We start from the raw sequence: 115343 nt of genomic DNA, 5'->3' as shown, positions 1-115343 counted from the left end.
TCCGCGCCGCGCGAGCCCGCGATCGACGCCAGATCACCGAGGTCGGCGAAGTCGCCCAGCCCCCACGAGCCGCGCGAGCGCACCGAATACAGCTGTGCCATCAGACCCCAGCCGCGTCCGCCGTTGCCGGGCCGGCTCGGCGGCGCGGGAAGTGTCGCCGGCGTGACGACGACCGCGCATGACGCGGCGCGATCGGGCTCGTCGCCGCCACGCGCGGTCTGTGCGGCGTCCACTCGGTGCCACCCGAGGGGCAGGTCGGCCGGAAGCGGCACCGCGAGGCGCCACACCGATCTGTCGTCCACCAGGCGACTCGAAGGGTCTTGCGGCGGAACGTCGAGCGGACGCGACGACCCGTCTTCGAGACTCAGCAGCAGAGTGACATCGTGCCCGTCCTCCACGTAGACGATCAGCTCTCCGGTGCCTGCGCGGGCGACGAGGGATGCCGGCACCAACGACCGCCACGGCAGCTCCGCGGTCTCGGCCAGCGCCGCATCGACCTCGGCCTCGGTCTGCGCACGGATGCCCATCGCCCGGAGGACCGCCCGCAGCGTGGCGGCCGGTACGTGCACGCGGTCACCGAAGAACGACCAGTACTCGGTCGCGATGCCGTTCGCCTCGGCGAGTGCGACGAGGGCGTCGGAGGGGGCCGAATCCGGCTCCACCTCCGGCACGGAGGCCGCGCGGAGGTCGTCGTGAAGCGTGCTCGGCCCGGTGTCGTCCGTGTTCTCCACGCCGCCCATGTCGTTCTCGCCCACAGTCGCTCCCCGTCGCTTCGGTGTCAGGCCTCATCCTGCCAGAGCCTCGCGCGCCGGCCGGGTCGCGGCATCCGACCCGGGGCGTCGTGGAGTCAAGCGGCGGACTCGAGCCGTTCGATGCGCGCCACGAGCCCGGCCCGCTTCGGCGAGCGCGCCGGGAGGGTCTGCAGACAGAGGCGCAGCACGTCGACGTCTTCGCCGCCCTCGGCCGTATCGGCGTATGCCAGCAGGACGTCGACGCCCGCCTCGGCCATCAGGGCCTCGCGCAGCGCGGTGCGCACGCTCAGCCGCAGCTCCTCCACACCGGGAGCGACCGATTCCGGCAGCACAGGACCCCGATAGGCGGCCAGCGCCACCCGGTGCGCGCCCCGGTCCAGCAGCGACACGACGTGCTGCGCGTCGATCTCGAGCTCGGCGGTGAGGCGGTACGGACGGGATGCCGGCACCAGCTGTGGTGCGTGCGACTCGAGCACTTTCCGCAGACGCACGAGCTCTGGCCGCAGCGTGTCCGCGGCGTGCGCGTCGCCGTAGACGAGCTCGCCCAGGCGCTCCGCCGACAGACCCTGCCGGTGCGTCGCGAGCATGAGGAGGATCTCGGCATGGCGGGCGCTGAGCTCGACCACGGTCTCCAGTCCGCCGCTCGCCGACTCCAGCAGGGCGCGGTCGCGCCCCAGCACACGGAGGGTCGCACGGGCGGTCTCGGGGTGAGACGTTTCCGGCCGACGCCGAGGTGCGCGACGCGGTGCCGGCTGCGCCCGGGCCCGGAGCCGCGACACCAGGAGCTCTCCCTCGATGGCTCGCGCCGTGGCGTCCACCAGCAGCTGCGCCTGCGGAGTGACGGCTTCGAGGCCACCCGTCACGTCGATGACGCCGAGGATGCCGCGGGTCTCGGGGTCGTGCACCGGGACGGCGGTGCACGACCAGGGCTGCACGAGACGGTTGTAGTGCTCGGCGCCGTGGATCTGCACGGAGCGATCGAGCGCGATCGCCGTGCCGGGCGCGGCTGTTCCGACCGCACGTTCCGACCAGTTCGCCCCGGCGACGAACCCCATCTCGCCGGTGAGAGTGCGGATCCTCGCGTCACCCTCGACCCAGAGCAGACGCCCGGCCGCATCCCCGACCGCGACCACGACCCCCGACTCCTCCGGCTCCCCGGGCAGCAGAAGCGCGCGCACCATGTCCATCACGCCCGCGAGCGGATGGGCTCGGCGGTAGTCCTCGAGGTCGCGGGCGTTCAGATCGAGGGGTGGCGCACCCTCGGCGCCGACCATGCTCGCCCGCGATCGTCGCCACGAATCGCGTACGAGGGAGCGGATCTGCAGCAGTCGCTCGTCGTCGTCGTGGCCCGCGACCAGCTCTTCGTGCGCGCGCTCGATCAGCAGTCGCGAGGTCTCGGAAGAAACGTCGCGTCGTTGCGACCATGAGGAGGACACGCCACCCTCCGATCGTTCTGGGGACGTGGTGGATCCAGTGTAGGCGCGGGATCGGCGCTGCGGCCGGGATCGTTCGACTCGCTGCGCTCACCCGCCGATGGTGCGCGCCGCCCACCAGTCGCGCAGACGCTGCTCCGCGGCATCCGGCCCGATGAGTCCTTCGTCGAGGCGCACGTCCAACAGGTAGCGGTAGGCGTGGCCGACGTCGCGGCCCGGGCCGATGCCCAGCAGCTCCTGGATCCGGTTGCCGTCGAGCTCGGGGCGCATCGCGTCGAGCTGCTCCTGCTCGGCGAGCTCGGCGATGCGCCGCTCGATGTCGTCGTAGGCGCCGGCCAGCCGTGCAGCCTTGCGCTTGTTGCGCGTCGTGACGTCGGCACGGGTCAGGATGTGCAGCCGCTCGAGCTCGTCCCCCGCATCGCGCACGTACCGGCGGACGGCGGAGTCGGTCCAGGCGCCTTCGGAGTACCCGAAGAAGCGCAGGTGCAGCTCGATGAGCAGGCACACCGAGTCGGTCGTCGCGGCGTCGAACCGCAGCTCGCGCAGGCGCTTGCGGGCCATCCGCGCACCCTTGAGGTCGTGGTGGTGGAACGTGACGGCTCCACCCGGCTCGAGCTTGCGCGTCGACGGCTTGCCGATGTCGTGCAGCAGCGCCGCGAGTCTCAGGGCGACGTCGGGCGCAGCATCCGGGTGCCGCTGCGCATCGAGCTCGATGGCCTGCCGCAGCACCGTCAGGGAGTGCTCGTAGACGTCCTTGTGGTGGTGGTGCTCATCGACCTCGAGCCGCAGGGCGGGGATCTCGGGGAGGAACTCGGCCATCAGCCCGGTGTCCACCAGTATCCGGATGCCGCGCACCGGGTCATCGGACTGCAGAAGCCGCACGAGCTCGCTCTGAATGCGCTCGGGGCTGACGATCGCGAGCGTCTCGCGCAGCGCCGCCATCGCGTCGAGGGTGTCGGCGTCGATGTCGAAGCCGAGCTGTGCGGCGAACCGGGCGCCGCGCATCATGCGCAGCGGGTCGTCGCCGAAGCTGACCTTCGGGTCGACGGGGGTGCGCAGGCGCTCCGCGAGCAGGTCCTCGACCCCCCCGCTCGGGTCGACGAGGGTGCGGGCGGGCAGCCGCAGTGCCATCGCGTTGACGGTGAAGTCGCGGCGGATCAGGTCGGCGTCGAGCGTGTCTCCGAACTCGACGGTGGGCTTGCGGGTGACCCCGTCGTAGCTGTCCGCCCGATAGGTCGTGATCTCGACCTGCTCGCCGGCGATGCGCGCGCCGATCGTGCCGAACGCGCGCCCGATGTCCCAGTGGGCGGTGGCGATCGGCTTCACGATGCGCAGGATGTCGTCGGGCCGCGCATCGGTGGTGAAGTCCAGGTCGTGCGTTTCGCGGCCGAGGAGTGCGTCGCGCACGGGGCCGCCGACGACGGCCAGCTCGAACCCCGCCGCCGCGAAGTCCGTACCGAGCGTCGCGACCACCGGCACGCGGGTGAGGGCGTCCAGGCGTGCGAGACCCTCGGCCATGTTCAGCATGCTTCGAGCCTACCCAGCGCTTCCGACCCCGCCCCCGCCCTCTGAGGGCACACCCTCCGAGGCGGCGAACACGAGGAATCCGCTGAAGAGCAGCTCGCGCACCTTCGGCAGCAGATCTGCGAGGAGGGCGTGCGGGTCGACGTCGAGCAGATGCGCGATCGCGTCGCTCAGCACACCGACAGCGAGGTCGCCGTCGCAGGCGCCGACCAGTGCGGCGAGCCCCGGATCGACGGTGATCGTTCGAGAGAACGCCCCGCCCTGACGCAGTTCGATGACGGTCGGCTCCTCTGCGCCCGGCACATGGTGGCGTGCCTCGGTCACGTCGGCGGTGACCAGGAGCACGGATGCCGCGAGCTGCGCGTCATCCACCACGTCGAGCCGATCGTGTACGGCGAGCGCCTGGGCGAGGTGCCCGCCGAGGGCGCGGGACCCGAGGGACGTGCCCACCCGTTCGTATCGGGCGAGGGTCGGCGCGTCGCCGCTGGGCGGACGCCGCAGCAGCACGTAGCCGAAGCCGACGCCGGTCACGCCGCGGTCCTCGAAGTCGTGCAGCCAGGCGTCGACGAGCGCCGCGAAGGCAGGCGATCCGGGCAGCGTGCCCCCGTCACGGATCCACAGCTCCGCGTACGACAGCGGGTCGAGGGCCTCGCGTTCGATCACCCAGGCATCCAGCGGCACAGACGACGACTCGACCCAGTCGCGCACGCGCGCCAGTCCGTCCCGCCCATCGCGGGTCTCCCAGTTGCCCAGCAGCTGGGCCACGCCGCCGGATGCGAGGTGTGCGCCCACGCCTGACACGACGGCCTCCACGAGTGCGTCGCCGACCATCCCGCCGTCGCGGTACTCGTACGCGGGCACGCCGTCGACCCGCGGTGTGATCACGAACGGCGGGTTCGACACGATCCGGTCGAAGACCTCGCCCTCGACCGGGTCGAACAGGCTCCCGAACCGGGTCTCGACGCGATCGACACCGTTCAGGAGGGCGTTCAGACGCGTGAACCAGAGGGCGCGCTCCGAGATGTCGGTGGCGACGACGTGGTCGACGTTCCGCCGGGCACGCAGTGACTGGATCCCGCATCCCGCGCCGATGTCGAGGCCCGATGCCGCGTCCACCGGCAGCTGGAGCCCGGCGAGCGTCAGTGAGGCACCGCCGACGCCGAGCACGTGGCTCTCGGGGAGCGCGCCCTGCAGCGCGGTCTCGTCGAGGTCGCTCGCGATCCACCACTCGCCCTCGCCCGAATCGTCGACGAACGACTGTGGGCGCAGAAGCACCAGGGGGCGGATGCTGCGGCCTTCGTCGACGGCGAGACCCAGGTCGACCAGCCCCGTCACGCCGGCGCGCGGAAGCGCGGCGGCCACCGAGCCGGTGTCCTGTGCCAGGCCCAGCACGAAGAGTCGACCGAGGACGGCCAGGGGATCGGTGCGTCCCCCCAGGGCCCGCTCAGCCACGATCCGCATCCCTCGCGAGATCGCGTCGTCCGCGCTCACTCCCCACGCCTCACGGAGCCGGTCGGAGCGGTAGTCGGCGTCGCGGAGGTCGTCGGCGAGCGCCGCACACGCAACGGGATCGAGGGGCGGGAGCATCCGTCCATTCAACCCTCTTTGTCAGCGGGTTGCGGGCGCGCTCACCGAGCGCTCAGACGGGGCGACCGTAGAATCTCTCGTGATCGTGCGGTCATGCATCGCACAGGAGCAGATGCCTACATGACCTGGACCTTCCCCCCTCACTCCGCGCCCGGGCGGGGTGCGACGACGCCGCGCGCACACGCCTCGCCTGGTCGTGGGCGTCTCCGTGGCACCGGAGCGGGAGCGGTGACAGGGCCCGTCGTGGCCGTGCTGCTGAGTGCGCTGATGCTGCTGGGGCCCGGCGGCGCCGCGACGGCCCAGGCCGCGACACCGTCACCGACGCCCTCCCCCTCCGCGACGGTGGACACGGGGATCGTGGAGTTCACGCTCTCACCGAGCGGCAGCGGCGTCGTTCCCGTCGGAAGCGCACTCACGGTGTCGGTGACCATCCGCAACGGCACCGACCTCCCGGTCGACGGCGCCCGGGTCTCGCTCGGTGTCGGCGCCGGCGCCTTTCCCGACCGCGCTGCCCTCTCCGCCTGGCTCGAAGCCACCGGTCCCGACGCTCTCCAGGGTGTCGCCGAGGTGGGAGCCGCCGATCTGGTCTCCGTGTCCGCGCACTCCGTGCAGACCGGCGTCATCCAGGTGACGCCCGACAACCCCGCGCTCGCCGGCCGCGGCCCGGGCGTCTATCCCCTGGTGGCGTCGTACCCGACGACATCGGGAACGGTGACATCCACCAGCGCGCTGATCATCCCCGCCACCCCGACGTCCGCCACCCCCATCGGCGTCGTGGTGCCGCTCACGGCGGGTCCGCTCTCCTCGGGACTGCTCACGACGGGGCAGCTGACCGCGCTGACCGCCGACGACGGCGCCCTCACCGCGCAACTGGATGCCGTCGCGGGCACGGCGGCGATCCTGGCTGTCGATCCGGCGATCCCCGCCTCGATCCGCGTGCTCGGCACCGCGGCCCCCCTGCGTGCGACCCAGTGGCTCGAGCGCCTCGAGGCTCTGCCCAACTCGCGCTTCGCGCTGCAGTTCGGCGACGCCGACGTCGCGGCCCAGCTGCAGACCGGCCGGGGCGAGCCGGCGCAGCCCACGTCGTTCTCGTCGTACCTCCAGCCCGCGAACTTCGCCGTGTCATCGTCACCGGCCCCCGACGACGCCACCGCGGCGCCCACCGAGACCCCTGCGTCGTCCGGCCCCACGAGCGCACCCTCTCCCAGTGCCGACCCCGTCGATCCGTCGGCGCCGGTGTACCCCACGACCGAAGAACTGGTGGCTGTGGGTGGCCGGGCGAACGTCTACTGGCCAGCCACGGGCACAGCGGGCTCGTCGGAGGTCACCGCGTTGGGCGCCATCGCCGCGGCAGACCAGGCGTCGCTGACGCTCGTGTCGTCCCGCTCGACCGCGGCGGGCGGCACGGGATCGACCGTGGCGGCGCCGGGGTCCACCGGCGATGCGTCGGTCCTCGTCTACGACACCGACATCTCGGCAGCGCTCGGTGACGCCTCCTCCCGCGACGATCTCACCGAACGTGGCGCGGCACTGACCGCGGCGAGCGCGTACCTCGCCTTCGCCGCGACCGAGACCGGCGGCCGGCCGCTCCTGGTCACGATCGACCGCGTGGAATCCCGCTCCACCCTGGGCCTCCGGGCCGCGATCACCGCGGCGACTCAGGCCACCGGTGTGACCGCGGTCGACCTCGGGGCGTTGACGGATGCCGCATCCCAGCCCGTCCAGCTCGCGCAGGTCGTTCCAGACGAGACGCGGGTGGCCGCGGCATCCGCTCTGTTCGATTCCGAGCAGACACTGAGCCGGTTCGCCACCGTCCTGGAGGACCCCACTCTGCTGACCGGACGTGAACGCGCCGAACTGCTGCAGGTGCTCGGCAACGGCTGGTCGCCGCAGCCCGACGCGTGGCAGTCGGCGCTCACCGCGCACCGTGACGAGACCGCGAAGACGCTCGACTCGGTCGGGATCCTTCCGCCGGGCACGATCAACCTCATCAGCAAGGGCGCCGGCCTGCCGGTGTGGGTGCGCAACGATCTGCCGTGGCCCATCACCGTCGTGCTGGAGGCGTCGCCGAACGATCTGCGCCTCGAGGTGCAGCCGCAGGTCGAGGTCGCGGCCGGCGCCAGCAGCAATACGAGCGTGAAGGTGCCCGTCGAAGCGCGTGTCGGCAACGGCGAGGTCACCGTGGACTTCCAGTTGCGCAGCACCACCTACGAGCCGATCGGGAGTCCGCAGACGCTCGTGGTGAACGTCCACGCCGACTGGGAGGGCATCGGAGTGGTCGTGCTGGCGGTCCTGGCCGCCGCGTTCGTGATCTTCGGCCTCATCCGCACCGTGCTGCGACGACGCCGGGCGCGGAAGGCGTCGACGGATGCCCCGGCCGACGTTCCCGCCGACACCGGTGCGTCAGCGGACGGTGCTTCTACCGATGGTCCCTCCGCGGACGAGGACTCCCGATGAGCGGGCTCGGCCGCGCCAGCCTCGTCATCGGCGCCGGCACGATCGCGTCGCGCCTCTCGGGTCTGCTCCGCACCATCGTCCTGGTCGGCGCGATCGGCGCGGTCGGCCGAGCGACGGACGCATTCACCGTCGCCAATACGCTGCCGAACACGATCTTCGCCATCATCTCGACCGGCATCCTGACGGCCGTGATCGTGCCGCAGATCGTCAAAGTCAGCGCAGACCCCGATGGCGGGCACGCCTTCATCTCGAAGCTGTTCACGCTCGGAACGGTCGTGCTTCTCCTGACGGCCGCCGTCGCCACGGCCGCCGCACCTCTGCTGGTGCGCTTGTACGCACCGGACTTCACGGATGCCCAACTGGCCCTTGCGACGGCATTCGCCTACTGGTGCATGCCGCAGATCTTTTTCTACGGCCTCTACGCCCTGATGGGCGAGACTCTCAACGCCCGTCGTGTGTTCGGACCGTTCACTTGGGCTCCGATCGTCAACAACGCGGTGTCGATCGCGGGCTTCCTGGTCTTCATCGCCCTCTTCGGCGGCCCGCGGTTCCAACTGGCGGGCTGGACGCCGGACATGGTCGCCGTCCTCGGCGGCACGGCAACCCTCGGAATCGTGCTGCAAGCCGGCATCCTCGGGATCTTCTGGCGACGAGCGGGGCTCCGTCTGCGGCCCGATTTCCGATGGAGAGGAGTGGGCCTCCGCCACATCGGACGGCTCGCCGGGTGGACGTTCCTGATGGTCATCGCCGGTCAGGTGGCGGGTCTCATCCAGTCCCGCGCGGTGTCCGCGGCATCCGGTGATTTCCCCGCTCAGACGGTCATGGCCAACGCCTGGCTCATCTTCATGCTCCCGTACTCCGTCATCGTGCTGTCGATCGGAACGCCCTACTTCACGAGACTCAGCGAGCACGCGGTGGCCGGCCGACACGATGACGTACGCCGTGACATCGAGAGCAGCATCCGCACGCTCGGCTTCTTCATCGTGATCGCAGCCGCCGCCCTCGCCGTCGCTGCCGTTCCCGCGTCGCGGATCTTCACCAACAACCCCGCCGACGCGGTGGCCGCGGCCCGGGTGCTGCTCTGCTACCTCGTCGCCCTCCTTCCCCTCGCTGTCCTCTTCGTGATCCAGCGGACGTTCTACGCCTACAACGACACCCGCACGCCCTTCTTCTTCACCCTCCTGCAGTGCGCTCTCGTCATCGCCGGCGCCCTCATCGCCACGGCCGTCCTCCCGGCCGAGTATCTGGCAGCGGGGGTGGCGCTCGGCCAATCCCTGGCGAGCATCGTGCAGGTCATCGTCGCGACGTGGCTGCTGCACCGACGTCGAGGAGGAATCGGCGTCGCGTCCTGGTCAGCAGCCCTCGCACGCTTCGTCGTGGCCGCGATACCGGCCGCCGCGGCCGGGTGGCTCGTGTACGTCCTGCTCGGCGGAGCCGACGGCTGGATACTGTCGGACAAACTGCCCGGCGCGATCGGGGCGGCCCTCATCGGCTCGACCTGCATCGTCGTGTACGTCGGGGTGCTCGCCGCCTTCCGGGCACCGGAGATCGCCGTCGCACAGCAGATCCTGCGGCGCTTCCTGCCGAAGAAGTGATCCACGAATTCCTCTTACACGCTGAGAGCCCCCCGGCCGCGGAATGCCGCGCGACTACCATGTGTTGAGGCATGAGTCGGGCAGAGAGCCTGGCGATGCGCGCGCCGCCCGAAAGGGCGGCACCGCGAGCCATCGAGGAGATCGAAGTGCGTCAGGTCATCATCATCGGATCCGGCCCCGCCGGGTACACCGCGGCTGTGTATGCGGCGCGCGCCAACCTCGAGCCGCTCGTCGTGGCGAGTTCGGTCGAGGCCGGTGGCGAACTCATGAACACGACCGAGGTCGAGAACTTCCCTGGTTTTCCGGACGGCATCCAAGGCCCCGAGCTCATGGAGAAGATGCAGGCGCAGGCCGAGAGGTTCGGTGCCGAGGTGCTGTACGACGACGTCGTGAACCTCGACCTGGACGGTCCTGTGAAGACCGTCACGCTCGGCTCCGGCGCCGTGCACGAGGCGTACGCGGTCATCTACGCCACGGGCTCCGCCTACCGCAAGCTGGGCCTTCCGGGCGAGGACCGGCTATCGGGTCGCGGCGTCTCCTGGTGCGCGACCTGCGACGGCTTCTTCTTCCGTGAGCGCACGATCGCGGTCGTCGGCGGCGGCGACTCGGCGATGGAAGAGGCGACGTTCCTCACGCGCTTCGCGTCCAAGGTCTACGTGATCCACCGCAAGGACACCCTGCGTGCCTCGAAGATCATGCAGGAGCGGGCACACGCGAACGACAAGATCGAGTTCCTCTTCAACAGCGAGGTCATCGACGTCCTGGGCGAGGACGCCGTGAACGGTGTCGTCCTGCGCGACACCGTCAACGGTTCCACGCGCGAATTGCCCCTCGACGGGCTCTTCGTCGCGATCGGCAACGATCCGCGCACGCACCTGGTGCACGACAAGCTCGAGCTGACGCCGGAGGGCACCATCTGGGTCGACGGTCGCTCGTCGCGCACCTCGGTCCCGGGTGTCTTCGCCGCCGGTGACGTCATCGATCCCACGTACCGGCAGGCGGCCACCGCCGCCGGAAGCGGCACGGTGGCGGCGCTCGACGCCGAGCACTTCCTCGCCGCCCTCGGCGAGGCCGGGGCCCCCGAGGTGTTCGACGACCAGATCGAGAACCTCGCCGGCGCCGACGCCTGAGCAGCCCGCGGGAACATTTCCGCGGTGCCCGATGTTTCACGCAATGACAGTTTTCGACAGAAGGAGAAAGACATGACCGCCAAGGCAACAAGCTCGAGCACGTGGGATCAGGACGTCCTGCAGGCAGAAGGGCCTGTGCTGGTGGACTTCTGGGCTGCGTGGTGCGGTCCGTGTCGCATGGTGGCGCCCGTTCTGGACGAGATCCAGTCCGAGAACCCCGACAAGATCACGATCCTCAAGCTCAACGTCGACGAGAACCCCGATCTCGCCATGAAGTACCAGATCACGTCGATTCCGGCGATGAAGGTCTTCCAGGGTGGAGAGGTCAAGACGACCATCATCGGCGCGAAGCCGAAGTACGCCCTCGAGAAGGACCTCGCAGACTTCATCGCGTGACGCACGACGTCGACGTCATGCCGAGACACGGCTGACGCACAGAGCCCCGCGGTCCATTCGGACCGCGGGGCTTCCTCGTATCAGGGCGTGCGTGCGATGTTCACGAGACGTCGGCCCGCACGACGGCGTCCCATCGTCGGTGGGTGTTCGCGTCACCGAGGAGGCGCCAGACGGCAGGCGTCAGCGGCGGGTAGTCGAGGGAGATCTGCCGGAGCACCCGGTAATGGCGCGCGGCGTTCGGACGGGAGCCCCCGTTGGCGGCGATGTTCTCCGCGCGGAGGATGAACACGACGAGCTCGTCCACGCTCGGCAGATCTTCCATGAAATCCCAGGGATCCTCGCCTTCACGCAGGCGCTCTTCGATGAGGGATTCACGTTCGTCGGATGCCTCTGCCCGCAGTACCTCCAGGCTCGCCCTCCTCGGGATCGAGTCTTCACGTGCGGACATACGACAAGCCTACGACGACCTCCGGCACAGGGCACGCTCGTGCGCGGGAAGCGAACGAGCGTGCCGATCACGCCGGCGGTTCAGACGGCGCCGTAGCCTTCCTCACCCATCTCCGACAGGATCCGGTTCAAATCCTGAATGGTCGCGAAATCTATGCTGATCTGGCCTTTTCTCGCCGACAATGAGATCTTGACGGTCGTATTAAGGCGATCACCAAGGCGCTCCGCCACTTCGTCGAGGTGTCCCCGACGAGCGCCTGCCGTGGGCTTGGGCCGCCGCGTGCGCGCAGAACCCGTCCCCTTGGCGATGGCTTCCGCCGCACGGACGGAGAGGTCCTCGTTCACGATCTTGTCCGACAGGCGCTGCATGGCGTCCTCGTCCTCGAGGGACAGGATGGCACGGGCGTGACCCGCGCTGAGTACGCCGGCGGCAACGCGCTGCTGCACGGGGATCGGCAGCTTCAACAGACGGATGGTGTTGCTGATCTGCGGGCGGGAACGGCCGATCCGAGCGGCCAGGACTTCCTGTGTGATGCCGAAGTCCGCGAGCAGCTGCTCGTACGCGGAGGCCTCCTCCAGAGGATTGAGTTCCGACCGGTGGAGATTCTCCAGAAGTGCATCACGGAGAAGGTTCTCGTCGGCCGTCTCGCGGACGACCGCGGGTATCGAGCTCAACCCCGCTTCCCGCGCCGCCCGCGTCCGACGTTCCCCCATGATCAGCTCATACGCGCCTTCCTCGGTGAGGCGTACGACGACGGGCTGAAGGACGCCGAACTCGCGGACGCTGTGCACCAACTCCGCGAGATCGTCCGCATCGAAGTTCGTCCGCGGCTGGCGCGGGTTGGGAACGATGTCGTTCGGATCGAGAGAGATCAGGCGCGCGCCCGGCACCTCCACGAGGCCTCCGGACGGCGGGGCCCCTGCATCATCGGCCGAATCGTCGGTGATCGTGGGACCGTCCCCTGATACCACCGACCCTCGTCGCGCGTCGCGGCTGCGCGAGTCCTCATCGGCGGAAGACACCTCTTGCACCGACGAGCGCGACCCTTCCGGGAAGAAGACATCGACGGGGCGCGCTTCGCTGGGCTCCGCGGTGGGGATGAGCGCTCCGATTCCCCGACCGAGGCCTGTTCTCTTCGCCATTACAGGCTCTCCTCGTCATTCATCTGCGCGGATGTCTCTCGAGAAACACGCGTCTCGTTCTCTCCGGGTGTCGATGTTTCACGTGAAACACTCGATTCATCTCCCGGCGGCAGCGATGTTTCACGTGAAACATCGCTGTCCCTCTTCACCAGCTCCACGGCCGCTTCCCGGTAGGCGACAGCGCCCGCTGACTGGCCGTCGTAGGCGATCACCGTCTGGCCGAAGCTGGGAGCTTCCGACACCCGGACCGAACGGGGAATGACGGTACGCAGGACCTCCGCGGGAAAGTGGGTGCGGACCTCCTCGGCCACCTGCTGGGCGAGCTTGGTGCGACCGTCGTACATGGTCAAGAGGATCGTTGACAGGTGGAGACGGGGATTCAGATGCTTCTGGATCATCTTCACGGTGCCGAGCAACTGACTCAGCCCTTCCAGCGCGTAATACTCACACTGGATCGGGATCAGGAGCTCCTGCGCAGCCGCGAACGCGTTGATCGTCAGCAGACCGAGCGACGGCGGACAATCGATGATGATGAAGTCGAGGCGCTCGTCGAGGCTGGCGACGTACTCGTCCACCGCCGTCCTCAGGCGATACTCGCGCGCGACCTGCGTGACGAGCTCGATCTCTGCGCCCGCGAGGTGGATGGTGCTGGGCGCACACAGGAGGGAAGGCGACTCCGGGCTTTCCTGGATGATGTCCACGAGGGGGAACTCGTCAATCAGGACGTCGTACACACTCGGAGTGTCGGCAGTGTGCGTCACGCCCAACGCGGTGGAGGCGTTCCCCTGCGGATCGAGGTCGATCACAAGCACCCGAGCGCCGACGGACACCAGCGCGGCGGCCATATTCACGGCCGTCGTGGTCTTGCCGACACCGCCCTTCTGGTTCGACACCGTGATGATGCGCGTCCGGCCCGAGAACTCCACCTGCGCGCCCTGTAGCGACTTCCGGCGAGCCGTGAGGTCAGCCAGCTCGCGAGCAAGCGGCGTGTCGAAGCTGTCCAGGGAGAAGGGGGCCGCGACGGGTGCGTCGTCGGATTGTTTCACGTGAAACACTCTCCCATTCCGTTGTGGTGCAACCGTCCCAGTCTACGGGGGACATCTCCGCGTCCCGAGAACGACCGAAGGGCGCTGCGGATGTTTCACGTGAAACATCCGCTCACCCGCGCTTCATCCGTACGACAGGACACCGTCGACACGTCGATCTTTCGGTGGTTACCTGCCGACGGTCGCCCGGAAGACGCGCGTCGGCTGCTCGAGGTGCGCGGCTCCGACCGCCTCCACACGGACCTCGGACAGTCTGTGTGCGCGAATCTGCTTCTGCGCCGCCTGAATCTCATTGTCGACGCTCGCGCCTTTGAGCAGAATCAGCTCGCCACCGGCGCGCACCAGGGGAGCGGTCAGCGGAATGAGTGTCTTCAAGGCGCTCACCGCACGCGCGGTGACCATATCGAGAACGGGCCCGAACGGCCACTCTTCGGCCCGCGCACGGACGATCTCCACGTTGGAGAGTCCGAGCGAAGCGACCTGCTCTTCGAGCCATGCCACACGGCGCTCCATGGGTTCGATGAGGACCCACGACACGTCCGGGCGGGCGATGGCGAGCACGAGACCGGGGAGTCCGGCGCCGGACCCCACGTCCCCGACGCGGCCTGCGAAGAGCGGAGCCACGATCGCACTGTTGATCACATGCCGCGACCACAAACGCGCCGGCTCGAGGGGGCCGATGAGACCACGTTCTTCGCCGTGGGCGGCGAGAGCCGCGACGAACCGACGAGCGGAATCGATCCGATCGCCGAACAGGTCGGCGGCGATCAACGGCTCGCGCTCCCACCGCGCGTCCGCGGACGTCGAATCGGGGTCAGCCACGCCGAATGACGGTGTGTCGGTCGTTTCCCTCACCGTACGACTCGGATATAAACCCCCGGTCAGAGGCAATATCGTGCACGAGTTTGCGCTCATAGCTCGACATCGCGGGCAAGGACGCTTGCGTGGCGCCCTCGTCCAGACGCGATATCGCTCGATCCACCAGGGTCTCCAGCTCGCGCCGGCGCGTGTCACGCGAACCCCCGATGTCGAGGATCAGGCGGGAGAAGCGCCCCGTCTGGTTCTGCACGGCGATACGGGTGAGCTCCTGGAGCGCCTGCACCGTGTCGGGGGCGGAAAGCAGACGGAGGGAATCAGCGTCGTCGTTCTCGACCGACACGTAGGCGCGTCCGGCGCGGACGTCCATCGCGAGGTCTCCGTCGATGTCGGTGATGTCGAGAAGTCCCTCGAGATAATCGGCTGCCACATCACCTTCCTGCTCGAGCTGTTCGACCGTGGGGTCGGTGTGATCGGCCGGCGTGGCATCCGCGGGCTCGGTCGACGTCTGGTCAGAGGTGCTGGTCATGAAGATCCTCGAGGCTGTGAAACGGTCGTCGGGTCAGGTCAGCTGGTGGCGGGCTCGCCTGATGCGGCGTCGCCCGAGACTTTGGGCTCGGGCCGAGTGGCTGCGGTGGCGCCGTTCGGGGGCGACTTCGAAGCATCTTTGCGCACCGGCTGCTGCTGCTTCTTCGCCCGCTGCTTCCCGACGGGCTGCTGACGCTTCGGTGCTGCAGCCTTGGCCTTCTCGGCGATTTCGAGCAGGCGCTGCTGCTCGGCCTGGTACTTCTCGAGAGTCGTGATCTTGCCGTTCGAATCGATCGCCTTGCCCTTGCGAGCGAGACGCTCTTCCCGCAGTTTGGCCGCTTCCGAGCCGGGCGTCGGCATGTTCCTGATGACCAGGAACTGCTGCACCATCGTCCAGATGTTGCTGGTGAACCAGTAGATGACGACGCCGAGCGGGAAGAAGACACCCGAGAAGATGAAGGCGAACGGCAGGACGTACAGCATGATCTTCTGCATCTGGTACGCCTGGCCGGTCTTGGCCTCGGGCGACAGATTCTTCGAGATGATCTGCAGCTGCGTGAGGAACTGCGACGTGATCATGAGGATGACGAGCACCACGAGGATCCCGACCGTCACCTCCCAGCCATCCGGGCGGGTCTCCCATGCGCCGACGAGGGTGTCGTGCAGTGACGCGACTCCGAAGAGCTTCGCTTCGTAGAACTCCTGCGTCAATGCGGGCGTCAGAGGCCCGACGCCACCGTCGCCTGCCTGGGCGTGCACCTGGATCGAGCTGAGAGTGCTGTACAGCGAGAAGAACACGGGCATCTGCACCAGCAGAGGCAGACAGCCCGAAACCGGTGACGTGCCGTGCTTCTTGTACAGCGCCATGGTTTCGCGACTCATGGCTTCGCGAGAGAGCTGGTCTTTCTTGCCCTTGTACTTCTCTTGAACTTTCCGCAGTTCAGGGGCGATTTCCATCATCTTTCGCTGGCTCTTGATCTGCTTGACGAACAGCGGGATCAGAGCAGAGCGCACAACGACGACGAGTCCGACGATGGAAAGCACCCATGTGATGCCGGCCGCGGGATCCATCCCGAAGAACGTGAAGACCGAGTGGAAGGCGACGAGGACGAGCTCCACCACCCACTTGAGTGGCCAGAGGATGATTCCCAACAGATCCGGCACGGGATCAGTCCTTTCTCGGGGGCACGACGAAACCGTGCGGCGTCAGATCGTGGCGGAAACTGCGGTGTGCAGGCACATCGTCGATTCCGCCTTCCGCCCAGGGGTGGCAACAGGCGATGCGTGCAGCCGACAGCGCGGAACCTTTGACGGCACCGTGCTGCTGCACTGCGCCGACAGCGTAGGCAGAACACGACGGGTAGTACTTGCACACATCGCCATAGGTATGAGAAATCGTCGCACGATAAGCATGGAGAAAGGCGAGAACGGCGTTACGCGGCAGAAGCGGCAGAGAAGTCCAGAGGCCGGATGCCTCGAAACGGCCTTCTCCTGTGGCCGACACCGGCAGAGTGGTCGCGCTCATGCGGCTCTCGCCATCAGGCAGCGCGACACTTCATCGCGAAGTTCCGCGTAGGAAGCGGTGGAGGCACCGGGAAGGACACGGATCACCACATCCGCTCCCGGTTTGATCACGGGGAGAGCTTCAGCGCAGACGGCCTTGAGTCGGCGGCGTAGGGTGTTGCGCATCACCGCGGAACCGACCTTCTTGCTGACGATGAAACCGAAACGCGGAACGCGCAGCTCATCGGTCACGGTGACGTACGTCACCGTGTGTGCCCCGGCACACCGACGGCCCCTGCGGACGACGGCCTTGTAATCCGTCCCGCGAGTGAGTCGGTTCGCCCGGGGCAGCACAACTCGATCTCAGGCTGAGAGCTCGGTGCGCCCCTTGGAGCGACGAGCCGAAAGGATCGCACGGCCGGCACGCGTGTGCATACGGGCGCGGAAGCCGTGCTTCTTGGCACGACGACGGTTGTTGGGCTGAAAAGTGCGCTTGGTCATTGGGGATCACTTCCGGATCAGGTGTCACCGGGATGCTCGAACCGGAGACGAAGGAGTCGGGACAGCCCACGAAGGGCATAAGTCAACCGATTCAGATTACGTCGTGACGGGCCATAACTCAAACTGGAGCGCTGCAGCGGCATTATCCACAGCGGGTGGGCACGAGCCGGTCAGGACACGCGACCGCATCTACAGTGGAGTTTGCTCCCGTGGCGCCTGCTGACTAGCGTAGCTCCGGCAGTTATCCACAGGTTCGATGCGATCTCGTCGCTCGCCTGCCGCCACCGAAAGTCCCGGGGGGGCAATGTCTCAGCACGATATTCCGGATGTTCCCATCTGGTCCAAAGTGCTCGACGAGCTCTCCGGTGACGACCGCGTCACTCCGCAGCTGCAGGGCTTCCTGAGCCTGGCAGCGCCGCAGGGCGTGATGGGTGGAACGCTGTATCTCGACGTCCCCAACGATCTGACGGCGGCGCAGATCAACAAACGCATGCGCGCGCCGATCATGGAGGCGCTCGCTGTCCTCGATGAAGGCGTCGCCACCTTTCGCGTGGTCGTCAACCCCGAACTGGTGGACGCACATCTGACCGCACCCATCACCGTGCAGCCGATCGAGACTCCGACGCCGATCGCCATGTCGCGACCCACGACCGACGACGGCACCGACACGGTCGCATCCGTCTCGCGCAGCGACACCCGCCTGAATCCGAAGTACACGTTCGACAACTTCGTGATCGGGCAATCCAACCGTTTCGCCCACGCGGCTGCCGTCGCGGTCGCGGAGGCCCCTGCCAAGGCGTACAACCCGCTCTTCATCTACGGCGACTCCGGTCTCGGCAAGACCCACCTCCTGCACGCGATCGGCGACTACGCCGTCAGCATGTACCCGGGTGTGCGCGTGCGATACGTCTCCAGCGAAGAGTTCACGAACGACTTCATCAACTCGATCGCCAACAACCGCGGCTCGGCCTTCCAGGCGCGCTACCGAGATGTCGACATCCTGCTGATCGACGACATCCAGTTCCTGCAGGGGCGCGCCGAGACGCAGGAAGCGTTCTTCCACACGTTCAACACACTTCACGATCACGACAAGCAGGTCGTGATCACGAGCGATGTCCCCCCCAAGCACCTGACCGGATTCGAAGACCGCATGCGCAGCCGCTTCGAGTGGGGTCTCATCACCGACGTGCAGGCGCCCGACCTGGAAACCCGCATCGCGATCCTCCGCAAGAAGGCGCAGAGCGAGCGACTGCAGATCCCCCCGGAGGTCATGGAGTACATCGCCTCGGTGGTCTCCTCGAACATCCGCGAGCTCGAGGGTGCGCTCATCCGAGTGTCCGCATTCGCCAGCTTGAACCGGTCGACCCTCGACATGTCGCTCGCGCAGACGGTCCTCCGGGACATCATCGAGCAGGACGACGCGAACGTGATCTCGCCGACGGACATCATCACCGCGACCGCGCAGTACTTCAAACTGTCGGTCGACGACCTCTACGGATCGAGCCGCTCACAGGCCGTCGCAACGGCGCGACAGATCGCGATGTACCTCTGCAGGGAGCGGACCAGCCTCTCCCTGCCCAAGATCGGCCAGCTGTTCGGCAACAGAGACCACACCACGGTCATGTACGCCTACAAGAAGATCAGCGACCTGATGAAGGAGCGGCGCTCGCTCTACAACCAGGTCACCGAGATCACGGCCCAGCTCGGCCGCGTCGGTCGCTGACGGCATCCGTCGACGTCGCCGGCGGATGCCGTGCACATCGTCTGGCGTCGAGCCCTGAGATTCCCCGAGACGTTCTTGACACCTCGCTTCGCATCCGCCATTATCCGGTTCTGCACAGTGTGGATAACCTGTGGATAACTTCGATTTCGCGAGGCAACCCTGTGCACGCAGAAGGACATCCTGTGGATGAACGGGGGACAGCCGGTGACGCGACCGAGAACGACAACCAACTCCTCCTCAGCCGTTCCACATCTCACACGCGTGTAGTTCCGGTGAGCCGACAGGGATCGCTCGAGTTGTCCACACTTTCCACAGGCGTTAACAAGATGACACTTAACTCTCTCTATGAATCCTCGTCCGATCACCTCAAGGGCAGCCCACGGGCGAACAGCAGCGCTCGACGGCGGGCACTAACATGAAAGAGCCATACGCGACGTCAAGGGAGCGCCAGTGAAGTTTCACGTCAACCGAGATGTGTTCAGCGAGGCCGTTTCGTTCGTGGTCAAGCTCCTGCCACAGCGCAATCCTCAGCCGATCCTCGCCGGTGTGCTGATCGAGGCGTCCGACGCCGGGCTGTCCCTTGCCGCTTTCGACTACGAGGCATCCGCTCGCACCACGATCGAGGCGACCGTCGACGAACCGGGCACGATCCTCGTGCACGGCCGTCTGCTGTCCGAGATCGCGAGCCGGCTGCCCAATGCCCCGATCCAGATCGAGGTCGACGACGACGGTGGCATCGTCCTCAGCTGTGGTTCTGCTCGCTTCACGCTCGCGTCGATGCCGGTGCAGGAATACCCGGCGATCCCCGAGGTGAGCGGAGATTCCGGACTGGTGCCGGCCGAAGACTTCGCGACGGCCATCGCCCAGGTCGCCTTCGCCGCGTCGCGCGACGACGTGACGCCCGTCCTCACGGGCGTGCAGCTCGAAGTCAGCGGAACGAGCTTGAGCCTCGTCGCCACCGATCGCTATCGCGTCGCGCTGCGTGAGATCCCGTGGGACGGCGGCTCCACAGCATCCGAGGAATCGACCACCGCACTCGTACCCGCTCGGACGTTGCAGGAGGTCGGTAAGACCTTCGCTCACGGCGGAGACATCACGATCGCGTTCTCGGGTGCCGGCGACCGCGAGATCATCGCCTTCACCGCAGGCAACAAGACGGTGACCTCGCTGCTGATCAAGGGAAACTTCCCTCCTGTCCGCCGCTTGTTCCCCGACGTCACCGAGCACCACGCGGTCGTCAACACCGCCGAGCTCGTCGAAGCGGTGCGTCGTGTGGCGCTCGTGCTGGATCGTTCCGCGCCGTTGCGGTTCACCTTCACCACCGACAGTGTGTCGATGGATGCCTCGGGCACCGAGCAGGCGCGCGCCACGGAGTCGGTGGACGCCAACCTGGTGGGCGACGACGTCACGCTCGGTCTGAACCCGCAGTACCTGCTCGAGTCGCTGTCGGCGGTCCGCAGTGAGTTCGCTCGCATCACGTTCACCTCGAGCGACAACGCCAACAAGCTCAGCCCGGTGCTCGTGACCCCGCAGACATCTGTCGACAAGGGCGGCGCCGAGTCCTTCAAATACCTGCTGCAGCCGAACCTGCTCCTGCGCTGACGCGACGGGCTCCGTCTCGGGCGCCGCGCTCCCTGGCTCCACGGTCGGCGGGTAGGTGCGAACCCCGTGTGGGTGGGGCCGATTAGGGTGACAGGGTGATCGTCGAGCACCTCAACCTCATCGACTTCCGCAACTACGCGGTCGCCGATGTCGCTCTGGTGCCCGGCCCGAACGTGTTCGTCGGCCGCAACGGCCAGGGCAAGACCAACCTCGCGGAGGCGATCGCGTTCCTGGCCACGCTGGGTTCGCACCGCGTCTCGACCGATGCCCCGATGGTGCGCGACGGTGCTGATGCCGCCATCATCCGCGCACGACTCTCGCACAACACCCGGCGGGTGCAGCTCGAGGTGCAGGTGAATCGTCAGGGATCGAACAAGGCGAGGGTGAACGGCGCCGCGGCCAAGGTCGCCGAGTTGCCCCGGTACGCGCAGGTCGTGCTCTTCGCACCGGAGGATCTGCAGATCGTGCGCGGCGACCCCTCGGTGCGTCGTCGCTTCGCCGACCAGTTGCTGGTTCAGCGCACGCCGCGCCTCGCGGGCGTGCTGTCGGACTACGACCGCGTCCTGCGGCAGCGCACCGCGCTGCTCAAGTCCGCCAAGGCGCGCGGCATCCGCGGCGACGCGCTGTCGACGCTCGATGTGTGGGACGACAAGCTCGTCGCGCTCGGCACGGAGGTGATCGAGGCACGTCAGTCACTCGCCGCCGATCTGCGCGAGCCTCTTGCGCGAGCGTATTCGTCCATCGCCGGCGCAGATCATATGCCTGAGATCGAATGGGCTCTCTCCGTCGGTGGAGCCGACCCCGAAGACGGGACGACGACGCCGGATGCCGCGGCCTCCGGCTCGCTGACCGAGCAGTTCCGGTCGGCTCTGGCAGCAAAACGCTCGGCGGAGCTCGACCGCGGTCTGACGCTCGTCGGACCGCATCGGGATGATCTCGTCCTCCGGGTGCGGGGCCTGCCGGTGAAGGGATACGCGTCGCACGGCGAGTCGTGGTCGGTGGCGCTGTCGCTGCGGTTGGCCTCGGCCGACCTGTTGCGTGCGGAATCCCGCCTCGGCGACCCCGTCCTGATCCTCGACGACGTCTTCGCCGAGCTCGACACGGATCGACGCACGCGGTTGGCGGAGCTCGCCGCGGACTACGAGCAGGTCATCGTGACCGCTGCCGTCGAGAACGATGTGCCGCCGGGATTGCGTGCGCGTGTCATCCGCGTCGAATCCGGATCCATCCTGGAGGCGGCAGATGCCTGAACCTTCGGCTGATGAGATCCCCGAGACGATCGCCACGTACCTGCGCCTGCGTGGTCTCGCACCGACGGCGCGCGCACATCGCCGGCGCAGACGACGTGATGACGACGAGAACGCGCCCTTCACGGCGGGCCGCGACCCTCATGGACTCGGTGACGTGATGGCGGATCTGACGCGGACGGCGGGCTGGGACGCCCAGCTCGCTCAGGAGGACCTGGTGCTGCAGTGGGCTGAGGTCGCGGGCGCGGACACCGCGCAGCACACCACGCTGGCCTCGTTCAACGACGGCCAGTTGACCGTCCAGGCCGACTCGACCGCGTGGGCCAAGCAGCTGCAGTTGATGCGGTCGCAGATCCTCTCGGAAGTGGTGAGGCGGTTCCCCGACGCGGGGGTGCGGAGCATCCGCTTCATCGGGCCGGACGTCCCCTCTTGGAAATGGGGCATGAGAGCCATTCCAGGCCGTGGTCCGCGCGATACCTACGGATAAGCCACGTCCCGTCCCCTCCCGACGCATTTCATCGCCTCACAGAGGCGTATAGCCGAATTTCGGCGCGATCTCTTGGTAGACTGATCACTGGCCGATCTATCGATGTGGAGCGCTCGAACCTATGACGTCTCTGACCCCTGACAGTGTTCCCGACGAACCCGAAACACCGCGAACCGAGAACACTCCGCACGAATACGGGGCCGACGAGATCCAGGTACTGGAGGGTCTCGAGGCCGTGCGCAAGCGGCCGGGCATGTACATCGGCTCGACAGGTCCGCGCGGTCTCCACCACCTCGTGCAGGAGATCGTCGACAACTCGGTCGACGAGGCGCTCGCCGGCTACTGCGACACCATCCTCGTGACGATCCTTCCCGACGGCGGAGTCCGGGTCATCGACAACGGCCGCGGCATCCCCGTCGACATCCACAAGACCGAAGGCAAATCCACCGTCGAGGTCGTCCTCACCGTGCTGCACGCCGGCGGCAAGTTCGGCGGCGGCGGCTACGCGGTCTCGGGTGGCCTGCACGGTGTCGGCTCCTCCGTGGTGAACGCGCTGTCGACGCGTCTCGACGTCGAGGTGCGACGCCAGGGTCACGTTTGGCGGCAGTCGTTCCACAACGGCGGTGTGCCGATCGCGCCGCTCGAGCGCGGTGAGCAGAGTTCCGAGACCGGCACCACGATCACCTTCTGGGCCGATGACACGATCTTCGAGTCGGTCGACTACGACTACGACACCCTCCGCACGCGCTTCCAGCAGATGGCGTTCCTCAACAAGGGACTGCGCATCGACCTCACGGACGAGCGTCCCTCCTCGGCGTACGAGGAAGAGGTGACGGCGGGCGAGGTCGTGCTGCAGCAGCCGAACGACAGCTTCCTGTACGAGCGCGGTCTCGTCGACTACGTCGAGTATCTGAACAAGGTGCGCAAGGCCGACCACGTGAACGACGAGGTCATCGACTTCGAGTCGGAGGACACCGAGCGCAAGATCGCCCTCGAAGTGGCGATGCAGTGGACCACCAGTTACACCGAGAACGTCTTCACGTACGCCAACACCATCAACACGCACGAGGGCGGCACGCACGAGGAAGGGTTCCGCGCGGCGCTGACCACCCTGGTCAACAAGTACGCGCGCGCCAACGGCCTCCTCAAGGAGAAGGACGACAACCTCTCCGGCGAAGACGTCCGCGAGGGACTGACCGCGGTGATCTCGGTCAAGCTCTCCGAGCCGCAGTTCGAGGGTCAGACGAAGACGAAGCTCGGCAACACGGAGGCGAAGGCCTTCGTCCAGAAGGTCGTGGGCGATCGGCTCGGCGACTGGTTCGATCGCAACCCCGCGCAGGCGAGGAACATCATCCGCAAGGCGATCGACGCGGCGACCGCGCGCATGGCGGCACGGAAGGCGCGGGAGACCGCACGTCGCAAGAGCGTCTTCGAGTCGGCGGCGATGCCCGACAAACTCAAGGACTGCACGAGCAAGGATCCCTCGATCAGCGAGATCTTCCTCGTCGAGGGAGACTCGGCCGGCGGTTCTGCGGTGCAGGGACGAGACCCCCACACCCAGGCGATCCTGGCGCTGCGCGGCAAGATCCTGAACGTCGAGCGCGCACGGCTGGACCGTGCGCTCGGCAACCGCGAGGTGCAGGCGATGATCCAGGCCTTCGGCACGGGTATCGGCGAAGACTTCGACATCACCAAGGCGCGCTATCACAAGATCGTCCTCATGGCCGATGCCGACGTCGACGGCCAGCACATCACCACGCTGCTGCTGACCCTGCTCTTCCGGTACATGCGCGGGCTCATCGAAGCCGGTTTCGTCTACCTCGCCCAGCCGCCGCTGTACCGCTTGAAGTGGTCGAACTCACCGCACGAGTACGTCTACAGCGACAAAGAGCGCGATGTGCTCCTCGAGGCGGGGATCGCAAGCGGCAAGCGCATCCCGAAAGACAACGCGATCCAGCGCTACAAGGGTCTCGGCGAGATGAACGACAAGGAGCTGTGGGACACCACGATGGATCCGCAGACGCGGACGCTCCGCCAGGTCACCATCGACGACGCGGCATCCGTCGATGAGATCTTCTCCATCCTGATGGGCGAGGACGTCGAGTCACGCCGAGGGTTCATCCAGCGCAACGCCAAAGACGTGCGCTTCCTCGACATCTGATCCGCACCGCCGATCCTCGCCCGCACACACGCAGAAACTGAGACACCATGGCTGACGACGAGCGCTCCGAGAATCTTCACGATCACGGCAAGATCGACCAGGTCGATCTGCAGCTGGAGATGCAGCGCAGTTACCTCGACTACGCGATGAGCGTCATCGTCGGGCGCGCGCTGCCCGACGTGCGTGACGGCCTCAAGCCCGTGCACCGTCGCGTGCTCTACGGGATGTACGACGGAGGCTACCGCCCCGACAAGTCGTTCTCGAAGTGCGCCCGCGTGGTGGGCGAGGTGATGGGTCAGTACCACCCGCACGGTGACACCGCGATCTATGACGCGCTCGTTCGTCTCGTCCAGCCGTGGTCGCTGCGCTACCCTCTGGCGCTCGGGCAGGGAAACTTCGGTTCGCCCGGCAACCAGGGCGCTGCGGCGCCCCGGTACACCGAGACCAAGATGGCCCCCCTCGCGCTCGAGATGGTGCGCGACATCGAAGAAGAGACCGTCGACTTCCAGGACAACTACGACGGTCAGACGCAGGAGCCCACGGTTCTCCCCGCGCGATTCCCCAACCTGCTGGTGAACGGGTCGGTCGGCATCGCGGTGGGTATGGCCACGAACATCCCGCCCCACAACCTGCGCGAAGTCTCGGCGGGCGCGCTGTGGGCACTGGAGAATCCGGATGCCTCGCGCGAGGAGCTGCTCGAGGCGCTCATGTCGCGCATCCCCGGGCCGGACTTCCCCACCGCCGCTCAGATCCTCGGGACGCGCGGCATCAAGGACGCGTACCTCACCGGCCGCGGCTCCATCACGATGCGCGCGGTGGTCGGGGTGGAAGAGATCCAAGGCCGCACGTGCCTGGTCATCACCGAACTGCCCTACCAGGTGAACCCCGACAATGTCGCCGTCAAGATCGCCGACCTCGCCCGCGAGGGCAAGATCACCGGCATCGCCGACATCCGGGACGAGACCTCCGGACGCACCGGTCAACGGCTCGTGATCGTGCTCAAGCGCGACGCCGTTGCCAAGGTCGTGCTGAACAACCTCTACAAGCACACCCAGTTGCAGGAGAACTTCGGCGCCAACATGCTGGCGATCGTCGACGGCGTGCCTCGGACGCTTCCCCTCGACGGCTTCATCACGCACTGGATCGATCACCAGATCGAGGTCATCGTCCGTCGCACGCGATACCGGCTGCGCAAAGCCGAAGAGCGCATGCACATCCTGCGCGGCTATCTGAAGGCCCTGGATGCGCTCGACGACGTTATCGCTCTCATCCGGCGATCCCCCACCGTGGACGACGCCCGGGCGGGACTGAAGGATCTGCTCGAGATCGACGACATCCAGGCGGATGCGATCCTCACGATGCAGCTGCGCCGTCTCGCCGCGCTCGAGCGCCAGAAGATCATCGACGAGGCCACCGAGCTCGAGGAGCAGATCCTCGACTTCCAGGCGATCCTGGCCGACCCGGTGCGTCAGCGTGTGATCGTGCGCGACGAGCTCACGGTCATCGTCGACAGGTTCGGAGATGACCGCCGCACCGAGATCCTCCACGGCTTCGACGGCGACATGTCGATCGAGGACCTCATCCCCGAAGAGGAGATGGTGCTGACGGTCACCCGCGATGGGTACATCAAGCGCACGCGCAGCGACAACTACCGTCAGCAGCACCGCGGCGGTAAAGGGGTGAAGGGCGCGCAACTGCGCGCCGACGACGTCGTCGAGCACTTCTTCGTCACCACGACGCACCACTGGCTCCTCTTCTTCACCAACAAGGGTCGCGTCTATCGCGCGAAGGCCTATGAAGTCCCCGAGGCCGGCCGCGATGCGAAGGGCCAGCACGTCGCGAACCTGCTGGCGCTCCAGCCCGACGAGGAGATCGCCCAGATCCTCGACATCCGCGATTACAGCGTTGCGACGTACCTGGTGCTCGCCACCCGTGGTGGTCTCGTGAAGAAGACGCGCCTGACCGAGTACGACACCAATCGTCAGGGCGGGGTGATCGCCATCAACCTCCGCGATGGTGACGAGCTCGTCAGCGCCCTCTTGGTGGAGGAAGGCGACGACATCCTCCTCATCAGCCGCCAGGGCATGTCCCTGCGCTTCACGGCGACCGACGACTCGCTCCGGCCGATGGGCCGTTCCACCGCCGGCGTGAAGGGGATGTCCTTCCGCGAAGGCGACAGCCTGCTGTCGGCGTCGGTGGCGGCGGAGGACGGATTCGTCTTCGTGGTGACCGAAGGCGGCTACGCCAAGCGCACCGAAGTGGGTCAGTATCGGCTGCAGAGCCGGGGCGGACTCGGCATCAAAGTCGCCCGTCTGAACGACGATCGCGGGGATCTCGCGGGCGGTCTCATCGTCTCGGCGGACGACGAGGTCCTTGTGGTTCTTGCCAGCGGCAAGGTGGTACGCTCTGCCGTGGCCGAGGTGCCTGCCAAGGGACGAGACACCATGGGTGTCGTCTTCGCTCGATCGGGCGGCGATGATCGCATCATCGCGATCGCCCGAAACGGCGAGCGGGGACTGACCGAAGCAGCGGAGGCCAGCGTCGATGAAGAGACGGGTGCCCCCGACGCCACCGCCCAGACCCCCGGAGAAAGCACTGACGTATGAGTACGGTAGCCGACAAGCTCGCGAAGAAGTCGACCCATAAGACCAGCTCCAAGCAGGTCCGGCTCCGCCTCGTGTACGTCGACTTCTGGTCGGCCGTCAAGCTGTCGTTCCTGGCGGCGGTCGCTCTCGCGATCGTCACGGTCGTGACCTTCTTCCTCGTGTACATGGTCGTGCAGACCACGGGATTGATCGGCAAGGTCGACGAGTTCTTCCAGAGCTTCTCCGACGGGGGCGTCTCGATCACCTCGTTCGTCGGCCTCCCCCAAGTGATGGCCTTCGCGGCGGTCGTGGCGATCCTCAACCTGATCGTGGTGACCGTGCTGGGCGCAGTGATGGCCGGGATCTACAACCTCGCGGTCAAGGTCACCGGCGGTCTGCTCGTTGGTTTCACGTCCAACTGACCGGCGCGTCGCCCCGATTCGAGAAAACGGTGCGCGTCAGGTAAAGTCTTGGAGGTTGACAGCGTTCGCGCGGTCTTCGAGACGGGGCTATAGCTCAGGCGGTTAGAGCGCTTCACTGATAATGAAGAGGTCCCAGGTTCAAGTCCTGGTAGCCCCACGTAAGCCCCAGGGGCCTTAGCTCAGTTGGTAGAGCGCCTGCTTTGCAAGCAGGATGTCAGGAGTTCGAATCTCCTAGGCTCCACATCTCGGCCCTCGGTTCGGCCTCTTCTACACTGTCGCCATGGCGCACCTCACCGAACCGGTTCCGTCACCCCACGAGCGGCCGGTGTTCGCCCGCGTCGAGGGTCAGGCGGTCTACGCGGCCTACAGCGCCGGAGTGCTGGGTGCCGTCGTCGGGCTGATCATCGGGCTGACCGATGCCTCACTCCCCCTGTCGGGCAACAGTTCCTTCGGCACCCTCATCGCCCTGTTCGCCGCCGCCGCCGCCGCCGTCGTCTCCGCCACCGGCTACTGGCGCTCGCGCACTGCGCCCGGACAGGAGTGGCGTCTCGCGCTGTCACCGGTCAGATTCGGGGTGAATGCCGTCTCCGTCGTCATCGTGCACACCGTGCTCGCCGTCCTCGCGACGCTGGTGCTGTTCGTGGTGCTCGGACGCGCGTTCATCGGACTGCCTGTGCAGCCCTTCTGGTCGACGGTCTTGTCGGCCGTGGTTCTGGGTCTCGTCGCCTACCTGGTGTTCCTGTCGGTGGCGCGCATGACCACGCAGCGCATGTCGTCGCTCCTCATGGTGTTCATCGTGCTCGGCAGCCTGACGGCGATGGTGACCACGCCCGATCCGAGATGGTGGCTGGTCCACTTCAGCCACCTCGGCACCTTCGACGACATCTCCAGCGTCGTCTTCAACGGCACCTTGATCGCCGGTGGCCTGCTCGTCACGACATTCGCCGTGTATCTCGCGAACGACATGCGCGCTCTCGGCGACGCGTTCCTCCATCCCCGCGCGGTGCCCGTCGTCTCGACGATGTTCGTCATCATGGGGGTGATGCTCGCCGGCGTCGGCGTCTTCCCCGTCGACGACCACCTGCTGCTGCACAACCTCTCTGCGATGGGGTTGGCCGTCGTCTACATCGGTCTTCTCGCAGCCGGACCCAGGGTGCTGCGCGGGATGCCCCGCGCTTACTTCCTCGCCTCGTGGGGGTTCCTGGCATCGGTCATCGTCTCGCTGGTGCTGTTCATCGTCGGATACTTCGGCCTGACGGCGTTCGAGATCATCGTGTTCGCCCTGATCTTCGGATGGATCGCCGTCTTCATCCGTTTCCTGGGTGTCACGGCCTCCGGTGTCGGCGAGACGAAGTCGCCGTCGCCGCGCTCGGTACAGTGACGGGATGGACATGCGCGTCGCCGCCTACGCGGTCATCATCGACGATGCCGGTCGGATGCTCCTCGCACACTGGAACGAGGGGCGCCGCGCCGCGTGGACCCTCCCCGGTGGCGGGCTGGAGGATGGAGAAGATCCCGAGCACGCGGCGCGCCGGGAGGTCCGGGAGGAGACCGGCTATCGCGCGGCGATCGGCGACCTCCTCGGCATCCATTCCCGTGTCATCCCCGCCGGTCGTCGCCTGAACACCGATTCCGCAGGTCCCCTGCACACGCTGCGTATCGTCTACCGCGCGCGCATCACCGGCGGGCGGTTGCGCAACGAGACCGATGGCTCGACCGACCGCGCCGAGTGGTTCACGCCGCAGGCGATCTCATCGCTGCAGCGGGTCAAGCTGGTCGACATCGCCCGCCACATGGCGGGGCTGATCTGACCCGCGCACGCGATCGGCGGCGTCAGCTCTGCGGCTGCGAGATGTCGGCGACGGTGGCGCCGTACGCCGAGATGAGGTCGTCGGCCTCGATGAAGAGGCTGTAGCCGTGGGCTCCGGCGCCCAGGGCGATGCGGCGGCCGACGATCGACGCGTCGGCGTAGATCGGCCACTCCGTGGTGCTTCCCAGCGGCACGATCGTGCCGCGTTCGTAGCCGGTCGCCGCGAAAGCGGCCTCCGGTGCGGGAAGCTGCAGTTTGTTCACACCGACGACCGCGCGCAGCTTCGGCCAGGAGATGGACCTGTCGCCGGGGATCAACGCGAAGAGGAACGTGTCATCGCTGCGTTTGACGACGAGGGTCTTGATGATGCCGGATGCCGGAAGCCCGAGCAGCGCGGCCGCTTCAGCGAGACTCCCCGCCGCCGGCCGCTCGCGGATCTCCACCGACAGACCGCGCGCGTCCGCTGCGGAGCGGACGCGCGCGAGGCCGTCAGGTGTGGGGTCCGGCGAAGCCGGCGAACTCACGCGTCAGGTGCACGCAGCGGGTCGTCTGCCACCCAGAGCTCGTCGTCGGCACGCAGCGTCTGCCATGCGGCGTACGCGACACCGACGGCCGCAGCGACACCGAGGAGGATGGCGATGACGCCGCCGGCGCCGATGCCCTGGCGCTGAGGCTCGAGCGAGAGCTGCTTCGCGAACTTCTTCGACGCTTCTTTGCCGTACTTGTCGGCCTTCTTGGCGTAGCTGGAGGCGTCCGGCATGCTGAAGCCCTTGCCGGCGGCCAGACGCGACCGGGTGTCGTTGGCGGCATCCCACACCGACAGCGCTGAGCCGACGACAGCGCCCGCGGTGGGGACGACCTTGTCGGAGAGCACGTGGCGAGAGAAGTCGACGCTTCTGCCGTAGCCCTTCTGGACGGTCGGGACGACCTGCTCCTTGCCGTAGTTCCCGATCTGTCGACCGGCGTCGCGGGCGATGCGCGAGGCTTCCTCGACGAGCACCTGCTGGGACTCCCAGAGATCGTTCGCCTTCGACTGGAGCTTGCGGATTTCTTTCTTGCGCTTGCGGCTGAGGCCCACGGGGCCCTCCTCATCACTGGGTGATCTGGTCTCCTTATCCTGCCAGACATGGGCGCAAGCGGGAGGCCTTGCACAGAACTCTGAAAGAATGTACGTATGCCTCAGCACACGGCCGTAGCCACCCTGCACACCAACCACGGCGACATCCTCGTCAACCTCTTCGGCGACCACGCCCCCCGCACCGTTCAGAACTTCATCGGCCTGTCGGACGGAACCGGCGAGTGGACCGACCCCGCCACCGGCAAGCCCGGTGAAGGCCCGCTCTACCGCGACGTCGTCTTCCACCGCATCATCCCCAATTTCATGATCCAGGGCGGCGACCCCCTGGGCCAGGGCACGGGTGGGCCCGGCTACAACTTCAACGACGAGATCAACGGCGAACTGAACTTCACTCAGCCCTACATGCTGGCGATGGCCAACGCGGGTCTGCGTCGCAACGCGATCACGGGTAAGCCCGAGGGCACCAACGGCTCGCAGTTCTTCATCACCACCGACCCCACGACGTGGCTGCAGGGCAAGCACACGATCTTCGGCGAGGTGGCGGATGCCGCGTCCCGCGAGGTCGTCGACGCGATCGCCGCCGTGCCGACCGGCGCCGGAGACCGGCCGATCGAGCCCGTCGTCCTGCAGTCCGTCGACATCGTCTCGGTCTAGCGGTCGCCGACCGCCTGTGACGGAACGCCCGTGACCACGGATGCGGCGTCGGAGGAATTCCGGCGCAATCGGGAGAACTTCTGCTACCGGCATCCCGACCGGCAGAGCTTCGTGCTGTGTCAGCGATGCCTGCGGACGATCTGCCCGGAGTGCCAGACGCAGGCGGCGGTCGGTGTCATCTGCCCCGAGTGCCTCGTCGAGCAGCAGAAGTCGCGCACGCCCGCACAGGTGAAGGCGCAGCGGCGGTGGCGGCGCTCGGGCGCGTCCGCGCTCGCCGTCTCGGACTCGCGACCGCTGGTGACGTACGCCATCATCGCCCTCACCGCGCTGGTGTACGTGACCCAGATCATCCCCGGGTCACCCGTCCAGGACTGGCTCGCGTTCAACAGCGCCTACCTGGTGCCGTCGCTGCCGTACGGCTTCCAGCCCTGGCGGCTGCTGACAGTGCTCCTCGTGCACGGGAGTTTCCTGCACGTCGGGCTGAACATGCTCGCGCTGTTCATGATCGGCCGCAGTCTGGAGCCGCTCCTCGGCCGGTGGCGGTTCCTGTCTCTCTACCTGATCAGCGGGTTGGGCGGCTCCGTCGCCGTGGCGCTGCTGGATCCGGGCCAGTGGGTGGTCGGGGCGTCCGGTGCCATCTTCGGCCTGTTCGGAGCGCTGCTGGTGATCGGCCGGCACATCGGCGCGAATGTCACGGGCATCGCCATCCTGATCGGCATCAACTTCGCCTTCCCCTTCATCCAGGGATTGATGGCGGGTTCGATGGCCGCGGTGCAGATCTCATGGCAGGCGCACCTGGGCGGGCTGGTCGTCGGTGCTGCGCTCGGACTCGTCTTCAGCCGTACCCGGTCGGTGCGGCGGCGCGGCCTGCAGGTCGCGCTCCTCGCCGTCGTGACCGTGGCGCTGTTGGGACTGCTCGTCATCCCCGCCGTGATCTACGTCTGATCAGCCGAGAAGTTATCCACAGGTTCATCCACACCTGGGGATGAATCACACCCGTGTAATTCGTGTGGTTCGCTATCTCCAGCGCGTCGTCATGAGGAAGCCGACGAATGCGATGCCGAAGCCGATGACGAGGTTCCAGGCGCCGATACCCGGGATCGGGAAAGCCTGGCTGCTCAGGTAGAAGACCAGCACCCAGACGAGTCCGACGAGCATGAGCCCGATCATTATGGGCTTGAACCACACCGGGTTGGGTGCGGCCTCTCCCTCACTGCGTTCGACGAGTGCGTCGTCTCTCTTACCTGCCATGCCAGCATCCTACCCGGGGAGGCTCCGTCCCACTCGGGCGGCTGCCAGGTTGACCTCAGGGTGAGGTCGATATGATCACCGTTGTGACGGGTGGGAGCGGGATCGCGACGGGTGGTGACCTGCGCGCGCGAGGCCGACGTCCGCGTGCTCGGACATCGTTCTTCGGCGTCGTCGGCGAGATCCTCATCACGGCGGGACTGATCACGCTGCTGTATGTCGTGTGGCAGCTCTGGATCGGCGATGTGATCTATGGAGCGGAGCGGAACGCGGCCGGTCACGAGCTCTCGGAGCAGTGGGCGGAGGAGTACGAGGCACCGCCCACCGCAGCGACCGCGAGTCCCACCCCCGGGGTCGCCGCCGCACCCGCCCCGGTGACAGCCGACCCGATTGCGCTGCCCCAGCCGGCGGACGCCGAGATCTTCGGGATCATGCACGTCCCCCGCTTCGGCGCCGACTACAGCGTCAACATGGCGGGCGGCGTGACCCGCGAGAACACGCTCGATCCGATCGGAATCGGGCATTACCCCGACACGAGCATGCCCGGCGATGTCGGCAACTTCGCCGTGGCGGCCCACCGCACCACCTGGGGCAAGCCCTTCAACCGCATCGCAGACCTGCACGTGGGCGACGCCATCGTCATCGAGACCCCTGACGGCTGGTACACCTACCGGTTCCGGACCCTCGAGTACGTCGAACCGTCCGCCGTAGACGTGCTGCTGCCCGTGCCCCAGGCCCCGGACGTGCCCAATGACGGGGGGCGGTACCTGACGATGACGAGCTGCAGTCCGATGTTCGCGATGACCGAGCGCATCGTCGGCTACAGCGTGTTCGACTCGTTCACCCCACGCGCGGCCGGAGCCCCGGCTTCGCTGACCGAAGGAGTGACCACCTGATGTACGCCGGTCTCTGGCGCGTCCTCCCCGGTCCGTGGTGGCTCAGGGTGATCTTCCTCCTCATCCTCGCCGCCGCCGTGATCTACGGACTCTTCTTCTACGTCTTCCCCTGGGTGAGCAGCTTCGTGAACCCGCAGGACGTCACGGTTCAGTGACCCTCGACGACGATCCCGCGGCGGCGCCCCTCGCGTCCGGGGCGGGCAGGATCCTGGTCGTCGACAACCACGACAGCTTCGTCCACACCCTCGTCGGCTATCTGCACGAGCTCGGCGCGGAATCCGACCTCGTCGAAGCCGATGCGATCGTCCGCCCCGACCCCACCGCCGGGCTCGAGGGCGCCGGTCTCGCCATCGCTCCGTACGCGGGCGTGCTCGTCTCGCCGGGTCCGGGAGCGCCGGTCGACGCGGGGGCGTCGATCCCCGTGGTGCGGGCGGCCGCGGCCCGCGGCATCCCCCTCCTGGGTGTGTGCTTGGGACATCAAGCGCTGGCGGAGGCGTTCGGGGCGGTCGTGGATCATGCGCCCGAGCTCATGCACGGCATGACCTCGCGGGTGACGCACGATGGCAGTGCCCTGTACGACGGCCTGCCGAGCCCGTTCGTCGCAACCCGGTACCACTCACTGGCGGTGGTGCCCGAGTCGCTGCCGTCCGAGCTGCGCGTCACCTCCCGGACGCAGAGCGGCGTGATCATGGGGGTCTCGCACCGCACGCTTCCCTTGCACGGCGTGCAGTTCCATCCGGAGGCGGTGCTCACCGAGGGTGGGTATCGACTGCTCGGCAATTGGCTCGAGAGTGTGGGCGTCACGGCTGCCGCGACCCGGGGCGCAGCGCTGCGACCGCATCGCTGACCGGGGCGTCGCCGGGGGCGGCTACGGCGCCCCGCAGTAGGTGAGCACGACCGTCGCATGCACCTCGGCCTCGCCGGGGGCGATCGACTGGGCGGTCACGACCGGCGGTTCGGTCGCGACGCAGTTGGGGTCGGGCTGCGTCTCGACCGTCAGCTGCGAGGTCGGACCCTCGAGCTCGCGCGTCGCGGCCTCCACCGTGTACCCGGTGACGTCGTTGATCAGCACGCGTCCGGTCGCGACGACGAGGTTCACGGTCGTGCCGACCGGAATCTGCTCACCGGCGGTCTGATCGGCCGAGATGACCACGCCGGCGGCGAGCCCGGGATCGTTCCGCTGCGTCACGACTCCGAGCGCGAGACCAGCGCTCTCGAGGGCACCCTGTACGGCCTCTTGTCCGATTCCCACCAGAGTCGGTACGGTCGCCAGCTCCTGCCCGGTCGACACGAAGACACGGATCTGCTGCTGCGGGGTGACCGAAGCGTCCGCCCCCGGGTCGGTGCGGATCACGTTGCCGGCGGCGACATCGGCATTGGCCTCGTCGACGCGCGTCGACAGCAGATCCTGTTCGGCCAGAGCCTCGTTCGCCCGCTCGTACGTCATGCCGGCGACATCGGGCACGATGCGTGCGCTCGAGGGGACTTCGCTCGCGGGTCGGATCGTGACAACCCAGAAGAGCACGGAGATGAGGAGCACGGCGAGCACCGCGACACCGGCCCAGATCCACGCGACCGGGGGTCCGGTCTGCGTGCGCTTCATCGTGGTGTCGGTGCTCAGCTGACGCAGGGACCGGGCGGTCTCGGCCGCCTGGCGCGGGTTGGGTCCGTACAGCTCGCTCGTGAGCGCACCCACCTGGCGCTTCGTGGGCGCTTTGCCGTCGATCGTCGCGTCGAGGGCATCACGGAAGCCCGCGGCGTCCTGATAGCGCTGGAAGGGATCCTTTGCGAGCGCGCGCAGGACGACGGCGTCGAGCGCACGGGGAACGGTGTCGTTCACCTCCGACGGCGTGATCGGGGCTTCGCTCACGTGCTGGTAGGCGACAGCGACCGGGGACTCGCCCCGGAACGGGGGGCGCCCCACGAGCAGCTCGTAGAGCACGACTCCTGCGGAATACAGATCGGCCCGCGCATCCACGGGCTCGCCCTTCGCCTGCTCGGGCGAGAAGTAGGCCGCGGTGCCGAGGATCGCGGTGGTCTCGGCGACGGTCGAGGATGAGTCCGAGACCGCGCGTGCGATGCCGAAATCCATGACCTTCACCTGGCCCGCGTCGGTGACCATGACGTTGCCGGGCTTGATGTCGCGGTGCACGACGCCGGCGCGGTGGGAGTACTCGAGAGCCTCGAGGATGCCGTCGCTGTAACGGAGCGCATCGTCGACGCTCACCGGACCGGCGGAGATGATGTCCTTGAGGAGATCACCGTGGACGAGCTCCATGATGATGTACGGCACCGGATGCGCGACGCCGTCCGTGCCGACCTCGGTGTCTTCGCCCGCGTCGTACACGCGCACGATCGCGGGATGCGCCATGCGTGACGCCGCCTGGGCTTCCAGGCGGAACCGGGTGCGGAAGGAGTTGTCGTTCGCGAGATCGCGGCCCAGGATCTTGATGGCGACCTGGCGGCCCAGAGTGACGTCGTATCCGCGGTAGACCGTCGCCATTCCGCCGCGCCCGATGAGCTCGTCGACTCGATATCGGCCCGAAAGCACCCGCGGCTCGACTGTCACGTTAACTCCCTGGCGTGGAACACAGCCAGCCTAACCGACGTCCGCCCCGCGCCCCGCATCAGCGGGAGCAAGGCGGACGTGGACTACGGCGTGGTGCCCGGCGTCGGCGTGCTGGCCGGAGAGATGGACGCCGTGCCGTCGGCCGAGGCGCCCGTCGTGCGATCTCCGCCGCTTCCGCCCGAGCAGGTGACGGTGTAGGTCACGACGACGGACCCCGTCGCCGTGGCGGGCACGGTCACGGCGACGGGCTGCTCCGCGAGCGTGAAGGCCCGCTTCTGGGAACCGTCGCTGAACGTGCCGTTGGTGACGGTGAGGTCGTACTTGCTCGCGGTGCCCGTGCCGGAGGCGCACTGGTACCCGCTCCAGCCGACGGTCGCCGTGCCACCCGCGGTGACGGGGTTCGGCGTGATCGTGGGCGCTGTCGGCGTCTCGAGCGGGGTCTGATCGGCGTACGTCGTGAGGGCGATGGTCGTGCCCTCTTCGACGCGTCCCGTGGGGTTGACGGCGTAGACGAAGCCCACCTGATCGGGCGCGGGCGCCGCGTTGCCCGGGACGCAGTTGGCGACGAGGTTCGCTCCCTCGAGGATTCCCCGGGCCTCATCGCAGGAGACGCCCACCAGCCCCAGCGAGCTGACGTCGACGCGGTCGGAGGTCGGTGACGGCGAAGGACTGCTCGGGACGGGCGACGGTGCCGTCGAGGTCGTCGACTGCGATGGCGCAGGCGCGGGCGTCTGGTTGGACAGGACCGCCCACACGGTACCGCCGATCACGAGGAGGAGCAGCACGATGAGCGCGATGAGCGGCCACGTCCACGGGCTGCGCTTCTTCTTGACGGGCTCGTCGTCGACGGGCACGGGCATCGGCAGGAGGCGGGTGGTGTCTTCGCCCGAAGTCAGCAGCTGGGTCGCGTCATCGGCCACGACGCCGGTCGCGATCGCCGGGATGGCTGCGGCCGCAGCGGCAACATCGCCTCGGCGGAGCGCGGTGGCTGCGCGGGCGATGATGGCCGTCGAGGCCGGTCGGTCTTCGGGCTTCTTGGCGATCATCGCCATGATGAGGTTCTGCACCGGGGTGGCGACCGTTGGCGGCAGCGGCGGGGGCTGCTCGTTGATCTGCGCCATCGCGATGGCGACCTGCGACTCGCCCGTGAAGGGACGCTTGCCGGCGAGGCACTCATAGGCGACGATGCCGAGCGAGTAGATGTCGGTGGAGGGCGACGCCGAATGACCCGACGCCTGCTCCGGGGAGAGGTACTGCACGGTGCCCATCACCTGGCCGGTGGCCGTGAGCGGCACCTGGTCGGCGATGCGCGCGATGCCGAAGTCGGTGATCTTCACACGGCCGTCGGGCGTGATCAGGAGGTTGCCGGGCTTGATGTCGCGGTGCACGAGACCGGCGGCGTGCGCAGCCTGCAGCGCGGCGGCCGTCTGCGCCACGATGTCGAGCGTCTTGTCGGTCGACAGCGAGCCTTCGCGCTCGAGGATCGTCGACAGCGCCTCGCCGGGGACGAGCTCCATCACGAGGAAGGCGCTGCCGGCCTCCTCGCCGTAGTCGAAGACGCTCGCGATGCCCTCGTGGTTGACGAGCGCGGCGTGGCGGGCTTCGGCGCGGAAGCGCTCGAGGAACCCGGGATCGCCCATGTACTCGTCTTTGAGGATCTTGATGGCGACGGTGCGTCCGATCACGTGGTCGGTCGCCTCCCAGACCTCGCCCATGCCGCCGATGGCGATGCGCGAGTCCAGCTCGTAGCGTCCGCCGAAAGTCACTCCCTGTGTCGGTCTCATTTCCCCAGCACCGCCTCCATGACTTTCTTCGCGATAGGCGCGGCGATGGTGTTTCCGCTGCCCGATTGTCCCTGCCCGCCGCCGTCTTCGACGACCACGGCGACGGCGACTCGTGGGTTGTCGGCCGGTGCGAAACCGGTGAACCACAGCGAGTACGGCTTGGTGTTGCCGTTCTCTGCGGTGCCTGTCTTCCCGCCCACGTCGACTCCGTCTATTCTTGCACCCGAGGCCGCTCCGTCATTGACATTGGCGACCATCATCGTGGCCATCTGCTGCGCGATCTCGGGGTCCAGCGCCTGCCCGAACTCGGTGTCGTCGAAGGTCTGCTGCACCGAGAGGTCGGGCGCGATGACCTGGTCGACCATGCGCGGGTTCATCACCGTGCCGCCGTCGGCGATCGCCGCGGACACCATCGCCATCTGCAGCGGCGTGGCGCGCACGTCGCCCTGGCCGAAGCCGGTCAGGGCGGTCTTGTCGTCGCTGAGCGCCCGCGGGTACGTCGACGGGGTGGAGGTGAGCGGCATCGTGAAGGACGAGTTGAAGCCGTACTTCTCCGCCTCCTCGCGGATGGCGTCGTCGCCCAGGGCGACCGCCAGTTCGGCCATCGGGATGTTGCAGCTCAGGCGGAGCGCATCGGCGAGGGTGACCGTGTCACCGGGACCGCACGCACCGCCCCCGGCATTGCTGATGCTGGTGCTGGTGCCGGGAAGGGTGTACGAGGCGACGTTCGGGAACGTCGAGGCCGGCGTGTAGTTGCCGGATGCGAGCGCTGCGGACGCCACGACGAGTTTGAAGGTCGACCCGGGCGGGTTGAGGTCGCCCGAGATGGCGCGGTTGTAGAGGGGATGCGTCGGGTTGGTGTTGAGCATGTCGTAGGCGTCGTTGACGACCGAAGCGTCGTGGACGGCGAGTGTGTTGGTGTCGTAGCTCGGGCTCGTGACCATCGCCAGGATGCGCCCGGTGGAGGGCTCGATCGCGACGACCGCGCCCTGCAGATCGCCGAGTGCGTCGTAAGCCGCCTTCTGCACGACGGAGTCGAGGCTCAGCACGACGTTGGAGCCCTGCGGGTTCTGACCGGTGATGACGCGCTCCATCCGGGTGAGGAACTGAGAGCCTGCGGTACCGCTGAGTTCCTGGTTCATCGACTGCTCCAGGCCGGTCGCCGAACCCAGGGCGGGATTGATGTAACCGGTGACGGGCGCCCACATCGCGGCATCCTGATACACGCGCTGCCACGAGAAGACGTCGTCGGACGCGACCGACGAGGCGATCGCCGCGCCGCTCGCGATGATCGACCCGCGCTGCACCTGGTACGAGTCGTACAGGGCACGCGTGTTGCGGGAGTTCTCCGCGAGACTCTCGGACTGTGCGACCTGGATCCAGCTGGTCGAGGCGAAGAGGGCAATGAACATCAGGAGCATCAGGATGCTCAGACGCTTGAGTTCTTTCGTCATCTCAGCCGATCACCACCCGCGGGCGACTGCGCACCGCGTCGGAGATGCGCAGGAGCAGCGCGACGATCAGCCAGTTCGCCACGAGTGATGAGCCGCCGGCGGCGAGGAAGGGGGTCGTGAGTCCGGTCAGCGGGATCAGACGCGTCACTCCGCCGACCATGATGAACACCTGCAGCGCGATCGTGAACGACAGGCCCGTTGCCAGGAGCTTGCCGAAGTCGTCCTGACCGGTGAGGCCGATGCGGATGCCGCGGCTGGTGAACACCATGTACAGGCACAGGATGGCGAAGACCCCGATCAGCCCGATCTCTTCGCCGAGACTCGAGAAGATGTAGTCGCTCTGCGACAGCGGCGTGAGGTAGGGACGGCCCTGCCCGAGTCCGGTGCCGATGAGGCCCCCGTGCGCGAGACCGAAGATGCCCTGCACGAGCTGGTAGCTGCCACCGGTGCGGTCGATGATCTCGGGATTGAACGCGTCGAGCCAGTTGGCGAACCGGCCCTGCACGTACGGAAGCACACGAGAGGCGAAGAAGGCTCCGACGGCCGCCAGGACGACACCGATGAGCACCCAGCTGGTCTTGCCCGTGGCGACGTACAGCATCGCGACGAACATCCCGAAGATCAGCAGGCCCGTCCCGAGGTCTCGCTGCAGCACGATGGTGCCGAGCGAGACGAGCCAGACCACCAGGAGCGGACCGAGCTCACGGGCGCGCGGCCAGGTCATGCCGAGGAACCTCGTGCCGACCGAAGTGAGCGCCTCACGGGTGCGGACGAGGTAGCCGGCGAAGAAGACCGCGAGGGAGATCTTGGCCAGCTCTCCCGGCTGAAAGGAGAAGAAGCCCAGCGAGACCCAGACGTCGGCGTTGGCGTCGGTGCCGAGGCCGGGGACGAACGGCAGCAGCAGGAGGCCGACACCGATGAATCCCGCGACGTAGGTGTAGCGGAACAGCACGCGGTAGTTCTTCAGCAGCACGACCACCAGCAGGGCGCCGATCGTGGCGATCCCCGCCCACGCCAACTGCCTCGTGGAGTAGGCGCCCCATCCGTGCAGCTTCAAGGCGATGTCGATGCGGTAGATCATCGCCAGTCCGACGCCGGTGAGCACCGTGGCGATGGGCAGGACGAACGGATCGGCGGCACTCGCGCGCAGTCGCAGCACGATGTGCAGCGCGATCACGAGCGCGGTGAGCCCGACGCAGTAGATGAGGAACTTCGCGTCGATCACGCCGGTCGCGCCGAGCTGGACCAGGGCGACAGCCGAGCCGTTGATCAGGAAGGCGAACAGCAGCAGGACGAGCTCGCGGTTGCGCTGCGTCTGCGGCACGCGGATGCGGCGCAGGGCCCGGAGCACCGACGTGTCCGTCGAGACCTGCTGTGTGTCGGGGGACGAGGTCATCCGCTGGCCTCCGCGGTGTTGCGCAGCCGCTCGACGATCTGCTCGGCGTCGTCGAGCGATGCCGCCGAGATCGTCTCCTGCACAGTGGCGAGCGCGAAGTCGGGCAGGTCGACGAGTTGCAGTCCGGTGTCCTGGTAGGGCTCCGACAGGGTGATCGGTCCGATGTTCTGCTGGATGCCCCGGTAGATCACGACCGAATCCTGATCGACGCCGACGTAGTACCGGGTCTGAGTGAACTGGTAGCCGCCGAAGAGTGCGGCGGCGATCAGGGCGATCACCACCACGAAGCCGATGATCCACCCGAGGCGTCTTCGACGCGCTCTGCGACGATCCTCCTCGATGAGCTCCTCGAGGAACCCGGCGGCGGGCTCGAAGTGGGTCGGCTCGTTCGCGGCCTGACGGTTGGGGTGCAGCCAGCCGCTTCGGCCTGATCGTGCGGCCGGCACCACGACGCCGGTCGGCGTCGAGGCGGATCCGACGACCGTGGGGGTTCCCGAGAAGAGCGGATGCTGCCCGCCGACGTCGACGATCACGATCGTGATGTTGTCGGGGGCGCCGGCGTCCAGTGCCTGCTTCAGCAGGCTGTCGGCGGTGCGCCCGGGAGCATTGCCCTGCGCCATCGCCTTGGCGGTGTGCGCGTCGTCGACCACGCCGCACAGCCCGTCGGAGCACAGCAGCCAGCGGTCGCCGGGCTGCGTCGGCATGATGAACGTGTCGACCTCGGGGTCGGGGTCCATGTCGCCGAGCACCCGCATGAGGACGGAACGGCGGGGGTGGTAGCGGGCTTCTTCGGGCGTGATGCGCCCCGAATCGACCAGGCGCTGCACGAACGTGTGGTCGGTCGTGATCTGGGTGAGCGCGTCGTCGCGGTACAGATAGACGCGCGAGTCGCCGATGTGGGCGATCACGGCGTAGTCGTCCACCATGATCAGCGCACTCACCGTGGTGCCCATGCCGGTGAGCTCGGGGCGGGCCGCGACCGTGTCGATCAGCTCGGCGGCGGTGTCCGAGATCGCGTCGCGCAGTTCACGCTCGGCCTCCGCGGTGGACGCCATCGGGTGATCGAGCACCTCCAGCCGACCGATCGCGATGCTGGAGGCGACATCCCCACCCGCGTGTCCGCCCATGCCGTCGGCGACGGCGAAGAGGTTCGACCCGGCATAGCCGGAGTCCTGATTGTTGGAGCGCACCTTGCCGGTGTGCGAGATGGCGACGCTCGAGCCCTGGAAGACCATGGATGCGGCTCGCCGCTACTTCCGCAGCTCGAAGGTGGTGGCGCCGACCTTGATCGGGGCGCCCACCTTGATCGGCACGGGGGCCGCGACCCGGACGCCGTCGTGCCACGTGCCGTTCGTCGAGTCGAGGTCTTGGATCATCCATTGCTGGCCCCACAGCACGAGGCGCGCGTGGTGGCTGGAGGTGTAGTCGTCGCGGATGACGAGCCCGGATTCGCTGGACCGGCCGATCGTGAGCGGTTCGGAGCCGAGCGGAAGCTCCAACCCGGTCTTGGGGCCGCTCGTGATGACGATCCGGGACACGGCGGCAGTCGTCGCCAGTCCGCCGGCGGAGGGTTTCGACGGCGACGCCTTCATCACCGGGACGGTGGCGTCCGACGGCGACCCTGCCTTGGCCGGGGTCGCCACGACGGGCGCCGGTTCCGGCATCCGCCGTACCTTCACACCGAACAGGTCAGCCCGCAGCGAGTAGACGAGGGCGAACACGAAGAACCACATCAGCAGCAGAAAGCCGATGCGCAGCAGCAGGAGGGTCAGTTCACTCACGATCGCGGTCCGCGGGAGACGTCGTCGCCGATCGTGAACGCGCGGGTGGCGTCGGCGGCGGGCATGGGCGGACGCGCGGGGGTGGTCTGCGCCACCACATGGAAGACGATGTTCGTGCGTCCGATCGAGACGGTGGCGTCGGGCGGCAGCGGCGCTTCCGTGACGGGGCGCCCGTCGAGCTTCGTCCCGTTCGTGGACTGCAGGTCGCGGACCATGGCGCGCTCGCCGTCCCACAGGATCTCGACGTGCTTGCGACTGGTGCCCGCGTCGGGAATCGTGATGTCGGCATCGCTGCCGCGGCCGATGACGGTACGCGCCCGGGTGAGCGGGTGCCGAGTGCCGTCGATGTCGACCACCCCGCGCCAGGCGACGCGGCCCTGGGCCGTGGCCGACTGCACCCGCAGGGTGCCGGTGGAGAGCTGGTCGTCGCGGACGAGTGAGATCGTCACGGGGCCGGCGAAGCTGTACCCCTGGGCTTTGGCGTGCTTCTGCACGAGGGCGTCGAGCTCGTCACCCAGTGCGCTGCCGAGGGTGCGCATGCGGTCATCGTCCGCGGGGGCCAGGAGGACCGTGAACGTGTTCGGCGCGAGGATGCGGTCGCGGCTGACCACCGCCGCCTTCGTGTCGAGCTCGCTGCGGAGCGCCGAGGCGATCTCGACCGGCTGAATGCCGCTGCGGAAGGTCTTCGCGAAGGCGCTGTTGACGGCGCGCTCGAGTCCCTTCTCGAAGCTGTCCAGTAGTCCCACGGGGCTCCTCTAGCCGGGCGAACAAGTCGCGTACATGTTAGTTGGCTCGCCTGGGTACCGCGTAGACGGCGCGATTTCAGCCGGACATCCGGCGGAGGGGCGAGGCGATGCCCGCACCGGTTCGGATGCGGACCGGGCACCGTGATATCCTCGGCAGGTTGAGTTCATGCGATCTCGCATGCGCGATTCGCGCGAGTGGCGGAATAGGTAGACGCGCTGGCTTCAGGTGCCAGTGCCCGCAAGGGCGTGGGGGTTCAAGTCCCCCCTCGCGCACGACATGAGAAAGACCCCCCATGTTCTTCGGGGGGTCTTTCTCATGTCGGTGGCGTTCCTCATTCGAGCGTGGGCATCAGCGTGTAGACGATCTCTTCGACATCCCGCCCCGCACCGGGGGCGAACGCCGTGATGCGTTCGACCTCGGTGAAGCCGACGCGTTCGAGAACCGCGACGGATGCCGCGTTGTGCGCGGCGACGCGGGCGTAGAGGGGCCGCTCTGCTTCGCGGGCCACCATGAGCCGGAGCGCGGCCGTGCCCACGCCTCTGCCCCAGGCGTGGCGGGCCACCCAATACGTCACCTCGCGATGGCCGTCCAGGGAGAAGACCGCGGCCGTCCCCGCGAAACCGCCGTCCTCGGTGATGACCCATTGCGCGGCATCCGGCGCCTGTCGGTTGCGGTCGCTCCACGCGTCGAAGGCGGCGCGGTCATCGGGATCGGATGCGGTGAACGCCGCCATCGCCACCGCTTCCGGGTCGCGCATCATCTCGAACACGGCGTCGAGGTCGTCGTCGGACAGGTCGCGCAGATCGATGTGGGCCACGCAGCAACGGTACGCCGGGATGCCGCCCGGAGCACGGGCTCAGCCGAGCAGATTGACTTCGAGGAGTTCCTGGTGCGCCGCCGCACCGTCACGTGCGGCCACGGCCGCCCGCAGGCGCCGATACGACGCGCCTCGCCTCGCGGCGTCTTCGATGTCGGGTGTCCACCCCTTGAGGTTGCGCTGCAGGGCGAGGCCCGATTCGCGCATGATCGAGATGAACACGGCGTTGCCGGTGGCGCGGATCACCTGCTGGAAGAACATCACGGTCCCCGCCACCATCGCCGCGGCGTCTTCGACGTCGGAGGCCGCGATCACGGCGTCGGCGGCTTCGAGGATGAGCGACAGCTGCTCGTCCGAGCAGCGCACGAGGGCCGTGCGGAAGGCGCCGCCCACCACGAAGACCATGAACTCGGTCGTGTCGCGCAACGCGTTCTCGCCGGGCGTGGACACGCGCGTCCACCGGTTCGCCGACACCTCGACGAGCCCGAAGCGCTCGAGGCGCTGGAGCGCCTCCCGGACGGGGGTCCGTGACACCTGGAGCCGTTCGGCGAGATCGACGTCGCGCAGCCGCTCGCCCGGCTGGAGCGTCCCGTCGAGGATCGCACGACCCAGGATGGAGTACACCTCGTCGCCGAGGATCGCTCCGCGGGGATTCACGGGAGCGAAGCGGTCTTCCCGCGGTTCGAGCGGCTCGTCGTCGGTCATGGCGGTGGACAGTTTACGTCCGCGGCCACCGGAGAATCGACGGAAACCGTCTTCCGGGTCTCACAGCTCCCGCCGATATATCAGTAGAGTGGAGCCCGTCACGCTCTGCGTGGCTCATCCGGGGGGATCCGTCGGCGCCCGGACCTTGAGTATCTGCTCGGTCCGGGCGCCGTATGGGCGCCGCACGCGGCGAACATGTCGGGCGCGCAACGTTTCTGTCACCATCCGTGACGACGCCTGCCGGTCACGGGCTCGGGTGGCTACCGTGGAACCGCCGCGCAGGACGCGCGGTTTCGACAGCAGAATGGCACGCAATGAGCACGCAGGGCACGGTCAAGTGGTTCAACTCGGAAAAAGGCTTCGGCTTCATCGCTCCCGATGACGGCGGCGCGGACGTCTTCGCGCACTACTCCGCCATCGAGGCGAGCGGCTACCGCTCCCTCGAGGAGAATCAGCGCGTCGAGTTCGATGTCGCCCAGGGCCCGAAGGGCCTGCAGGCGGAGAACATCCGACCCGTCTGACGAACGAGATGGGCGGGATGCTGCATCCCGCCCATCCCGTCGGCACCCGCGTGCGCCGTCAGCTCTTGTCGCCCCGCACCAGTTCCAAACCTGCCCCGGCGAATTGCTTGATCGTGGCATCGGGCAGGAACGCCCTCGTCAGCGCGAGCCCGATCCTCGTCAGATCGGCCTCGTCGCGGAAGAGCAGGTACATCGTCTCGTAGCGCGGGTTGAATTTCATCTTGAACTTGTGCAGCGACTGGAACCCGTAGACGGGCTCGAGGGATTCGGCGAGCTTCTCGCTGAGGTCGGCGATGATCCCCGCCCCGGGCGGATAGTCGTGCGCCAGCGGCGCGCCGGAGAGCGACATGACCTCCGCGCCCTCTTCGGAGAAGAACTGCGCGCTCGAGCCGATCAGGAACTCCATCACCGGCCCGAACCCGCCGTCGCGTCGACGCATCAGGTCGAGGGTCCACCCGCGCACCGCGCCGTTCTCGCCGTAGACGGGAAGCCAGGACAGGAAGCCGTCGACGTCGCCGTTCGGCGACATCGCGATCGCCAGCCGAACCTCGGGGTCTTCCGCTTCGGTCAGGGTCCCGAGCGTGAAGCCCATCTCGGGCAGGCCCTTGTCACCGACCCACATCTCGGAGATCGCGCGGAGCTGTGCGCGGGTGCCCCATGACTCGTCCTTCATGCGGGTCATCTTGAAGGCGATGTTCTCGCGTCCCGCCTTGTTGATCGCCGTGCGTACGGATGCCCACGGCTTGCCGGTGAACTTCAGGCCGGGGAGGTCGACGATCGTGTCGTCGGCGACGACCATGCTGCGCCAGCCCGGGGGGAGCGCGGCGCGGGTCGACTCGGCCGCGCTGAAGAAGCAGGGAATGAGCCCGGCGTGCTCGGACTGATCGATGAACTCGCGTACGGACTGCGCCCGGCCGTCCTCCGGTCCCAGTGGATCGGCGAGGACCAGCGCGACCCCGGCGCGACGCTGGTAGACGATGACGCCCGTCGAGGTGCGCGCGTAGCTGTTGCCGTCCCATGTGCTCATCCATGACAGGGTGCCGCCGCCGTAGCGGTGGATGTCTTCCTTCACCTCGTCGAGGGTCGGGGGCGCGGTCGAGCCGATCGGGGACTTGCGGCGGGAGGCGAACGCGCGGCGCACCCAGACCACGTAGACGAGCAGCAGAAGCCAGAGGGTCGCGGTGGCGAACGTGGCGCTCGGGTCGCCGTCGAGGTCGACGTCGGGCATGTTGAGCGAGCGGGTGATCAGCAGCAGAACCAGCAGCAGGATGCCGACGAGCACGTTGAGGGCCGAGAGGAGGACGGTGACCACCCACGACCAGCGACGACCGCGTCGGAGGCCGGTGGCGACGAGCAGGATCACGAAGGTGTCGATACCGACGTCGACGAAACCGCCGGAGACGGCGTCGGTCGACCCGAACGGCCCGTTCGTGGGCACCAGTGTCGTCACGATCTGGATCGCGCCCAGCACGAGGAGGGCGAAGAAGGCCACGAGACGCTGCTCCCGCACGGTGGTGCGCTGAACCCGGAGCGAGCGGTCGACGAACAGCACGAGAAGCACGGCCAGGGCGTGCTCGACGTCGGCGAGAGCACCCCAGAACAGCAACGAGACGACGGTGAAGCCGATGATGACGAGCCAGACGCGCACCCGCCAGGGTGCCACCAGCAGTCCCGCCGCCGCGGCGATGCACGCCATCGTGCCGCCGGAGGGGCCGACGTCGATCATGAGCGACTGCACTTGCGCCCACGGCCACGGCAGCAACGCGCCCAGCCACAGCAGCATGGCGGCCGCGAAGATGGCGAACAGCTGGCCGATCCAGAAGTAGGCCAGCGCGACCCGTGTTCCCCGCATGAACTCGAGGTAAGCCATGCCCGCGAAGCTCGCGATCGTGAGGATGTACACCCATGGCAGGTTGACGAAGAATGTGCCGGTGAGGGGCGTCCACCACAGACCCTGCGTCAGCTGCGGCAGGCCGTAGGCGACGCTGGGGAAGAGCTCGTTGTCTTCGAAAGGACTCCACAGGCCGCCCCAGATCACTCCGGCCAGGAGGATGAGGGCGACCAGCACGAGGGTGGCGGGGATGCGTGCGATCACGCGGACCAAGACGGGGCGACGAGAGACGGTGGCGTCGGTCATGCGCCTCACGATACTGGTCGGCTCGGTCGCCCGGGAGAACTCAGTCGCGGGCGAGACGGTCGTGGTCGGCCAGGGCCTTCGCGTCCTCCGCCTTGCGCACGGCCCTCCGCGCCTCGTCGAGGGCTTTCACCGGATCGGTCCCGGCCCGTGCGGCTGCCAGATCGGTCTGGGCGTCGGCTAGCCGCACGCGGGCATCCGCCCCGGCGTGCGCCTGTGAGAGCGCCCGTTCGGCCTGGGCGATCGCGTTCCGCGCCGCGGCGAGGGTTCCCGGCAGGGCGGTACGTGCGCCGCGGAGGCGCTGCTGTGCACTCCGGGCATCGCCCAGCGCCATGTCGAGGCGGTCGCGCAGGCGCGCAAGCGAATCCGTGGTGTGCGTCGGTCGACGGGTGGCATCCGGCGTGAGGGCTTGAAGCGCCGCGTCGGCTGCTCGGATGGCCTCGCCGAGACGCTCGGCATCCTCCGGCTCCAGCCCCTCCCGCACGGTGACGGCCTGTCGGATCGCCGCGCGGGCTTCGGCGAGTTCACCGGGGACCGCGGCCGCGGCCTGCATCACGAGGCGGTGTCGCTCCTCGACCATTCGGGTCTCGCTCATGGCTCTGCGCAGGTCGCGCTCCGCCCCTGCGAGGTCGGTCAGCGCCGACCGTGACGGGTCGGCCGCGGCATCCCGGGCATTCGTCAAGTGCTGCTCGGCCGACGCCGCGGCGTCGACGGCCGCCCGTGCGGCGTCCCGGGCTTCCGCCCACTCGGCCTCATCGAAGCGGTCCGAAAGCGACTCCACCAGTGCGACAGGATCACCCATGCTCGCGCGCATGTCGACGAGACGAGCGGATGCCGCGGCGATCTGCGCGCTCGCCGAAAGGTTCTCGCGGACCCAGGCGTCGTTCTCGGCTCGTGCGCGGGCGATGACGGCGAGCGCCTGGCCGGTGCGCAACCGGATCACCCGTGCGGCGCGGGCGACCTGCGCCGGCTGTGCATCCCCATCGGAGATGCTGCGGTAGTCGTCGAAGGCGCTGTCGCGCGCGTGCTGAGCCGTCATGCGCGCACGCCGGAGAGTCGCGGGCGTCCCGCCGCCGTAGAGCGCACCCGACAGGGCGAGTTCGAGGTCGATCTCTTCGATCGCGTCATCCAGGGCGACGAGATCGGCACCGGTGCGTGCCCGTTCCGCCTCGGCGGCGGCGCGCGCCCGTGGGGAGCGCCGGCGGCGGCGCACCGCCCAGACGGCGACGGCGGCGAGCACCGCGGCGACGGCGAAGACCACGACCGCGGGGACGACCCATCGAAGGATGTCAGGCATCGGCGTCCGGGAGCAGGAGAAGGGAGCGGAGTTCGCCGACATCGTCGACGGCCGCCTGGGCGCCCTCCGACTCGTGCGGCCAGCTGAAACCCCAGCGGACGAAGATGACCGGCACGCCGTGGGCCGAGGCGCCTTCGACGTCGTGGTGACGGTCGCCGATCAGCACGGGACGGCTCGTGTCGACGCCGGCGTGCTCGAGGCGTCGGAGGGCCTCGGCGACGATGTCGGCCTTCGCGCTGAGCCTGCGTTCGTCCAGCGTCGCCCCGACGATCGCGGTGAAGCACTCGGAGAGATCGAAATGGTCCATCAGGGCCTGCACCTGCACCTCGGGCTTCGAGCTCGCCGTCGCCTGCGGAACACCCGCGCGGTGCATCTCGCGAAGCAGGTCGGCGATCTGCGGATAGAGCTGCGCACCCGTGGTGTAGCCGTCCTGCTTGCCGAGGGTCCGGTAGAACGACACGGCGTCCGTCGCCTCGTCGGGGCTCATGCCGAGTTGCTTCTGGAACGTCTCGTGCATCGGTGGGCCGATCCAATGCACGAGTTCGGCGCGCGTGACGTCGGGGTGCCCGAAGTGGCGCATCGCGATGCCCAGCCGACGGAGGATTCCCGAGGACGCATCCACGATCGTGCCGTCGACGTCCCACAGAACACAGGACCAGGGAGAGCGGCGGGGCATGGGCTCCACGCTACCGGGCGGGCTCAGAACAAGCGCGGGGCGCCGGAGTCGACGCCCTTCATGTGGTCGTAGTCGAGGGTCACGCACCTGATGCCGCGATCCGTCGCGAGCACACGGGCCTGCGGTTTGATCTCCTGCGCGGCGAACACACCGGTGACGGGTGCGAGGTGCGGGTCGCGACCGAGCAGCTCGAGGTAGCGGGTGAGCTGCTCGACGCCGTCGATGTCGCCGCGACGCTTCACCTCGACGGCGATCGTGCCGCCCGCGGGGTTGCGCAGCAGGAGGTCGACGGGGCCGATCGCCGTGGGGAACTCGCGCCGGACCAGAGTGAGGCCGTCGCCGATGACGCCGACCTGATCGGCCAGCAGGCGCTGCAAGTCGGCCTCCACACCGTCTTTGATGAGGCCCGGGTCGACACCGAGCTCGTGCGCGCTGTCGTGGAGGATCTCGTGGATGTGGACCAGCAGGGCGTCGCCGGTCTTGGAATGAGTGACCCGCCACTGCTCGATCACTCCGTCTTCGATGGCCGCGGCATCCGGAGTCTGCACCGTCAGGGTGCAGGGCGGGCTCATCCAGTTCAGCGGCTTGTAGGAGCCGCCGTCGGAGTGCACCAGCAGGCTGCCGTCGCTCTTGTGCACGAGCAGCCGGGTGGCCAGCGGCAGGTGCGCGTTGAGCCGGCCGGAGTAGTCCACCGCACAGCGGGCAATGACGAGACGCACTCCGTCAGGGTAGTCGCTGGCGCCGTCCGTCGACGCCGGTCGACGGGGACGGCCTCCAGCCCTCTTCGTCACGGATCGCGCTCATGATCCGCCGGCTGATGAGGTGGAGCTGTCTGGTCTGAGCGCGCGTCAGCGGGTCGAGGACGAGTCGCTGCACGGTCTGCACATGACCCGGGGAGGCGGATCGGTAGGTCGCGAGTCCTGACTCGGTGAGCGCGGCGAGGGTGGATCGACCGTCGTCGGGGTCGGGGCTGCGGAGCACCCACCCCCTCCGTTCCAGCCGGGACACCGCGCGAGACAGTCGCGAGAGCGAGCTGTTCGCAAAGCCGGCGAGCTTCGACATGCGGAGGCGGTGATCGGGCGCATCGGCCAGGGCGAACAGGATCCCGTACTCGAAGTGCGTCATGTCGGAGTCGCGCTGGAGCGAGGCGTCGAGCGCGGCGGGGAGCCACTCCAGAACCGTGGCCAGGGCGGACCAGGTTTCGAGCTCTTCACCGCGCAGACCCGCGGCGCCTTCGGTTTCCGGCATGTCTGCACACTACGCGAGCCGAGCGCGGCGTGCGCGCGGATTCACTTGCCTGATCAAGTAATGTGAGAGGAAAGTCACGTGCGTGGGCAAGCGAATGGAGAGTTGTGGATCTGCAATTGACGGGACGACGGGCGTTCGTGAGCGGTTCGACGCAGGGCATCGGCTTCGCGATCGCGAGGGCGCTGCTGGCGGAGGGCGCGACGGTCGTCATCAACGGACGGACCGCAGATCGTGTCGAAAGCGCGGTCGCGCGCCTGGCCGAGCTCGTCCCCGGCGCGGACGTCTCCGGCCACGCCGCCGACTTCGAAGACCCGGAGCAGGTTCAGCGCCTGCTGGTGGCGCTGGGGCAGGTGGACATCCTGGTCAACAACGTCGGCCTGTTCGAGCTCGCGCCCTTCGCCGAGCTCGTCGATGACGACTGGGAGCGCTACTTCCAGGTCAACGTGATGAGCGGTGTGCGGCTCTCGCGGCATGTCCTGGACGGCATGCTGGCGAACGGATGGGGTCGGATCATCTTCATCGGGAGCGAGTCGGGAGCGAACATCCCCGCAGACATGCTGCACTACGGCGTGACGAAGGCGGGGATGACGGCCCTCGCGAACGGTCTGTCGAAGCTCACTCGGGGAACAGAGGTGACCGTGAACACCATCCTCGGGGGCCCGACGTATTCGGACGGTGTCGCCCGTACGGTCGAGCAGCTCGCGCATGCGCAGGCGATGGGAGCGGACGACCTGAAGGCCGCGGTGATCGCCGGCAACCGGACGAGTCTCCTCGAAAGATTCATCGAGCCCGACGAGATCGCCCATCTGGCGACGTATCTGGCGAGTCCGCTCTCATCGGCGACGAACGGCGCGGCCGTCCGGGCGGACGGCGGCGTGCTCACGACGATGTTCTAGACGGCGTTCTCGCGGCGGGGCCGTGCGCCGTCGTGGACCGTGCCGAGGTTCTCCTCCGACGCTGCCGTCTCGGGTCCGCGTCGGGCGTGGCCGCCGCCCACCGTCGAGCCTGCGATCGGGCGTGCGGCTCCCGAGGCGAGACCCGACATCACGATCAGGACCACGATGATCCAGAGGGTCGGGAGGATCCCGATCTGGTGGCTGATCCAGCCGAGCACGGGCGGGCCGCCGAGGAAGGCGAGGTAGCCGATGGTCGCGGCGGCCGAGACGGATGCCGCAGCCTTCGTCGGATCGTCTGCGGCGGCCGACATCCCGAGCGGGAACCCCAGCGACGCACCGGCTCCCCAGAGCGCCACGCCGATGAAGGCGATCGGCAGGGTGGGCGCGAGGATGAACATGACGAGGCCGACCGCCGCGGCGATGGACAGGATCCGCAGCGTCCACACCCGCCCGATGCGGTCGACCATCGGGCCGCCCAGCACCCGGAACAGCGTCATTGCGACGGAGAAGACCGTCAGTGCGACCGCGCCGACCGCTTCGGTCTGACCGTGACCGTCGACGACCGCGATCGCGAGCCAGTCGTTGGCACTGCCCTCGGCGAAGGCCATGCCCAGCATGATGAGGCCGATCGCATACGTGCGCGGATCGCGCCAGACCGCGGCCATCTCGGCGAATCGCTCGCGCCGGGTCGGCGCGGGGGCGTCCTCCGTGACCGCGGGCATGCGCTCGGGCACGAAGCGGAGGGCCGCCCAGCCCGCGGCGAGGACGACGATGCCGACCACGCCGAAGTGCCACCCGACGCCGACGCTCCAGCCGGCCATCGCGATGCCGGCGCCCGCGCCCGCGACGGTGCCGACGCTGAAGAAGGCGTGGAAGAGGGGCATGAGCGTGCGCCCGAACGCCTGCTCCACGGAGGCCGCCTCGACATTCATCATGACGTCGGTCGAACTCATGCCGAGCCCCATCAGTCCGAGGCCGACGGCGGTGAGCGCATACGACTCCGCGACCTGCACGCCCAGTCCTGTGACGATCACGCCCGACGCGAAGGCCGCGATCGTGAAGACCATTCCGCGGCGGGCGCCCCAGCGGGCGACGATGACGTTGGCCAGCGACAGCCCGACGATCGAGGCGGCGCCCGAGACGAACAGCAGCACGCCCACGCCGAAGTCGTCGATCCCGAGGATCTGTTTGACGGCCGGCAGCCTCGAGGCCCACGACGCGAAGCCCAGACCCATGACGAAGAAGATCACGAAGATGGCCGTCCGCCAGTGCACGAGTCGGGGGCGGGAGATCGTGGCGCTCATGGAGACAGCGTACCGAATCGATTCGACGGCGCCCAGCCGGCGAGGTACGATCGTCGGCGATGAGCACCCGCCGAGCCACGATCGCCGACGTCGCCCGCGAGGCGGGCGTCTCGGGGTCGACGGCGTCGGTCGTCTTCAGTGGCAAGACACCGGTGTCGGATGCCACGCGCCGGCGCGTCCTGGACGCCGCCGCGTTGCTCGGCTACACCGGGCCCGATCCGCGGGCCGCGTCGCTGCGCAGCGGGCGCTCGGGCATCGTCGGTGTCGTGTTCGAAGAACACCTGGGCACGGCCTTCCAGGATCCGGTCAAGATCCTCATGATGGACGGGCTCACCGACGGCGTCGCGCCCCTCGGCGCCGGCCTCCTCCTGCTGCGCGACCAGGCCGCGGTGGGCGACACCCCCGCCGCTCTCGCGCCCACGCTCACCACCGCTCCGTTGGATGCCGCCGTCCTGATCGGCTGCAGCGGGCTGCTGCGCGAATCGCTCGCCGTCGTCAAGGCACGCGGCATCCCGGTCGTCGTCATCGAGGGGGACGCCGGCGAAGGGGTGCCGCAGATCAGGCTCGACAACGCGGTGGCCCAGAGGCAGGCGGCGCTGCACCTGCGCGGACTCGGGCACACCGACGTCGTCGTCCTCACGCTGCCGATCGACAAGCGGCGGACGCGGGGGTGGATCGCTCCGGACGCCGAGATCACCGTGGACGTCACGCGGGACCGGCTCGAGGGAGCCCGCGACGTGTATCCGGAAGCCCCGGCCTATGCCGCGGCCGGCAGTTCGATCGACGAAGGCCTCGCGGCAGGCCGCATCCTCTTCTCCCGGGGGACCACGCCGCCGACCGCGGTCATCGCGCAGAGCGACCTGCTCGCGGCCGGCGTGATCCGTGCCGCGGAAGAAGCCGGCCTGCGCGTGCCGCAGGACGTCAGCGTGACCGGCTTCGACGGCATCGTCGTCGACGGGCTCGCTCCGTATCTGCTCACGACGCTCGTCCAAGAGCCCGCCGACAAGGGGCGCGCGGCCGGTCGGGCGATCGCGGCGATGCTCGAAGGGCGCCCCGCAGCCTCGATGCTGTTCACCTGCGTCTTCCGCGCCGGCAACACCACCGCCGAGGCATCCGCCCGCCGATAGGCGTGAGGGTCGACGGGTAGACTGGCCTCCAGACCCCGATCGCCCGCGCAGCTTTCTGCCCCGCGCTGCCGACGACCTTGAGGAGGCCGCGCATGCTGGCGTTCCTCGCTGCCTTCACCGTCGTCCCGATCCTCCTGCCGTGGCTCGTCCATCGCATCGGCGCGCGGACGTTCTACGTCGCCGCGCTTCTGCCCGCGGCCGCTTTCGTCTCGACCGCGATGTACACGCCCGCCGTGATGAGCGGTCAGGTGCCGTTCGAGGAGTACGACTGGATCCCCGCGCTCGGCATCCGCCTCTCGATGCGCATGGACACGCTGGGGTGGGTCATGGCTCTCATCGTCACGGGCGTCGGCGCGCTCGTGATGCTCTACTGCCGCTGGTACTTCCGCGGCAAGGACCAGGGGCTCGGACAATTCTCCGCCGTTCTCCTCGCCTTCGCCGGCGCGATGTACGGTCTCGTGCTCACCGACGACCTCGTCGTCCTGGTGATGTTCTGGGAGATCACCAGCATCCTCTCCTACCTTCTGATCGGCTTCTACCACCGCCGCGGCGTGAGCCGGCGCTCGGCGCTGCAGGCCCTGCTGGTCACCACGATCGGCGGCCTCGTCATGCTGATCGGCGTCGTCCTGCTGGTGGTCGACACCGGCACCTCGAGCTTGTCGTCGATCCTCGACGCCGCGCCGACCGGACCCGTCGTCGACGCCGCGCTCGTCCTGCTGCTGGTGGGGGCGCTGAGCAAGTCCGCGATCTTCCCGTTCCACTTCTGGCTGCCCGGAGCGATGGCCGCTCCGACGCCGGTGAGCGCGTACCTGCACGCCGCCGCGATGGTGAAGGCCGGCATCTACCTGATCGCCCGCCTCGCGCCCGTGTTCGCCCTCTCGGCGCCGTGGCGTCCGGTCGTCATCAGCCTCGGAATCTTCACGATGCTGCTCGGCGGAGTGCAGGCTCTGCGCGAATACGACCTCAAGCGCATCCTCGCGTTCGGCACGGTCAGCCAGCTCGGCTTCCTGACCGTCGTGATCGGCTACGGCACGCGGGATGCCGCCCTCGCAGGGCTTGCACTCCTGATCGGACACGCGCTGTTCAAGTCAGCGCTCTTCCTGGTGGTGGGCGTGATCGACCGCCAGCTCTCCACCCGAGACATCACGGAACTCAGCGGCGTGGGCAGGCAGGCGCCCGTCATCACCACGGTGTCGTTCATCGCCATCGCGTCCATGGCGGGCTTCGCGCCGACCCTGGGCTTCGTCGCCAAAGAAGGCGCCCTCACCGCGCTCCTCGAAGAGGCCGCGGGGGGATCCGCGTGGGGTCTGATCGCCCTCATCGGGGTCATCCTCGGGTCCATACTCACTGCGGCATATGGGGCTCGCTTCCTCTGGGGTGCATTCTGGACGAAGAAGGACCGTGACGGCGAGCGCCTCCCGCGCACCGAGTGGCCCGACCCTCCGATCGGCTTCCTCAGTGCGCCGACCCTGCTGGCTCTGCTCACGCTCGCCGGCGGGATCGCCGCCCCGTTGCTCGACACCGCACTGCAGCCCTACGCCGAGACGTCGCCGGCGTCGAGTCCCGGCGTTCCGGCGCCGGAGTACGCGTACCACCTGGCTCTCTGGCACGGCCTCGAGCCGGCGCTCGGGATCTCCCTGGGCTCGATCGTCCTCGGCCTCGCCCTCTTCGTGCTGACGCGCTCCTGGAATCCCCGCATGCGCGTGCTGCCCTTCACCGCGGGCGACGTCTACAACGTCACGCTGCGGGGCATCGCCCGGCTCTCGGTGGTCACCACGACTTTCACGCAGCGCGGGTCGCTGCCGCTCTATGTCGGCACGATCTTCTTCGTGTTCGTCATCGGTGAGGGCACCGCGCTGTTGCTCGGCGGGGACTGGGCCATGAAGCTCGATCTCTACCAGGCACCGATGCAGCTCGTGGTCGCACCGATCATGATCATCGCCGGCATCATCGCCGTGCGGGCACGGAAGCGCTACACCGGGGTCGTGCTGGTCTCCGTCACCGGGCTCGGCATGGTCGTGCTGTTCGCGACGAGCGGCGCGCCCGACCTCGCGCTCACACAGATCCTCGTCGAGACGGTGACCCTCGTCGCGTTCGCCCTGGTGCTGCGGCGCATCCCGGCGCGCATGGGGGAGCACAACGCATCGGTGTGGCCGATCGCCCGCGCGCTCATCGCCGTCGCGGTCGGCGCGACGATGGCCGTCATCGCCGTCGTGGCGACGGCCTCCCGCACCGCTGTCCCGATCTCGGAGCGGTTCCCCGAGCTCGCCTACGACCTCGGGCACGGGCGCAACGTGGTCAACGTCGCCCTCGTCGATCTGCGCGGGTGGGACACGATGGGCGAGCTGTCGGTGCTCATCCTCGCGGCGACGGGCGTCGCATCCCTCGTCTTCGTCACTCACCGCGCCGACACGCTGTCGACCCTCACCGCTCCGTTGCCGCGCACCGCGGCGGGCAACCGTCGCCCGATGGTCGAGACGCTGGACGGCGCGCGGCCGCGGACGGCCGGCACCCGCCATCAGCCGCAGGCGTGGCTGGTCGGCGGCCAGCGCGTGCGGCCGGAGAACCGTTCGCTGATGCTCGAAGTCATCGTGCGGGTGCTGTTCCACTCGATCATCCTGGTGTCGCTGTATCTGCTCTTCGCCGGTCACAACCTGCCCGGCGGCGGCTTCGCCGGGGGCCTCGTCGCCGGCATGGCGCTCGTCATGCGCTACGTCGCCGGCGGGCGCTACGAACTGGGCGCTGCCGCACCCACCGACGCCGGACGGCTGCTGGGCGTCGGGATGACGCTGGCCGTCGGCTGCGCCGTGGTGCCCCTGTTCTTCGGTGCCGCGCCGCTCACGAGCGCGTTCTGGGAAGCCACCCTGCCCGTCGTCGGGCACGTCGAATTCGTCACATCGACGATCTTCGACATCGGCGTCTACCTCGTGGTGATCGGTCTCGTGCTCGACGTGCTGCGCAGCCTCGGCGCCGAGGTCGACCGTCAGGCGCAGGAGCTGCGCTCCTCGGCCCCCCGACGGGGCGAGGTGGTGAGCTGATGGATGTCTCGGCCGTCCTGATCGTCGTGATGGCGGTGCTGTTCGCGTGCGGCGTGTACGCGATGCTCGAGCGCAGTCTCACGCGCGTGCTCATCGGATTCCTGCTGCTCGGCAACGCCGCCAACCTCCTGCTCCTCATCGTGATGGGACGGCCCGGTGTCGCCCCGTTCTACGGCGCAGCCGAATCGGAGGAGATGTCGGATCCGCTCCCGCAGGCCCTCACTCTGACGGCGATCGTCATCACGTTCGCCGTCTCGGCCTTCCTCCTCGCCCTGATCTATCGCTCGTGGCAGCTCGGACAGGCCGACACCGTCGAGGACGACGCCGAAGACCTCGCCGTGCGCACGCGCGGCATCGACGAGGACGACTCGTTCGAGGATGATGTCGACGACCAGTCGGATGACGCGGCGACCGACTTCGTCGGCGTGCAGAAGTCGCCCATCACCCTCCTCGACAGTCGCGACCACACGGCCCTCCGCGATGATGCGCCGAGCGACAGGCCCCGCACGAGGCGTCGGCACGACGACGCCACCGCCACCCACACCGACCCGGACACCGATACCGACACCGGAGGGGGCGAACGATGAGCTACCTCGTGCCGCTCCTGGTGACCCTGCCCCTCATCGGCGCGGCGATCGCCCTGATCGCCGGTCGCCACCGCCGTACGCAGGTCGGTGTCTCGATCGTCACGCTCACCCTCGTGCTCGTCATCGCGTCCGTGCTGCTCTACGCGGTCGACGTGGGCGGGGCCCCGATCGCGGTCTCGGTCGGGGGGTGGCCGATCCCGTTCGGCATCGTCCTCTACGTCGACCGGCTGGCGGCGCTGCTGGTGGTCGTGTCGAGCATCGTGCTGCTCGCCGTGCTCCTCTTCTCGGTGGGCCAGGGTGCGGCGGACGGCGACGACGACACCCCCATCTCGATCTTCCACCCGTCGTACCTGATCCTCTCGGCGGGCATCTTCAACGCCTTCATCGCCGGCGACCTCTTCAACCTCTACGTCGGCTTCGAGATCCTCCTCGTCGCCTCCTACGTGCTGATCACCCTCGGCAGCACGGAGTCGCGCATCCGGGCGGGGGTCGTCTACATCGTCGTCTCGCTCGTGTCGTCGATCCTGTTCCTCGCCGCGATCGCCATGATCTACGGCGCACTCGGCACGGTCAACATGGTGCAGATCTCCGAGCGCATGACGGAACTGCCGCAGCAGACGCAGCTGCTGCTGCACATCATGCTGCTGCTCGCGTTCAGCATCAAGGCGGCCGTCTTCCCCCTGTCGTTTTGGCTGCCCGACTCGTACCCGACCGCGCCCGCACCGGTCACGGCAGTCTTCGCGGGCCTCCTGACCAAGGTCGGCGTGTACGCGATGATCCGCACCGAGACCGAGATCTTCCGCGACAACGACGTGAACACGCTGCTGCTGATCGTGGCGCTGGCCACGATGGTGGTGGGCGTCCTCGGCGCCATCGCCCAGGCCGAACTCAAGCGCATCCTGTCGTTCACGCTCGTCAGCCACATCGGCTACATGGTCTTCGGGCTGGCGATCGCCACTCCGGCGGCGATCGGCGCGACGATCTACTACATGGTGCACCACATCGTGGTGCAGACCACGCTGTTCCTCGCCGTCGGGCTGATCGAGCGTCGCGCGGGCAGCACGTCGATCCTCAAGGTGAAGGGCCTCATGAGGGCCGCCCCCGTGATCGCCGTCCTGTACTTCATCCCGGCGGTGAACCTCGGCGGCCTGCCCCCGTTCTCGGGCTTCATCGGGAAGTTCGCGCTCTTCGATGCGGCGGCCGAAGTGGGCACGCCGCTCATGATGACGCTCATCGTGGCCGGTATCGTCACCTCGCTCCTGACCCTGTACGCGCTCATGCGGGCCTGGAACCTCTCGTTCTGGCGCGAGGAAGACGACCAGGCTGAGACCGAGTCGCGCATCTCCTACCTCGACGACGCCCCCGCGGCCGAGGTGCAGACCGAGCGGCGTGTGATCCCGCGCATCATGACGGCCGCGACCACCGGCATGGTCGTCGTCACGGTGGCGCTGACCGTGTTCGCGGGACCGCTCTACGACGTCTGCGCCCGCATCGGCGCGTCGCTGCTGGAACCGGTCAGCCTCATCCAGCTCCAACAGGAGGCCGGACAGTGAGCCCCCGCGCCGCCCTGACCCAGTTCTGGCGCCAGATCCCGTTCTTCGTGTGGCTGGTCGCCCTGTGGATGCTGCTCTGGGGCCAGTTCACCGTGCTCGCGTTCCTCACCGGGGTGATCGTCGCGATCTTCGTGACCCGGGTGTTCCGCCTGCCGCCGGTCGAGCTGTCCGGTCGGGTGAACCTCTGGTACGGCTTCGTCTTCGTCGTGAGGTTCCTCGCGGACTTGATCCTCGGGTCGCTCACGGTGGCCTGGCAGGTGCTCGATGCCCGTCGACAGCCCGGTGCGGGGGTGATCGCCGTCCCGCTGGTCACCGACGACGACCTCATCATGACCCACACCGCGGTCACGGCATCTCTCATCCCCGGCTCGCTCGTGCTCGAGACCGACCGCGAGCGTCGCATCCTGTACCTGCACGTCATCGGTCTGCGCTCGATGGCCGACGTCGAGAAGCAGCGCAAGGCCGTGCGGAGCTGGGAGCGCCGCATCGTCATGGCCGTCGGTTCGCGCGCGCAGGTGGCGCAGATCCGCGATGCCGCGGCCGCATCCTCGCACCCGGTGGAGGTCGGCGAATGACCACGATCCTGCTCACGATCGCCTATGTCGTGTTCGCGGTGGCCGCGATCCTCACGCTCATCAAGATCGTGATCGGTCCGTCGATCCTCGATCGGGCGATCGCCTCCGACGTGCTGCTCACCGAGATCATGTGCGTCCTCGGTGCCGAGATGGCCATCAACCACCACACGCGGACGCTGCCGGTGCTGCTGGTGATCGCCGCCGTGGGGGTGTTCGGCTCGATCTCGATCGCCCGGTTCGTCGCCCGTAAGGACGTGCAGCGATGAGCGCCCTGTTGCGGATGGCTACGGTGGCGCCGGTGCTCTCGAACGATGTGACCGTGTCGATCTCCACCGGCGACGCATGGCTGGATGTCACGGCCGTCCTGCTCATTCTCATCGGCGCACTGCTCTGCCTCACCGCCGCGATCGGCCTGCTGCGCTTCCGCGACGTACCCACACGGCTGCACGCGGCGACCAAGCCGCAGGTGCTCGGCCTGCTGCTCATCTGCGTCGCGATCGCCCTGTCGCTGCGTTCGTGGCCGGTGGTCGCGTTCCTCGTGCCGGTGGTCTTGATCCAGCTGGCGACCGCGCCGCTCTCGGCGCACATGGTGGGCCGTCAGGCCTACCGGAACGGCACCATGGCGGAGTCGTCGATGATCGTCGACGAGCTCGCGGCGACGCGCGAGACGCCGCCTGCCGCCGGCGGCTGAGCGCCGACGGAACGGTGGCTCCTGCTCAGTACCAGTTGACGGACTGCGAGTGGCCCCACGCGCTGCACGGGGCGCCGTACACGGCGGAGATGTAGCCGAGGCCCCAGGCGATCTGGGTCGTGGCGTTCGTCGCCCAGTCCGATCCGGACGAGGCCATCTTCGACCCGGGCAGCGCCTGCGGGATGCCCGTGGCTCCGCTGGGGTTGTAGGCCTCGTAGTTCCAGCCCGACTCCTTCTGCCAGAGCGAGTTCAGGCAGGAGAACTGGTCGTCGCCCCAGCCGTACTGGCTCGCCGCCATCGCGCGTGCCGTGGCGCGGGCGCCATCGGGGGTGTTGGCGGCGGCGAGGGCCTCCGCGGCAGCAGCCGCGGCGGCGTCTGCAGCGGCCTGAGCGGCGGCGGCCTCCGCCGCGACGCGGGCGTTGTAGGCGGCGACCGCCGCGACGAGGTCACCCGCGGAGGTGCGCACGAGGCGGGTGAGCGCGCTCACCGACGATTCCGGCAGGGCGGCGGAGTTGTCGAGGTTCGAGATCTGCAGGTCGAGCAGCGACGTGTCGACCTTGCCGACGGCCGACTGCCGGACGGCTCGGGCCGCGCTGACGTAGAACGCGGCGTCCTGGTCGACCGACCGCTGCACCTGGAGTGCTGCCGCCGCGTCGCTGGGCGACGGCGAGGGAGTGGTGGCGGCGAGGGCGGTGGAAGCCGTCGCGACGGGGATGCCGATCGCGGCCACGACGGCGAGGGCGACGGTGAGCGCGAGCGGGCTCTTCCGCCGGTCCGCGCGGCGTTCGGCTCGCGCGGCGGCTCTGGTGGGGTCGGTGGAGGGGCGGATGGTAGGGGACTCGACGGCGTTTCCGCGCGCGGGTGTGGTGGTGCGAAGGCGCACGGTACTCCTCTGTCGGGGCTTACCCGCCCGTCCGCGCGCACACAGCGCAACGGACGGGTGGCACGACGCGTCGTCCCACCCGGGCGGGTTGATCGCCCCGGTGACCTGCACCGCGAGGCGGACAGAGCACGGGGTTCGTCCACCGCACCCGACAGGAGAGGCCGAGGCATCCGTCGTCTCATCCTCGGGTGGATGCGGCGCCGGACCGGTACACCGTAGGCAAGGTTTCTGGACGGATCATGCGAGAACCCTCGCCGTGGGGTGGACGCGCCGGGAGCCCGCACCTTCACACCGACTTCGCAGTTCGGTGCGAAGTCCGCAGATCTCCTGTCGGATGCTGCGGAGTACGTGCCGATCTGCGAGTGCGGCGTCGCTCGGGGTCGCGCTCGCCGTGCGCTCGGCCGATCTCCGACGCGGGGAGCGGTGCGCTCAGCCGATCAGGCTCGGCTGGAGGTCGCGGAGGGTGCGGAAGTGCGTCTGACGGGTCACACCGATCGCGGCGAGCACGAGCGCCCCGAGCAGCCACGTGAGGAGGATCACGACGTCACCGCCGACGCGCGCGATGTCGCCGCCGTACATGAGCTGACGCATCGCGTCGACGACGTACCCCATCGGGAGGACATGGTGCAGGGCCGCGAGCGGAGCGGGCAGCGTCTGCCACGGGAACGTGCCGCCGGCTGTCACGAGCTGCAGCACCATCAGCACGAGGCCCATGAACTGTCCGACCGATCCGAGCCACACGTTGAGCGCCAGGATGATCGCCGCGTAGGTGAAGGAGGCGAGCACCATGATCCCGAGCGTGCCCAGCGGGTTGGCGAACCCGAAACCCAGCGCGAGGGCGAGCACGCCGAACAGTCCCGCCATCTGCAGGCCTCCGAGGACCGCCGGCGTGAGCCATCCGGCGAGGGTGATGCGGAACGGGGAGTGCAGCGCGGTCACCGCGCGGCGCGAGATCGGCTTGACGATGAGGAAGAGCGCGTAGATGCCGATCCACCCCGCGAGCGCGGCGAAGAAGGGGGCAAGGCCCGCGCCGTAGTCGCCGGCGGCGGCGACCTTGCTCGACTCCACCTCGACGGGGTCGGAGATCGTCTGAGCCTGCGCGGCGCGCAGGTCGGCCGACGAGTCGGGGATCGCGTCGACACCCGACTCGAGCCCGTCGCGCAGGGTCCCGGCGCCGGTGTCGAGAGTGCCGAGGCCGCTTGCGAGCGAAGCCGAGCCGTCGCGGAGCTGCGAGGCACCGGATGCCGCGGCATCCGCCCCGCTCGAGAGCTGCGCTGTTCCCGCCGCGAGCTGGGCCGCGCCGTCGGCGACCTGCGAGGCGCCGGCGGCGACCTGCGACGCGCCCGCCGCGAGTTGATCGACTTTCGCGACGGCGCTCTGCACCGTGGCGTTGCCGTCGGTGATCCGCTGGCCGAGCGGGTCGAGGGCGGCGAGCACGCGCGCGATCTGGGCAGGATCGAGACCCTGCGCGGCGAGCTCGGCGGCGATGTCTGCACGAGCCTGCGGAACGGCGTCGGCGATCGCCGTGGCCGCGGCACCTGCGCGATCGGCGTAGCCGGCGAGTTCCTGGTCACCGGCAGCGACCTGCTGAGCTCCGTCCGACACCTGTCGCGCTCCTTCCGAGACCTGCTGCGCTCCCGAAGCCGCCTGTTGCGCTCCGGTGGCCAGCGTCCCCGTGCCCGTCGCCAGCGCGTCGGCGCCGCTCGCGAGCTGCTGTGCGCCGGAGAGCGCGGTGGCCGTGCCGTCCGCGAGCTGCGTCGCACCGTCTGCCGCCTCGACGAGTTTGCCGCGGATGTCGGAGATCGCCGTCAACAGGCGCGTCGCGGCCTCCTTGCCCACCAGTTGCGCGACCGAGCGACGGATCTGCTCCACCGCCTGCGTGCCGATGGTCGATGCGAGGTAGTTGTTGGCGTCGTTGGTCTCGAGCGAGATCTGCGCCTGGCGGGGGCTGTCGCCGGCGACCGAGGTGAGAGCGTCCGAGAAGTCGGACGGCAGCGTCACGACGAAGTCGACGGCGCCGTCCGACAGGGCAGCCGAGGCATCCGTCGCCGACAGCAGCTGCCAGTCGAAGGCCCTGCCCTCGAGCAGCTGGTCGGCGACCTGATCGCCGTAATCGACGGCCTCTTGACCGTCGGATGCCGGGACCCCCTCATCGTCGGACACCAGCGCGACCGGGATCTCGCTGAACTGCCCGTACGGGTCCTGGTTGGCCCACAGGTAGAGACCGCCGTAGAGGACGGGGACGAGCAGCAGCGCGATCAGTGCGATCACCGACATGCGCGTCGCGGTGAGGCGCCGCAGTTCGGCGGCGATCATGGCGGGGATTCTCATCGCGCGCCCTCCTCGGGGTGGGTGTACCGCTGCGGTGCCGGCTCGGCGGCCGGTGCCTGTTCGGGTTCGGGTGCGGGGGCCGATTCGGGTGCAGGTCCCTGTTCGGGTTCGGGTGCGGGCTCGGGCTCCGGTGCTGAAGCAGGTGCAGGTGCCTGTTCGGTTTCGGGCTCGGCTGCCGGTTCGGGTGTGTCCGCGGGGGGGATCTCGATGTCGGCCTCGTCGTCGGCCCCATCGGCGCTTCCCGCATCCGGCTCTCCGGGGGCCACACCGCCCGGAGACACGGCGGCGTCCGCGCGCTCGCGGGGGTCCGCGGCATCCCTCGCCCCGTGCTCGGCGCGCAGCGCGCGGCCGTCGAGCACGGTGGCCGACGCCTCTCCGGCGATGACCAGCATCGCGAAGCCACGTCCGGAGAAGTCCTCGGCGAGCCGCCACCACTCGAGCGGGTCGCCGCCGTGGCGGTCGGGTGCGACGAGCACGATGCCGTCGACGCCCGCGCGCAGTGCGGTCAACTCGAGCAGCAGCGAGATGCGCTCGCGCGGCTCCACATCGGCGATGGGGGTGCGCCAGAGCGCGCCGAAGCCGGCTTCGTCGAGCCACCGGCGGACGGCCAGCGGGTGGGCCGGCCTGCCCGCGAACATCAGCTCTTCGGCCGTGACGCCGGATACCCAGACGTTGGGTGCGGGGTCGCTGACGTCGGGCGCGTCCACCAGCGAGACGCGGCGCCGCAGGGCCCGGCGGTCGTCGGTTCCGTCGATCAGAACGCGGCCGGCGTCGGGCTTCATCCTTCCCGAGGCGATCAGGCCGAGCACGGTGGGACGCTGTTCGGTCTCGGCGTGCGCGATGCGCGGGCCGCTGTCATCGAATGCCAGAGAGGTGGCGGGCAGCGCCGCTCCGCGCCGGCCCTTCACGACGTCGTGCAGCTCGACACGCATCAGTCCTCCTCCAGGAGTGCGGGATGCGCGTCGAGCAGATCGACGGCTTCCCTCCACGACAGGCCCGCGATGCTCAGCACCGCGCGGATCGCCAGGGAACGGGCCTCGGGGGATGCCGCGTCCATACGCGTCACGACGGTGCGGGCCGTCTCTTCGACGAGTCGGGCGAGGGTGTGCGGGGTGACGTCGGTGCGCAGCATCCGCTCGTCCTGCCCTCGGCGGACGATCGCGAGCACCTGGCGACGGAGGGGAGCCAGCGCGTCGGCCGTCTCACCCACGTGGATCTCGTCGAGCGCGATGGCGGCGGCGACCTGGACGATGGCCGCCTCGCGCCAGAGCAACGAGGTGAGTCGGGCCAGAGCGAGGCGTGCATCGGTGTCGTCGACCGCCAGCGCGATCGCGTTGAACCGCTGTGCGCCGGCGGCGACGATCTCGCGGATCAGGGTGTCCCGGTCGTCGAAATGCCCGTACAGGGCACGTCGCGACAGACCGGCACCCCGCGCGATGGCGTCGATCGACGCGTGCGGATCGTGTGCGATCGCGTGGGTCGCGGCGGCCAGGATGCCCGCGCGGTTCTCGACGGCGTCGCGTCGGGTCCGGCGTGCGACGGTAGCGTCGGTCGGGGAGGTCGGGGGAGCGGTCACCCGCCCAGAATACTAAAGTGCACAAGAGTGTGCAAGTAATTTTCACGCGCAGAAGGTGGGGTCTCCCTTCGCCGCGCTCACTCGACGACCGGCTTGTCAGTCGGTGCCGAAGTCGAAGGCCGAGCCCTCGGATGCCTCGTCGACCGCGTCGGCCAGGGCTTCGCGCTTCGCGTCGTACGGGGTCGCGTGCTCGGTGATCTCGCTCGCGCCGCCCGCGGTCACGGTGCCGACCAGGTCGCCGGTGGCTCCGCCGATCAGACCCATCGCGGCGTACTGCTCGAGGCGGGAGCGGGAATCGGCGATGTCGAGGTTGCGCATCGTCAGCTGCCCGATGCGATCGGTGGGGCCGAACGCGGCGTCGCCGACACGCTCCATCGAGAGCTTGTCGGGGGAGTAGGAGAGCGTCGTTCCGCGGGTGTCGAGGATCGTGTAGTCCTCGCCGCGACGCAGGCGCAGGGTCACCGACCCCGTCACCGTCGAGCCGACCCACTTCTGGATGGACTCGCGCAGCATGAGCGACTGCGGTTCGAGCCACCGCCCCTCGTACATCAGCCGACCGAGGCGACGGCCCTGCTCGTGATAGGTGGCGAGGGTGTCCTCGTTGAGGATGCCGTTGATGAGTCGCTCGTAGGCGATGAACAGGAGCGCCATGCCGGGGGCCTCGTAGATGCCGCGGCTCTTCGCCTCGATGATGCGGTTCTCGATCTGGTCGCTCATGCCCAGGCCGTGCCGGCCGCCGATCGCGTTCGCCTCGAGGACGAGCGCGACGGGGTCGGAGTACTCCACGCCGTTGAGGGCGACGGGCCGGCCGCCGTCGAACGAGATCGTGACGTCTTCGGTGGCGATCTCGACCGAATCGTCCCAGAACTTCACGCCCATGATCGGCTCGACCGTCTCGAGCGACACATTCAGGTGCTCGAGCGTCTTGGCCTCGTGCGTCGCGCCCCAGATGTTCGCGTCGGTCGAATACGCCTTCTCGACGGAGTCGCGGTAGGGGAAGCCGTGGGCCTGCAGCCACTCGCTCATCTCCTTGCGGCCGCCGAGCTCCGTGACGAAGTCGGCGTCGAGCCAGGGCTTGTACACGCGCAGCGCCGGGTTCGCGAGCAGTCCGTAGCGGTAGAACCGCTCGATGTCGTTGCCCTTGTACGTCGAGCCGTCGCCCCAGATGTCGACGCCGTCCTCTTTCATGGCGCGTACGAGCAGCGTCCCGGTGACCGCGCGGCCGAGGGGAGTGGTGTTGAAGTAGGTGCGCCCGCCGGAGCGGATGTGGAAGGCGCCGCACGCGAGGGCGACGAAGCCCTCCTCGACGAGGGCGCTCTTCGCGTCGACGATGCGTGCGATCTCGGCGCCGTACTCGAGCGCCCGATCGGGGATCGCGTCGATGTCGTCCTCGTCGGGCTGGCCGAGGTCGCCCGTGTAGGTGCAGGGGATCGCGCCCTTGTCACGCATCCAGGCGACCGCCACGGACGTGTCCAGCCCCCCGGAGAAGGCGATGCCGACGCGCTCGCCGACGGGCAGGGACTGAAGGACCTTCGACATGCGCTCAAGTCTAGTGAGCGGCATCCGGATGCCTCGGCCGCTGCGGTCCGGCGGCCGGGCGCCGGGGGGTATACGTGAACGGAAGGTAACGAGAACCTCACGATTCACTCGCGCATCCTCTCGTCACTCTGGTGCCGCGCTGCGCGCCGTCGCTAGGCTGACCCCACGGTGCCCTCGCCGATATATCGGCATCGTCTGATCCAGGGGGAACTGTGTCGAAAGCTGTCTGGAAGCGCGTATCAGCGACGATCGCCGCCATCGCCACGATCGTCGCATTGACCGCTCCGACCGCTGCCGTCGCACTCGCCGACCCGCCCGCCGCGGACATCACCGCCGTCGCCTCGCTCGCCAAGGAGGCGAGTGTGACAGAGGTCGCGCCGGGCGAGACCTTCACCTACACACTCACCGTGGGCTGTTCGGCGATCACCGACCTGGGTTGTCGTGGCGCGGTCCTGAGCGACGTCGTCCCCGCGCCGTTCGTCGTCGTGGATGCCGTCGTGGGCGCAGGCGTCAACACCGCGGGCGACCCCGTGATCTCGGGCAACACCGTCACGGTGGACTGGACGACACCGCTCGGCGACGGCACGCTCGGCGTGCTCGATGCGACCACCGCGATCGTCTCGATCAGCGCACGACTGCCGGTGGACGCGTCGTACGACACGAACGGCATCCCCGTCATCAACGACGCGACCATCGAGGGCGTGAACTTCGCCGACGCGGATGCCAACGCCGAGGTGACGCCCGTCATCCCGCTCGGCCTGCAGACGACGGCAGCGAAGGCATTCACCCCCACCGAGGCCGTCGCCACCCCGGGCGCACCCGTCTCCGCGGCGTTGAGCGGCACGAACACGTCGAACGCCACGGTGTCGTCGCTGTCGATCCAGGATCCGGTCGATCCGGATGCCGCGCCCAATCCGTTCGACTCGCTCGCATTCGCGAGCTTCGGCGCGGTGACACCGCCCGCCGGCGCGACGTCCACGTCGTATGAGGTCTACGTCGGGGGCGCATGGGTCGCGGCGACCGCGAGCGGCCCCCCGGCCGGTGTCACGGCCGATCAGGTGAAGGGCACGCGCGTGACCTTCGGCGGCCTGATCCCCGCGGGCGCCTCCGGCTCGGTCACGCTGGGTCTGACCGTGACGGATGCCGCGGCCACCGCCCCGGACGGCACGGTCGTGTCCAACGACGTGCGGTCCGCCGTCGCTCTCGGCGCAGCCACGGCCACCGGCGACGCGCTGGCGGGTTTCACCCTGCGACGGAACGCCGTGTCGGTCGCGGCCACGAAGTCCTTCGCCCCCGACCTCGTGATCGCCGGCGAGTCGACCATCGTGACGATCGGAGGACGCAGCAGCTCCAGCATCCCGATCGACACGCTGACGATCACCGAGCCGTCGACCGGCGAGTTCCCCGACGTCTACCTCTTCGACGGGTTCACCGGCCCCGTGGACTGGCCGGCCGGAGCGACGGCGGGAGCGGTCGTCTACACGATCTTCGACGGATCGACGTCGACCGTGCCGTTCGCGGCGAATACGACTCCCGGGTTGGCGACCGGGGTCGTCGCCGCAGACGTGGTGTCGTTCCAGCTCGTCTTCACCGGGGCCATCGTCCCCGGTGGCGAGACGTCGGCGCCGTTCCGCGTGCAGACCGCCGCCGACCTGACCGGCCTTCCCCTGACGGTGCCGAACGTGGTGGGCGTGGAAGGCGAGAACGCCGGAGCCATCGGCTCGGCGACGGCGACCGACGACCTGTACGTCTACGACGAGCGGCTCGAGCCCTACATCTCCAAGCAGATCCGTCCGACGCCGATCCTCGCGGCCCCCGGACAGGTCACCACGGTCACCCTCAACGGCGGTCTGACCGAGCGCCCGACGCCCCCGGATGTCACGACCGGGACGACCGGGCGCGCTGCGCAGATCGTGCTCCAGGACCCGGAGACGCCGGTCGACGGCGCCGGGTGGTGGAACGCCTTCGACGTCACGGGCATCGCGCAGACGCCCGTTCCGGGCGACTCGACTCTGACGGTCGAGTATTACGACACCACGAGCGACCAGTGGGTGGCTTTCGCCGGCCCGATCGTCGGGCCGACGATCTACTCGTCCGTGGTGCCGGCGGACGTGCGTGCGGACGCGGGCGGCGTGCGGTTCGTCTACGACTACACCGGCGACGACGGCGGGTTCGCACCGGGAACCGACCTGGCGCCCAGCTTCACATCGACCTTGCGGGCCGACGGACGCTACGTGCCCGGCGCACCGTTCGACACCGTCGCCGACACCGTCATCCCCAACTGCGCGCAGACGGATGCCTCGAGCCCGACGCCGGGCGTCCCGGATGGTCAGGCCGTGCTCCCTGCCGACGAGTGCCCCACGATCACGCTGATCCCGCCCGACCCGGGCAACGCCGACCTCATCGACAAGAGCTTCGGCACGTCCAGCTCCGGCGGCGTGAAGTCGGTCATCGCGCGCTCGTCGGACACGATCCCGTCGACGCTGCGCTGGTCGACCGGCGGGTACTCCGCCCTGGACAGGGTCGAGCTCACCGATGTCGCATCGCCCGAGTCCACGCCGCTCGCGGCATCCATCTACAACTCGTTCGATCTGACCCGCGTGCAGCCCATCACTCCTGCGACGGACCCGCTGATCGCGTACGACGCGATCCGGGCCGTCGAGCTCTACAACGGCACGGCATGGGTGACCGCGGCGAACAACCCCTGCACCCCGCTGTGCATCGGTCGATTCCCCGGGATGAACCTCACCACCGCGGAGCGGGCGTCCACTCAGGGCGTGCGACTCATCGTGGTGGAGAGCCCGGCGCGCGCAGCGGCATCCGCGGGCGACCCGACTGCTCCCCCGGTCGGATCGGGAGTGGCGCGCTCGTTCACGAACGACCGCCCGGTCACGCTCACGTGGCAGGTGCGCGACACGCGTCGCGCCGAGGGCACGCCTGTGCTGGGGGACGAGCTCTACAACCTCGGCACCGAGGGCGTGGTGCGCAACACCGCCGCGGCCACCGGGTTCCCGGCCGACGGCAGCACGCCGTTGGCGGCGACGGACCAGGACGACGTCATCCTCATCGACGTGCCGCTGACCACCACGACCGACAAGAACTGGGCGAACGGGCCGCTCGCCACTCCCACCGACCCGACGATCCCCGCGAACCAGTTCCCGCTCAGCCGCGTGACGGTGACCACCCGCAACACGACGCCGGCCAAGGTCGACGCGATGCAGATCACCGACACCACCCCGGGGTCGGCGACGACGCGACGCGACGATCCCTTCCAGGCATTCACTCTCAACGGCTTCCCGCGCATCGTCGTGCCGTCGGGGGCCACCGACACGCAGGTCACCCTGTCGTGCTTCGACGGCGCTCCGGTCGTGCTCACCCGGACGGCGGCGCTGGCGCTCACAGGCGCCACGCTGCCCTGCGAGGTGTCCGGCGTCCAGGTGACCTACACCGGCCGGATCGCGGCGAACGCGGCGGGCGTCGTCGAGTTCGACCTTCGGCTGCGGGCGTACTGGCGTGGCACGACGGAGCGCGTGTCGCCGGCGGATTCACCCCTCGGCAACAGCGCCCAGGGCGTCATCGCCGACGTCGATCCGCTGGCCCCGTGCCCGACGGCGACCGGGACGCGCGGCGCGTGCGACCAGGACAGCGCGACGATCGAGGTCCAGGAACCCACCTTCTCGGTGTCGGCGGGCAAGACGATCTCGCCCGCTCAGCAGAAGGAGAACGACTTCGCCCCGGTGACCGTCACCCTGTCGGGTCAGCCGGCGGGTTCGACGCGCATCGTGACGATGACGCTGTCGGATGACGACCCGTCGTTCTGGAACGCGGTCGACTTCGTCGGCGTCCCCGACTCGTGGCAGCTGCCGGCGCCGCTCGCGAAGGTGCAGGTCTGCTATCTGGACGGGGGCACCTTCACCGACCAGACCGTGGCCGACGACACCGTCGGCGGCACGCAGACGTGCATGGACCGCGGGGGCGATCTCTCGCTCGCGGCGGCAAAGGAGTTCCTCGCCGCGGCGCCCGCGACGCTTCATGGACTGAGCTTCCAGTTCTGGACCGCGGTCGAGCTGGGCTGGCTCAACCCCGTCAACCCGGTCGTCTCGGTGCCGTTCCAGGTCGAGCGTCGCGCCGACCTGCGCACCGGGGAGCCCACTCCGACGACGCGGAGCGATCAGGTGCCCGCGCCCGGCGAGCAGGACGCCGGAATCTTCGTCGACACGATGACGGCCACGGGTCTCTCGTCAGAGATCGCCCCCGGCGTCCGCCTCGCCGACGCCCAGACGGCCGAGGCCGAATACCGCAACGTCCACCTTCAGGCATCCGTGAGCGTCAGCAAGTCGCCGACCGGTGATGTGCGACCGGGCGTCGAGATCCCGTTCACGCTCACCTTCTCCAACCAGGGCGAGTCCGCGCTGACGAACGTCGTCTTCTCCGACCAGCTGCCGCTGGCAGCGGACGGCAGTCCTCAGCTGATCTTCAACCCCGACCGCGATCCGAGCGTGCCGCCCTGGTCGTTCGCGCTCGTCGGCGCGGCACCGAACCCGCCGAGCGGCGAACCGCTGCCGGTGGATCCCGATCTCGTCGACGTGCAGAACCTCGGGACGAGCATCGTCTTCACGATGCCGACCGACGCGGTGCTCGAACCCGGCCAGAGCTACACCATCACCCTGCGCATGCAGCTGCGTCCCGGCCTCACCCCGAATGACGTCATCACCAACACCGCGGCCATCGACGTCACCGAGCCCCTGGATGACTGCGTGCCGAGCTACGACCCGACGACAGGGCTGTGCTCCGACTCCGCCGCCGTGCGTCCGCTCGCCGTGCCCGCGCTCAGCACGGTCAAGCTCGTCAAGGCCGACACCCCTCCCGGCCTCCCGGGCGTTCCCGACGTGCGCAGCGACGTGAACGGATACGAGTGCGACGGCACGGCCAACGCCGACGGCTTCTACCGCTACCCCTGCGTCCCGCTCACGCTCCCCGGGGACACGGAGACCTGGCGCGTCCAGATCACCAACGCCGGCACGCTGCCGATCACCCGCCTGGTGTCCGTCGACACCCTGCCCACCCCCGGCGACCGCGGCATCATCGTGCCCCTCCCGCGCGGAAGCCAGTGGGAGCCGACCTTCGCCGACGGGCTGTCGCTCATCGTCGGCCCCAACACGCCTCCCGGTGCAGCGATCACTCTGTTCTCCTCGACCAGCGCGACCCCCTGCACCGCCGACCTCAATCCCGTCGGCGTCGGATGCGCCGCCGGAACGTGGCTGCCCTGGACCGGGTCGACCGACCCGGATGTCCTCGCCAGCGTCCGCAGCCTGAAGTTCCAGGTCGATTTCCCGACCGCGGAGAAGTTCGATCCCGGCGACTCGCTCACCCTGCAGTTCCGCACCCGGACCACTCCCTCGACGGCGGTGGCCGCCGACCAGCCGACCGCCTACAACACCGTCGCCACCGGCGGAGCAGCACTCAACGGCACGGTCGTGCAGAACGTGCCGACGACCGAGGGGCGGCGCGTGGGCGTCTCGTATCCCACGGGTGACATCGCCCTCCAGAAGATCGTGTCGGGCCCGGCATCCGACTTCGCTCCCGAGGTCTTCCCCGTTCAGCTGGCCTGCACGATCGACGGCACGCCCCTCACCGGACTGCCGATCGTCCCCCTGCAACGGGGAGCCGCACCGACCGTTGTGGCGGGTCTGCCGCTCGGTGCCGAGTGCACCGCCGTGGAGTCGGACTTCGGGCAGTCCGACCAGGTGATCGGCTCGGCGACCGTCGCGCTGGAGACCGCCGACCTCGGCCTGATCGGCGTCGAGAACGTCTACGACGTCGCCGACCTCGAGGTGACCAAGACGGTGGCCTCCGCCGCCGTCGACCAGGCGGGAGAACCGATCGCGTACGGCCCGTTCCCGGTCGAGGTGAGCTGCACCTTCCTCGATCAGCCTGCCTATGCCGACGGCTACAGCGCCGCCGTGCCCATGACGCGAAGCCTGTCGGACGGCGACTCCTGGACGCTGACCGGTCTGCCCGTGAACGCCACGTGCGATGTGGAGGAGACGGATGCCGCCGGCGCGGCCTCCACCACCATCACGGTGTCTGCCGACGGCGGGCCGGGCGTGGTCACCCCGGGCGCCTCCGCGGCGGCCACGGTCGGCGCCGGCGGCGCCGCGCTGGTCACGGCGGCGATCGAGAACAGCTTCGCTGCCGGCGCCGTGTCCATCACGAAGGTGATCGACGGCACGGGTGCAGACGCGTGGGGCGACGCCGACTTCGAGGTGCAGCTGACCTGCACCCTCGACACCGCCGAACCGGCCACCGTCTTCGACGGCACCCGCACGCTCAACAGGGCCGATCCGACCTGGACGGTCGAGAACCTCGCGTCCGGGGCGTCATGCGAGGTCGCCGAGATCGCCAGCGGCGGCGCAAACGTGTCGGGCGTGATCTCGCCGATAGGTCCGATCGTCGTCGGCGACGACAACGCGGCCCCCAACGCGGTGACGGTCACCAACACCTTCACCGTCGGTTCCGTCACCGTCTCGAAGGCGCTCGCCGGCGAACCCGCCGCGAGCCTGGCGCCCGCCACCACTGGCAGCTACACGGTGCTGCTCGAGTGCACCCGCGTCGTCAACGGGGCGACGGTCGCCGTGTCCATCCCGGGCGGGGCGACACGCGTGATCACCGGGGCCTCGTCTGTGACCTACGGCGGACTGCCGACCGGCGCGCTCTGCGAGGTCACCGAGTCGGCGAGTGACCCCGTGTCGCAATCCGTCGCGATCGATCCGATCGACGGGTTCGCCGTCGGCGAGGGCGACACCGCCGTGCAGGTCACCGTCACGAACACGTTCGAGAACGGCTCGATCGCGGTGCGGAAGGTCGTCACCGGCGACGGGGCGGCTTTCGCCCCCGACACGTTCGGGGCCACCGTCACCTGCCTCTGGGAGGGCGCGAACGTGCTGCTCCCCGATGACGGCGCCATCGTTCTCGACGGCAACGGCGACCCCGTGACCATCGACGACATCCCGACCGGCTCGGTCTGCGACGTCGTCGAGAGGGGCGACTCGGGGGCGACGACCGTCACCGAGCCCGCCCCCGTGACGATCGCCGAGGGCGCGACCGCCGAGGTGCAGATCGTCAACGACTACGAGGTGACCGGGTTCACCGTCACGAAGGCTGTCGACGCGAGCGGCGCCGTCGACCAGGACGGCGAGCCGATCCTCTACACGACCACCTTCGACTTCGCCGCCACGTGCCTCTTCCTCGGAGACGAGGTCGTCCCGGAGGGCGACCGGACGTTCACGCTGGCCGACGGCGACGAGAAGATCTTCGCCGGCCTCCCGGTCGGCGCGGACTGCACCGTCACCGAGACCGACACCGGGGACGCGGCATCCACCACCGTCAACGGGGTCGCGCAGACCGGAGCGCCCGCGCTGGACTTCACGCTCGAGCCCGGCCCCGACGCCCAGGTCACCGCCGCATTCGTCAACGTCTTCACCGTGGGCGCGGTGCAGGTCACGAAGAACGTCACGGGCGCCGGAGCGGATGCCTGGGGAAACGGGCGATTCACCGTGCAGCTGGTCTGCACCTTCGGTGAGGCCGCGAGCGACCCGGTCTACTCGGCCACGCACGAGCTGTCGAAACTCGACGACACGTGGCTCGTGGAGAACCTGCCCACCGGTTCCGCGTGCGTCGTGAGCGAGCTCGATGACGCCGGGGCCACCGGTGAGCCGACCCTCCTGCCCGAGGACGGGACCGTCACCGTCGGCGTCACCGGTCAAGAGGGCGGCACGCAGGTCGTCACCGTGACCAACGACTTCCGCGTCGGAGGCCTGAACGTCTTCAAGGAGCTCACCGGTCCCGGCTCGCCGCTGTTCAGCGACGGCCCGTTCGTCTTCTCGGTCTCGTGCACTTACGAGGGCGACGACGTCTACACCGGCGAGCTGACCGTGACCGGGGACGGGTCGGGAGACCCCCTCACCTCAGATACCGTCACCGGCATCCCCGTCGACGCCGAGTGCATCGTGACAGAGACCGATGACGGCGGCGCCGACGAGGTGCCGGCTCCTGTCACCGTCACCATCCCCGATGAGGATGAAGGCGTCGCGGGAGTCGTGACGGCGGGCTTCGTCAACACGTTCTCCGCCGGCGGCCTCACGCTCACGAAGAACCTCGAGGGCGCAGGCGCCGAGGCGGACTACGCCACCACGGCCGTTTTCACGGTCCTGGTGACCTGCCAGATCGCGGGCCCGGACGACACGCTGCTGACGCTGCTTTCGCGGTCGTACCCGATCGCCGGTGGCGAGACGATCGAACTGACGGACGCCGCGGGCAGCCCGGTGCGCGTGCCCCTGGGCAGCCGCTGCTTCGGCGAAGAGACGGTGACGGGTGGCGCGACCGCCTCGGTGATCAACGCAGACTCCTACGAGACCGGCCTCGTCGTGACGACCGGCACCGGACTGCAGACGCTCGCTCTGGTCGCGACGAACACCTTCGACGTGGGCAGCCTCGAGCTGTCGAAGGTCGTGACCGGCAGCAACGCCGCCGCGCACGCGTCGCAGTCGTTCCTCTTCGAGCTCAGCTGCGCGTTCGACCAGGGTCAGAGCGAGCCCACGATTCTGATGGACCGCGAGGTGGTGTCGGTCGAGGCCGGCCAGACCCTGCCCGTCGACGAGCTGCCGCTCGGCGCGTACTGCTGGGTCGCCGAGCCGGACTCGGGCGGCGCCGACCGGGTGCAGATCACCCATTCGACGTCGGCCCTTCCGGCCGTCGTCGGGTCGGATGACGCGACGATCGTCGTGACGAACACCTTCACCGCCCCGCTCCCTGCAACGGGCGTCGACGGCCGGACCGTCGCGATCGTCGGAGGCATCGCGGGAATCCTCGTGCTGGGTGGAGCCCTGGTGCTCTTCCTCTCACGCCGCCGCCGCAACAACTGAACCGAACTGATCCGACACCTGAGTGAGAGCGAAGAATACGTGACAGCGAACGACGTGACGGCGAGCAACAGCACCGCGGCCACCATCACGAAGAAGCCGCGCCGGAAGCGACGCGGCGGCCTCAGCATCCAATCGAAGCTGTTGATCATGCTGCTGGCGGTGAGCCTCATCGCCTCCGTGATCGTCGGCGTGATCGGGTTCATCAGCGGCCGTGAATCCCTGCGGGCGGCGGCGATCGATCAACTCACGACGATCCGCGAGTTGCGCGTGAGCGAGATCGAGACCGCCATGCAAGGTGCGCAGGACGGTGTCGCGCTCGACTCGCGCAACCTCAGCGCGCAGACGGCGTCGATCGCGATCAATGCCGGGTGGGACGACCTGCAGAACCGCACGCTCACGCCCGCACAGGAGGCTGAGCTCGAGGCCTACTACGCCGATACGTTCAACCCGCAGCTGACGGAGCGCACCGGTGATCCGTACAGCGATACGGCGTTCCTCCCCACCTCGAACGCCGGTAAATGGGCGCAGTACCATCTGACGTCGAAGTTCACCGACTTCGATGAAGCGCTCAATGTCAACGACGGCGGCGACGGCACCCCCTACTCGGCGGCCACCGAGCAGTACGGCGACTACCTCTCTCGTCTCGTGACGCAGGTCGGCTACGAGGATCTGCTGATGATGAACCTCGACGGCGATGTCGTGTACTCCGCCTACAAAGGGGTGGACCTCGGAACCAATCTCAACGAGGGCCCGTTCCAGGACTCCAAGCTCGCTGATGCGTACCGCGAAGTCGTGGCGACGAACTCGGTGAACGCCGTCATGACCACCGACTTCGAGCGCTATATCCCCTCTCTGAACGTCCCCACCCTGTGGGTCGTCTCGCCGATCGGCAACGATTCGCAAGTGACGGGCGTGCTCGCCGCGCAGTTGCCGCTCAGCACCATCAATGACGTCATGACCGGAAAGGAGCGGTGGGCGGAACAGGGCCTGGGCGAGACGGGCGAGGTCTACCTCGTCGGCCGGGATCACCTGATGCGCAGCATCTCGCGCGAGCTCGTGGAGAACCCCGAGGACTACGCCGCCGAGGTGATCGCGAACGGCACGCCGCCATCGATCGCCGATCGCGTCGTCCAGGTCAACGGGACCGTGCTGCTCCAGCCCATCAACACCGTCTCGGTCGAGAAGGCGCTGCAGGGTGAAACGGGCACTTCGATATCGCAGTCGTATCTGGGCGGCGAGAACATCACGGCGTACAGTCCGGTCGAGATCGATGGGCTGGACTGGGTGGCGGTGGCACGCATCGACACGGCCGAGGCATTCAACCCCGTGAACGACTTCACGCGCAACCTCATCTTGTCGCTGCTGGGCATCATGCTGGCGGTCAGCGTGCTCTCTCTGCTCCTCGCGCAGGTGTTCACCCGACCCATTCGCAAGCTCGTGGAGGCGGTCCGCGGCGTCGCAGCCGGCAACCTCGCGGTCGAGGTGCCACAGGGGTCGCGCGACGAGATCGGCGATCTGGGCACGGCGTTCAACGACATGGCCTCGAGTCTGCGCATCAAACAGGAGCTCATCGACGCTCAGCAGGAGGAGAACCAGAAGCTGCTGCTGACCCTCATGCCCGAGACGGTGGCCGCGCGCTACAAGAAGGGCGAGGAGACGATCGCGGAGGAGCACGACAATGTGTCGGTCGTGTTCGCCGAGCTCGTGGGTTTCGACGAGTACACGCAGACGCTTTCGGGCGATCAGGAGATCACGCAGCTGAACCTGCTGATGCGAGGCTTCGACGAGGCGGCGGCGAAGACCGGGGTGGAGAAGGTCAGAACCCTCCGGGGCGGATATCTGGCCAGCTCCGGCCTGATCGTGCCCCGCGTCGACAACGTCCGTCGCGCCGTCGACTTCGCCAAGGAGATGCGTGCGGTGGTCGAGCGCTTCAATTCGCAGCACGGGACGCAGATCGACCTGCGCGCGGGTGTCGACACCGGTACGGTGACAAGCGGTCTCGTCGGCCGCACGAGTCTCGCGTACGACCTGTGGGGCGACGCGGTCAGCCTGGCATACCGGGTCCGCAGCGTCACGGATGTGCCCGGCATCTACGTGAGCCAGGGTGTCCGCGACCGACTGCAGGATTCCGTGGGATTCACGGAGGCGGGCACCGTCGACCTCCGCGGCAAGCGGCAGAGCGTCTGGCGGGTGGGCTGATGGACTTCTTCGCCCAGCCATGGGTCTGGTGGGCCATCGGCATCGCCGTCGGCGTGCCGATCATCATCGTCATCCTCACCGAGGTGCTCGGCGCGCTCACGCGGGCGGGCAGCCCGGTCGCGAAGCCGATCAAACTGCTGCGAAACGCCGTCATCCCGGTCGCGGCACTGTTCGCGCTGCTGGTGTTCGCGTTCCAGTCCCCCGCCGACCAGGTGTGGGCGCGGGTCGTGGCCACCGTGCTCGGCTTCCTCGTGATCCTGCTGGTGCTCTCCGCCCTCAACGTCGCGCTTTTCGCGCAGGCGAAGGAGGGAACGTGGCGCGAGCGGATCCCCACGATCTTCGTCGAGATCGCACGGTTGATCCTCGTCGTGGTGGGTCTCGCGATCCTCTTCCAGTGGGTCTGGGATGCCGACGTGGGTGGTCTCATCGCCACGCTGGGCGTCACCTCCATCGTGATCGGCCTCGCTCTGCAGGGTGCCGTCGGCGGCGTCATCTCCGGCTTGCTGCTGCTGTTCGAGCAGCCGTTCAAGATCGGCGACTGGCTCTCGGTGGCCGGTGTCGAAGGCCGAGTCGTCGAGGTCAACTGGCGCGCCGTGCACATCGACACCGGGTCGGGCATCCAGATCGTTCCGAACTCGACACTGTCGGGAGCATCCTTCACGAACAAGAGCCAGCCGGCAGGGCCGTTCTACGCGACCGCGACGCTGAAGTTCACGACCGACGACCCGCCGCACGAGGTCATCGGGCTGCTGACGGATGTCGCGGACTCGCTGCCGATGCTCATGCCCGGCGAGCGTGCCACGGCCGAGTACACCGGCGCGGGCGCGTACAACGTCTCGCTGCCCATCTCGGGTCCAGCGGCGGTCCAGCAGTCGCTCAGCCTCTACCTCGCGTGGCTCTGGTACGCCGCGCGTCGGCGCGGCCTCGCCCTCGACGGAGACGCGACCGATCCGATCGCCGAGCCCGGCCGCCTCGAAGCAGCCCTGGAGGTCGTCGGTCCGACGCTGCACCTGGGCGACGGTGAGCGCGAAGCCGTGCTCGCCAGCTCGCGGCTGGAGCGCTATGGTACGGGCGAGATCGTCCTCCCCACGGGGGTGGTCCCCGATGAGATCCGCTTCATCGTGCACGGACACGCGCGCTTGGCGGTCGAATCGCCGGATGGCCGTATCGACTTCGCGACCGCCGAACCCGGCGACTACCTCGGGCAGACAGCGCTAACCCGCGAGAAGACATTGACCACCGCGGTGGCCGCCGACATCCTCACCGTGATGGTCGTCCCCCTGCGCACGATCGACGATCTGGTGCGCGCGCGTCCGCTGCTGGCCGCCGAGATCGGCCAGTCGATCGAGCTGAAGCGCAAACTGGCGGCTGAGGCCCTTGCGTCGGTGAAGGCGCTGCGCGGGGTCGTCGAGGCCGGGTGACGAGCGGACCCTGCAGGCGGGAGCGTGTCAGAGGACGGAGGCGGGGCGCAGGCGGGCTCGACGCCCCGCGCGGTAGCGCCCGACCCACACCACCAGCAGGGCGACCGCGATGATGCCCACGGCGATCAGCACGGTGAAGAACACCGCGCTGGGAACGCCGCCCGGCCCGTTCGGGTCGAGGAACGGATACGGGTACCAGTACGGCGCACCCGTCGCGGGGTTGGTGGTGAGCGGGCCGCGGACGAATGTGTACGCGACCCAGGCCAGGGGGAAGAGCAGGACGGCGAGGGACGCCCGCCACGGGAGTGCTCGGCGGAGGGGTCCCAGGAACAGGTCGAGCAGCAGGAAGAGCGGCGCCACGACGTGGAGGACCTCGTTCGACCACGGGAGCGTGGTGCCCTGCGGGAGCGCGACGCCCCGCAGCAGGGTGTTGTAGACCACTCCGGTGATGATCATGTAGGTCGTCACCGAGGTGAGTGCGAGCGCCAGGCCGCGTGGTTCGGTGTCCTCGGCGCGGCGGTTGGTCCAGAACCACGTCGCCGCCCACACGAGCACCGCCGCAGAGCCGACGTTGGACAGGATCGTGAAGAAGCTCAGGAAGTTCGCGATCGTCGTCGGCACGTCCCGGGCGTTGTCGATGGCCGAGGTGATCGACAACCACAGCTGCCCGATCACGGCGGCGACGATGAGGCCGGCGATCGCGAGACGCAGGATGGTCCAGACCTGCGCCCAGCGGGGGGAATCCGTCATGAGTTCAGATTATCGGCGTCCTCGCCAGGCGGAACCGTACGCCACGGCCCGGCCGACCGTCCCGCCGACCGCCTCGGCGGAGCCTCCTCGATAGGATGGGGTGTAACCGTCCGATAACGGGGGAGTGGGCCATGCCAGGCATCGTGATCGTCGGGGTTCAGTGGGGGGACGAGGGCAAAGGCAAAGCCACCGACCTCCTCGGGGAACGCACCGACTGGGTCGTCAAGTTCAACGGCGGCAACAACGCCGGTCACACCGTGGTGATCGGGGACGAGAAGTACGCGCTGCACCTGCTGCCTTCCGGCATCCTCTCGCCCGGCGTGATCCCGGTCATCGGCAACGGCGTCGTGGTCGACCTCGAGGTCCTCTTCGCCGAACTCGAGGCGCTGAACGCGCGCGGTGTCGACACGTCCCGGCTCAAGATCAGCGCGAACGCGCACATCATCACGCAGTACCACCGCACCCTCGACAAGGTGACCGAACGGTTCCTCGGCAAGCGGATGATCGGCACGACCGGGCGCGGGATCGGCCCCGCCTACGCCGACAAGATCAATCGCGTGGGTCTGCGCATGCAGGACCTCTTCGATGAGAACATCCTGCGGCAGAAGGTCGAGGGGGCGCTCGACCAGAAGAACCACCTGCTCGTGAAGGTCTTCAACCGTCGCGCGATCGCCGTCGAGGAGGTCGTGGAAGACCTGCTCTCGTACGCCGATCGGCTGCGCGGCATGGTGTGCGACACCTCACTGCTGCTCAACGACGCCCTCGACGCCGGTGACGTGGTCGTGTTCGAGGGCGGCCAGGCCACGATGCTCGACATCGACCACGGCACGTACCCGTTCGTGACGTCATCATCGGCGACGGCCGGCGGCGCCGCGACGGGTTCCGGTGTCGGACCGAACCGCCTCGACCGGATCGTCGGCATCGTGAAGGCGTACACGACCCGCGTCGGCTCCGGACCGTTCCCCACCGAGCTGTTCGACGAGCAGGGCGAGTGGCTGCGTTCCCGCGGCTTCGAATTCGGCACCACGACCGGCCGCCCGCGTCGTGTCGGCTGGTACGACGCGCCCATCACCCGGTATGCCACGCGCATCAACGGCATCACCGACCTGCTGCTCACCAAGCTCGACATCCTCACCGGTCTCGATGAGATCCCGGTGTGCGTCGCATACGACGTCGACGGCCGGCGCTTCGACGAGGTGCCCGTGAACCAGTCCGACTTCCACCACGCGACGCCGATCCTCGAGTACTTCCCGGGGTGGAAGCAGGACATCTCCGGTGCGCGCACCTTCGATGAGCTGCCGCTCGAGGCGCAGGACTACGTGCTCGCGCTCGAACAGCTCAGCGGCACCCGCATCTCGGTCATCGGGGTGGGTGCGTCGCGCGACGCCGTCATCGTGCGCCACGACCTCGTGAACTGATGCGATTCTGGCTCGGCGGGTACACCGCCGACATGGAGGGCCGCGCCCGCGGGATCGGAACGATGCTCGCCGGTTCCGCAGACGGCTCGTCGGCGGGCGGGTCGCTGGCCTTCGCCGGGGATGCCGCGACCGCCGCCTCGCCGTCGTGGCTCGCGCGGCATCCGACCCTCGACGTGGTCTACGCGACGCTCGAAGCCGAGGGCACGGTCGCCGCGTTCCGCCGGACGGGCGAGGACAGCTTCGTGCCGCTCGGGCAGCCGGTCGCCGCCGGCGCCGCCGTCTGCCATGCCGCGGTCGCGCCCGACGGTGGGTCGCTGATCGCCAGCTGCTGGGCGGATGGCCGGGTGGTGAGGATCGTGCTGGATGCCGCGGGCCGCCCGTCGTCGCCGCAGATCGCCGTCGCGGCCCGAGACCCGCACGGCGGTCCGCTCGACCCCTTCGCGCTGACCGACGAAGTGGCCGACGAAGCGCTCGCGAGCCTGACCGCCGCCGGATCGGCCCTGGATGATGAACTCGCGGCGGCCGCGAGGTCGCTCCGGGCGGCGGTCGGGGACGAGTTCGCGCAGTTCGTCCCGGGGTACGACGAGGTGCAGGCGCCCCCCGCGGGCGCGGCGGGGGTCTTCTCTTCGCCGGCCGGGGACACCCGGGACGCGCCGGCCGACGGTGCGGCATCCGTGCCCGCACGCGAATCGAGGGCGCACTCGGCCGTGTTCCTTCCGGACGGCCGGATCGCCACGACCGATCTCGGATTCGACCTCGTGCGCATCTGGCGGCCGACGACCGCCGGCCTGAAGCTCGACCACGAGGTGGTGCTGCCGTTCGGGACGGGGCCCCGGCACATGGTGCTGCATCCCAGTGGGCATCTGCACGTGCTGACGGAGTACTCGTGCGAGGTGTTCACACTCGACCGGGGGCGTGAAGGGCGCTGGCACCTGCGGGGTGGCGTGGCCGCCACGTCGACGCCCGGCATCGGCGACACGGCGGCCGAGATCACGCGCTCCCACGACGGCGAATTCCTCTCCGCGGGGCTCCGAGGCAGCAACACGATCGCCACGCTCCGTGTGCGCGGCGCGGGCGAACGACTCGAGCAGGTCGCCCTGGTCGACGCGGGGGTCGACTGGCCGCGTCATCACACGGTGGTCCGCGACATCCTGCTCGTGGCCGGTCAGCGCTCCGATGACATCGTCTCGCTCACGCTCGACCTGCGCACGGGCGTGCCGGGTCGGGTGCGCCACCGCGCGGAGGCGCCGACGCCGACCTGCATCGTCCCCGCGCGGGACTGACCCCGCGAACCCGGCCAGAGCCGCGGGTCAGACCTTCGCGTCCTGCTTGGGGATGAAGACCTGCTTGATGATCAGCAGGATGGATGCCGTCACGGGCACCGCGATGAGCGCGCCGAGGAGTCCGAGCAGCGTGCCGCCGATGAGTGCGCCGATGACGACGAGCGAGCCGGGGATCGAGATGGCCTTCGACATCACCCGAGGGGTGATCACGTACGCCTCGATCTGGATGTAGATCAGATAGGCGATCGCGAAGATCAGGGCCGACAGCGGGCTCGAGAACACGGCCAGCACGGACGCGACGATCCAATAGAGCACCGGACCCACCAGCGGGATGATCGTGATCGCGAAGGCGATCACCCCCATCAGCAGAGGGAACGGCAGCCCGAGGACGAGGTGCAGCACGAAGGCGATGATCGAGTTGAAGAAGGCCAGCACCACCATGCCCATCAGGTAGCTGCCCACCGAGTCGGTGATCTGGTCGGTCAGGTTGCGCACCTTCGCGCGGTTGCGTGCGGGAGCGAGCTGGATCATCGACTGCTTGATCGAGGGGAGCGAAGCGGTGAAGTACAGGGTCAGCACCACGATGATCAGTCCGCCCGAGATCGCGGTGGCGATGCCCGCGCCCACCTTCAGCAGTCCGCCCGAGATCGCGGCGATGTTGGCCGGGTTCGTGATGAACGTCTGCAGGTCGGTGACCAGCGTGCTGAGGCCGTCGCCGAAGATGCCCTCGAGCCAGTGGAAGAAGTCGGTTCGGATGAAGGCCGAGATGGTCGAGGGGATGCTGGTGAAGAACTGGGTGAGCTGATCGACGAGAGTCGGCACGACCAGGAGAAGCAGTCCGACGAGCAGGACGCCGAACGTCGCGAAAACGATCAGGATCGCCCATGCGCGCTTGACGTTGTGACGCTCGAACCATTTGAGCACCGGGTCGAGCCCGAGCGCGGCGAACATCGCGAAGGCGATGTAGATGATGACCGTCGAGATGTTCGTGAGCGCGAGGCCGAGGAGCGCCGCGGCGAGGCCGCCCAGCGTCAGGAGGAATCCGGCGCCGAACGGCGAGTCCAGCCGTGCCCAGAAGGGCTTGGCGTGGCCGTCGACGGCGCCCCCCGCTGCGAGGGCCGTCGTCCCGACGTCGGCGATGACGACCGGCGCGGAGGCGGGCGCGGTGGCGGGTGCCGCGGCCGGCGCGGCATCCGTCCCTGCAGCAGGATTCGAGGCCAGCGGCGCGGAGCCGGGGGTGCTGTCGGTCATGGTCACACTCTAGAACCGCGGGCTCGCGCCGCGCGGCGCGACATGAGCGGGCGCGCTATCGTCGAGGCGTGGACGACACGACGCAGGCGGCGCACGCCGACGAAGACCCGATCGCAACCCTGGCGCGGTTGCGCAGCAGCATCGACAACATCGACGCGGCGCTCGTCTACATGCTCGCCGAGCGCTTCCGCTGCACGCAGCAGGTCGGTGTGCTGAAGGCCGAGCACGGCATGGCCGCGTCCGACCCGCACCGCGAGCAGCAGCAGATCGCCCGGCTTCGCAGTCTCTCGGCCGAGGCGGACCTCGATCCGGAGTTCGCGCAGAAATGGTTCACGTTCGTCGTGGCCGAGGTCATCCATCACCACGAGCGCGCCGCAGAAGGGCGCTGAGCCTCGATGAGCGGAGACCTCGCGATCGGCACTCTTCTGGAGTCCGAGGATGCCGCGCCCGCCCGACTGCTCGCCTCGAAGCTCAACCGGCACACGTTCTGGTGCGGGCAGAGCGGGTCGGGCAAGACGTACGCCCTCGGGGTGCTGCTCGAGCAGGTGATGCTCCACACCCGGCTGCCGCTGGTGATCCTCGATCCGAACTCGGACTTCGTCCGGCTGGGCGAGCTGCGCGACGACGCCGACCCGGCCATGGCCGCCGAGTTGGCGAGCCGCGACATCCGTGTCTTCGGCCGGGGTCAGGCTCCCGTGAAGGCGCGGTACGTGGACATGACGCTGCGGGCGCGCGCGGCGATCGTCAACACCGATCCGATCCTCGATCCCGAGGACTACAACCTCATGCTGCATCTCGAGGAGGAGATCGCTCAGATCGGGGAGGGCAACCTCGTCGACTACCTCCAGGGGAGCACCGACCCCGCCCGACGGCGGCTCGGCATGCGCCTCGACAACCTGGGCGTGGCGGACTGGGATCTGTGGGCATGGGGCGAGCGCTCGATCACCGACGACATCGACGAGCAGCCCGACGCCACGGTCGTCGACCTCGGCGGCTTCCCGACTCCGCCGCAATCGCGTGCCGCCGCCTTGGCCGTGCTGGATCACCTCTGGGAGCGCCGCGAAGACCGCATCGGCCGATTGATCGTGATCGACGAGGCACACAACCTCTGCCCGCCCGATCCGGCCACGCCGTTGCAAGCACGGCTCACGGAGCGGATCGTGCAGATCGCCGCGGAGGGCCGCAAGTACGGCCTGTGGCTGCTGCTCTCGACCCAGCGGCCCTCCAAAGTGCACATCAACGCGCTCTCGCAGTGCGACAACCTCGCCCTCATGCGCATGAGCTCACCGCGGGATCTCGCCGAATTGGCCGAGGTCTTCGGCTACGCGCCCGAGTCGCTGCTCGAGCGCTCACCGGGCTTCGCTCAGGGGCAGGCGCTCTTCGCGGGCGGCTTCGCCCCGACGCCCGCCCTCGTGCAGATGGGCTCCCGGCTCACGCACGAAGGCGGCTCGGACGTCGCCATTCCACTCCGCTGAACCCACGCACGAAGAACGGATGCCTCGGCCGCAGCAGCGGGCGAGGCATCCGTTCTTCGACGCGTGCGTCGACGCTCAGGGCACCGCCCGTCGCAGCGTGAGGAACGAGACCGCGGCGAGAACCGCCCCGACCAGCACACCCCAGAGGGCCAGCCCGAGAGCGCCTTGATCGACGAACCACAGGGCGACGTCGACCCAGGCATTCATGCGACCGACCAGCCAGAGCAGCCCCACGAGCACGAGTCCGAGCGACAGGAGCACGATCGTGAGCCACATCGTGCCGAATCGCTTGTAGATCGTGGCTCCCCAGAACCCGACGATGAACAGCAGCATGCTGACGACGAAGTACACCGCGAACGCCGCCGCCGGACCACCGACCCAGACCCAGTCCAGGAAGAAGAAGTAGCCGTTGATCCCCCAGCCGTTCGTGGCCTGCTCGATCAGCCCGCCGATGACGAAGATCACCGACAGCATCGCCGACGTGACGGCCGCCGCGAACAGCGTGCCGGTATAGAACTCGCGTCGGGTGATGCTCATCGCCTGCGAGAACGGGAACGTCATGGTGAGCGACTGCACGCCGACGAACAGGAAGTACCACAGTGGCGCCTGCGATCCTCCGCCGACCTTCACGCCGTCGTAGGGAATCAGCGCGAACACGAGCAGGCTCAGCGCGAACGAGCCCGCAAGGATCAGCGCCGGCACCCAGATGTAGGTCTGCTTGTTCACGAACTGCATGCGGACGACGTTCATCGTGCGGTTCATCGGAGTGCTCCTTCGTCGAGAGCGGATGCTTCGGGGTCGCTGCCGGCGGCGTGGTGCGCGTGCTGCGTGGTGCGGACGATCAGCTGCTGCAGCGAGACCGGTGCCACATCGAGTCCGGCGGCGGTCAGGCGATCGTGGTCGCCGGGAGTCAGGGCGCCGAGTACCGTCACGGAGGACACGTGGCCGAGGCTCTCGCGGTGGATGACCTCCCGGCCCGCGACGAAGGCGTCGACAGCAGTGCTGTCGCCGACGATGGTAGCTGCCCGGTCGCGCACGGCATCCGTGTCGTCGTCCATGATGATGCGGCCGCGGTCGATGACGATGACCTTCTCGATCAGGTTGGACACCTCGTCGATGAGATGGCTCGAGAGGATCACGGTGCGTGGGTGTTCCGAGTAGTCCTCGAGGAGCCGATCGTAGAAGATCTGGCGGGCGACGGCGTCGAGTCCGAGGTAGGGCTCGTCGAAGAACGTCACTTCGGCGCGGGCGGCGAGGCCGATGACGACGCCTACCGCCGAGAGCTGGCCGCGGGAGAGTTTCTTGATGGTCTTCTTGAGCGGGAGCTGGAACTCGTCGACCAGTGCGTCGGCGAGGTCCTGGTTCCAGCGGGGGAAGAACAGGCGTGCGGCGCGGAAGGCATGTCTCGGGGTCGCGTCGTCGGGATACTTCTGGCTCTCGCGCACGAAGCAGAGGCGCCGCAGCACGCGTGCGTTCTCGTACGGTCGCTCCCCGAACACGCGGACGTCCCCCGAGGTGGCGAAGTTCTGCGCTGTCAGGATCGACATCGCGGTGGTCTTGCCCGCACCGTTGCGACCGAGCAGGCCGTAGATGGTGTTCTCCTCGATCGCGAAGCTCACGTCGTCGAGGGCGACGGTGTCGCGGTAGCGCTTGGTGAGGTGGCTTGCCTCGATGACGGCGGTCATCGTGCTGTCCTTTCGTCGATACCGGGCGCGGTCTGGTCTGAGCTCGGACGGGTGCGCTCGGTGATCACCCGGGTGAGGTCGTCGGTCGTGAGACCGAGCGTGCGCGCCTCGGCGAGCAGCGGCTCGACGAAACGGTCTGCGAAACGGGAACGGCGCTCGGCGAGCAGCAGAGCGCGCGATCCGGGAGCGACGAACATGCCGATCCCTCGGCGCTTGTAGAGCACGCCCTTCTCGACGAGCATGGCGATTCCCTTCGCGGCGGTCGCGGGGTTGATGCGGTAGAACGCCGCAAGCTCGTTCGTCGACGGAGCCTGGCCCTCTTCGGGCAGGCTGCCGGTGACGATCGAGTCCTCGACGCTCTCCGAGATCTGGAGGAAGAGCGCTCGGCCTTCTTCGATCACATCGCCCTCGTTTACTGGTTAGTTACTTGACTGACTAACCATGCAACGCGCATGGGGGTCATGTCAAGCCCTCCCGCGATGTCGTGCATTCGCCGAGCAACCGCCGCGTACGACCGGGCCGGGGCGGCGGACGGAGCGCCGTCGTGTCGCCGGCGGTCAGCGGGGGGACTTGGGGTGGGTGACGCGGCCGGTGCCGGTGTCCGGGCGCGAAGGGACGGGCCACGGGCCGGTCTTGGGCTCGCGTGCAGGAGCCGAAGGAGCCGGCGTGGTGCCGGAAGGGAGGCGAACGGGCAGCGGAGGTGTCGACGAGTCGGCGGGCGAGGCATCCGGTGTCTCGTCCGCCGTCGACGGTGCCGGCGGCGCCGGAGTGGTCTCACGCCCGGCCGTGAGCTCGAGCGCGACCTGGGCTTCGAGCACCTCGATCGCGCCGTCCGACAGCGAGATGAGTCCGTCGAGTTCTTCGCGCACGCGCTTGTACGCGAGCTGGCGCTCGGCCGGGGTCGCGGCTTCGTCGATCGCGACGGTGATCAGCTGCTTGGCCGTGTCGAGGCGTTTGCGCTCGACGGGCGTGAAGGACGAATCGCGGATGCGACGGGCATCCCGCTCCGCGACGTCGAACGCCACCTCGTAGTCGGCGACGGCATTGCGGTAGTCGGTCAGCTGGTCGCGCGACACCTTGGCCTTCGCCGAGGCGGGGCGCAGACCGTCGGCCAGCTTCTTCGCGCGGAGGAACGCGGCCGTCAGGGGTTGCCGGCCGTCGCTCATCGCCGGGAACGCGATGAGCTTCGCGACGTCGAGCTCGTACTCGAGCCAGCGCGCGGTGACGCCGTCATGATCGGCGAAGAGCCGCGTGAGCAGCGATGAGGTGCTCGTGTCTGCGGCGTCCACGGGCGGCGACGCCGCGACGACGGGCTGCGCGCCCGTCGGCAGGACCTGTCCGCGTGCTGCGGCCTTGAGCTCGGCCTTCGCCCGGATGACTTCGAGTCGTCGTTTGTGCCGCTGGCGCGAGCTGCGCTCCCACGCACGACCGGCTCCGCCGAGCACGCCCATGAGCGGGAAGACGACCCACCAGTAGTGACCGAGGAACTGAAGGATCTCGTTCATTCGGCGCGCCCCGCGGGCGGCTTCGTGGGCGGCGCGGTGGGCCGCGCGGAGGGGGGTGGGGTGGGCGCGTTTTTGGGCTTCCGCGCAGCCATCGCCTCTCCGGCGATCGTGAACACCTCACCCGCCTGAGTGAGCACCTCGACCGAACGGTTGATCATGTCCTGCGCCCGCGGCATCCATCCACTGGCCGCCGCGCCCGGTGGGCGGCTTCCGGAGGGCGCCGACCCGTCACCCCGTGCGCGTCGCCACGCTTCGTGCTCGGCGGTGTCGAAGGCGTGCTGCAGGCGGGCGACCGCATCGCGGTAGGCGGCGAACTGCGGCGGTGTCATCGGCGAGCGAGGGGTGGCCGGGCGCAGCTGCTGCGTCTCGGCGTACACCCGCAGGTACGCGGCCGTCGACGGGACGCGCGGGTCGGTCATGGCGGGGAACGAGATGAGTTTCGCGGGGTCGGTCTCGTAGTCCATCCATCGGGCGATGACGGCATCGTGCTCGGCGACGAGTTTCGCGAGCGGCAGGGCCGCGGCATCCGTCGTCGACGGCAGCGCCGCCCGCGCCGCGGTGACCTGCAGACGACGGGTGCGCACCGCGGCGGTCGCCGACCGGGCGTTCGCCTGCGCGGTCTGCAGGAGCCGCCTGGCCGTGGCGACGTCGGTGCTCGTGGCGCGCGAGGCCGCCTTCTCGCCCTGCGTCTGAGCCAGTTCCGCGCGTGCGATGCGGACGGCCACACGCTTGCCCGCGGCATCCGCGCGCGCTTCACGCAGCTGGTGTTTGGCGGCCTGGTAGCCGAGGCGACGTTCGTTCACGGAGCGCTGCCCGCGCAGACCGAACCAGCCGAGGGTGCCCGCACCCACCGCAGTAGGTGCAATCCACCAGAACTCGGCGATCGACGCCCAGAGCGGATCCACATCCCCATGCTAGCCGCGGGCCGCGCGGCGAGGCTGTGAAGTCAACCGAACAACAGCGCGATGACGGTGGCGCCACCGCCGACGAGGATGAGCGAGATGATCACGACCCAGGCCACGATCTTGACGCGCTTCTGCCGGGTCTCGCCGTAGGCGCTGTACTCGTCGTCGCTCGTCATGGATCCAGTCTAAAGTGCGCAGTCCCGAAGTGCGGGGTCTCTATCGTGCCGGCTCGGTGACGGTCGGCCCGAACACGCCGGGGAGCGTGCGGGTGGAGAGATCTCGGAGCTCGGTGAGCGACAGCGTGAAGACGTCCTGCACTTCGAGGGAGGGATCGGCTCCTTCGGCGGGCATGTCGGTGACCCCGATGCGCAGCACCGGGTAGCCGCGTCCGTCGCAGAGGCCGCGGAATTTCACGTCGTCTTCGCGCGGCACCGTCACGATGACCCGACCGGTCGATTCCGAGAAGAGAGCGGATGCCGCATCCACGCCGTCGCGTTCCATGATCTCGCGCAGCCAGACGCGGGCGCCGACCCCGAAGCGCAGGACGCCCTCGGCGAGCGCCTGTGCGAGACCGCCCTCGGACAGGTCGTGCGCACTCGCGATGAGGGACTGCTGGGAGCCGGCGTGCAGGAGCTCGGCGAGCCGGCGCTCCTGGGCGAGGTCCACCGCCGGCGGGCGTCCGCCGAGGTGGCCGTGGATGGTTCCCGCCCACTGCGATCCGCTGAGTTCGGTGGAGGTGACTCCGAGCAGGTAGATGTTGTCGCCCACGTCCTGCCAGCCGCTGGGGATGCGGCGCGCGACGTCGTCGATGATGCCGAGCACGCCGACCACCGGGGTCGGGTGGATCGGCACATCGCCGGTCTGGTTGTAGAAGCTGACGTTGCCCCCGGTGACGGGGATGCCGAGTTCGAGGCATCCGTCGCTCAATCCTGCGACCGCCTGAGAGAACTGCCACATGACCTCGGGGTTCTCTGGGCTGCCGAAGTTGAGGCAATCCGTGACGGCGGTCGGGACCGCGCCCGTGACGGCGACGTTGCGATACGCCTCGGCGAGCGCGAGTTTCGCGCCCTGGTACGGGTCGAGCTGGCAGAACCGGCCGTTGCAGTCGGTCGCGATGGCGAAGCCGAGGCCGGACTCCTCGTCGACGCGGATCATGCCGGCGTCGTCCGGGAACGACAGAGCGGTGTTGCCCATCACGTAGTAGTCGTACTGGTTGGTCACCCACGACGTGTCGGCCAGGTTCGGGCTGGCGACGAGCCGGACGAACTGGTCGCGGAGGGCGGCGGCATCGGTCGGGCGCGGCAGGGAGACGGCGGAATCGTCGCGGAGCGTGTCGAGCCACGCGGGATAGGCGACGGGGCGTTCGTACACGGGGCCGTCGACGGCGACCGTGGAGGGATCGACGTTGACGATCTCCTGGCCGTGCCAGTCGATGACGAGTCGTCCATCGCCGGTGACCTCGCCGAGGACGCTCGTCTCGACGTCCCACTTCTGCACGACCGCGAGGAACGCGTCGAGCTTCTCGGGAGCGACGATCGCCATCATGCGCTCCTGCGATTCGCTCATCAGGATCTCTTCGGCCGTCAGCGACGGGTCGCGCAGTAGCACGTTGTCGAGGGAGACCTTCATGCCGCTGTTGCCGTTGGCGGCAAGTTCGCTCGTCGCGCACGAGATGCCGGCGGCACCGAGGTCCTGGATCGCCTCCACGAGGTCGTCGCGGTAGAGCTCGAGGCAGCACTCGATGAGCACCTTCTCGGCGAAGGGGTCGCCGACCTGCACCGCGGGACGCTTCGTGGGGCCGCCCGCCGAGAAGGTGTCGGACGCGAGGATGGATGCTCCGCCGATGCCGTCGCCGCCGGTGCGGGCTCCGAACAGCACGACCTGGTTGCCCGCACCCGTCGCATTGGCGAGCTTGATGTCTTCGTGGCGCATCACGCCCACCGCGAGGGCGTTCACGAGCGGATTGCCCTGGTAGACCGCGTCGAACACGGTCTCACCGCCGATGTTCGGAAGGCCGAGGCAGTTGCCGTAGAACGAGATCCCGCTCACGACGCCGTGGACGACGCGAGCGGTGTCGGGGTGGTCGATCGCCCCGAAGCGCAGCTGGTCCATGACCGCGACGGGGCGCGCGCCCATCGAGATGATGTCGCGGACGATGCCGCCGACGCCGGTGGCGGCGCCCTGGAACGGCTCGATGTAGCTGGGGTGGTTGTGGGACTCGACCTTGAAGGTCACCGCCCACCCCTCGCCGACGTCGACCACGCCGGCGTTCTGCCCCATGCCGACCATGAGGCGGGTCTTCATCTCGTCGGAGACCTTCTCGCCGAACTGGCGGAGGTAGATCTTGCTCGACTTGTAGGAGCAGTGCTCCGACCACATCACCGAGTACATCGCCAGCTCGCCGCTGGTGGGGCGGCGGCCCAGGATCTCGCGGATCTTCGCGTACTCGTCGGCCTTGAGTCCGAGGGCGGCGTAGGGCTGCTCCCTCTCGGGGGTCGCTGCGGCGTTCGCCACGGTGTCGATCACCGGACTGTCGGTTGCTCGGACATCGATCGAGGGGGTGCTCACGCGGCTGGGCTCCAAAGAATTCGAGGGACGCCGGACACTGTCCAGTCTAGTTCTGTCGTGCGGCGAGCGACCGAGCGCGCTCGAGGGCCCGCGTGAGGGTCGCGGTCTCCGGCGGGGGTCCGGCCGTCGTCGGTGTTGACAACCCCCGCACGCGGGTCTAACGTACAACCAAATGGTTGTAGAAACAGAACTCGAGCTCGACGACGGCGCGATGGATCGGATATTCCGGGCACTCGCCGACGCCACGCGGCGTGACATCCTCCGGCGCACGATGGCAGCGGAGCAGTCCGTCTCGCTGCTGGCCGCCGCGTACGACATGTCGTTCGCCGCGGTGCAGAAGCACGTCGCGGTGCTCGAGACGGCGCACTTGATCGTCAAGCGCGCGGAGGGAAGGGAGCGGCTCGTGCGTGCGAATCCCGCCACCATCGCCCGCGCCCGACAGCTGCTCGGGCGATACGAGGAGCTCTGGCGATCGCGGGTCGACCGACTGGACGCGCTTCTCGCCGAGGGCGCCCGCGATCGCGTCGCCCCCGATGAACGCCCTGCCCACACCCGGCCCGCCGACACCGGCACCGACACCGGCACCGGTTCCACCGATACCCGCTCCACCGACCCTGGCTTCACCGACTCCTGAGGAGGATGTCATGCCCGTCACCCGCGTGAACTTAGACCCCGAGAACCTGACGATGACGCTCGTCGCCGAGTTCGAGGCATCCGCCGATCGCCTGTGGGAGGTGTTCACCGACCCTCGGCAGCTCGAGCGGTTCTGGGGACCTCCCGGGTGGCCGGCGACGTTCACGGCGTTCGACTTCCAGCCCGGAGGTCGCGCGCTGTATGAGATGACCAGCCCGACGGGCGAGACGACGGGCGGGTCGTGGGAGTTCCTGCGCATCTCGGACCCGACCGGTTTCGACGTGCTCGACGGATTCGCCGACGCGAGCGGCGAGCCGGTTGCGGGCATGCCGTCGATGCGCATGACCCTGTCTTTCGAGCCGTTGGGCGACCGATCGAGGCTGGTCACCGTGACGACGTTCGAGTCGAACGAGGCGCTCGAGCAGCTGACGGCGATGGGCATGGTCGAGGGTTCGACGACGGCGATGAACCAGCTCGATGCCGTGCTGCAGAGTCTGCGCGAGTACGCGCTCGGCAAGGGCACACGCACCGAGATCCTGGATGACGTGCACGTGCGGATCACCCGGTTGATCGACGGTCCGCGCGAGCTGGTGTGGCGCGCCCACCACGAGCCCGAGCTGCTGCAGCGGTGGCTGCTCGGCCCGGACGGATGGCGCATGACGGTCTGCGAGGTCGACGCTCGGCCCGGCGGACGCTACCGATACGCGTGGGAGCCCGAGGAGGGCACCGAAGGTTCGGGCTTCGGGTTCGACGGCGAAACCCTGCTGGTCGAGGCGCCACGACGATCGGTGACGACGGAGCACATGACCGACACCGACTTCCCCTCCACGACGAATGATCTGTCGCTGTACGAAGAGGACGGGATGACGCTGCTTACGCTGCTCATCACCTACCCCGACCTGCAGACGCGGGACATGGTGCTCGCGACGGGCATGACCGAGGGCATGGAGACGAGTTACGCGCGGCTGGAGAGCGTGCTCGTCAGCTGAAGGGCGGATGGCCCTTCGTTCGTTCGCTCAGAAGGGCGGAGGCTCGAGGTCATCGGCGAGCGCGAAGGACGGGACCTTCCGTTCGGGGTCGACGCGATACAGCCGACCCGTCGGCGAAGTCCATCGCACGGCGCCGCCGCTGTCAGGAATGTGGTCGATCTTCCATCCCCCGTGGTGCTTCACCGTATGGTGGCCCTGGCAGAACGGCGTCAGGTTGGTGAGCGCCGTCTGCCCGCCGTGCTCCCACGCCACGTTGTGATCGATCTGACAGCGCGCCGCGGGGATGCTGCACCCCGGCGCCATGCATGCGTCGGCCCGCCACCGCACCAGCCGACGAAGAGATGGCGGCGGTCGATACCGGTCCCGTCCGACGGAGAGCACCATGCCTGTCTCAGGATGGGTGAGGATGCGCATCCACCCGTCGGTGCCACCGCACAACTCGCGGGCGCGGTCCATCGGGATGGGCCCCACACCCTCCACCGATGCGTACCCGCCGCCTGTGCAGGAATGCGCGCCTACGGCTACTCCGTCGTCTGGGTCGAGCAGAGCGAGCGCAGGCACGGTTACGGCCACCGTCGCGCGGATTCCACGAGCCTCGACCGGCGTGTGCTCCGTCGTCCCGTCGATCAGTAGATCGCCGAGGACGTCGGCCCTGAGCTGATCGAGCGTGCGGTGCTCGTCGGGCTGTGCCGCCAGCACTTTCGCGATAGCGGTCGCCCGACCGTGGATTGCGTGCGCCTCGACGGCGGGCAGGAACACGTGCAGCCATGCCATGGCGTCGTCGGCGTTCTCGAGGATCACGCGGCGATCGAGCACCGCCCGACCGTAGCGCTCCGGCAGTGTGGTGACGCGCGCGGTCTCGATCAGCACGCGCATGCGTCGCCGAAAGGTGCCCACGGGCTGAGTCTCGGCAAGAAGCACCAGAGCCGGAAGGAGGTCGTCGCGCAGCTCCGGTTTGACCGCATCCAGTGCGTCGACCAGGGCGTTCGCGTGGACCGCGGTCATGCGCCCACCGCCGAGCGAGTCGAGGGCCGCCGGATAGCGGTGCACCAGTGCCTCCGCACGGGCGAGCAGCATGTCGGCGGCGGCCTCGGTCGTGCCCATCGCAAGAGCCAACTCGAGCCGGATCGACCGCTCGACGACGTCGGTATGGGCATAGCCGTTCGCGGCCGCATCGGCGAGGAGTTCGCCGCGCATCGCGTCGACGCGTGCATACTGTTGCGCCGCGAGCACCGACATCACCGACTGCGTCTCGATCACGAGATCCACGGCGTCGGGGATGGGGGGAACCCACTCGTCATCGTCCTGAGAAGCCTCATCGGGCGGTGACTCCGGGTTCCAGAACATGCCCTCAGTTTAGAACATACCTACGACATCCGCCGTCGGTGTCGCGGCCGGGCGACCGTGCGCTGCGCGCGCTCCACGACCGGCGGAGAGACCGGCGCTCAGGCCCGCGCGAGCGCGTCTTCGAACGCGACCCACGCGAGCATCGCGCACTTCACCCGCGCGACGTACTTGCCGACGCCCGACAGGGCCGCAGCATCTCCGAACTCGTCCTCGTCCAGGGCGACGGCGCCGCGGGAGCGCAGCGCCTCGCGGAAATGATCGACGAGCACGGATGCCTCGGCCCGCGGCATCCCGTCGACCAGCTCCGCGAGCATCGATGCGGAGGCCTGCGAGATGGAGCACCCCGCACCCTCCCACGTCACGTCGTCCACCGTCGCTCCGTCGTCGGACACCCGCACCCGCAGGGTGATGTCGTCGCCGCACACCGGATTGTGCTGATGCGATGTCGCCGCGCGCGGCCCGTCCTCGGCCAGTCCCACCCCGCGGGGGCGCTTGGAGTGATCGAGGATGAGCTCCTGGTAGAGCGAGTCGAGCGGGTTCACCGGTCGACTCCGAAGAACGCGCGCACCTCGGAGACACCCTCGACCAGGGCGTCGATCTCGGCCTCCGTCGTGAACACCGACGCGGAGGCCCGCACGGAGGCGGTGATGCCGAACCGGCGATGCAGCGGCTGCGCGCAGTGATGGCCGACGCGCACGGCGATGCCCCGGGCATCCAGGAACTGACCCACATCATGGGCGTGCACCCTGTCGACGTCGAAGGCGCTCAAGGCGAGCCGCGCCACACCGTCGGCATCGCCGAGCAGCCGGACCCCGGGGATCGCCCGCAGCCCGTCGCGCATGCGACGCTCGAGCAGCGTCTCGTGCGCCCGGACCGCGTCCATGCCGATCCCGTCGAGATAGCGGACGGCCGCGGCGAGGCCGATCGCCTGCGACACCGGCTGCGTGCCAGCCTCGAAGCGCTGCGGCGGCGGCAGGTAGCTGGCCTCGTCGAGGGTGACGGTGGTGATCATCGACCCGCCCGTGAGGAACGGTGGCATCGCGTCGAGCACCTCGGCGCGCCCGTAGAGCCCGCCGATGCCGTAGGGACCGAGCATCTTGTGGCCGGAGAAGACGGCGAGATCGACCCCCAGCGCCGGCAGATCCAGCGGCAGGTGCGGGGCCGACTGGCAGGCGTCGAGAACCGTCAGGGCACCCGCAGCGCGGCCGAGAGCCACGAGCTCGGCGACCGGGTTGACGATCCCCAGAACATTCGAGACGTGCGGGAACGAGAGCACGCGCGTGCGCGAGGAGACGACGGATGCCGCGGCCTCGGCGTCGAGAGTCCCGTCGTCTCGCACGGGAATGTGACGCAGCACCGCGCCCGTGCGGGCGGCGAGCTCCTGCCACGGGATGAGGTTGGCGTGGTGCTCGGACTCGGTGACGACGATCTCGTCGCCCGGACGCAGCGCGAGCGCCTGCGACGCGACGCCCCCGCGCCCCGCGGTGGCGTTGCCGAGCGAGTAGGCGATGAGGTTGAGACCCGCCGTCGCGCCGGCGGTCCAGGCGAGCTGCTCGGGTGCGGCGCCCACGAAGCCCGCCACGGCGGCGCGCGCGTCCTCGAACAGTTCGGTCGCCTCGCCCGCCAGCGTGTGCGCACCCCGATGCACCGCGGAGTTGGCCCGGGTCAGGAAACCGACCTCGGCGTCGATCACCGCGCGCGGCTTCTGGCTCGTCGCAGCCGAGTCGAGATAGATCAGCGGACTCCCGTCGACCTGCTGCCCGAGGATCGGGAAGTCGGCGCGCAGCGCCGCGGCATCGAGCGCGGTCGGCGGCGCGGACGTGTGCAGAGCGGTCGAGGAACCCATCCGTCCAGGCTACGCCGCGCGTCTGAACGGCGGGCGGGCACCCCCCGCGGGCCCCGACGCCTTAGCATGGCGCCGTGGACTTCTCCTTCGCTTTCACCCCCGACCTGATCGCCGTGTTCCTGACGCTCTTCGTCCTGGAGATCGTGCTGGGCGTCGACAACGTCATCTTCATCTCGATCCTCGCCAGCAAGCTCCCCAAGGAGCAGCAGGCGAAGGCCCGCAACCTCGGCCTGACGCTCGCGATGCTGATCCGCGTGATCCTGGTGTTCTTCGCCGGCTGGATCATCACGCTGAAAGAGGACGTCGTGGTCCTGTTCGGCATGGGGTTCTCCTGGAAGGACTTCATCCTGATCGCCGGTGGACTGTTCCTCGTCTACAAGGCGGTCACCGAGATCCACCACAAGCTCGAGGGTGCCGAGGAGGATCACGGGCCGGGAACGAAGGTCGCGCAGGTCACGTTCGCCTCGGTCATCTCGCAGATCCTGCTGCTCGACATCGTCTTCTCGCTCGACTCGGTCATCACGGCCGTCGGCATGACCGAGAACCTCCTCGTCATCATCACGGTGGTCGTCCTGTCGTTCGGCATCATGCTGTTCGCCTCGCGCTTCATCTTCACCTTCGTCAACAAGCACCCGACGGTGAAGATGCTCGCGCTGTCGTTCCTCCTGCTGATCGGCGTGTTCCTCATCGCCGAGGGGTTCGGGGTGAAGATCGACAAGGCGCTCATCTACGCGCCGATGGCGTTCGCGATCCTCGTCGAGGCCCTCAATCTCACGTACTCGGCCCGCAAGGCCAAGCGTGAGCACAAGCGGCTGCAGGCGGTGCAGCTGCGGCCGCAATATCCGGACGTCGACGAGTCAGTGGCGGTGGACGCGGCGCTGTCGAAGGGGACGGATGCCGGTTCTGTCGGCCTTTCGCGCAAGCCGGTGTCGGGCGCCGCACACGAGGAGGACCGCTCGGGCCTGGGCTGACCCGGCCGCCGGACCGCGGCGCTACTTCGGAGCGTCGAAGGTGCCGAACAGTCCGTTCCCGTAGCGATAGATCGCCTCGTAGGCCTCCCCGTAGGACGTGGGTGCCTTGCCCCCGGGGCTGAAGCGCGCGAGAAGGAGGCCCATCAGACCCCGAGCGGGCGCGGTCAGCGGACGTGCCTTGTGCTTGTGGGCGGATGCCGAGGCATCCTGCTCCTCGGGGTTGGTCGGCACGTACAGCGCCGTCGGCTGCGGCCACGTGTAGGGCTGCCGGGGCTGGGTGAGGTTCACCGCGTTGAAGATCGGGTTCGCGCTCTGGTCGCGGAGCGTCAGCGGCTTGAGGCCGTGCTGCCGGCACAGGGTGTTGATGACCGACCCGTGGTGCATCTCGTCATGGATCACGGTGTTCTTCGCGGTGTACGCGCTGACGATGATCGAGGGGACGCGGCATCCGAGTCGATCGAAGGTGAAGCCCATCTCGCCGGGGCCGCTGCGGTCGGGGGGAGTGGCCGACGGCGGGGGCACGTGGTCGTAGGTGCCGCCGTGCTCGTCGAACGTGATCATCAGCGCGGTGTTCATCGCGTTGGATCCCTTGACGGAGCGACTCGTGCGGATGGCGTCGTACACCTGCTGCACCAAGGCGTCGCCGGCGCGTACGTCGGACAGCGCGCTGTTGTAGACGGCGAGCGTCTCGCCGCCGACCTTGATGTCGGTCTCGTGCACGGTCTCGCCCCACGGCGGGTGCATGTCGTTGTGGTTGAACACCATGCGCGGTTCGATGAACGAGTACGCGGGCAGATCGCCGTTCTCGGCATCCGTGTAGAACTGCCCCATCTCGCGGAAGTGGGTCTTCCAGTACTGCTGCAGCACGGGCGCGTGCAGCATGCCCGTCAGCGAGACCAGCTGCGAGCCGTCGTAGTAGATGCGCCAGGGGATGCCGGCCTCTTCGAGCCGATTGAAGATCGTGGGAGCGGCAGGGCCGTTGATCCACTTGTAGTAGCTGTCGCCGCCGTGGTTCGTGACGTAGCCGTTCGATGTGGAGGCGTGGAAGAACAGCCGATTGCAGAAGGTCTGCGACGGCACGCCGGCGAACCACCGGTCGTAGACGCCGAACTCGCGTGCCAGGCTGGAGAGCACCGGCATCATGGCCGGGCTGAAGCCGCCCATCGCGACCCGGTACTCCTCGGCGGTGGGCTTGCGCCCCTTCTCCCGCCGGAAGTTGATCGCGAAGTCCTTCACGAACCCCGACATGTCGGGGGTCGCGCCCGCCGGCGGGGTGTTGAAGGGCGATGTCTGCCCGTTCTTGCGGATGTTCGCGTTGCCCGGCGGGTCGACGGTGCCGAAGAGCTGCGTGTTGACGTGCGGGTAGTGCTCGCCGGGGTCGGGCTGCGGCGACTGCATGATCGCGTCGGTCGGGCCCTCGTAGATGTAGGCGGGCACTGCCTCCCCGTCGAGGCCCGGATTGGAGTACTGCCCCTGCAGCAGGCCGTCGAACTGGTCGATGTTCTTCTCGGCTGCGGTGTAGAGGTTGCCCAGCATGTTGTCGAAGCTGCGGTTCTCGAACATGAGCACGACGATGTGGTCGAAGCCGGGTGTGTTGCGCAGCGGCAGCGGGTCGAACTCGGGCGGATGCGCGGTGGCCGCGGCCGTGATGGCCGCGCCCGCAGACCCGCCGATCGCCACTCCCGCCGCTCCGATGCCGAATCGGCGGAGGAAGTCGCGCCGGGAATTGCTGCGGGGAGCATCGGAGCCGCTCGGCGCGGCCGGTGCGTTCTCGTCCACCCTCGTCTCCTGTCGTCGGCGGCCCGTGGCGGGTGCACGCCGGGCTTCATCTCTCGGAGAGCCGCAGTCTATCGGCCCGCCGGGCACCCGAGGGCGGCGGCGGGATCATCCGGCCACTAGGGTCGGTCCCATGTCCGAGCACCTCGCCTTCGACCGCAACGCCCGCTACGGGGCTGCGCTGATCGGGGTGGCGTTCGCCGCCTACCTCTGCATCTCGACCGACTTCAACGCGTTCATCCAGGCATCGAATTACGCGGGGGCGCTCGGCACCGACGTGCCCCTCGTCGACTTCGTCGAGTTCGTGCTGATCTACCTCCTGTTCGTGGGCTCGTTCGTGCTCATCCCGGCGAGTGGCGCGCGGCGGCTCGCGGCGGTCACCACCACCTCGGTGGCGCTGTTCCTCTGGGCCGTGATCGGCATCGAGCGCGGCGTCGGCAACATCGATCAGCCCGAAGCGCTCTGGACCGTGCTCACCAACCAGGGGTTCGTGACGCTGCTCGTGGCACTCACCGGGTGGCTCCTCGTGCGGGCGCGGCATCCGCTCGCCTTCGTCGTCGTGCTGTTGGCGTTCATCCCGCCGGTGATCAGCCGGATCCTGATCGACCGTGCGTTCACGTCGGGCGCCTACACGCTGATCATCGAGGGAACCGTGATCGCGCTCGGCCTCGGCGGCGTGTGGCTCGCCGTGTGGATCGATCGTCTGGTGCGCGGGCGCGGGACGGCTCGCTCGCGCTCTACTCCCGCGGCGGATGCTGCGCCGGGTCGATGACGAGCCGGTAGCCCATCCCCGACTCGGTGAGCAGGTGCACGGGCCGGGAGGGGTCGACCTCGAGCTTCTTGCGCAGCTGCGACATGTACAGCCGCAGATAGCCGGAGTCGCTGACCTGTTCGCTCGCCCAGATCTCCTTCAGCAGGGTCTGGCGCGTGACGAGGACGCCGGGGTGGCGGGCGAGATACTCGATCATCCGCCACTCGGTGGGGGTGAGGTGCACGCGCTCGCCGCCGCGGGTGACGTCGCGCGCGGCCAGGTCGATGGTGACATCGCCCCAGCTGACCACCGGCTCGGCGGCGCCCGGAACGCTCCGGCGCCCGAGGGCCCGCAGACGCGCCAGCAGCTCGTCGATCTGGAACGGCTTGGTGACGTAGTCGTCGGCCCCCGCGTCGAGCGCCTCGACCTTGTCTGCCGAGCCCGTGCGGCCCGACACCACGATGATCGGCGCCGTCGTCCAGCCGCGGAGCGCCTCGATCACCTGCACGCCGTCGAGGTGCGGCATGCCCAGATCGAGCAGCACGATGTCGGGGTGCGCCTGCGCGGCGAGGGTGATGGCCGCGGCCCCGTCGGCGGCCGCGACCACGTCGTAGCCGTGCGCGGCGAGAGTGATGCGCAGCGCACGTACCAGCTGCGGATCGTCGTCGGCGATGAGCACCTTCATGAGGCACGTCCAAGAGGACGGACGACGGATGCCTCGTCCTGCGGAATGGGGGCGGGCATGCTCGTCGCAGTGATGACGGGGAGCGCGAGCACCATGGTGAGGCCGCCGCCGGGGGTGTCCTCGATCGTGAGGTGACCGCCCATACCGTCCATGAACCCCTTCGAGAGGGCGAGGCCCAAGCCGAGTCCTGTGCTGTTGTCGGTGTCGCCGAGGCGATGGAACGGAGCGAAGATGTCTTCGCGCCGGTCGGCGTCGACACCCGGACCGTGGTCGACGACGCGGATCTCGGCGACATCGCCCAGTCGGCTGGTCGCCACCCGCACTCGCGTTCCGTCCGGGGTGTAGCGCTGCGCATTGGCGAGGACGTTCACGAGCACGCGCTGCAGCAGCACGGGGTCGGCGCGGAGCGCCGGGAGCGTCGGATCGAGGTCGAGCTCCGCTTCGTCGGGGCCGATCCCGAGTTCGTCGGCGGCGCTCAGGATGACGTCGGTGGCATCGGTCGCGACGAGCGACACCGCCAGGACGCCCGCTTCGATGCGACTGACGTCCAGCAGGTCGGTCATCAGGGCGCTGAGGGCGGCGAGGCTCTCATCGGCGGTCGCGAGCAGTTCGGAGCGATCGTCGGGCGAGAGCGCGTCGCCGCTCGCGCGAAGTCCGCCGACGGCGGCGACCGCCGCGGCGAGCGGGCGGCGCAGGTCATGGCTGACGGCCGACAGCAGCGCCGTACGGACGTGATCGGTCTCGGCGAGTACGGCGGCCTGCCGCGCGGTCTCGCTCAATGCGGTGTGCTCGAGGGCGCCGGCGAGCTGCGCGACGATCACGTCGAGCAGGCGCCGCTCCGAAGCATCCAACTCACCGCCGTGCAGTTCGAGCGTGGCGCGAGGTTGTACCGCCGTACCGACCGGCAGCCGGATCACGCGTCCATCGGGCACGGGTTCGCCGTCGGTGGCGAGCACCTCGCCGTCGGGTCCGATCAGGCGCACCCCGGTCATGGCGAACGCCTCGCGCGTGCGACCGATGAGCGCGGGCAGCGCGGACTCGCCCCGCAGGACGCTGCCGGCGACCACGGCGATCAACTCGGACTCGGCGGCCGAGCGCCGGGCGGCCCGGGTGCGTCGCGCGGCCTGGTCGACGATCCAGCTGACCAGGATCGCGATCACGACGTACAGGCTCAGCGCGAGGGCATGGAGCGGATCGGCGATGGTCACCGCGTACAGCGGCGCGACGAACAGGAAGTCGAGCGTGATGCCCGACAGCACGGCCGCGAAGAGGGCGGGCCAGATGCCGCCGACGAGCGCGACGACGACGACGAGCAGCTGGTACGCGAGCACGTCGGAGGTGATGGATGCCTCGCTGCGCAGCGCGACGAGCAGCCAGGACAGCAGCGGTCCACCCACGAGCGCCAGCACGAATCCGAGGACGCGGCGGGTGCGGCTGAGCGCGCCGCCCGTGACCCGCGGCAGCGCGAAGCGGCCGCCCGCGGCGGCGTGGGTGACGATGTGCACGTCGATGTCGCCCGACTCGCGGACGACGGTGGAGCCGATGCCCGGTCCGGTCAGTGCGGCGGCGAGGCGTCCGCGCCGGCTGACGCCGATCACCAGCTGGGTCGCGTCGACGCTGCGGGCGAACTCCACGAGGGTGCGGGAGACGTCGTCGCCGACCACTTGATGCCACGTGCCGCCGAGCGTCTCGACGAGCGTGCGCTGGGCGGCGAGCGCACCGGGCGCGGCCGAGCGCAGACCGTCCTGCGTGGACACGTGCACCGCCAGCAGCTCGCCGCCGGCCGCGCGAGCGGCGATGCGCGCACCGCGGCGCAGCAGGGTCTCGCCCTCGGGGCCGCCCGTGAGTGCGACGACCACACGCTCGCGGGCCCGCCACGTGCCGTCGATCCGGTGCTCGGCGCGGTAGGTCTTCAGGGCGCTGTCGACCTCGTCGGCCAGCCACAGGAGGGCGAGCTCGCGCAGGGCGGTGAGGTTCCCCAGCCGGAAGTAGTTCGACAGCGCGGCGTCGATGCGCTCCGCCGGGTAGACCAGGCCCGCCCCGAGGCGGTCGCGCAGGGACTGGGGGGCGAGGTCCACGACCTCGATCTGATCGGCGTCGCGCACGACCGCGTCGGGGACGGTCTCGCGCTGCGCGATACCGGTGATCTGCTCGACCACCTCGTTCAACGACTCGATGTGCTGCACGTTGACGGTCGTGATGACGTCGATGCCGGCATCCCGGAGCGTCTCGACGTCCTGCCACCGCTTGTCGTGCAGGCCGCCCGGGGCGTTCGTGTGCGCGAACTCATCGACGAGGGCGATCTGTGGGGCGCGGGCCAGCACCGCCTCGAGGTCCATCTCGCTGAGCTCCACGCCGCGATGCTGGACCCGCCTGCGCGGCACCTCCGGGAGGCCTTCGGTCTGACTCTGGGTGGCGGCTCGCCCGTGGGTCTCGACGATCGCGATGACGACGTCGCGGCCGTCCCCCCGCAGGCGACGCCCCTCCTCGAGCATCTCGTAGGTCTTGCCGACGCCGGGGGCCGCCCCCAGCAGCACCCGCAGCCGCCCCCGCTTCATCTCCCCGCCTTCCGTGGATCCGCGCGCCGCGCGCTCAGCCCTGCAGGGCGTCGAGCGCCAGGTTCAGCTGCAGCACGTTCACGCGGGGTTCGCCGAGGAACCCGAGATCTCTCGCCTGAATCCTAGACTCCACGAGATCGCGGACCTCTGCGACGGGGAGCCCGCGCGCCTCGGCGACGCGCTCGACCTGCAGCCGCGCGTAGGCGGGGCTGATGTCGGGATCGAGACCCGATGCGGAAGCCGTCAGGGCATCGGGGGGCACGGCCGCGGGGTCGACGCCCTCGAACGCGGCGATCGCATCGCGTCGCTCGCTGATCGAGGCGATGAGGTCGGCGTTCTCGGGGCCGAGGTTGCTGCCGCTGGAGGCGCCGCCGTCGTAGCCGTCGCCCGCGGCCGAGGGACGCGACTGGAAGTACTCGGGGAGCGGGGTGCCGTCGGCGTCGACGAACGACTGGCCGATCAGGGCGGAACCGGTCGCGGTGCCTGCCGAGGTGGTGATCAGCGAGCCGTTCGCCTGCCAGGGCAGGGCGAGCTGGCCGATGGCCGTGATCAGCAGCGTGTAGCCGACGCCGAGCACGAGCGTGAAGACGAGCATGGCGCGGATGGCGACGCCGGTGGTGCGCAGGGTGGCGCGTGCGGTGGACATGGTGTTTCTCCTTGCTGACCGGGTCAGAAGCCCGGGATGAGACTCACGACGAGGTCGATGAGCTTGATGCCGATGAAGGGGGCGATCACTCCGCCGAGACCGTAGACGAGCAGGTTGCGGCTGAGGATCTGCGACGCGCTCGCCGCGCGGTATTTGACTCCGCGGAGGGCGAGGGGGATCAGGACGACGATCACGATCGCGTTGAAGATGATCGCGCTCGTCACCGCCGATGCGGGCGAGTGCAGCTGCATGATGTTCAGCGCCGCGAGCCCGGGGAAGACCGCCATGAACATCGCGGGGATGATCGCGAAGTACTTCGCGATGTCGTTGGCCAACGAGAAGGTGGTGAGGGCGCCGCGCGTGATGAGCAGCTGCTTGCCGATGCGCACGATGTCGATCAGCTTGGTCGGGTCGCTGTCGAGGTCGACCATGTTGCCGGCCTCCTTCGCGGCCGATGTGCCCGTGTTCATGGCGACGCCGACGTCGGCCTGCGCGAGGGCGGGCGCGTCGTTCGTGCCGTCTCCGGTCATGGCGACGAGATTGCCGCCCTCCTGCTCGCGGGCGATGAGGGCCAGCTTGTCTTCGGGGGTGGCTTCGGCGAGATAATCGTCGACGCCCGCCTCGGCGGCGATCGCCTTGGCGGTGAGCGGGTTGTCGCCCGTGATCATCACCGTGCGGATGCCCATGCTGCGGAGCTCTGCGAATCGTTCGCGCAGTCCCTCTTTGACGACGTCCTTGAGGTGGATCACCCCGAGCACCCGGCCTTCTCCGTTCGCGGCCAGGGTCGCGACGACGAGCGGCGTGCCGCCGCTCTGCGCGATGGCCTCGGTCTCGGTCGCCACCTGGGCGCGCGTGGCGGGGGCGAGGGTGACACCGGATGCCTCGAGCCAGGCGGCGACCGCCGAGCCGGCACCCTTGCGCACCTGGGTGCCGTCCGGCAGATCGAGTCCGCTCATGCGGGTCTGCGCGGTGAACGGCACGAAGACGGCGCCGGGGATGCGCTCGGGGACGATGCCGCGCGAGGCGGCCAGTTCGACGACCGACGTGCCCTCGGGGGTGGGGTCGGCCAGGGACGAGAGCGCCGCGGCGCGGGCCAGTTCGTCTTCGCCGACACCGTCGAGGCGCACGAAGTCGGTCGCCCGACGGTTGCCGTACGTGATCGTGCCCGTCTTGTCGAGCAGCAGGGTCGTGACGTCGCCGGCGGCCTCGACCGCGCGGCCCGACATCGCCAGCACGTTGCGCTGCACGAGACGGTCCATGCCGGCGATGCCGATGGCCGACAGCAGGGCGCCGATCGTGGTGGGGATGAGGCACACCAGCAGGGCGATCAGCACGGGGATGCTGACCGGCGAGGCCGCGTACGAGGCGATCGGGTTCAGCGTCAGCACGACCACGAGGAAGACGATCGACAGGCTCGCGAGCAGGATGTTCAGCGCGATCTCATTCGGTGTCTTCTGCCGGCTCGCACCCTCGACGAGCGCGATCATCCGGTCGACGAAGGTCTCGCCGGGCTTCGAGGTGATGCGCACCACGATGCGGTCCGACAGCACGCGGGTGCCGCCGGTGACCGCGCTGCGGTCGCCCCCCGATTCGCGCACGACCGGCGCGGACTCGCCGGTGATCGCCGATTCGTCGACCGTGGCGATGCCCGAGACGATGTCGCCGTCACCGGGGATGAGCTCGCCGGCGGTCACGATGACGACGTCGCCGAGGCGGAGGTCGGCCGACGACACCTCTTCGATGGCCGAGGCATCGGCGGCAGCATCCGTCCCCTCGTCGTAGGAGGAGACGCGACGCGCCATCGTGCTGGTGCGGGTCTTGCGCAGGCTCGCGGCCTGCGCCTTGCCGCGGCCCTCGGCCACCGATTCGGCGAGGTTGGCGAAGACGACCGTCAGCCACAGCCAGATCGCGATGCCCCAGGTGAAGCCCGCGGGCACGGATGCTCCGCCCGACGTCTCGGGCCCGCCGAGGAACGGCTCGGCGACCGCGATCACCGTGGTGAGGGCTGCGCCGACCCAGACGAGGAACATGACGGGGTTGCGCCAGAGCGCGGCGGGGTTGAGCTTGCGCAGAGCACCCGGGAGCGCCTGCCAGAGCTGGCGTGCGCCGAACGCGCGGACCGGCGCGGGCCGGGTCGCCTCGGGAGTGGAGTTGATGAGCACGGACATGTCAGACGAGGCCTTCCGCCAGGGGACCCAGTGTGAGCACCGGGAAGTAGGTGAGAGCGGTGATGATGACCGCCACGACGACCAGGAGGCCGACGAACTGCGGGCGGTGGGTGGGCAGCGTGCCGACGTTGGTCGGCATCTTCTGCTGGGCGGCGAGGGAGCCCGCCAGCCCGAGGGCCAGCACGATCGGCACGAACCGGCCGAGCAGCATCGCGACGCCGAGCGCGGTGTTGAGCCACGGCGTGTTGGCCGTGAGCCCCGCGAACGCCGAGCCGTTGTTGTTGGCCGCCGACGTGAAGGCGTAGAGCACTTCGCTCAACCCGTGGATGCCGGGGTTCCAGATCGAGGTGCTCTCGATGTCGGCGCGCACGGGCGGGATCGCGAAGCTGAGTGCGGTGCCCACGAGCACGAGGGTCGGCGTCACGAGGATGTAGAGGCTCGCGAGCTTGATCTCGCGGGGTCCGATCTTCTTGCCGAGGTACTCGGGGGTGCGTCCCACCAGCAGACCGCCGACGAACACCGCGATGATCGCCAGCACGAGCATTCCGTACAGGCCCGATCCGACGCCGCCGGGGGCGACCTCGCCGAGCATCATGTTGATCATCGGCATCATTCCGCCGAGCGCCGTGTAGGAGTCGTGCATCGAGTTGACCGCACCCGTCGAGGTGAGGGTCGTCGCCCCGGCGAACAGCGCGGATCCGACGATGCCGAAGCGCTGCTCCTTGCCTTCCATCGGCGCACCGGCGAGCTGGGGGGCGGTGCCCTGCCCGAGCGACTCGAGCCAGACGCCGGCGGTGATCGTGACGAGGAAGATCGTGGCCATGACCGCGACGATCGCGTAGCCCTGGCGGTTGTCGCCGACCATCCTGCCGAAGGCGCGCGGCATCGCGAACGGGATCGCGAGCAGCAGCAGGATCTCGACCGCGTTCGTCCACGGTGCGGGGTTCTCGAACGGGTGCGCGGAATTGACGTTGAAGAATCCGCCGCCGTTCGTGCCGAGCTCCTTGATCGCCTCCTGCGAAGCCACCGGGCCGCCCGGGATCGACTGCGAACCGCCCGTGAGCGTGCTCACGTCGGTGAAGCCGGCGAAGTTCTGCACGACGCCGGCCGCCAGCAACGCGATCGCCGAGATGATCGCGAGGGGGAGCAGGATGCGGGTGATGCCGCGCACGAGGTCGACCCAGAAGTTGCCGATCGTCGCCGACCCGTGGCGCGCGAAGCCGCGGACCACGGCGATCGCGACGGCGATGCCGACGGAGGCCGAGACGAAGTTCTGCACGGCGAGTCCGGCGAGCTGCACGGTGTAGCCCAGCGTCAGCTCGGGGGAGTAGGACTGCCAGTTCGTGTTCGTCACGAACGAGACCGCGGTGTTGAAGGCGAGGCCCTCGGGCACGGCGGGGAGGCCCAGTGAGTAGGGCAGCACGGCCTGGGCCCGCTGCAGCGCGTAGACGAACAGCACGCCCACGACCGAGAACGCCAGCACGCCGCGGGCGTAGGCGCGCCACGTCTGCTCGGCCTGCGGGTCGACGCCGACGAGACGGTACGTGCCGCGCTCGACGCGCCAGTGCTTCGCGCTCGTGTAGGTGCGGGCGATCCAGTCACCGAGCGGACGGTAGAGCAGGACCAGGAGGAGGACGATGCCCGAGATCTGCAGGACGCCGAACCAGACGGCGTCGGCGGGCAGAGGCGCGGCCATCAGAAGCGCTCCGGCTTCAGGAGGGCGACCACGAGGTAGGCGATGCCGCCCACGGCGAGGACGGCGGCGAGGATCGAGAAGACGATCACAGCTTCTCCACGCCTCTCGCGACGAGGGCGACGATCGCGAACAGCGCGAGCGTCGCGGCGAGGTAGATCACATCGAGCACAGGAACTCCCGTAACATCCGGCATCGCCGGGACTGCTGCCGCGCGACTGCTGTGGCGCGGGTGCCCGCGGTGGGGCACTTCTCGATGCAACACCCGGACGGATGCGGCATCCGTCGTCCTCACGGTTTCCATACGGCGTGCGCTGATTTGCTCACGGACTCCGCGCGGCGAGGATGCTCCCGGCCCGCGGACACGGGCGGATAGGGTGGGCGGCACGGCCGACGAGGGGATACCCGTGTTCGATCTCAGCTACGCGCGCGACCTCGTGATGACGGGCGCGATCTTCGGGGTCGCCGCGTTCGTCTGGGCTGGATGGGCCCAGGAGAAGCCGCCGCCGCGGGTCGCCTGGCGGGTCATCCTCGGTCTCTTCAGCCTCGCCGGCGCCGCCCTGGCGGGCATCACGATCCCGGTCGCCATCCGCCACTGGGATTCGCCGACGGCCATCGACCCGTCGACCGGGGCGTTCGCGGTCTACCTGACGGTGTTCTGGGTCGAGGTCGTCCTCTGCGCCGGGCTCGCTTTCTGGGCGGCCCGCAGGAAGCGGTCCGACCTCATCGCCCCTCTGATCCTCGCGATCGTGGGCATCCACTTCCTCCCGCTCGCTCCGGTCTTCGGTCAGCCGATCATGGCGGTCGCGGGCGTGCTGCTCACGGCCATCGCCGTCGTGGCGGCGCTTCTGCCGACCGGGTCCGTAGGGCGCAGCTTCTGGTGCGGCATCCTCGCAGCTCCGGTGCTGCTCGTGATCGGCGCCGTCTGCGCGTTGGCCGGCATCCCCGAGGTGCGCGAAGCCTGAGACGGGCCCCGCGACTCAGGCGGATGTGTCGGTGCGCTCGGTCTCGGGCGGACCGGCCGGCCTCGAGACCCGACGCGCGTGTGCGGGCGATTCCACGGGGATCTGTCCGCTGCGCTCCTGGCCGGGCAGAGGGCGGGACCGCCTGCCGTAGATGAGCTCGGTCGAATCCAGCAACCACGGGACGAGGTTGATCGAGACGCCGTGGATCATCATCAGCTGCTGGCCGATGCGCCGTGCGCGCCGGTTGTGCAGCACCGACTCCCACCAGTGACCCACGATGTACTGCGGCAGGTAGACGGTCACCACCGAAGAGCCGTGCTTCTCGCGGTACTTCTTGATGAAGCCGGCCACGGGGCCCGCGAACGTGCGGTACGGCGACTCGATGATCACCAGCTGCACGGGGATCCGGTGGTCGATCCACTGCTGCTGCAGCCGGTCGGTCTCCTCCTTGTTGACCGAGACGTGGATCGCGAACGTGTTCTCGTGCTTGGCGGCGAGCGCGTAGTCCAGGGCCTTGATCACGGGCTTCTGGAGGCGGTTCACCAGGATGAGGGCCACGTCGCCCTCCGATCCGAAGTGCGTCTGGTCGTCGGGCTCGATCTCGGCCTCGACGTCGCGGTAGTAGCGGTGCACGCCGATCATGAGCACTGCGAGCACGGGGATCGCCAGGAAGACCAGCCAGGCTCCGTGCGTGAACTTGGTGATCGTCACGATCACCAGCACGGCGACGGTCATCGTCGCGCCGATGGAGTTGATCACGAGCCCCTTGCGCAGCTCGAACTCCTCGGCGCGCGCGGACTTCTGCGCCCTCGCCTCCTCCGGCAGTGCGCGGAGCTCTCGCAGGCCGCGGCGCCAGTGCCTGATCATGCCGATCTGGCCGAGGGAGAAGGACACGAACACCCCGATGATGTACAGCTGGATGAGGTTCGTCAGATTCGCCTGATAGACGATCTCGACCAGGATCGCGCCCAGTCCGAGCAGGATCATGCCGTTGGAGTAGACGAGCCGGTCGCCGCGGGTGTTGAGCGCCTTCGGTGCGTACCCGTCGCGGGCGAGCACCGACCCCAGCAGCGGGAAGCCGTTGAACGCCGTGTTCGCCGCGAGCAGCAGCACCAGGGCGGTCGCGGCCTGGATGATGTAGAAGGGGATCGAGCCCATGCCGAACGTCGCGGAGGCGACCTGCGCCATGAGGCTCGGCTGCGGGTTGTTCGCGCAGTCGAAGCCGATGAGGTGACAGGGGTTCTCGGCGTAGTGCACGCCCGAGACGAGCGCCAGCAGCGTGAGCCCGGCGAACATCACGATCGCGATGGTGCCCATGAGCGTGAGGGTCGTCTGGGCGTTGCGCACCTTGGGCTTGCGGAACGCGGGCACGCCGTTCGAGACGGCCTCGACACCGGTCAGGGCGGAGCATCCGCTCGAGAAGGCGCGCAGGATCAGCAGGATGACGGCTGCCTGACTCAGGCTCTCCGCCTGCACGGCGTACTGCGCGCTGCTCGCGACGGGCGGGTCGCCCAGGATCATGCGGATCACGCCCACCACGATCATCACGACGACCGAGCCGATGAAGAGGTACGTCGGAATCGCGAAGACGAGCGACGCCTCGCGCACGCCGCGCAGGTTGACGATGACGATGATGATGATGAAGACCACGGCCAGTTCGACGCGCAGGGGGTTCAGGCCCGGGAGCGCCGAGATGATGTTGTCGACACCCGACGCCACCGACACGGCCACGGTCAGCACGTAATCCACGAGGAGAGCGGATGCCACGACCACGGCGGGCACTTCGCCGAGGTTCTTCGATGCCACCTCGTAGTCACCGCCGCCCGACGGGTACGCCTTGATGAGCTGCCGGTAGCTGACGACCACGACGATGAGCAGGAAGACGACGGCCGCGGCGATCCACGGGCTGAACGCCAGGAAGCTGAGGCCGCCGATCAGCAGGATCATCAGCAGTTCCTGCGGCGCGTAGGCCACGGACGACAGTGCATCGGACGCGAAGATCGGCAGCGCCATCTTCTTGGGCAGAAGCTGCTCGTCGAGCGCTTCGCTCGTGAGGGGCTCACCGATGATGAGTCGCTTCGCGATCGGAGTCTCGTCGAGCGGCTCCGTGCTGTCGTTGGTCACGCCGCGCGACACTACGCCTGTCGGCACATCAGCGCAATCTGGCAGGCGGCACGTCACCGGATCGTGTTCTGCGTGTCGCATGCCATACTTCCGCAGTGCGCGACATAGACATGCAGGGCATCGCGGCGGGCGAGGTGGTGCTGCACGACGCGCGGCGCTCGCTGAGGCGCACGGCCCGGCTCGAGCCGTTCGCGATCGGCGTGTTCGCCGTCACCGAGGAGCAGGTCGCCGAGCTGCTCGGCGAGGCCGCCGAGCACCCACGCCGGCCCGCGGTCGAGCTCAGCTGGCTGCGGGCGATCCGGTTGTGCAACGCGGCATCCGAGTGGGAGGGCCTCGACCCCGCGTACACGTACGACGGCGATCAGGTCACGTGGCACGTGGACTCCGACGGCTATCGTCTGCCGACGGAGGCGGAGTGGGAGTACGCCTGCCGGGCCGGCTCGACCAAGCCTCACTACGGACCGCTCGCCGAGATCGCCTGGACGAGCGCCGACGGGGTGAGCCGGCCGCAGGAGGTCGGGGGGAAGCTGCCGAACCTGAACGGGCTCTTCGACACGCTCGGCAACGTGTGGGAGTGGTGCTGGGACCTCCTCGACCCGGCCCGCTACGGCGATTACCGGGTGTTCCGCGGGGGCGGGTTCGCCGACGACGCCTGGAGCGCCCGCGCGTCCACGCGTCGCGGTGGGCCGCCGCGCGCCACCCACGAGGACGTCGGCATGCGGTTCGCGCGCGGAGCCTTCGACGGACCGGATGTTGCGCAGGGCTGGTCGGCGGCCGAAGACCTCGAGCGCGCGTCGGGTGACGACCCCCGACCGTCGGGCCGGACTCCCCGCCGCTGAGCGGGACGGGTCGCGCGGCCGGAGTGCGTCGGACGCTCAGCGCGCGGCGCCGCCCAAGAACTCCTTGGCGGCGACGACGAGGTTCTCGACTCCGCGCTCGATGGTCGGGTGGAGCACCGGCGCGAAGAACGGCGAATGGTTCGTCGGGATGTCGCGTTCGATGGTGCCGGCGGCGGCCGCATCCGTGTACGTCTGCGGATCGACGCCGCCCCAGAACCAGTAGATCAACGGCACGCCGGTCTCGCGGGCGAACCACGAGACGTCCTCGCTGCCGGTGAACATGCCGGGATCGACGACGCTGCCCTCGCCGAAGGCGCGCTCGAAGGACTCGGTGAGACGCGCGGTGGCGGTGGCGTCGTTGATCGTCGGCGGGAGGGTGTGGTCGGTCGTGATCGTCGGCGGCCGCTCCGCCCCCGACGCGTCCGCCTCCGCGAAGATGACACGCTCGACCTTCGCGAGCAGTCGCGTGCGCGCCGTGTCGTCGGGGTATCGCAGGCTGAGTTCGAGCTTCGCCTCCGCCGGGATGATGTTGTTCTTCAGGCCCGCGTGGATCGATCCGACGGTGACCACCGCGACGTCGCGCGGGTCGATCTCACGAGAGACGATCGTCTGCAGGCGCATCACGGTCGCCGCGGCCATCACGATGGGATCGATCGTGGAGTGCGGGCGCGAGCCGTGTCCGCCGCGGCCGTGCAGGGTGACGGTCAACCCGTCGGAGGCGGCCATCTGCGTGCCGGGGCGCACGCCGATCAATCCGGCGGGAAGCGGGGTGAGGTGCTGGCCGAGCACGATGTCGGGCGTGGGGAACCGCTCCATCACGCCGTCGGCGATCATCGCCTGGGCGCCGGCGCCGTACTCCTCCGCGGGCTGGAAGACGGCCACGACGGTGCCCGACCACTCGTCCTTCGCGTTCACGAGGTGCTCGAGCGCGCCCAGCATCGCCGTCACGTGCATGTCGTGGCCGCACGCGTGCATGACGGGCACGTCGTTGCCGGCCGGATCGGTGCCGCGTGCGGTGCTCGCGTACGGCAGGCCGGTCTGCTCCGGCACGGGCAGGGCGTCCATGTCGGCGCGCAGCCAGACGACGGGGCCTTCGCCCGTCTCCGAGTCCGCCGACGGGTTGCGGATGATCGCGGCGATGCCCGTCTTGCCGATGCCCTCCTCGAAGTCGATGCCGAGATCGGCGAGGTGCGCAGCGATCACGCCGGCCGTCCGCGTCTCCTGGAACGACAGCTCAGGATGCCGGTGCAGGTCGATGTACAGCGCTTCGAGGTCGATCGTCATGGGGTGAGCCTACGCGGGGTCGTTACGCGGTGTTCGCGGCCGGGTTCGGTGGGGGTTCGACGGCGCGACCCGTCCCGGACTTCTGCAGAACGATGTGCCGCGCCGGGCAAGGCGCCACAGGTGGTGCCACCCGTCACACCCTGCAGAAGGTGGGGACCTCTCGGCGCGCCGCGGAGGGCGTTACTCGCGGAACGGCAGATTGAGGTCGGCCGGATCGACGTCGACATCGCCGACATCGTCGGGGCCGCCGGTCCCGGGCACGGCGCGCACGTCGTCGGGGTCGATGTCGTCGTCCACACCGTCCGGCAGCGGGTCGTTCTGCTTCGCCTCGGTCTCGCGCTCGCTGCCCGGCCCGTACGTCGTGTCCTTCCGCACGGAATCGGCTTCGGGGAGGCCGGTGTGGGGAAACGTGTCCGCGCCGTTGGCGTCGGTCGGTTGCGTGCCGTTGGTGTCCATGTTCCCGAAGGTACGGACGTGACCGCCCGTCGTCGGGGGCCTTGACAGGTGCGCGCGACGGACGTACGTCAGCGCGCGGGCGGCGCGGTGCTGCCCCGCACGACGAGCTCGAACGGCAGGGTCTCGCCGGGCTGAGGCGTCCGGTCGTCGGATACCTCGAGCTCCGCGAGCATCGTCGTCGCCGCCCGCTCCCCCTGGCCGAGCGGGAACTGGTCGACCGTCGTGAGCCGGAAGAACGCACCGAGCTCCGAACCGTCCACTCCGACGACCGAGAGGTCTTCGGGCACCCGGACGCCCCGCTCGCGCGCGGCCGTCAGTGCGCCGACCGCGAGTTCGTCGGAGGCCGCGAAGATCGCCGTCGGGGCGACACCGGTGCCGCCGCCGTCGAGCAGCAGGCGTGTGGCATCGGCGCCGCCCTGCAGAGTGAAGTCGGTCGACACCACGAGCTCGGGACGCACCGGGATCGAGGCATCCGCCAGCGCCTCCTCGAACCCCCGGCGGCGCAGGGTCGGCACGTGGTGCCGGTCGCCGCTGCCGTCGGCCCCGATGTGGGCGATCACCCGATGCCCCTGCTCGAGCAGGTGCTCCGTGGCGAGACGGCCGACGGCGACGTCATCGACCGTGAGGGTCGTCGCCGCGACGGTCGCCGCGGCGCTCGGACCGCCGATGGCCACCACGGGCAGGTCGAGCTCGCGCAGGCGCGCGCTCTCACGTTCGTCGAGCGTGATGGCGATGAGGATCACACCGTCGACCCGCTGCCGTCGCAGGAACGTGTCGAAGATGCGCTCCCGCTCGTCGCGGTCGATCGTCAGGTTGTACAGCGTGATGTCGTAGCCGCTCTGCATGAGCGTGGCCGTGATGCCGCTCAGCACCGTCGAGAAGAACCACATGTCCAGCAGCGGCACCATGACACCGATGTTGCGCGTGCGCCCGGACGCCAGGCTCGACGCCGACGACGAGACGACGTAGCCGAGCCGGGCCGCGGCCGCCTCCACGCGGTCGCGGGTGTCCGCGGCGACGGGTCCCCGGCCGCTCAGGGCGCGCGAGACCGTCGCCGTCGAGACCCCCGCGAGGCGGGCGACGTCGTCGATCGAGCTCATGCCGGGGTCAGTCCGCGACCAGCCAGACCGTCACGTCCTGCGGCACGGCCCCGTTCTCGAGGGGCTCGCTCGCCAGCAGCACGCGGGCGCCGTCGGGCAGCACCACGGGTCGGCGGCCGAAGTTGGTGAGCACCGTGACCTCGCCGTTGCGGAACGCGACCACTTTGCGCCGGTAGCCGCTCAGCCACTCGAGCTCGCCGCGGCCGAGGCCGTATCGACGTCGCGTCCGCAGGGCCAGCCGGTAGAGCGAGAGAGTGGATGCCTCGTCCGCGGTCTGCGCGTCGTGGGCGAGCTCCGCCCATTCTGCGGGCTGCGGCAGCCATGCGGCGCCCGTGGCGTTGAACCCGAAGGCGGGCTCGTCCGCGTTCCAGGGCAGCGGGACGCGGCATCCGTCCCGTCCGTAGCGCTCGCCGGCGGTGCGGAACCAGGTCGGATCCTGACGCACCTCATCGGGGAGCTCGATCACTTCTGGCAGTCCGAGCTCCTCGCCCTGGTACAGATAGGCGCCGCCCGGGAGCGCGAGCATGAGCGCGGTCGCGGCCCGCGCGCGCCGGAGACCCAGCTCGGGGATCGGCTTGCCGGGGGAGTCCGGTCCGATGCCCTGGCCCTGCGGGCTCGCGGCGGTCAGCGCGAGTCGGGAGGCGTGCCGCACGACGTCGTGGTTCGACAGCACCCAGGTACTGGGCGCGCCGACCGCGCCGAAGCCCTCGATCGACTCGCGGATCACCCGACGCTGCTTCTTGGCCTTCCAGTCGCTCACGAGATAGGCGAAGTTGAACGTCTGCTGCATCTCGTCGGGCCGCACCCACTTGGCCATCTCGGCCACGGTCGGCATCCACGCCTCGCCGCACAGGGCGCGATCGCCCTCGTACTCGGCGAGCACACCGTGCCAATCGCGGTAGATGTCGTGCACGCCGTCCTGGCCCCAGTACGGCACGTTGCGCTCGTTGCCGCCCATCGAGTCACCGTCCTCCGGCGCGTGGTAATCGGGTAGGTCGTCGGCCTTGACCAGGCCGTGCGCGACATCCACGCGGAAGCCGTCGACGCCGCGGTCGAGCCAGAACCGCAGGATGCGACGGAACTCCTCGTGCACGACGGGGTTGGACCAGTCGAAGTCGGGCTGGCTCT

General features: G+C 68.9%; 100 protein-coding genes and 3 tRNA genes (2 of these 103 running past the window's edge). 43 read left to right on the top strand and 60 right to left on the bottom strand.

The window, feature by feature from the left end; translation table 11 throughout:
- The 4 genes from malQ to ACFXOO_RS10915 all read right to left on the bottom strand — a co-directional run.
- On the bottom strand, positions 1–755 hold the 5' portion of the coding sequence (gene malQ / locus ACFXOO_RS10930; protein WP_394563521.1) for a 4-alpha-glucanotransferase. Its footprint begins 1510 nt before the window's first position; only the first 755 of its 2265 coding nucleotides appear in the window; it begins with the start codon at positions 753–755; its stop codon lies off the left edge, out of view.
- 92 nt (positions 756–847) lie between these two features.
- Positions 848–2188, bottom strand: coding sequence for a transcriptional regulator (locus tag ACFXOO_RS10925; RefSeq protein WP_394563520.1), 1341 nt, complete (start codon positions 2186–2188; stop codon positions 848–850).
- 87 nt (positions 2189–2275) lie between these two features.
- Positions 2276–3712 (bottom strand): CCA tRNA nucleotidyltransferase, encoded by a 1437-nt coding sequence (locus tag ACFXOO_RS10920; RefSeq protein ID WP_394563519.1) that lies wholly within the window; start codon positions 3710–3712, stop codon positions 2276–2278.
- A gap of 9 nt (positions 3713–3721) precedes the next feature.
- Positions 3722–5296: a methyltransferase gene (locus ACFXOO_RS10915; RefSeq protein ID WP_394563518.1), complete on the bottom strand. Its 1575-nt coding sequence runs from the start codon at positions 5294–5296 to the stop codon at positions 3722–3724.
- 228 nt (positions 5297–5524) lie between these two features.
- Here ACFXOO_RS10915 and ACFXOO_RS10910 point away from each other — a divergent pair, with 228 nt between their 5' ends.
- The 4 genes from ACFXOO_RS10910 (at position 5525) to trxA (ending at position 10874) form a co-directional block, all read left to right on the top strand.
- Complete coding sequence (locus tag ACFXOO_RS10910; protein ID WP_394563517.1) at positions 5525–7753, top strand: DUF6049 family protein; 2229 nt, start codon at positions 5525–5527, stop codon at positions 7751–7753.
- The gene (gene murJ, locus ACFXOO_RS10905; protein ID WP_378842211.1) at positions 7750–9348 is read left to right on the top strand and encodes a murein biosynthesis integral membrane protein MurJ; all 1599 of its coding nucleotides are present in this window, start codon (positions 7750–7752) and stop codon (positions 9346–9348) included. Before ACFXOO_RS10910 ends, murJ begins: the two co-directional genes overlap by 4 nt.
- Before the next feature lie 146 nt (positions 9349–9494).
- Positions 9495–10478: a thioredoxin-disulfide reductase gene (trxB, locus tag ACFXOO_RS10900; protein WP_378843012.1), complete on the top strand. Its 984-nt coding sequence runs from the start codon at positions 9495–9497 to the stop codon at positions 10476–10478.
- A 72-nt stretch (positions 10479–10550) separates the two neighbouring features.
- Positions 10551–10874, top strand: coding sequence for a thioredoxin (gene trxA / locus ACFXOO_RS10895; protein ID WP_378842213.1), 324 nt, complete (start codon positions 10551–10553; stop codon positions 10872–10874).
- A gap of 100 nt (positions 10875–10974) precedes the next feature.
- On the opposite strand, the gene ACFXOO_RS10890 is transcribed toward trxA, so the two are convergent.
- The 9 genes from ACFXOO_RS10890 to rpmH form a co-directional block, all read right to left on the bottom strand.
- Positions 10975–11322, bottom strand: a complete 348-nt coding sequence (locus ACFXOO_RS10890) for a tryptophan synthase subunit alpha (RefSeq protein WP_378842215.1) — start codon at positions 11320–11322, stop codon at positions 10975–10977.
- 80 nt (positions 11323–11402) lie between these two features.
- Complete coding sequence (locus ACFXOO_RS10885) at positions 11403–12464, bottom strand: ParB/RepB/Spo0J family partition protein (protein ID WP_394563516.1); 1062 nt, start codon at positions 12462–12464, stop codon at positions 11403–11405.
- Positions 12464–13510 carry a ParA family protein gene (locus tag ACFXOO_RS10880; RefSeq protein ID WP_394563515.1) on the bottom strand — a complete coding sequence of 349 codons (1047 nt, stop codon included), beginning with the start codon at positions 13508–13510 and terminating at the stop codon, positions 12464–12466. Before ACFXOO_RS10880 ends, ACFXOO_RS10885 begins: the two co-directional genes overlap by 1 nt.
- A 168-nt stretch (positions 13511–13678) precedes the next feature.
- Entirely contained in the window at positions 13679–14332 is a 654-nt protein-coding gene (gene rsmG / locus ACFXOO_RS10875) for a 16S rRNA (guanine(527)-N(7))-methyltransferase RsmG (protein WP_394563513.1), read from the bottom strand.
- Positions 14325–14855 carry a protein jag gene (locus tag ACFXOO_RS10870; RefSeq protein WP_378842223.1) on the bottom strand — a complete coding sequence of 177 codons (531 nt, stop codon included), beginning with the start codon at positions 14853–14855 and terminating at the stop codon, positions 14325–14327. Before ACFXOO_RS10870 ends, rsmG begins: the two co-directional genes overlap by 8 nt.
- 38 nt (positions 14856–14893) lie before the next feature.
- Entirely contained in the window at positions 14894–16018 is a 1125-nt protein-coding gene (yidC, locus tag ACFXOO_RS10865) for a membrane protein insertase YidC (protein WP_378842225.1), read from the bottom strand.
- A 4-nt stretch (positions 16019–16022) separates the two neighbouring features.
- A complete protein-coding gene (yidD, locus tag ACFXOO_RS10860; RefSeq protein ID WP_394563512.1) occupies positions 16023–16379 on the bottom strand; it encodes a membrane protein insertion efficiency factor YidD in 357 nt (118 codons plus the stop codon).
- On the bottom strand, positions 16376–16711 hold the full coding sequence (gene rnpA / locus ACFXOO_RS10855; protein WP_394563511.1) for a ribonuclease P protein component: 336 nt from the start codon (positions 16709–16711) through the stop codon (positions 16376–16378). Before rnpA ends, yidD begins: the two co-directional genes overlap by 4 nt.
- Before the next feature lie 9 nt (positions 16712–16720).
- On the bottom strand, positions 16721–16858 hold the full coding sequence (gene rpmH, locus ACFXOO_RS10850; protein WP_378842231.1) for a 50S ribosomal protein L34: 138 nt from the start codon (positions 16856–16858) through the stop codon (positions 16721–16723).
- A 304-nt stretch (positions 16859–17162) separates the two neighbouring features.
- On the opposite strand from rpmH, the gene dnaA reads away from it, so the two are divergent.
- The 11 genes from dnaA (at position 17163) to ACFXOO_RS10795 (ending at position 28896) form a co-directional block, all read left to right on the top strand.
- Complete coding sequence (dnaA, locus tag ACFXOO_RS10845) at positions 17163–18581, top strand: chromosomal replication initiator protein DnaA (RefSeq protein ID WP_378842233.1); 1419 nt, start codon at positions 17163–17165, stop codon at positions 18579–18581.
- A gap of 450 nt (positions 18582–19031) precedes the next feature.
- A complete protein-coding gene (gene dnaN / locus ACFXOO_RS10840; RefSeq protein WP_394563510.1) occupies positions 19032–20183 on the top strand; it encodes a DNA polymerase III subunit beta in 1152 nt (383 codons plus the stop codon).
- Between the two features lie 95 nt (positions 20184–20278).
- Positions 20279–21433, top strand: coding sequence for a DNA replication/repair protein RecF (gene recF / locus ACFXOO_RS10835; RefSeq protein ID WP_394563509.1), 1155 nt, complete (start codon positions 20279–20281; stop codon positions 21431–21433).
- Positions 21426–21917, top strand: coding sequence for a DUF721 domain-containing protein (locus ACFXOO_RS10830; protein ID WP_378852528.1), 492 nt, complete (start codon positions 21426–21428; stop codon positions 21915–21917). Before recF ends, ACFXOO_RS10830 begins: the two co-directional genes overlap by 8 nt.
- Before the next feature lie 121 nt (positions 21918–22038).
- The gene (gyrB, locus tag ACFXOO_RS10825; RefSeq protein ID WP_378842241.1) at positions 22039–24078 is read left to right on the top strand and encodes a DNA topoisomerase (ATP-hydrolyzing) subunit B; all 2040 of its coding nucleotides are present in this window, start codon (positions 22039–22041) and stop codon (positions 24076–24078) included.
- Between the two features lie 47 nt (positions 24079–24125).
- Positions 24126–26684 carry a DNA gyrase subunit A gene (gyrA, locus tag ACFXOO_RS10820; RefSeq protein WP_378842243.1) on the top strand — a complete coding sequence of 853 codons (2559 nt, stop codon included), beginning with the start codon at positions 24126–24128 and terminating at the stop codon, positions 26682–26684.
- Positions 26681–27085, top strand: a complete 405-nt coding sequence (locus ACFXOO_RS10815) for a DUF3566 domain-containing protein (protein ID WP_378842245.1) — start codon at positions 26681–26683, stop codon at positions 27083–27085. The genes gyrA and ACFXOO_RS10815 overlap by 4 nt, the downstream gene beginning before the upstream one ends.
- 83 nt (positions 27086–27168) lie before the next feature.
- Positions 27169–27242, top strand: a tRNA-Ile gene (locus tag ACFXOO_RS10810).
- 11 nt (positions 27243–27253) lie between these two features.
- A tRNA-Ala gene (locus tag ACFXOO_RS10805) sits at positions 27254–27326 on the top strand.
- Positions 27327–27365: 39 nt separating this feature from the next.
- A complete protein-coding gene (locus ACFXOO_RS10800) occupies positions 27366–28466 on the top strand; it encodes a hypothetical protein (protein ID WP_394563508.1) in 1101 nt (366 codons plus the stop codon).
- 4 nt (positions 28467–28470) lie between these two features.
- Positions 28471–28896 (top strand): NUDIX hydrolase, encoded by a 426-nt coding sequence (locus tag ACFXOO_RS10795; RefSeq protein WP_378852532.1) that lies wholly within the window; start codon positions 28471–28473, stop codon positions 28894–28896.
- A gap of 22 nt (positions 28897–28918) precedes the next feature.
- On the opposite strand, the gene ACFXOO_RS10790 is transcribed toward ACFXOO_RS10795, so the two are convergent.
- Together ACFXOO_RS10790 and ACFXOO_RS10785 are read right to left on the bottom strand one after the other, a co-directional pair.
- The gene (locus tag ACFXOO_RS10790) at positions 28919–29338 is read right to left on the bottom strand and encodes an aminoacyl-tRNA deacylase (protein ID WP_394563599.1); all 420 of its coding nucleotides are present in this window, start codon (positions 29336–29338) and stop codon (positions 28919–28921) included.
- A gap of 77 nt (positions 29339–29415) precedes the next feature.
- Complete coding sequence (locus ACFXOO_RS10785) at positions 29416–29973, bottom strand: DNA helicase (RefSeq protein WP_378842251.1); 558 nt, start codon at positions 29971–29973, stop codon at positions 29416–29418.
- Positions 29974–30069: 96 nt separating this feature from the next.
- Here ACFXOO_RS10785 and ACFXOO_RS10780 point away from each other — a divergent pair, with 96 nt between their 5' ends.
- The gene (locus ACFXOO_RS10780; RefSeq protein ID WP_378842253.1) at positions 30070–30627 is read left to right on the top strand and encodes a peptidylprolyl isomerase; all 558 of its coding nucleotides are present in this window, start codon (positions 30070–30072) and stop codon (positions 30625–30627) included.
- A gap of 30 nt (positions 30628–30657) precedes the next feature.
- Positions 30658–31572, top strand: coding sequence for a rhomboid family intramembrane serine protease (locus tag ACFXOO_RS10775; protein WP_394563507.1), 915 nt, complete (start codon positions 30658–30660; stop codon positions 31570–31572).
- Positions 31573–31644: 72 nt separating this feature from the next.
- On the opposite strand, the gene ACFXOO_RS10770 is transcribed toward ACFXOO_RS10775, so the two are convergent.
- Positions 31645–31878, bottom strand: a complete 234-nt coding sequence (locus ACFXOO_RS10770) for a cell division protein CrgA (RefSeq protein ID WP_378842257.1) — start codon at positions 31876–31878, stop codon at positions 31645–31647.
- A gap of 71 nt (positions 31879–31949) precedes the next feature.
- Between ACFXOO_RS10770 and ACFXOO_RS10765 the strand changes: the two genes are divergently transcribed.
- Genes ACFXOO_RS10765 through ACFXOO_RS10755 form a run of 3 tightly spaced genes read left to right on the top strand, consistent with a single transcriptional unit; the run spans position 31950 to position 33618 of the window.
- On the top strand, positions 31950–32771 hold the full coding sequence (locus ACFXOO_RS10765; protein WP_394563506.1) for a class E sortase: 822 nt from the start codon (positions 31950–31952) through the stop codon (positions 32769–32771).
- A complete protein-coding gene (locus ACFXOO_RS10760; protein WP_378842261.1) occupies positions 32771–32926 on the top strand; it encodes a hypothetical protein in 156 nt (51 codons plus the stop codon). Before ACFXOO_RS10765 ends, ACFXOO_RS10760 begins: the two co-directional genes overlap by 1 nt.
- Positions 32923–33618 (top strand): anthranilate synthase component II, encoded by a 696-nt coding sequence (locus ACFXOO_RS10755; protein ID WP_394563505.1) that lies wholly within the window; start codon positions 32923–32925, stop codon positions 33616–33618. Before ACFXOO_RS10760 ends, ACFXOO_RS10755 begins: the two co-directional genes overlap by 4 nt.
- A gap of 21 nt (positions 33619–33639) precedes the next feature.
- Here ACFXOO_RS10755 and pknB read toward each other — a convergent pair whose 3' ends face one another.
- From pknB to ACFXOO_RS10720, 7 genes are all read right to left on the bottom strand, one after another.
- Positions 33640–35340, bottom strand: a complete 1701-nt coding sequence (gene pknB / locus ACFXOO_RS10750) for a Stk1 family PASTA domain-containing Ser/Thr kinase (protein ID WP_378842265.1) — start codon at positions 35338–35340, stop codon at positions 33640–33642.
- Positions 35341–35423: 83 nt separating this feature from the next.
- A complete protein-coding gene (locus ACFXOO_RS10745; protein WP_394563504.1) occupies positions 35424–37124 on the bottom strand; it encodes a protein kinase in 1701 nt (566 codons plus the stop codon).
- Positions 37121–38578 carry a peptidoglycan D,D-transpeptidase FtsI family protein gene (locus tag ACFXOO_RS10740; protein WP_394563503.1) on the bottom strand — a complete coding sequence of 486 codons (1458 nt, stop codon included), beginning with the start codon at positions 38576–38578 and terminating at the stop codon, positions 37121–37123. Before ACFXOO_RS10740 ends, ACFXOO_RS10745 begins: the two co-directional genes overlap by 4 nt.
- 1 nt (position 38579) lies before the next feature.
- Positions 38580–39974: an FtsW/RodA/SpoVE family cell cycle protein gene (locus ACFXOO_RS10735; protein WP_378842271.1), complete on the bottom strand. Its 1395-nt coding sequence runs from the start codon at positions 39972–39974 to the stop codon at positions 38580–38582.
- A complete protein-coding gene (locus ACFXOO_RS10730; protein ID WP_378842273.1) occupies positions 39971–41209 on the bottom strand; it encodes a PP2C family protein-serine/threonine phosphatase in 1239 nt (412 codons plus the stop codon). The genes ACFXOO_RS10735 and ACFXOO_RS10730 overlap by 4 nt, the downstream gene beginning before the upstream one ends.
- 15 nt (positions 41210–41224) lie before the next feature.
- Entirely contained in the window at positions 41225–41755 is a 531-nt protein-coding gene (locus ACFXOO_RS10725) for an FHA domain-containing protein (protein ID WP_394563502.1), read from the bottom strand.
- Entirely contained in the window at positions 41752–42501 is a 750-nt protein-coding gene (locus ACFXOO_RS10720; RefSeq protein WP_394563501.1) for an FhaA domain-containing protein, read from the bottom strand. The genes ACFXOO_RS10725 and ACFXOO_RS10720 overlap by 4 nt, the downstream gene beginning before the upstream one ends.
- 189 nt (positions 42502–42690) lie before the next feature.
- On the opposite strand from ACFXOO_RS10720, the gene ACFXOO_RS10715 reads away from it, so the two are divergent.
- A tRNA-Leu gene (locus tag ACFXOO_RS10715) sits at positions 42691–42774 on the top strand.
- A 59-nt stretch (positions 42775–42833) separates the two neighbouring features.
- On the opposite strand, the gene ACFXOO_RS10710 is transcribed toward ACFXOO_RS10715, so the two are convergent.
- Positions 42834–43319 carry a GNAT family N-acetyltransferase gene (locus tag ACFXOO_RS10710; protein ID WP_394563500.1) on the bottom strand — a complete coding sequence of 162 codons (486 nt, stop codon included), beginning with the start codon at positions 43317–43319 and terminating at the stop codon, positions 42834–42836.
- A gap of 39 nt (positions 43320–43358) precedes the next feature.
- Entirely contained in the window at positions 43359–44024 is a 666-nt protein-coding gene (locus tag ACFXOO_RS10705; protein WP_378842279.1) for a GntR family transcriptional regulator, read from the bottom strand.
- Between the two features lie 314 nt (positions 44025–44338).
- On the opposite strand from ACFXOO_RS10705, the gene ACFXOO_RS10700 reads away from it, so the two are divergent.
- Positions 44339–44545 carry a cold-shock protein gene (locus tag ACFXOO_RS10700; protein ID WP_378842280.1) on the top strand — a complete coding sequence of 69 codons (207 nt, stop codon included), beginning with the start codon at positions 44339–44341 and terminating at the stop codon, positions 44543–44545.
- 58 nt (positions 44546–44603) lie between these two features.
- Here ACFXOO_RS10700 and ACFXOO_RS10695 read toward each other — a convergent pair whose 3' ends face one another.
- From ACFXOO_RS10695 to ACFXOO_RS10675, 5 genes are read right to left on the bottom strand one after another with little or no spacing between them, the layout of a single operon-like run.
- A complete protein-coding gene (locus ACFXOO_RS10695; protein ID WP_378852539.1) occupies positions 44604–46682 on the bottom strand; it encodes a bifunctional lysylphosphatidylglycerol flippase/synthetase MprF in 2079 nt (692 codons plus the stop codon).
- A gap of 40 nt (positions 46683–46722) precedes the next feature.
- A complete protein-coding gene (locus ACFXOO_RS10690; protein ID WP_378852541.1) occupies positions 46723–47976 on the bottom strand; it encodes a hypothetical protein in 1254 nt (417 codons plus the stop codon).
- A complete protein-coding gene (locus ACFXOO_RS10685) occupies positions 47969–48652 on the bottom strand; it encodes an HAD hydrolase-like protein (protein WP_378842286.1) in 684 nt (227 codons plus the stop codon). The genes ACFXOO_RS10690 and ACFXOO_RS10685 overlap by 8 nt, the downstream gene beginning before the upstream one ends.
- 23 nt (positions 48653–48675) lie before the next feature.
- On the bottom strand, positions 48676–49371 hold the full coding sequence (nucS, locus tag ACFXOO_RS10680; protein WP_378852543.1) for an endonuclease NucS: 696 nt from the start codon (positions 49369–49371) through the stop codon (positions 48676–48678).
- Between the two features lie 4 nt (positions 49372–49375).
- Entirely contained in the window at positions 49376–49900 is a 525-nt protein-coding gene (locus ACFXOO_RS10675) for a MarR family winged helix-turn-helix transcriptional regulator (protein ID WP_378852545.1), read from the bottom strand.
- 137 nt (positions 49901–50037) lie between these two features.
- Between ACFXOO_RS10675 and ACFXOO_RS10670 the strand changes: the two genes are divergently transcribed.
- Entirely contained in the window at positions 50038–50796 is a 759-nt protein-coding gene (locus tag ACFXOO_RS10670; RefSeq protein ID WP_378852547.1) for an SDR family NAD(P)-dependent oxidoreductase, read from the top strand.
- On the opposite strand, the gene ACFXOO_RS10665 is transcribed toward ACFXOO_RS10670, so the two are convergent.
- On the bottom strand, positions 50793–52100 hold the full coding sequence (locus tag ACFXOO_RS10665) for an MFS transporter (protein ID WP_394563499.1): 1308 nt from the start codon (positions 52098–52100) through the stop codon (positions 50793–50795). The two genes, ACFXOO_RS10670 and ACFXOO_RS10665, sit on opposite strands and share 4 nt — an antisense overlap.
- Positions 52101–52159: 59 nt before the next feature.
- Between ACFXOO_RS10665 and ACFXOO_RS10660 the strand changes: the two genes are divergently transcribed.
- From ACFXOO_RS10660 to mnhG, 7 genes are all read left to right on the top strand, one after another.
- Positions 52160–53227, top strand: a complete 1068-nt coding sequence (locus ACFXOO_RS10660) for a LacI family DNA-binding transcriptional regulator (protein ID WP_394563498.1) — start codon at positions 52160–52162, stop codon at positions 53225–53227.
- A 92-nt stretch (positions 53228–53319) separates the two neighbouring features.
- Positions 53320–56265 carry a Na+/H+ antiporter subunit A gene (locus ACFXOO_RS10655; RefSeq protein WP_394563497.1) on the top strand — a complete coding sequence of 982 codons (2946 nt, stop codon included), beginning with the start codon at positions 53320–53322 and terminating at the stop codon, positions 56263–56265.
- Entirely contained in the window at positions 56265–56852 is a 588-nt protein-coding gene (locus ACFXOO_RS10650) for a Na(+)/H(+) antiporter subunit C (RefSeq protein ID WP_378852555.1), read from the top strand. The genes ACFXOO_RS10655 and ACFXOO_RS10650 overlap by 1 nt, the downstream gene beginning before the upstream one ends.
- Entirely contained in the window at positions 56849–58405 is a 1557-nt protein-coding gene (locus ACFXOO_RS10645) for a Na+/H+ antiporter subunit D (RefSeq protein WP_394563496.1), read from the top strand. Before ACFXOO_RS10650 ends, ACFXOO_RS10645 begins: the two co-directional genes overlap by 4 nt.
- A complete protein-coding gene (locus ACFXOO_RS10640) occupies positions 58402–58980 on the top strand; it encodes a Na+/H+ antiporter subunit E (protein WP_378852557.1) in 579 nt (192 codons plus the stop codon). The genes ACFXOO_RS10645 and ACFXOO_RS10640 overlap by 4 nt, the downstream gene beginning before the upstream one ends.
- Complete coding sequence (locus ACFXOO_RS10635) at positions 58977–59246, top strand: monovalent cation/H+ antiporter complex subunit F (RefSeq protein WP_378842306.1); 270 nt, start codon at positions 58977–58979, stop codon at positions 59244–59246. Before ACFXOO_RS10640 ends, ACFXOO_RS10635 begins: the two co-directional genes overlap by 4 nt.
- A gap of 14 nt (positions 59247–59260) precedes the next feature.
- Positions 59261–59671, top strand: coding sequence for a monovalent cation/H(+) antiporter subunit G (gene mnhG, locus ACFXOO_RS10630; protein WP_378853344.1), 411 nt, complete (start codon positions 59261–59263; stop codon positions 59669–59671).
- A 25-nt stretch (positions 59672–59696) separates the two neighbouring features.
- On the opposite strand, the gene ACFXOO_RS10625 is transcribed toward mnhG, so the two are convergent.
- The 5 genes from ACFXOO_RS10625 to argG all read right to left on the bottom strand — a co-directional run bounded on the left by ACFXOO_RS10625 (position 59697) and on the right by argG (position 66000).
- On the bottom strand, positions 59697–60554 hold the full coding sequence (locus tag ACFXOO_RS10625; protein WP_394563495.1) for a phospholipase: 858 nt from the start codon (positions 60552–60554) through the stop codon (positions 59697–59699).
- Between the two features lie 429 nt (positions 60555–60983).
- Positions 60984–62885, bottom strand: coding sequence for a YhgE/Pip family protein (locus tag ACFXOO_RS10620; protein ID WP_394563494.1), 1902 nt, complete (start codon positions 62883–62885; stop codon positions 60984–60986).
- Positions 62882–63817, bottom strand: a complete 936-nt coding sequence (locus tag ACFXOO_RS10615; protein ID WP_394563493.1) for a hypothetical protein — start codon at positions 63815–63817, stop codon at positions 62882–62884. Before ACFXOO_RS10615 ends, ACFXOO_RS10620 begins: the two co-directional genes overlap by 4 nt.
- Entirely contained in the window at positions 63817–64461 is a 645-nt protein-coding gene (locus tag ACFXOO_RS10610; RefSeq protein ID WP_378852565.1) for a TetR/AcrR family transcriptional regulator, read from the bottom strand. The genes ACFXOO_RS10615 and ACFXOO_RS10610 overlap by 1 nt, the downstream gene beginning before the upstream one ends.
- A gap of 96 nt (positions 64462–64557) precedes the next feature.
- Positions 64558–66000 carry an argininosuccinate synthase gene (argG, locus tag ACFXOO_RS10605; protein ID WP_378852567.1) on the bottom strand — a complete coding sequence of 481 codons (1443 nt, stop codon included), beginning with the start codon at positions 65998–66000 and terminating at the stop codon, positions 64558–64560.
- Positions 66001–66212: 212 nt separating this feature from the next.
- Between argG and ACFXOO_RS10600 the strand changes: the two genes are divergently transcribed.
- Genes ACFXOO_RS10600 through ACFXOO_RS10590 form a run of 3 tightly spaced genes read left to right on the top strand, consistent with a single transcriptional unit; the run spans position 66213 to position 78544 of the window.
- Positions 66213–74924, top strand: a complete 8712-nt coding sequence (locus tag ACFXOO_RS10600) for a DUF5979 domain-containing protein (RefSeq protein ID WP_394563492.1) — start codon at positions 66213–66215, stop codon at positions 74922–74924.
- 39 nt (positions 74925–74963) lie between these two features.
- A complete protein-coding gene (locus ACFXOO_RS10595; RefSeq protein WP_394563491.1) occupies positions 74964–77123 on the top strand; it encodes an adenylate/guanylate cyclase domain-containing protein in 2160 nt (719 codons plus the stop codon).
- A complete protein-coding gene (locus ACFXOO_RS10590) occupies positions 77123–78544 on the top strand; it encodes a mechanosensitive ion channel domain-containing protein (RefSeq protein WP_378842322.1) in 1422 nt (473 codons plus the stop codon). Before ACFXOO_RS10595 ends, ACFXOO_RS10590 begins: the two co-directional genes overlap by 1 nt.
- A gap of 27 nt (positions 78545–78571) precedes the next feature.
- Here ACFXOO_RS10590 and ACFXOO_RS10585 read toward each other — a convergent pair whose 3' ends face one another.
- Positions 78572–79294, bottom strand: a complete 723-nt coding sequence (locus tag ACFXOO_RS10585; protein ID WP_378842324.1) for a Pr6Pr family membrane protein — start codon at positions 79292–79294, stop codon at positions 78572–78574.
- A 131-nt stretch (positions 79295–79425) separates the two neighbouring features.
- On the opposite strand from ACFXOO_RS10585, the gene ACFXOO_RS10580 reads away from it, so the two are divergent.
- Together ACFXOO_RS10580 and ACFXOO_RS10575 are read left to right on the top strand one after the other, a co-directional pair.
- The gene (locus ACFXOO_RS10580) at positions 79426–80712 is read left to right on the top strand and encodes an adenylosuccinate synthase (RefSeq protein ID WP_378842326.1); all 1287 of its coding nucleotides are present in this window, start codon (positions 79426–79428) and stop codon (positions 80710–80712) included.
- Entirely contained in the window at positions 80712–81995 is a 1284-nt protein-coding gene (locus ACFXOO_RS10575; RefSeq protein ID WP_394563490.1) for a lactonase family protein, read from the top strand. The genes ACFXOO_RS10580 and ACFXOO_RS10575 overlap by 1 nt, the downstream gene beginning before the upstream one ends.
- Before the next feature lie 27 nt (positions 81996–82022).
- On the opposite strand, the gene ACFXOO_RS10570 is transcribed toward ACFXOO_RS10575, so the two are convergent.
- Complete coding sequence (locus tag ACFXOO_RS10570; RefSeq protein WP_394563489.1) at positions 82023–83246, bottom strand: AI-2E family transporter; 1224 nt, start codon at positions 83244–83246, stop codon at positions 82023–82025.
- A 68-nt stretch (positions 83247–83314) separates the two neighbouring features.
- Here ACFXOO_RS10570 and ACFXOO_RS10565 point away from each other — a divergent pair, with 68 nt between their 5' ends.
- A complete protein-coding gene (locus ACFXOO_RS10565; protein ID WP_378852575.1) occupies positions 83315–83635 on the top strand; it encodes a chorismate mutase in 321 nt (106 codons plus the stop codon).
- A 6-nt stretch (positions 83636–83641) separates the two neighbouring features.
- Positions 83642–84721: an ATP-binding protein gene (locus ACFXOO_RS10560; protein WP_378842334.1), complete on the top strand. Its 1080-nt coding sequence runs from the start codon at positions 83642–83644 to the stop codon at positions 84719–84721.
- A gap of 75 nt (positions 84722–84796) precedes the next feature.
- Here the strand turns inward: ACFXOO_RS10560 and ACFXOO_RS10555 are convergent, their stop codons facing one another.
- From ACFXOO_RS10555 to purL, 7 genes are all read right to left on the bottom strand, one after another.
- Positions 84797–85483, bottom strand: a complete 687-nt coding sequence (locus ACFXOO_RS10555) for a hypothetical protein (protein WP_378842337.1) — start codon at positions 85481–85483, stop codon at positions 84797–84799.
- Complete coding sequence (locus ACFXOO_RS10550) at positions 85480–86406, bottom strand: ABC transporter ATP-binding protein (protein ID WP_378842338.1); 927 nt, start codon at positions 86404–86406, stop codon at positions 85480–85482. Before ACFXOO_RS10550 ends, ACFXOO_RS10555 begins: the two co-directional genes overlap by 4 nt.
- Complete coding sequence (locus ACFXOO_RS10545) at positions 86403–86807, bottom strand: GntR family transcriptional regulator (protein ID WP_378842340.1); 405 nt, start codon at positions 86805–86807, stop codon at positions 86403–86405. Before ACFXOO_RS10545 ends, ACFXOO_RS10550 begins: the two co-directional genes overlap by 4 nt.
- A 156-nt stretch (positions 86808–86963) precedes the next feature.
- On the bottom strand, positions 86964–87911 hold the full coding sequence (locus ACFXOO_RS10540) for a hypothetical protein (protein ID WP_378842342.1): 948 nt from the start codon (positions 87909–87911) through the stop codon (positions 86964–86966).
- On the bottom strand, positions 87908–88816 hold the full coding sequence (locus tag ACFXOO_RS10535; protein ID WP_394563488.1) for a hypothetical protein: 909 nt from the start codon (positions 88814–88816) through the stop codon (positions 87908–87910). Before ACFXOO_RS10535 ends, ACFXOO_RS10540 begins: the two co-directional genes overlap by 4 nt.
- Positions 88817–88857: 41 nt before the next feature.
- Positions 88858–88992: a hypothetical protein gene (locus ACFXOO_RS10530; RefSeq protein ID WP_378842346.1), complete on the bottom strand. Its 135-nt coding sequence runs from the start codon at positions 88990–88992 to the stop codon at positions 88858–88860.
- A gap of 40 nt (positions 88993–89032) precedes the next feature.
- Positions 89033–91384: a phosphoribosylformylglycinamidine synthase subunit PurL gene (purL, locus tag ACFXOO_RS10525; protein WP_378852581.1), complete on the bottom strand. Its 2352-nt coding sequence runs from the start codon at positions 91382–91384 to the stop codon at positions 89033–89035.
- Between the two features lie 172 nt (positions 91385–91556).
- Here purL and ACFXOO_RS10520 point away from each other — a divergent pair, with 172 nt between their 5' ends.
- Both ACFXOO_RS10520 and ACFXOO_RS10515 read left to right on the top strand, forming a co-directional pair.
- Entirely contained in the window at positions 91557–92018 is a 462-nt protein-coding gene (locus ACFXOO_RS10520; protein WP_394563487.1) for an ArsR/SmtB family transcription factor, read from the top strand.
- A 10-nt stretch (positions 92019–92028) separates the two neighbouring features.
- Positions 92029–93006, top strand: coding sequence for an SRPBCC domain-containing protein (locus ACFXOO_RS10515; protein ID WP_394563486.1), 978 nt, complete (start codon positions 92029–92031; stop codon positions 93004–93006).
- A 27-nt stretch (positions 93007–93033) separates the two neighbouring features.
- Here the strand turns inward: ACFXOO_RS10515 and ACFXOO_RS10510 are convergent, their stop codons facing one another.
- From ACFXOO_RS10510 to ACFXOO_RS10500, 3 genes are all read right to left on the bottom strand, one after another.
- On the bottom strand, positions 93034–94353 hold the full coding sequence (locus ACFXOO_RS10510; RefSeq protein ID WP_394563485.1) for a DUF222 domain-containing protein: 1320 nt from the start codon (positions 94351–94353) through the stop codon (positions 93034–93036).
- Between the two features lie 98 nt (positions 94354–94451).
- Entirely contained in the window at positions 94452–94895 is a 444-nt protein-coding gene (gene sufU / locus ACFXOO_RS10505; protein WP_394563484.1) for a Fe-S cluster assembly sulfur transfer protein SufU, read from the bottom strand.
- Positions 94892–96199 carry a SufS family cysteine desulfurase gene (locus ACFXOO_RS10500; protein ID WP_394563483.1) on the bottom strand — a complete coding sequence of 436 codons (1308 nt, stop codon included), beginning with the start codon at positions 96197–96199 and terminating at the stop codon, positions 94892–94894. Before ACFXOO_RS10500 ends, sufU begins: the two co-directional genes overlap by 4 nt.
- 74 nt (positions 96200–96273) lie before the next feature.
- Here ACFXOO_RS10500 and ACFXOO_RS10495 point away from each other — a divergent pair, with 74 nt between their 5' ends.
- Positions 96274–97170 (top strand): TerC family protein, encoded by an 897-nt coding sequence (locus ACFXOO_RS10495; RefSeq protein ID WP_394563481.1) that lies wholly within the window; start codon positions 96274–96276, stop codon positions 97168–97170.
- A 21-nt stretch (positions 97171–97191) separates the two neighbouring features.
- Here ACFXOO_RS10495 and ACFXOO_RS10490 read toward each other — a convergent pair whose 3' ends face one another.
- Positions 97192–98949, bottom strand: a complete 1758-nt coding sequence (locus ACFXOO_RS10490; RefSeq protein WP_378842360.1) for an alkaline phosphatase family protein — start codon at positions 98947–98949, stop codon at positions 97192–97194.
- 130 nt (positions 98950–99079) lie between these two features.
- Between ACFXOO_RS10490 and ACFXOO_RS10485 the strand changes: the two genes are divergently transcribed.
- On the top strand, positions 99080–99718 hold the full coding sequence (locus ACFXOO_RS10485; protein WP_378842362.1) for a hypothetical protein: 639 nt from the start codon (positions 99080–99082) through the stop codon (positions 99716–99718).
- Here ACFXOO_RS10485 and ACFXOO_RS10480 read toward each other — a convergent pair.
- From ACFXOO_RS10480 to kdpF, 6 genes are read right to left on the bottom strand one after another with little or no spacing between them, the layout of a single operon-like run.
- Complete coding sequence (locus tag ACFXOO_RS10480) at positions 99684–100382, bottom strand: response regulator (protein ID WP_394563480.1); 699 nt, start codon at positions 100380–100382, stop codon at positions 99684–99686. The two genes, ACFXOO_RS10485 and ACFXOO_RS10480, sit on opposite strands and share 35 nt — an antisense overlap.
- Positions 100379–102940, bottom strand: a complete 2562-nt coding sequence (locus ACFXOO_RS10475) for an ATP-binding protein (RefSeq protein ID WP_394563479.1) — start codon at positions 102938–102940, stop codon at positions 100379–100381. Before ACFXOO_RS10475 ends, ACFXOO_RS10480 begins: the two co-directional genes overlap by 4 nt.
- 34 nt (positions 102941–102974) lie before the next feature.
- Positions 102975–103586: a potassium-transporting ATPase subunit KdpC gene (kdpC, locus tag ACFXOO_RS10470; RefSeq protein ID WP_394563478.1), complete on the bottom strand. Its 612-nt coding sequence runs from the start codon at positions 103584–103586 to the stop codon at positions 102975–102977.
- 23 nt (positions 103587–103609) lie between these two features.
- Entirely contained in the window at positions 103610–105754 is a 2145-nt protein-coding gene (gene kdpB / locus ACFXOO_RS10465) for a potassium-transporting ATPase subunit KdpB (RefSeq protein ID WP_394563477.1), read from the bottom strand.
- 1 nt (position 105755) lies between these two features.
- Positions 105756–107450: a potassium-transporting ATPase subunit KdpA gene (gene kdpA / locus ACFXOO_RS10460; RefSeq protein WP_394563476.1), complete on the bottom strand. Its 1695-nt coding sequence runs from the start codon at positions 107448–107450 to the stop codon at positions 105756–105758.
- Positions 107450–107539, bottom strand: coding sequence for a K(+)-transporting ATPase subunit F (gene kdpF, locus ACFXOO_RS10455; RefSeq protein WP_378842374.1), 90 nt, complete (start codon positions 107537–107539; stop codon positions 107450–107452). The genes kdpA and kdpF overlap by 1 nt, the downstream gene beginning before the upstream one ends.
- A 315-nt stretch (positions 107540–107854) precedes the next feature.
- On the opposite strand from kdpF, the gene ACFXOO_RS10450 reads away from it, so the two are divergent.
- Positions 107855–108412, top strand: a complete 558-nt coding sequence (locus ACFXOO_RS10450; protein ID WP_394563475.1) for a hypothetical protein — start codon at positions 107855–107857, stop codon at positions 108410–108412.
- 15 nt (positions 108413–108427) lie between these two features.
- Here the strand turns inward: ACFXOO_RS10450 and ACFXOO_RS10445 are convergent, their stop codons facing one another.
- Positions 108428–110536, bottom strand: coding sequence for an APC family permease (locus ACFXOO_RS10445; RefSeq protein WP_378842377.1), 2109 nt, complete (start codon positions 110534–110536; stop codon positions 108428–108430).
- A gap of 110 nt (positions 110537–110646) precedes the next feature.
- Here ACFXOO_RS10445 and ACFXOO_RS10440 point away from each other — a divergent pair, with 110 nt between their 5' ends.
- The gene (locus ACFXOO_RS10440) at positions 110647–111375 is read left to right on the top strand and encodes a formylglycine-generating enzyme family protein (protein ID WP_394563596.1); all 729 of its coding nucleotides are present in this window, start codon (positions 110647–110649) and stop codon (positions 111373–111375) included.
- Between the two features lie 36 nt (positions 111376–111411).
- Here the strand turns inward: ACFXOO_RS10440 and ACFXOO_RS10435 are convergent, their stop codons facing one another.
- The 4 genes from ACFXOO_RS10435 to ACFXOO_RS10420 form a co-directional block, all read right to left on the bottom strand.
- Positions 111412–112659 (bottom strand): amidohydrolase, encoded by a 1248-nt coding sequence (locus tag ACFXOO_RS10435; RefSeq protein ID WP_378852611.1) that lies wholly within the window; start codon positions 112657–112659, stop codon positions 111412–111414.
- Between the two features lie 180 nt (positions 112660–112839).
- Positions 112840–113115 (bottom strand): hypothetical protein, encoded by a 276-nt coding sequence (locus tag ACFXOO_RS10430; RefSeq protein WP_378842381.1) that lies wholly within the window; start codon positions 113113–113115, stop codon positions 112840–112842.
- 68 nt (positions 113116–113183) lie between these two features.
- Positions 113184–114215, bottom strand: coding sequence for a LacI family DNA-binding transcriptional regulator (locus ACFXOO_RS10425; RefSeq protein ID WP_394563474.1), 1032 nt, complete (start codon positions 114213–114215; stop codon positions 113184–113186).
- Between the two features lie 7 nt (positions 114216–114222).
- Positions 114223–115343 carry the 3' portion of a glycoside hydrolase family 13 protein gene (locus ACFXOO_RS10420; RefSeq protein WP_394563473.1) on the bottom strand. It continues 574 nt past the right edge of the window, so only the last 1121 of its 1695 coding nucleotides appear in the window; the start codon falls outside the window, past its right edge — the gene reads right to left on this strand; the stop codon is at positions 114223–114225.

The organism is Microbacterium sp. P03 (assembly GCF_043556235.1).
Lineage (GTDB): Bacteria > Actinomycetota > Actinomycetes > Actinomycetales > Microbacteriaceae > Microbacterium.
Note: the sequence above shows the minus strand (reverse complement) of the source record. Positions and strands in the feature narration are given on the sequence as shown.

What these genes read in the sequence shown, in the direction of transcription:
- ACFXOO_RS10920 (WP_394563519.1), bottom strand. Translation starts at nt 3,712, where the DNA reads ATGCTGAACATGGCCGAGGGTCTCGCACGCCTGGACGCCCTCACCCGC.
- ACFXOO_RS10915 (WP_394563518.1), bottom strand. Translation starts at nt 5,296, where the DNA reads ATGCTCCCGCCCCTCGATCCCGTTGCGTGTGCGGCGCTCGCCGACGAC.
- murJ (WP_378842211.1), top strand. Translation starts at nt 7,750, where the DNA reads ATGAGCGGGCTCGGCCGCGCCAGCCTCGTCATCGGCGCCGGCACGATC.
- trxA (WP_378842213.1), top strand. Translation starts at nt 10,551, where the DNA reads ATGACCGCCAAGGCAACAAGCTCGAGCACGTGGGATCAGGACGTCCTG.
- ACFXOO_RS10890 (WP_378842215.1), bottom strand. Translation starts at nt 11,322, where the DNA reads ATGTCCGCACGTGAAGACTCGATCCCGAGGAGGGCGAGCCTGGAGGTA.
- ACFXOO_RS10885 (WP_394563516.1), bottom strand. Translation starts at nt 12,464, where the DNA reads ATGGCGAAGAGAACAGGCCTCGGTCGGGGAATCGGAGCGCTCATCCCC.
- ACFXOO_RS10870 (WP_378842223.1), bottom strand. Translation starts at nt 14,855, where the DNA reads ATGACCAGCACCTCTGACCAGACGTCGACCGAGCCCGCGGATGCCACG.
- yidD (WP_394563512.1), bottom strand. Translation starts at nt 16,379, where the DNA reads ATGAGCGCGACCACTCTGCCGGTGTCGGCCACAGGAGAAGGCCGTTTC.
- rpmH (WP_378842231.1), bottom strand. Translation starts at nt 16,858, where the DNA reads ATGACCAAGCGCACTTTTCAGCCCAACAACCGTCGTCGTGCCAAGAAG.
- dnaA (WP_378842233.1), top strand. Translation starts at nt 17,163, where the DNA reads ATGTCTCAGCACGATATTCCGGATGTTCCCATCTGGTCCAAAGTGCTC.
- ACFXOO_RS10830 (WP_378852528.1), top strand. Translation starts at nt 21,426, where the DNA reads ATGCCTGAACCTTCGGCTGATGAGATCCCCGAGACGATCGCCACGTAC.
- gyrB (WP_378842241.1), top strand. Translation starts at nt 22,039, where the DNA reads ATGACGTCTCTGACCCCTGACAGTGTTCCCGACGAACCCGAAACACCG.
- gyrA (WP_378842243.1), top strand. Translation starts at nt 24,126, where the DNA reads ATGGCTGACGACGAGCGCTCCGAGAATCTTCACGATCACGGCAAGATC.
- ACFXOO_RS10815 (WP_378842245.1), top strand. Translation starts at nt 26,681, where the DNA reads ATGAGTACGGTAGCCGACAAGCTCGCGAAGAAGTCGACCCATAAGACC.
- ACFXOO_RS10800 (WP_394563508.1), top strand. Translation starts at nt 27,366, where the DNA reads ATGGCGCACCTCACCGAACCGGTTCCGTCACCCCACGAGCGGCCGGTG.
- ACFXOO_RS10795 (WP_378852532.1), top strand. Translation starts at nt 28,471, where the DNA reads ATGGACATGCGCGTCGCCGCCTACGCGGTCATCATCGACGATGCCGGT.
- ACFXOO_RS10780 (WP_378842253.1), top strand. Translation starts at nt 30,070, where the DNA reads ATGCCTCAGCACACGGCCGTAGCCACCCTGCACACCAACCACGGCGAC.
- ACFXOO_RS10770 (WP_378842257.1), bottom strand. Translation starts at nt 31,878, where the DNA reads ATGGCAGGTAAGAGAGACGACGCACTCGTCGAACGCAGTGAGGGAGAG.
- ACFXOO_RS10765 (WP_394563506.1), top strand. Translation starts at nt 31,950, where the DNA reads ATGATCACCGTTGTGACGGGTGGGAGCGGGATCGCGACGGGTGGTGAC.
- ACFXOO_RS10760 (WP_378842261.1), top strand. Translation starts at nt 32,771, where the DNA reads ATGTACGCCGGTCTCTGGCGCGTCCTCCCCGGTCCGTGGTGGCTCAGG.
- ACFXOO_RS10745 (WP_394563504.1), bottom strand. Translation starts at nt 37,124, where the DNA reads ATGAGACCGACACAGGGAGTGACTTTCGGCGGACGCTACGAGCTGGAC.
- ACFXOO_RS10740 (WP_394563503.1), bottom strand. Translation starts at nt 38,578, where the DNA reads ATGACGAAAGAACTCAAGCGTCTGAGCATCCTGATGCTCCTGATGTTC.
- ACFXOO_RS10735 (WP_378842271.1), bottom strand. Translation starts at nt 39,974, where the DNA reads ATGACCTCGTCCCCCGACACACAGCAGGTCTCGACGGACACGTCGGTG.
- ACFXOO_RS10730 (WP_378842273.1), bottom strand. Translation starts at nt 41,209, where the DNA reads ATGGTCTTCCAGGGCTCGAGCGTCGCCATCTCGCACACCGGCAAGGTG.
- ACFXOO_RS10705 (WP_378842279.1), bottom strand. Translation starts at nt 44,024, where the DNA reads ATGACCGACGACGAGCCGCTCGAACCGCGGGAAGACCGCTTCGCTCCC.
- ACFXOO_RS10700 (WP_378842280.1), top strand. Translation starts at nt 44,339, where the DNA reads ATGAGCACGCAGGGCACGGTCAAGTGGTTCAACTCGGAAAAAGGCTTC.
- ACFXOO_RS10695 (WP_378852539.1), bottom strand. Translation starts at nt 46,682, where the DNA reads ATGACCGACGCCACCGTCTCTCGTCGCCCCGTCTTGGTCCGCGTGATC.
- ACFXOO_RS10690 (WP_378852541.1), bottom strand. Translation starts at nt 47,976, where the DNA reads ATGCCTGACATCCTTCGATGGGTCGTCCCCGCGGTCGTGGTCTTCGCC.
- ACFXOO_RS10685 (WP_378842286.1), bottom strand. Translation starts at nt 48,652, where the DNA reads ATGCCCCGCCGCTCTCCCTGGTCCTGTGTTCTGTGGGACGTCGACGGC.
- ACFXOO_RS10675 (WP_378852545.1), bottom strand. Translation starts at nt 49,900, where the DNA reads ATGCCGGAAACCGAAGGCGCCGCGGGTCTGCGCGGTGAAGAGCTCGAA.
- ACFXOO_RS10665 (WP_394563499.1), bottom strand. Translation starts at nt 52,100, where the DNA reads ATGAGCGCCACGATCTCCCGCCCCCGACTCGTGCACTGGCGGACGGCC.
- ACFXOO_RS10660 (WP_394563498.1), top strand. Translation starts at nt 52,160, where the DNA reads ATGAGCACCCGCCGAGCCACGATCGCCGACGTCGCCCGCGAGGCGGGC.
- ACFXOO_RS10655 (WP_394563497.1), top strand. Translation starts at nt 53,320, where the DNA reads ATGCTGGCGTTCCTCGCTGCCTTCACCGTCGTCCCGATCCTCCTGCCG.
- ACFXOO_RS10650 (WP_378852555.1), top strand. Translation starts at nt 56,265, where the DNA reads ATGGATGTCTCGGCCGTCCTGATCGTCGTGATGGCGGTGCTGTTCGCG.
- ACFXOO_RS10645 (WP_394563496.1), top strand. Translation starts at nt 56,849, where the DNA reads ATGAGCTACCTCGTGCCGCTCCTGGTGACCCTGCCCCTCATCGGCGCG.
- ACFXOO_RS10635 (WP_378842306.1), top strand. Translation starts at nt 58,977, where the DNA reads ATGACCACGATCCTGCTCACGATCGCCTATGTCGTGTTCGCGGTGGCC.
- mnhG (WP_378853344.1), top strand. Translation starts at nt 59,261, where the DNA reads ATGGCTACGGTGGCGCCGGTGCTCTCGAACGATGTGACCGTGTCGATC.
- ACFXOO_RS10620 (WP_394563494.1), bottom strand. Translation starts at nt 62,885, where the DNA reads ATGAGAATCCCCGCCATGATCGCCGCCGAACTGCGGCGCCTCACCGCG.
- ACFXOO_RS10615 (WP_394563493.1), bottom strand. Translation starts at nt 63,817, where the DNA reads ATGCGTGTCGAGCTGCACGACGTCGTGAAGGGCCGGCGCGGAGCGGCG.
- argG (WP_378852567.1), bottom strand. Translation starts at nt 66,000, where the DNA reads ATGTCGAAGGTCCTTCAGTCCCTGCCCGTCGGCGAGCGCGTCGGCATC.
- ACFXOO_RS10590 (WP_378842322.1), top strand. Translation starts at nt 77,123, where the DNA reads ATGGACTTCTTCGCCCAGCCATGGGTCTGGTGGGCCATCGGCATCGCC.
- ACFXOO_RS10585 (WP_378842324.1), bottom strand. Translation starts at nt 79,294, where the DNA reads ATGACGGATTCCCCCCGCTGGGCGCAGGTCTGGACCATCCTGCGTCTC.
- ACFXOO_RS10580 (WP_378842326.1), top strand. Translation starts at nt 79,426, where the DNA reads ATGCCAGGCATCGTGATCGTCGGGGTTCAGTGGGGGGACGAGGGCAAA.
- ACFXOO_RS10575 (WP_394563490.1), top strand. Translation starts at nt 80,712, where the DNA reads ATGCGATTCTGGCTCGGCGGGTACACCGCCGACATGGAGGGCCGCGCC.
- ACFXOO_RS10570 (WP_394563489.1), bottom strand. Translation starts at nt 83,246, where the DNA reads ATGACCGACAGCACCCCCGGCTCCGCGCCGCTGGCCTCGAATCCTGCT.
- ACFXOO_RS10560 (WP_378842334.1), top strand. Translation starts at nt 83,642, where the DNA reads ATGAGCGGAGACCTCGCGATCGGCACTCTTCTGGAGTCCGAGGATGCC.
- ACFXOO_RS10555 (WP_378842337.1), bottom strand. Translation starts at nt 85,483, where the DNA reads ATGAACCGCACGATGAACGTCGTCCGCATGCAGTTCGTGAACAAGCAG.
- ACFXOO_RS10550 (WP_378842338.1), bottom strand. Translation starts at nt 86,406, where the DNA reads ATGACCGCCGTCATCGAGGCAAGCCACCTCACCAAGCGCTACCGCGAC.
- ACFXOO_RS10540 (WP_378842342.1), bottom strand. Translation starts at nt 87,911, where the DNA reads ATGAACGAGATCCTTCAGTTCCTCGGTCACTACTGGTGGGTCGTCTTC.
- ACFXOO_RS10530 (WP_378842346.1), bottom strand. Translation starts at nt 88,992, where the DNA reads ATGACGAGCGACGACGAGTACAGCGCCTACGGCGAGACCCGGCAGAAG.
- ACFXOO_RS10520 (WP_394563487.1), top strand. Translation starts at nt 91,557, where the DNA reads ATGGTTGTAGAAACAGAACTCGAGCTCGACGACGGCGCGATGGATCGG.
- ACFXOO_RS10515 (WP_394563486.1), top strand. Translation starts at nt 92,029, where the DNA reads ATGCCCGTCACCCGCGTGAACTTAGACCCCGAGAACCTGACGATGACG.
- ACFXOO_RS10510 (WP_394563485.1), bottom strand. Translation starts at nt 94,353, where the DNA reads ATGTTCTGGAACCCGGAGTCACCGCCCGATGAGGCTTCTCAGGACGAT.
- ACFXOO_RS10500 (WP_394563483.1), bottom strand. Translation starts at nt 96,199, where the DNA reads ATGGGTTCCTCGACCGCTCTGCACACGTCCGCGCCGCCGACCGCGCTC.
- ACFXOO_RS10485 (WP_378842362.1), top strand. Translation starts at nt 99,080, where the DNA reads ATGTCCGAGCACCTCGCCTTCGACCGCAACGCCCGCTACGGGGCTGCG.
- ACFXOO_RS10480 (WP_394563480.1), bottom strand. Translation starts at nt 100,382, where the DNA reads ATGAAGGTGCTCATCGCCGACGACGATCCGCAGCTGGTACGTGCGCTG.
- ACFXOO_RS10475 (WP_394563479.1), bottom strand. Translation starts at nt 102,940, where the DNA reads ATGAAGCGGGGGCGGCTGCGGGTGCTGCTGGGGGCGGCCCCCGGCGTC.
- kdpC (WP_394563478.1), bottom strand. Translation starts at nt 103,586, where the DNA reads ATGTCCACCGCACGCGCCACCCTGCGCACCACCGGCGTCGCCATCCGC.
- kdpB (WP_394563477.1), bottom strand. Translation starts at nt 105,754, where the DNA reads ATGTCCGTGCTCATCAACTCCACTCCCGAGGCGACCCGGCCCGCGCCG.
- kdpA (WP_394563476.1), bottom strand. Translation starts at nt 107,450, where the DNA reads ATGGCCGCGCCTCTGCCCGCCGACGCCGTCTGGTTCGGCGTCCTGCAG.
- ACFXOO_RS10440 (WP_394563596.1), top strand. Translation starts at nt 110,647, where the DNA reads ATGCAGGGCATCGCGGCGGGCGAGGTGGTGCTGCACGACGCGCGGCGC.
- ACFXOO_RS10435 (WP_378852611.1), bottom strand. Translation starts at nt 112,659, where the DNA reads ATGACGATCGACCTCGAAGCGCTGTACATCGACCTGCACCGGCATCCT.
- ACFXOO_RS10430 (WP_378842381.1), bottom strand. Translation starts at nt 113,115, where the DNA reads ATGGACACCAACGGCACGCAACCGACCGACGCCAACGGCGCGGACACG.
- ACFXOO_RS10425 (WP_394563474.1), bottom strand. Translation starts at nt 114,215, where the DNA reads ATGAGCTCGATCGACGACGTCGCCCGCCTCGCGGGGGTCTCGACGGCG.